Annotated in this window: 92 protein-coding genes, 1 pseudogene and 1 other annotated feature (2 of these 94 cut by a window edge); of the genes and pseudogenes, 14 read left to right on the top strand and 79 right to left on the bottom strand. The window is 53.6% G+C overall.

What is annotated here, in order from left to right:
* From ABIE48_RS12425 to ABIE48_RS12400, 6 genes are all read right to left on the bottom strand, one after another.
* Positions 1-1,495: the 5' portion of an extracellular solute-binding protein gene (locus ABIE48_RS12425; RefSeq protein WP_260869177.1), read on the bottom strand. Its footprint begins 179 nt before the window's first position; 1,495 of the gene's 1,674 nt are visible here — the first part of the coding sequence; it begins with the start codon at positions 1,493-1,495; the stop codon falls past the left edge of the window.
* A 23-nt stretch (positions 1,496-1,518) separates the two neighbouring features.
* Positions 1,519-3,867, bottom strand: coding sequence for a helix-turn-helix domain-containing protein (locus ABIE48_RS12420; RefSeq protein ID WP_260869178.1), 2,349 nt, complete (start codon positions 3,865-3,867; stop codon positions 1,519-1,521).
* 240 nt (positions 3,868-4,107) lie between these two features.
* Positions 4,108-5,229: a glycoside hydrolase family 88 protein gene (locus tag ABIE48_RS12415; RefSeq protein WP_192714411.1), complete on the bottom strand. Its 1,122-nt coding sequence runs from the start codon at positions 5,227-5,229 to the stop codon at positions 4,108-4,110.
* Positions 5,230-5,280: 51 nt separating this feature from the next.
* Positions 5,281-6,105, bottom strand: a complete 825-nt coding sequence (locus tag ABIE48_RS12410; RefSeq protein WP_397341301.1) for a carbohydrate ABC transporter permease — start codon at positions 6,103-6,105, stop codon at positions 5,281-5,283.
* A 67-nt stretch (positions 6,106-6,172) separates the two neighbouring features.
* On the bottom strand, positions 6,173-7,096 hold the full coding sequence (locus ABIE48_RS12405) for an ABC transporter permease (protein WP_076166645.1): 924 nt from the start codon (positions 7,094-7,096) through the stop codon (positions 6,173-6,175).
* A 58-nt stretch (positions 7,097-7,154) separates the two neighbouring features.
* Positions 7,155-8,780, bottom strand: coding sequence for an extracellular solute-binding protein (locus tag ABIE48_RS12400; protein ID WP_192714412.1), 1,626 nt, complete (start codon positions 8,778-8,780; stop codon positions 7,155-7,157).
* Positions 8,781-9,091: 311 nt separating this feature from the next.
* Between ABIE48_RS12400 and ABIE48_RS12395 the strand changes: the two genes are divergently transcribed.
* Both ABIE48_RS12395 and ABIE48_RS12390 read left to right on the top strand, forming a co-directional pair.
* Positions 9,092-10,282, top strand: coding sequence for a cytochrome P450 family protein (locus ABIE48_RS12395; protein ID WP_192714413.1), 1,191 nt, complete (start codon positions 9,092-9,094; stop codon positions 10,280-10,282).
* A gap of 86 nt (positions 10,283-10,368) precedes the next feature.
* Positions 10,369-11,559 (top strand): styrene monooxygenase/indole monooxygenase family protein, encoded by a 1,191-nt coding sequence (locus ABIE48_RS12390; RefSeq protein WP_192714414.1) that lies wholly within the window; start codon positions 10,369-10,371, stop codon positions 11,557-11,559.
* Between the two features lie 110 nt (positions 11,560-11,669).
* Here the strand turns inward: ABIE48_RS12390 and ABIE48_RS12385 are convergent, their stop codons facing one another.
* Complete coding sequence (locus tag ABIE48_RS12385) at positions 11,670-12,365, bottom strand: FHA domain-containing protein (RefSeq protein ID WP_145020472.1); 696 nt, start codon at positions 12,363-12,365, stop codon at positions 11,670-11,672.
* Positions 12,366-12,519: 154 nt separating this feature from the next.
* Here ABIE48_RS12385 and pbp4 point away from each other — a divergent pair, with 154 nt between their 5' ends.
* A complete protein-coding gene (gene pbp4, locus ABIE48_RS12380; protein WP_192714415.1) occupies positions 12,520-14,574 on the top strand; it encodes a penicillin-binding protein PBP4(5) in 2,055 nt (684 codons plus the stop codon).
* A 108-nt stretch (positions 14,575-14,682) separates the two neighbouring features.
* On the top strand, positions 14,683-16,113 hold the full coding sequence (pdxR, locus tag ABIE48_RS12375) for a MocR-like pyridoxine biosynthesis transcription factor PdxR (RefSeq protein WP_192714416.1): 1,431 nt from the start codon (positions 14,683-14,685) through the stop codon (positions 16,111-16,113).
* A gap of 13 nt (positions 16,114-16,126) precedes the next feature.
* Here pdxR and ABIE48_RS12370 read toward each other — a convergent pair whose 3' ends face one another.
* The 3 genes from ABIE48_RS12370 to ABIE48_RS12360 all read right to left on the bottom strand — a co-directional run bounded on the left by ABIE48_RS12370 (position 16,127) and on the right by ABIE48_RS12360 (position 18,172).
* A complete protein-coding gene (locus tag ABIE48_RS12370; protein WP_145020481.1) occupies positions 16,127-16,741 on the bottom strand; it encodes a thioredoxin family protein in 615 nt (204 codons plus the stop codon).
* Positions 16,742-16,837: 96 nt separating this feature from the next.
* On the bottom strand, positions 16,838-17,671 hold the full coding sequence (locus ABIE48_RS12365) for a cytochrome c oxidase assembly protein (RefSeq protein ID WP_354518961.1): 834 nt from the start codon (positions 17,669-17,671) through the stop codon (positions 16,838-16,840).
* Positions 17,672-18,172 (bottom strand): DUF2243 domain-containing protein, encoded by a 501-nt coding sequence (locus ABIE48_RS12360; RefSeq protein WP_192714417.1) that lies wholly within the window; start codon positions 18,170-18,172, stop codon positions 17,672-17,674.
* Positions 18,173-18,345: 173 nt separating this feature from the next.
* On the opposite strand from ABIE48_RS12360, the gene ABIE48_RS12355 reads away from it, so the two are divergent.
* Positions 18,346-19,077, top strand: coding sequence for a class I SAM-dependent methyltransferase (locus tag ABIE48_RS12355; RefSeq protein ID WP_192714418.1), 732 nt, complete (start codon positions 18,346-18,348; stop codon positions 19,075-19,077).
* Between the two features lie 70 nt (positions 19,078-19,147).
* On the opposite strand, the gene glpX is transcribed toward ABIE48_RS12355, so the two are convergent.
* The 23 genes from glpX to ABIE48_RS12240 form a co-directional block, all read right to left on the bottom strand.
* A complete protein-coding gene (glpX, locus tag ABIE48_RS12350) occupies positions 19,148-20,122 on the bottom strand; it encodes a class II fructose-bisphosphatase (protein WP_145020490.1) in 975 nt (324 codons plus the stop codon).
* A 272-nt stretch (positions 20,123-20,394) separates the two neighbouring features.
* Positions 20,395-21,393, bottom strand: a complete 999-nt coding sequence (locus tag ABIE48_RS12345; protein ID WP_192714419.1) for an LLM class flavin-dependent oxidoreductase — start codon at positions 21,391-21,393, stop codon at positions 20,395-20,397.
* A 230-nt stretch (positions 21,394-21,623) separates the two neighbouring features.
* A complete protein-coding gene (locus tag ABIE48_RS12340; protein ID WP_354518959.1) occupies positions 21,624-22,415 on the bottom strand; it encodes an alpha/beta hydrolase in 792 nt (263 codons plus the stop codon).
* Between the two features lie 228 nt (positions 22,416-22,643).
* On the bottom strand, positions 22,644-23,663 hold the full coding sequence (locus ABIE48_RS12335; protein WP_145020499.1) for an LLM class flavin-dependent oxidoreductase: 1,020 nt from the start codon (positions 23,661-23,663) through the stop codon (positions 22,644-22,646).
* A 126-nt stretch (positions 23,664-23,789) separates the two neighbouring features.
* Positions 23,790-24,065: a DUF896 domain-containing protein gene (locus tag ABIE48_RS12330; RefSeq protein ID WP_076166701.1), complete on the bottom strand. Its 276-nt coding sequence runs from the start codon at positions 24,063-24,065 to the stop codon at positions 23,790-23,792.
* 27 nt (positions 24,066-24,092) lie between these two features.
* Positions 24,093-24,578: an RrF2 family transcriptional regulator gene (locus tag ABIE48_RS12325; protein ID WP_089547005.1), complete on the bottom strand. Its 486-nt coding sequence runs from the start codon at positions 24,576-24,578 to the stop codon at positions 24,093-24,095.
* Positions 24,579-24,816: 238 nt separating this feature from the next.
* On the bottom strand, positions 24,817-25,215 hold the full coding sequence (locus ABIE48_RS12320) for an NUDIX hydrolase (protein ID WP_076166708.1): 399 nt from the start codon (positions 25,213-25,215) through the stop codon (positions 24,817-24,819).
* A 15-nt stretch (positions 25,216-25,230) separates the two neighbouring features.
* A complete protein-coding gene (locus ABIE48_RS12315) occupies positions 25,231-25,734 on the bottom strand; it encodes a DMT family transporter (RefSeq protein WP_192714421.1) in 504 nt (167 codons plus the stop codon).
* Positions 25,731-26,456 carry a Crp/Fnr family transcriptional regulator gene (locus ABIE48_RS12310; protein WP_192714422.1) on the bottom strand — a complete coding sequence of 242 codons (726 nt, stop codon included), beginning with the start codon at positions 26,454-26,456 and terminating at the stop codon, positions 25,731-25,733. Before ABIE48_RS12310 ends, ABIE48_RS12315 begins: the two co-directional genes overlap by 4 nt.
* A 53-nt stretch (positions 26,457-26,509) precedes the next feature.
* Positions 26,510-26,935 (bottom strand): DMT family transporter, encoded by a 426-nt coding sequence (locus ABIE48_RS12305; protein WP_145020510.1) that lies wholly within the window; start codon positions 26,933-26,935, stop codon positions 26,510-26,512.
* Positions 26,936-27,149: 214 nt separating this feature from the next.
* Complete coding sequence (locus ABIE48_RS12300) at positions 27,150-28,691, bottom strand: sulfatase family protein (RefSeq protein WP_192714423.1); 1,542 nt, start codon at positions 28,689-28,691, stop codon at positions 27,150-27,152.
* 45 nt (positions 28,692-28,736) lie between these two features.
* On the bottom strand, positions 28,737-29,606 hold the full coding sequence (locus tag ABIE48_RS12295) for a carbohydrate ABC transporter permease (RefSeq protein WP_145020516.1): 870 nt from the start codon (positions 29,604-29,606) through the stop codon (positions 28,737-28,739).
* A 27-nt stretch (positions 29,607-29,633) separates the two neighbouring features.
* Entirely contained in the window at positions 29,634-30,557 is a 924-nt protein-coding gene (locus ABIE48_RS12290) for an ABC transporter permease (RefSeq protein ID WP_354520623.1), read from the bottom strand.
* A 74-nt stretch (positions 30,558-30,631) separates the two neighbouring features.
* The gene (locus ABIE48_RS12285) at positions 30,632-32,164 is read right to left on the bottom strand and encodes an extracellular solute-binding protein (protein ID WP_192714424.1); all 1,533 of its coding nucleotides are present in this window, start codon (positions 32,162-32,164) and stop codon (positions 30,632-30,634) included.
* A gap of 167 nt (positions 32,165-32,331) precedes the next feature.
* On the bottom strand, positions 32,332-33,231 hold the full coding sequence (locus tag ABIE48_RS12280; RefSeq protein WP_145020522.1) for an AraC family transcriptional regulator: 900 nt from the start codon (positions 33,229-33,231) through the stop codon (positions 32,332-32,334).
* A gap of 211 nt (positions 33,232-33,442) precedes the next feature.
* Positions 33,443-34,453 (bottom strand): SDR family NAD(P)-dependent oxidoreductase, encoded by a 1,011-nt coding sequence (locus ABIE48_RS12275; protein ID WP_192714425.1) that lies wholly within the window; start codon positions 34,451-34,453, stop codon positions 33,443-33,445.
* A 130-nt stretch (positions 34,454-34,583) separates the two neighbouring features.
* On the bottom strand, positions 34,584-35,105 hold the full coding sequence (locus ABIE48_RS12270) for a TetR/AcrR family transcriptional regulator (protein WP_145134137.1): 522 nt from the start codon (positions 35,103-35,105) through the stop codon (positions 34,584-34,586).
* Between the two features lie 204 nt (positions 35,106-35,309).
* Positions 35,310-36,086 (bottom strand): ABC transporter permease, encoded by a 777-nt coding sequence (locus ABIE48_RS12265; RefSeq protein WP_076166739.1) that lies wholly within the window; start codon positions 36,084-36,086, stop codon positions 35,310-35,312.
* Between the two features lie 21 nt (positions 36,087-36,107).
* Positions 36,108-36,887, bottom strand: coding sequence for an ABC transporter ATP-binding protein (locus ABIE48_RS12260; RefSeq protein WP_192714426.1), 780 nt, complete (start codon positions 36,885-36,887; stop codon positions 36,108-36,110).
* A gap of 13 nt (positions 36,888-36,900) precedes the next feature.
* Positions 36,901-37,911 carry an ABC transporter substrate-binding protein gene (locus ABIE48_RS12255; protein WP_145020536.1) on the bottom strand — a complete coding sequence of 337 codons (1,011 nt, stop codon included), beginning with the start codon at positions 37,909-37,911 and terminating at the stop codon, positions 36,901-36,903.
* Positions 37,904-39,358, bottom strand: a complete 1,455-nt coding sequence (locus tag ABIE48_RS12250; RefSeq protein ID WP_163873651.1) for an aryl-sulfate sulfotransferase — start codon at positions 39,356-39,358, stop codon at positions 37,904-37,906. Before ABIE48_RS12250 ends, ABIE48_RS12255 begins: the two co-directional genes overlap by 8 nt.
* A 33-nt stretch (positions 39,359-39,391) precedes the next feature.
* The gene (locus ABIE48_RS12245) at positions 39,392-39,931 is read right to left on the bottom strand and encodes a MarR family transcriptional regulator (protein ID WP_192715299.1); all 540 of its coding nucleotides are present in this window, start codon (positions 39,929-39,931) and stop codon (positions 39,392-39,394) included.
* A gap of 350 nt (positions 39,932-40,281) precedes the next feature.
* On the bottom strand, positions 40,282-41,538 hold the full coding sequence (locus ABIE48_RS12240) for an aminotransferase class I/II-fold pyridoxal phosphate-dependent enzyme (RefSeq protein WP_192714427.1): 1,257 nt from the start codon (positions 41,536-41,538) through the stop codon (positions 40,282-40,284).
* A 127-nt stretch (positions 41,539-41,665) separates the two neighbouring features.
* Between ABIE48_RS12240 and ABIE48_RS12235 the strand changes: the two genes are divergently transcribed.
* The gene (locus ABIE48_RS12235; RefSeq protein WP_192714428.1) at positions 41,666-42,871 is read left to right on the top strand and encodes an MFS transporter; all 1,206 of its coding nucleotides are present in this window, start codon (positions 41,666-41,668) and stop codon (positions 42,869-42,871) included.
* A gap of 125 nt (positions 42,872-42,996) precedes the next feature.
* Here ABIE48_RS12235 and ABIE48_RS12230 read toward each other — a convergent pair whose 3' ends face one another.
* The 5 genes from ABIE48_RS12230 to ABIE48_RS12210 all read right to left on the bottom strand — a co-directional run bounded on the left by ABIE48_RS12230 (position 42,997) and on the right by ABIE48_RS12210 (position 49,053).
* The gene (locus tag ABIE48_RS12230) at positions 42,997-43,836 is read right to left on the bottom strand and encodes a helix-turn-helix transcriptional regulator (protein ID WP_192714429.1); all 840 of its coding nucleotides are present in this window, start codon (positions 43,834-43,836) and stop codon (positions 42,997-42,999) included.
* A 130-nt stretch (positions 43,837-43,966) separates the two neighbouring features.
* Complete coding sequence (locus ABIE48_RS12225; RefSeq protein ID WP_145020552.1) at positions 43,967-44,956, bottom strand: quinone oxidoreductase family protein; 990 nt, start codon at positions 44,954-44,956, stop codon at positions 43,967-43,969.
* A gap of 97 nt (positions 44,957-45,053) precedes the next feature.
* The gene (dnaA, locus tag ABIE48_RS12220; RefSeq protein WP_244879365.1) at positions 45,054-46,382 is read right to left on the bottom strand and encodes a chromosomal replication initiator protein DnaA; all 1,329 of its coding nucleotides are present in this window, start codon (positions 46,380-46,382) and stop codon (positions 45,054-45,056) included.
* Between the two features lie 322 nt (positions 46,383-46,704).
* Entirely contained in the window at positions 46,705-47,895 is a 1,191-nt protein-coding gene (locus ABIE48_RS12215) for a cytochrome P450 (protein WP_145020558.1), read from the bottom strand.
* A gap of 345 nt (positions 47,896-48,240) precedes the next feature.
* Entirely contained in the window at positions 48,241-49,053 is an 813-nt protein-coding gene (locus ABIE48_RS12210) for a helix-turn-helix domain-containing protein (RefSeq protein ID WP_192714430.1), read from the bottom strand.
* Between the two features lie 137 nt (positions 49,054-49,190).
* On the opposite strand from ABIE48_RS12210, the gene ABIE48_RS12205 reads away from it, so the two are divergent.
* Positions 49,191-51,161: a glycoside hydrolase family 127 protein gene (locus ABIE48_RS12205; RefSeq protein ID WP_354518949.1), complete on the top strand. Its 1,971-nt coding sequence runs from the start codon at positions 49,191-49,193 to the stop codon at positions 51,159-51,161.
* A gap of 111 nt (positions 51,162-51,272) precedes the next feature.
* Here the strand turns inward: ABIE48_RS12205 and ABIE48_RS12200 are convergent, their stop codons facing one another.
* From ABIE48_RS12200 to ABIE48_RS12190, 3 genes are all read right to left on the bottom strand, one after another.
* A complete protein-coding gene (locus tag ABIE48_RS12200; protein ID WP_192714431.1) occupies positions 51,273-51,764 on the bottom strand; it encodes an SRPBCC family protein in 492 nt (163 codons plus the stop codon).
* Positions 51,765-51,768: 4 nt separating this feature from the next.
* Positions 51,769-52,125, bottom strand: coding sequence for an ArsR/SmtB family transcription factor (locus ABIE48_RS12195; RefSeq protein WP_186325870.1), 357 nt, complete (start codon positions 52,123-52,125; stop codon positions 51,769-51,771).
* A 310-nt stretch (positions 52,126-52,435) separates the two neighbouring features.
* Positions 52,436-53,326, bottom strand: coding sequence for a LysR family transcriptional regulator (locus tag ABIE48_RS12190; protein WP_260869184.1), 891 nt, complete (start codon positions 53,324-53,326; stop codon positions 52,436-52,438).
* Positions 53,327-53,475: 149 nt separating this feature from the next.
* Between ABIE48_RS12190 and ABIE48_RS12185 the strand changes: the two genes are divergently transcribed.
* Positions 53,476-54,699, top strand: coding sequence for an MFS transporter (locus ABIE48_RS12185; RefSeq protein WP_260869185.1), 1,224 nt, complete (start codon positions 53,476-53,478; stop codon positions 54,697-54,699).
* A gap of 113 nt (positions 54,700-54,812) precedes the next feature.
* On the opposite strand, the gene ABIE48_RS12180 is transcribed toward ABIE48_RS12185, so the two are convergent.
* From ABIE48_RS12180 to ABIE48_RS12130, 11 genes are all read right to left on the bottom strand, one after another.
* Entirely contained in the window at positions 54,813-56,096 is a 1,284-nt protein-coding gene (locus tag ABIE48_RS12180; protein ID WP_192714432.1) for a stalk domain-containing protein, read from the bottom strand.
* Between the two features lie 121 nt (positions 56,097-56,217).
* Positions 56,218-57,492, bottom strand: coding sequence for a hypothetical protein (locus ABIE48_RS12175; protein WP_192714433.1), 1,275 nt, complete (start codon positions 57,490-57,492; stop codon positions 56,218-56,220).
* A 240-nt stretch (positions 57,493-57,732) separates the two neighbouring features.
* Positions 57,733-61,017 carry an OmpL47-type beta-barrel domain-containing protein gene (locus ABIE48_RS12170; protein WP_192714434.1) on the bottom strand — a complete coding sequence of 1,095 codons (3,285 nt, stop codon included), beginning with the start codon at positions 61,015-61,017 and terminating at the stop codon, positions 57,733-57,735.
* Positions 61,018-61,031: 14 nt separating this feature from the next.
* On the bottom strand, positions 61,032-62,033 hold the full coding sequence (locus tag ABIE48_RS12165) for a zinc-dependent alcohol dehydrogenase (protein WP_192714435.1): 1,002 nt from the start codon (positions 62,031-62,033) through the stop codon (positions 61,032-61,034).
* A gap of 18 nt (positions 62,034-62,051) precedes the next feature.
* On the bottom strand, positions 62,052-64,316 hold the full coding sequence (locus ABIE48_RS12160) for a helix-turn-helix transcriptional regulator (RefSeq protein WP_192714436.1): 2,265 nt from the start codon (positions 64,314-64,316) through the stop codon (positions 62,052-62,054).
* A gap of 43 nt (positions 64,317-64,359) precedes the next feature.
* A complete protein-coding gene (locus tag ABIE48_RS12155) occupies positions 64,360-65,223 on the bottom strand; it encodes a carbohydrate ABC transporter permease (RefSeq protein WP_192714437.1) in 864 nt (287 codons plus the stop codon).
* Complete coding sequence (locus ABIE48_RS12150) at positions 65,217-66,146, bottom strand: ABC transporter permease (RefSeq protein WP_145020592.1); 930 nt, start codon at positions 66,144-66,146, stop codon at positions 65,217-65,219. Before ABIE48_RS12150 ends, ABIE48_RS12155 begins: the two co-directional genes overlap by 7 nt.
* 22 nt (positions 66,147-66,168) lie before the next feature.
* Positions 66,169-67,791 (bottom strand): extracellular solute-binding protein, encoded by a 1,623-nt coding sequence (locus ABIE48_RS12145; RefSeq protein ID WP_145020595.1) that lies wholly within the window; start codon positions 67,789-67,791, stop codon positions 66,169-66,171.
* A 263-nt stretch (positions 67,792-68,054) separates the two neighbouring features.
* Positions 68,055-69,143, bottom strand: coding sequence for a dihydrodipicolinate synthase family protein (locus ABIE48_RS12140; protein WP_192714438.1), 1,089 nt, complete (start codon positions 69,141-69,143; stop codon positions 68,055-68,057).
* A 1-nt stretch (position 69,144) separates the two neighbouring features.
* The gene (locus ABIE48_RS12135; protein WP_192714439.1) at positions 69,145-70,161 is read right to left on the bottom strand and encodes an NAD-dependent epimerase/dehydratase family protein; all 1,017 of its coding nucleotides are present in this window, start codon (positions 70,159-70,161) and stop codon (positions 69,145-69,147) included.
* A 164-nt stretch (positions 70,162-70,325) separates the two neighbouring features.
* A complete protein-coding gene (locus ABIE48_RS12130; RefSeq protein WP_145020603.1) occupies positions 70,326-71,243 on the bottom strand; it encodes an alpha/beta hydrolase in 918 nt (305 codons plus the stop codon).
* 169 nt (positions 71,244-71,412) lie between these two features.
* Between ABIE48_RS12130 and ABIE48_RS12125 the strand changes: the two genes are divergently transcribed.
* Positions 71,413-71,958, top strand: a complete 546-nt coding sequence (locus ABIE48_RS12125; RefSeq protein ID WP_192714440.1) for a TetR/AcrR family transcriptional regulator — start codon at positions 71,413-71,415, stop codon at positions 71,956-71,958.
* Positions 71,959-72,088: 130 nt separating this feature from the next.
* Here ABIE48_RS12125 and ABIE48_RS12120 read toward each other — a convergent pair whose 3' ends face one another.
* The 8 genes from ABIE48_RS12120 to ABIE48_RS12085 form a co-directional block, all read right to left on the bottom strand.
* Complete coding sequence (locus ABIE48_RS12120; RefSeq protein WP_354518945.1) at positions 72,089-73,474, bottom strand: hypothetical protein; 1,386 nt, start codon at positions 73,472-73,474, stop codon at positions 72,089-72,091.
* A 24-nt stretch (positions 73,475-73,498) separates the two neighbouring features.
* Complete coding sequence (locus ABIE48_RS12115; protein WP_192714441.1) at positions 73,499-75,700, bottom strand: DEAD/DEAH box helicase; 2,202 nt, start codon at positions 75,698-75,700, stop codon at positions 73,499-73,501.
* The gene (locus tag ABIE48_RS12110) at positions 75,697-77,016 is read right to left on the bottom strand and encodes an ATP-binding protein (protein WP_192714442.1); all 1,320 of its coding nucleotides are present in this window, start codon (positions 77,014-77,016) and stop codon (positions 75,697-75,699) included. The genes ABIE48_RS12115 and ABIE48_RS12110 overlap by 4 nt, the downstream gene beginning before the upstream one ends.
* 5 nt (positions 77,017-77,021) lie before the next feature.
* Positions 77,022-78,743: a TerB N-terminal domain-containing protein gene (locus ABIE48_RS12105; protein ID WP_192714443.1), complete on the bottom strand. Its 1,722-nt coding sequence runs from the start codon at positions 78,741-78,743 to the stop codon at positions 77,022-77,024.
* Between the two features lie 273 nt (positions 78,744-79,016).
* Positions 79,017-85,253 (bottom strand): S-layer homology domain-containing protein, encoded by a 6,237-nt coding sequence (locus ABIE48_RS12100; RefSeq protein ID WP_192714444.1) that lies wholly within the window; start codon positions 85,251-85,253, stop codon positions 79,017-79,019.
* Between the two features lie 277 nt (positions 85,254-85,530).
* The gene (locus tag ABIE48_RS12095; protein ID WP_145020621.1) at positions 85,531-86,589 is read right to left on the bottom strand and encodes a Gfo/Idh/MocA family protein; all 1,059 of its coding nucleotides are present in this window, start codon (positions 86,587-86,589) and stop codon (positions 85,531-85,533) included.
* A gap of 12 nt (positions 86,590-86,601) precedes the next feature.
* Entirely contained in the window at positions 86,602-87,477 is an 876-nt protein-coding gene (locus ABIE48_RS12090) for a sugar phosphate isomerase/epimerase family protein (protein WP_192715302.1), read from the bottom strand.
* A gap of 154 nt (positions 87,478-87,631) precedes the next feature.
* The gene (locus ABIE48_RS12085) at positions 87,632-87,787 is read right to left on the bottom strand and encodes a hypothetical protein (protein WP_354520781.1); all 156 of its coding nucleotides are present in this window, start codon (positions 87,785-87,787) and stop codon (positions 87,632-87,634) included.
* On the opposite strand from ABIE48_RS12085, the gene ABIE48_RS12080 reads away from it, so the two are divergent.
* Together ABIE48_RS12080 and ABIE48_RS12075 are read left to right on the top strand one after the other, a co-directional pair.
* Positions 87,719-87,892, top strand: coding sequence for an AraC family ligand binding domain-containing protein (locus ABIE48_RS12080; RefSeq protein ID WP_354520620.1), 174 nt, complete (start codon positions 87,719-87,721; stop codon positions 87,890-87,892). The two genes, ABIE48_RS12085 and ABIE48_RS12080, sit on opposite strands and share 69 nt — an antisense overlap.
* Complete coding sequence (locus ABIE48_RS12075; protein ID WP_354518942.1) at positions 87,822-88,502, top strand: helix-turn-helix domain-containing protein; 681 nt, start codon at positions 87,822-87,824, stop codon at positions 88,500-88,502. Before ABIE48_RS12080 ends, ABIE48_RS12075 begins: the two co-directional genes overlap by 71 nt.
* A 160-nt stretch (positions 88,503-88,662) precedes the next feature.
* Here the strand turns inward: ABIE48_RS12075 and ABIE48_RS12070 are convergent, their stop codons facing one another.
* From ABIE48_RS12070 to ABIE48_RS12050, 5 genes and pseudogenes are all read right to left on the bottom strand, one after another.
* Positions 88,663-88,776 carry a sporulation protein YjcZ gene (locus ABIE48_RS12070; RefSeq protein ID WP_084203718.1) on the bottom strand — a complete coding sequence of 38 codons (114 nt, stop codon included), beginning with the start codon at positions 88,774-88,776 and terminating at the stop codon, positions 88,663-88,665.
* A 114-nt stretch (positions 88,777-88,890) separates the two neighbouring features.
* The gene (locus ABIE48_RS12065; RefSeq protein ID WP_145023024.1) at positions 88,891-89,619 is read right to left on the bottom strand and encodes a ThuA domain-containing protein; all 729 of its coding nucleotides are present in this window, start codon (positions 89,617-89,619) and stop codon (positions 88,891-88,893) included.
* Between the two features lie 53 nt (positions 89,620-89,672).
* Positions 89,673-91,278: pseudogene (locus tag ABIE48_RS12060) on the bottom strand (extracellular solute-binding protein).
* Positions 91,279-91,318: 40 nt separating this feature from the next.
* Entirely contained in the window at positions 91,319-92,227 is a 909-nt protein-coding gene (locus tag ABIE48_RS12055) for a carbohydrate ABC transporter permease (RefSeq protein ID WP_076169386.1), read from the bottom strand.
* A gap of 25 nt (positions 92,228-92,252) precedes the next feature.
* Positions 92,253-93,176: an ABC transporter permease gene (locus ABIE48_RS12050; protein WP_192714446.1), complete on the bottom strand. Its 924-nt coding sequence runs from the start codon at positions 93,174-93,176 to the stop codon at positions 92,253-92,255.
* Positions 93,177-93,448: 272 nt separating this feature from the next.
* Here ABIE48_RS12050 and ABIE48_RS12045 point away from each other — a divergent pair, with 272 nt between their 5' ends.
* Together ABIE48_RS12045 and ABIE48_RS12040 are read left to right on the top strand one after the other, a co-directional pair.
* Complete coding sequence (locus ABIE48_RS12045) at positions 93,449-95,176, top strand: sensor histidine kinase (RefSeq protein ID WP_192714447.1); 1,728 nt, start codon at positions 93,449-93,451, stop codon at positions 95,174-95,176.
* 11 nt (positions 95,177-95,187) lie between these two features.
* A complete protein-coding gene (locus tag ABIE48_RS12040; RefSeq protein WP_192714448.1) occupies positions 95,188-96,792 on the top strand; it encodes a response regulator in 1,605 nt (534 codons plus the stop codon).
* Between the two features lie 58 nt (positions 96,793-96,850).
* On the opposite strand, the gene ABIE48_RS12035 is transcribed toward ABIE48_RS12040, so the two are convergent.
* The 6 genes from ABIE48_RS12035 to ABIE48_RS12010 form a co-directional block, all read right to left on the bottom strand.
* Positions 96,851-97,423, bottom strand: coding sequence for a restriction endonuclease (locus ABIE48_RS12035; protein WP_354518939.1), 573 nt, complete (start codon positions 97,421-97,423; stop codon positions 96,851-96,853).
* A gap of 185 nt (positions 97,424-97,608) precedes the next feature.
* A complete protein-coding gene (gene rpoD / locus ABIE48_RS12030; protein WP_240913186.1) occupies positions 97,609-98,514 on the bottom strand; it encodes an RNA polymerase sigma factor RpoD in 906 nt (301 codons plus the stop codon).
* A 302-nt stretch (positions 98,515-98,816) separates the two neighbouring features.
* The gene (locus ABIE48_RS12025) at positions 98,817-99,770 is read right to left on the bottom strand and encodes a LacI family DNA-binding transcriptional regulator (protein ID WP_192714449.1); all 954 of its coding nucleotides are present in this window, start codon (positions 99,768-99,770) and stop codon (positions 98,817-98,819) included.
* A 96-nt stretch (positions 99,771-99,866) separates the two neighbouring features.
* Positions 99,867-100,550 (bottom strand): VOC family protein, encoded by a 684-nt coding sequence (locus ABIE48_RS12020; RefSeq protein ID WP_192714450.1) that lies wholly within the window; start codon positions 100,548-100,550, stop codon positions 99,867-99,869.
* A gap of 68 nt (positions 100,551-100,618) precedes the next feature.
* Positions 100,619-102,304, bottom strand: coding sequence for a glutamine--tRNA ligase/YqeY domain fusion protein (locus ABIE48_RS12015; protein ID WP_192714451.1), 1,686 nt, complete (start codon positions 102,302-102,304; stop codon positions 100,619-100,621).
* Between the two features lie 72 nt (positions 102,305-102,376).
* Positions 102,377-102,640 (bottom strand) — a binding site (T-box leader).
* A gap of 85 nt (positions 102,641-102,725) precedes the next feature.
* Entirely contained in the window at positions 102,726-103,808 is a 1,083-nt protein-coding gene (locus tag ABIE48_RS12010) for a glycoside hydrolase family 172 protein (protein ID WP_192714452.1), read from the bottom strand.
* A gap of 202 nt (positions 103,809-104,010) precedes the next feature.
* Between ABIE48_RS12010 and ABIE48_RS12005 the strand changes: the two genes are divergently transcribed.
* Entirely contained in the window at positions 104,011-104,913 is a 903-nt protein-coding gene (locus ABIE48_RS12005) for an AraC family transcriptional regulator (RefSeq protein WP_145020652.1), read from the top strand.
* Between the two features lie 34 nt (positions 104,914-104,947).
* Here the strand turns inward: ABIE48_RS12005 and ABIE48_RS12000 are convergent, their stop codons facing one another.
* The 8 genes from ABIE48_RS12000 to ABIE48_RS11965 all read right to left on the bottom strand — a co-directional run.
* Complete coding sequence (locus ABIE48_RS12000) at positions 104,948-106,021, bottom strand: glycosyl hydrolase family 18 protein (protein ID WP_354518937.1); 1,074 nt, start codon at positions 106,019-106,021, stop codon at positions 104,948-104,950.
* A gap of 49 nt (positions 106,022-106,070) precedes the next feature.
* Positions 106,071-107,840: a polysaccharide deacetylase family protein gene (locus ABIE48_RS11995; RefSeq protein ID WP_192714454.1), complete on the bottom strand. Its 1,770-nt coding sequence runs from the start codon at positions 107,838-107,840 to the stop codon at positions 106,071-106,073.
* A gap of 36 nt (positions 107,841-107,876) precedes the next feature.
* Positions 107,877-109,754 carry a glycosyltransferase family 2 protein gene (locus ABIE48_RS11990; RefSeq protein WP_192714455.1) on the bottom strand — a complete coding sequence of 626 codons (1,878 nt, stop codon included), beginning with the start codon at positions 109,752-109,754 and terminating at the stop codon, positions 107,877-107,879.
* 9 nt (positions 109,755-109,763) lie between these two features.
* On the bottom strand, positions 109,764-111,086 hold the full coding sequence (locus ABIE48_RS11985; protein WP_192714456.1) for a nucleotide sugar dehydrogenase: 1,323 nt from the start codon (positions 111,084-111,086) through the stop codon (positions 109,764-109,766).
* A 13-nt stretch (positions 111,087-111,099) separates the two neighbouring features.
* Entirely contained in the window at positions 111,100-112,578 is a 1,479-nt protein-coding gene (locus tag ABIE48_RS11980) for a polysaccharide deacetylase family protein (protein ID WP_192714457.1), read from the bottom strand.
* Between the two features lie 102 nt (positions 112,579-112,680).
* Complete coding sequence (locus ABIE48_RS11975) at positions 112,681-112,863, bottom strand: hypothetical protein (RefSeq protein ID WP_192714458.1); 183 nt, start codon at positions 112,861-112,863, stop codon at positions 112,681-112,683.
* Positions 112,864-113,053: 190 nt separating this feature from the next.
* Complete coding sequence (locus ABIE48_RS11970; protein ID WP_192714459.1) at positions 113,054-114,769, bottom strand: alpha-keto acid decarboxylase family protein; 1,716 nt, start codon at positions 114,767-114,769, stop codon at positions 113,054-113,056.
* 213 nt (positions 114,770-114,982) lie between these two features.
* Positions 114,983-115,343: the final stretch of an alpha/beta hydrolase gene (locus ABIE48_RS11965; RefSeq protein WP_145946217.1), read on the bottom strand. Its footprint extends 419 nt past the window's final position; only the last 361 of its 780 coding nucleotides appear in the window; its start codon lies off the right edge, out of view; the stop codon is at positions 114,983-114,985.

Here is a 115,343-nt window from a genome sequence, read left to right as displayed (position 1 = left end):
TGTTGACTTCCTGCATGATCACCGCCAGCTCGGTGCTCTCCTTCTCCGTGGTCGGAAGCGCAGGCAGCGTATGAAGCGCTGCATCCGTGTCGGACCACACCCGGACCGCCTCCTTCTGCTCCGGAAGGGAATAATACTGTTCCATGTAACGGATATCCTGGACGAAAGGCCCGAAATAACTTGCCCTGGTGTACATCGCCAGCGCCTGTGACGGCGCCAGCTTATCCGGGTTGTGCAAAATGACGTCCGTATACACCGGATACCCGTCCTTCATCTCGTAGCTGACCCCTTCGATGCCGAAATTAAAGAGCAGATGTCCTTCCGGTCCGTACCCGTAGTCCAGCATCTTGACCGCTTCTTCGACATGCTTGCTCTTCGCGGAAATCGCCACCCCGCTGGATCCGACAGCCGGGGCCAGCTGCCCGAATTCGGGTCGGTCTCCGCGTTGAAGCACCGGATAGGGCGCCGGAACGAGCTCCACCGACGAATCCTGCGCTTTCATAACAGGCAGCCACGTGCCGATGCCGGCGCCCGCGTTCCAAATGCCAGCACCGCTCCGGCTCAGGATCATGCTCGTGTCCTGCGTTTCAGAGTCCACGGCAGCAAAGTTCGGGTCGATCAGCCCTTCCGCGTACCACTGCCGGAACAGTGACAGAAATTGTTTATACCCCGGCTCAACCGGGCCGAACTTGACTTTTCCCTCCTCTTGGTAAAAGCCTTTCTTAATTCCAAATGCGCCGATAAACCCTCCGCCCTCGATGCCAAAGAGCGGATTCGGTACGCCAAGGAAGGTAAGCGGCGCTTCGGCGCCTTTCTTTTCCTTGAACGCCTTGAGCACCGTATGCCAATCGTCGATCGTCACAGGCACGCCCAGGCCCAGCTCATCCAGCCAATCCTTGCGGATAATCGGTCCCTGGTAAGTCCGCAGCTTGTCGTCTCCCTGGATAAACGGGAATGCGTAGTAGCTGCCTCCGGCTGTACGGATTTGCATATCGATATCGGGATGCGCCTTCAGGTACCGCTTCAAGTTCGGGGCGTACTGATCGATGGCTTCGTTCAGGCGTAGAATATAGCCGTCGTTGATCGCCTTCTCCGGTCCCCCCGGATAATTGATCCATTCGTACTCCATCATATCCGGCAGATCGCCTGATGCCAGCAGCACGCTGATCGCTTCCTTCGCCTGGTTGGACGGAGGCTGGATGAACGTCAGCTGGACGCCGGTTCTCCGCTGCCATTCCTGAAAGAACGGCACCTGGTTAAAGGTGGACTTGATACCCGCCGCGTTGCCGTTCAGTTCAGCCCAATAGGTCAGCTTGGCATCCGAAGCGGACAAACCTTTGCCTCCTCCCGCCATCAGCGTTGTTTCGGCAGTCGGCAGCGAACTTGCCGTCTGCGTCATCCGCTCACGATCGCAAGCCGGCAGTACCGCCATCAGCAGGACCATGATAGCCAGCCATCCCCACACCACCGCTCTCCCTTTACCTTTCCACTTCATAGGTACCTCCCGAAAATAAAACATCAAATAATTTCTTTGTACTTGCCCGGCGTAATGCCTTCGTATTTTTTGAATACCCGGATAAAGGTCGCGGGGTCGTTGTATCCGATCTGCCTGGATATCTCGCTGACCGACTCGGGCTTTGTCCGCATCAGCCGTTTCGCCTGCTCAATCCGGTATTTATGAATGCTGTCCAGTATGCCTTCGCCCGTCTGGGTCTTATACAGCTTCGACAGATAGCTCCCCTTCAGCTGAAAATGCTCGCCGATCGCGTTGACGTTCAAGTTCATGTCCATGTAATTCGCTTGGATATACTGGTGGACTTCCTCAATAAGGTTCCGCAGGGAATCCTCCCGCTCCCTGGATACGTGGGATGAACGTTTAGCTGATGCGTAGGCACACACTTCCTGAAGGAGGGACTGCAGCTTCTCCTGCATTTCCCTAAGCGTACCGCATGCCATAATATCGTCGATCCATCGCGAATTGTCGGCAAGCGTGATGCCGCTGCTCCCTTCGCCCAGCTCGTTGATCGCCTTGATCATCGTCCCGACGAGATTGAACATCAGGCATCTTGCCAGTGTGAGCGGCATGACAGGCTTGTCCAGATTTTTCTCAATGATCTCGTTCATACACGATGCGGCTTCATCCAGGTCCCCCGCCTTGATCACATTAATTAGCTGCTGCTCGATCTGGAGTGGATAATAATAGCCGTAACCGATGTCTGCGGTGCTGTCGGCACGGATGTCCTCGTATGCGATGATCCCTTTTTTGCCGAGGACCATTTTGTATTCCATCGCGTCGACCGCCTCCCGATATGCCTCGGAGATGCCGATCCAGGAAGCATGGCGTCCGCTCAGTGAGATGGTCAGTTCCATGTCATACCGCTCCAGAAACCGCTGCGCCTCGGCCGCGATATCATGAAGATCGTGCTCCCATCCGGAAGTATCCGCTTTCAAATTGACAAGGCAGGCCATCATGTCATCCGTTTCGACCACATACCCGGCATGTCCCTGCTTTTCCGTCAGCTCTTCCACGACATTGGATATGATCAGATGGATCAGCTTACTGCGTTCATTCATGTCGATGCCCGGCAAAAATTCGTACAGCTTGTCTTCGTTCTCGATCACGAACAGAATGACGGCAAATTCCGTGGATACCTGCTTCATCTGAAACGAGCGAAACGCCTCCTCGTACGGTACCAGTGTATCCGGTTTACCTTTCAGCAGCCGGTTGATCATATTGGACCGCAGCACCTGCTGGTGCTTCTGCAGCTGCATGGAAATCTCGTCATTTTCAGTGCGGGTGCGGGTCACGACTTTCTGGATGAACCGGAACTCGTTCGCATCGGCATAACTACGATCGGTGTTCTCATCCTTGAGGGACTCGACCAACTGCTGTACAGGCGAATAATTGCGGCGCATAAAAAACCAGGTCAGAACGCCGGCACCCGCCAGGCTTACGATTATGCTGACATACGTAAAATTACGGACATATTCCGCCTTTTCCCAATAGATTCCGCTCGGGATGATCAGGGCGTACTTCAGGTCCGAGACAGAGGAGTTGATTGAGAACAGTTCCGACGTTCCAGCCTGCGCGGAATCCGTTTGAATCCGCTTACCATTCAGAAATGGCATCTGCTCCTCCGAGTCCGGATGGTTGGACATCAGAATCTCGTTATTATGGTTCAAAATGAGCAGCGTCGCACCGCTGAAGCCCGATATCCCCTCCACCGCTTCCTGGAACCGGCGGGTATCGGACATGACCACCACGCTGCCAGTGCTCCGCCCGTTCATGTCTTTCGGCAGCTGCGTAATATAGGCGATTGCCGTCTGTTCATCAGCCGCATTGGCATGGGGAAGCACAATGAAGGAATTGCTCGTCCCATTCAATACTTCGCTCTTCCATTCGTCGAATGTGAGCGTACCGGTTTGGTGAATTGTATAGAAAGCGGATTTCAAGTCGCGGATATTGCCGGACCTGTACACCGAGCCGTCCCGTCTGGAAACAACGTAAAACTCGTCAATGGAAGCATACGACGTTTTAAACATCCTGAATTCATTCACCAGCTGGTATGCCGTGTACGGCACTTCCTGAGCCGGCATGCTGGAATACATCAGATGCTGCAAATTCGGGCTCCATGTCATTTCCATATTCAACCGCTTCATCAGGTCAATCTGATTATCGATCGTGTACCTCATCTGCTTCAGGAGCGAATCGTTGGCCCGGTGGATTTCGCTCTTCAGCGCATGGCTGGCCTGGGCATAGATCACCAGGCTGATGACGATCGGAACAAACAGCACAGCGCTGTATGATACGAGCCAGGTGACAATGATGCTCTCCCGTTTCCGCCATAGGTTTTGAATGTTCAGCAAAAGACCATCACCCATACTTCAATAGTTTGTCTCGATTGATTAGACACCCATTATAACGAATATCGCATGGGATGCGTATAGATAAAAAGTGCAATCCGGTTGATAAAAAGCGTAATATCCCCTTGGTGGATACGGAATTAACGCGAAAAAGCCTCGGGAGACCTCACGGTCTACCCAGGCTCACGCGGATGAATGGACAGGCGGTCATGCATCCTGTATCAACTCGCTATACGTATCTTTTTAAAAGATCCGGTGCTTCCATCCGTTCAGTTTGGCGGCCGCCTCAATAAAAAAGTAGTCGCCGTAAATGAGAGATACATCCACGTTTTGTGATACCGGCTTATGGCCGGTTCCGTGGAGCAGGACGGCCTCATGATCCGGATCATTCCATGTTCCGTACGCCGTGTACAGGGAATGCATAATCCGCTGCGCGGCATCAAGATATCCTCTTCCCCGGATATCGCCAAGCACTTCCGCGAGCTCCAGCAATCCGGATGCCGCGATGGCACCGGCTGAGCTGTCTCGCACAATGCCGCCCTCGGCCTCCACGGCTTCCGCACGAAAATCCCAGTACGGCACGCCATCCCCGGGAAGATGCGCGATAAAAAAGTTCGCCACCCGCTGGGCTGCCGCAAGGTAATCCGGACGGTCCGTATAACGATACGCATTCGTTAGACCGTATAGTGCCCAGGCCGCCCCCCGGCTCCAGGCCGAATCCGGCGCAAAGCCCTGTCCGCCGATCGCTTCGGCGGCTTCGCCGGTTTCGGCATCGAACCGGATGATATGATGCACGGACCCGTCCGGGCGGACGAAATGGCGGACGACCGTATCCGCATGCTGCCCTGCGATATGTGCATACCGCGGGTCTCCGCTCTCTTCAGATGCCCAGAACAACAGCGACAGATTCATCATCGTATCGATGATCGACCAGCCGGTCTTGTCGCCGTTCCAGGCGCGGATGAACCGGCCGGCAGGGTTGAAGCGCCCTGCCAGGAAGCCGGCGGCAAGGAGCGCGCGTCTTGCCGCGTCTTCGTCTCCGGTCAGCTTATGCTTGATGACCGCGGTAGGCAAAAACTGAAAACCAACATCATGATCGTAATGATTCGGGGCGAGCCACAGTTCCGACAACCTTTCATCCCAGTTCCAGGCAGCCTCCCGGTATTTATCCTCACCGGTCATGTCGTACATCAGCCACAGCATCCCCGGCCAAAAGCCCGAAGTCCACCAATCGATCCGCATATCATCGTATTTTCCGTCTTGGCCTGCGGCATGCGGCGATTTGTATCCGATTCGTTCCAGCATTTGCTCCGCCTTGCGGACGATCTGCCGCCAAATATCCTGTTTAACCGTTTCAAACCCCATCGTGCAATGACCTCCTTTTTCATACCAGCATCCTTTTTGCAGTTACGTGCATCAGCCCTTCAGCGAGCCGACCATGACTCCCTTCACGAAAAACCGCTGCAGGAACGGATACACGCACAGAATAGGCACGGTCGCCACCATAATCGTTGCGTATTTGATCGTTTCCCCGATTTGGAACCGGTCTCCCGCCGAAGCGCCCGATGACATGCTGTCGGTCGAGTTGGAAATCAGAATTTCACGCAGCACCAGCTGCAGGGGAAACAGGTTTCTGTCTTTGATAAACACCGACGCGTAGAACCATCCGTTCCACTTGTCCACCGCATAATAGAGAATCATGACGGCGATGACCGGCATGGACAACGGGATGATAATCCGGAACAAAATGGTGAAATGATTCGCGCCGTCGATTTTGGCCGATTCCTCCAGACTGTCCGGAATGCCCATGAAGGCCGTCCGCATGATGATCAGGTTAAACGTGCTGACGGCGAACGGAATGATCGTTGACCACAGCGTGTCCAGCAGACCCACGCCTTTGACGACGAGATACAGCGGGATCAGACCGCCGCTGAAGAACATAGTGAACACGATGATGAACATGAACACCTTGTTCCACATCACGTTTTTGCGCGACAGGACATAAGCGCCCATCGAGGTAAGCAGCAGATTTACCGCTACCCCGAATACCAGAATGAACAGTGTGTTGCGAAAGCCAATGCCGATGCCCGGGTTGTCCAGCACGCTCTTATAGGCGTCGAGGCTGAAGCCAAGCGGACGCCACAGAAAGCCCTTGTGGCCGAGCAGCCGGGCCGAATCGCTGAACGAAGCGAACAATACATACACCAGTGGATACAAGGTCACGACGACCAGGAAAATCATCAGGGCATAGTTGATGACATTGAATATGCGGTCACCCCAACCGCTCTCTGTTTTCAAGCTTACCACCTCACCATAGGCTGTTTTGGCTCACCCTCCGGCTGATGGCGTTGGCCGTAATCAGGAGGACGAGATTGATGACCGAGTTGAACAAACCGACGGCGGAGCTGTAGCTCCAGCCGAACTCCAGCAGGCCCTTGCGGTATACGAAGGAGGAGATGACGTCTGCCGTTTCGTACGTAACCGGGTTATATAGAAGAATGATCTTTTCAAACCCGACGTTGAGCAGGTTCCCCATCCGGAGAATGAACATGATCATAATGGTCGGCAGCAGTCCGGGCAGTGTAATGTACAGCATCTGCTTCAGACGGCTTGCCCCGTCGATCCGGGCTGCTTCGTACTGCTCCAGATCGATGCTCATGAGCGCAGCTATATAAATAATCGATTCCCAGCCGATCCGCTGCCAGATTTCAGACAGCACGTAGATGGGCCGGAACAGATCGGGCTTTTGCAGCATGGCCTGGCCGTCATAGCCCAGGAACATGAACAGGCGGTTGATGAGCCCATCCGCGTTCGTAAAATCGGTGATGATGCCGCAAATGACGACGAGCGAAATAAAATACGGCATATACGTGATCGTCTGGACGACGCGTTTGAATTTCTTCTTGCGTACTTCATTGATCAGGAGTGCCAGTATGATCGGCGCCGGGAACTCAAAAACCAGCGTATAGAGGCTGATCAAGATCGTATTTTTTAAAATTCTCCAAAAATAGTAGCTGCCGAAAAAGTCATGAAAATGCTTCAATCCGACCCAGTCGCTGCCCAGAATGCCCTTCATGGGCGAATAATCTTTGAAAGCGATCAGCGCCCCGTACATGGGTGCGTAATGAAAGACCAAATAATAGGCGATCACCGGCAGCATCATGATGTATAAATACTTGTTGAGCACAAAATCACGAACGAGCCGGCTTCGAAACGATTGCCGATTTGCCATGCCTGAAGTTCACCTCGATTATATTAGGGGGAGAGCAGGCCCTCCCCTTCCCTTGTGCTTACCGGCTGTTGTAACGCTGCAGCGCCGCCGTTTGAATTTCGATCGCCCGGTCCAGTCCCAACGACTTCATCTTGGCGACATAACTGTCATATTGATCGACCGGCTCGGAGCCGAGAATGATCTTGATCGTCATTTCATCCACCAGCGTGTTGATATCATTCATGATGGTGGCATACTCGGAGCTTTCATCCGGCGTCGGCGTAATGGATGGCAGGTTATACTTCGCCGCATCGGTGTTTTTCCAAACCTCCACCGCATCCCGCTGCGTCTGGAGCGCAAAGAACTGCTCCGCGTAACGCTTATCCTGCACGAACGGCCCGTTATAGCTGCTGCGCGCATACAGGGATATCGCCTGGGCGGGAGCGAGCTTGTCCGGATTTTTCATCAAGAGATCGGTAAATTTCGGATAGCCGTTCTCCATGTTGTAGCTGACGCCTTCCTCACCGAAGTTGAAGAACATATGTCCTTCCTCGCTGTACCCGTAATCCAGCATACGCACCGCGAGCGCGGGATCTTTCGCTGCGGTCGTGACCGCTACCGTTCCTTCGGACGCATAGGCCTGGTTCAGCTGTCCGAATTTGGGCTTGTCCCCTTTGTTCAGCACCGGATAAGGCGCCGCAACAAGCACGGCTTTCGGATCGTTTGCCTCAACGAGCGGCTGCCATTTGCCGATGCCTCCTCCGGCGTTACCGATCGTGGCCCCGGTAGCGCCGGATGCCATGTTGCCGTCAACTGCCTTCGTATCCGCCGTCGCTATGTTTTTGTCGATCAAGCCTTCCTTATACCAGTCATGGAACAGTTTCAAATACGCTTTAAAACCAGGCTCGGCGGGGCCGAATTTGACCTTCCCGTCTTCCTGATAAAACCCGCGGTTCACACCGAAGGCACCGATAAATGCGCCGTTGCCGGATTCATTGAAAAAGCGCGGCTTGCTCACGACCGAAAACGGTGCGGCCGCCCCTTTTTTCTCTTTGAAGGCTCTCAGCGTCGCCGTCCATTCATCGATCGTTTCCGGCACCGGCAGACCCAGCTCGTCCAGCCAGTCCTTCCGGATAATTGGCCCCTGGAATACGCGCAGGTATTCGTCGCCCCGGATGAACGGGAACGCGTAATAGCTGCCGCTGTCCGTTTTGACCATCTTGTCGATGTCGGGATGCTCCTGAAGGTACTTTTTCAGGTTTGGAGCATACTTGTCGATCAGATCGTTCAGCTTCAAAATATAACCGTCCTTGATCGCCTTTTCCGGTCCGCCGGGAAAATCGCCGATAAAGTTGTATTCGATCATATCCGGCAAATCCCCAGAGGCCAGCATGACGTTGAAGGCTTCCTTAACTTGACCGGTCGGCGGCGCGGTGAACTCGAGCGGTACCCCGGTTTTTTCCTGCCATTTCTGAAAGAAAGGAATTTCGTCATGCGTCGCCTTGATTCCGACCAGGTTGCCGTTGATCTCGCCCCAGTAGGACAGCTTCTCATCGGTTTTTAATGGGTAGGTCGCCGATTCGGCCGCTCCTCCCGGACTTGACCCCTTTGCCGCATCTTCGCTGCTCTTGCCGCCGGATGAACAGCCCGCCAGCACACTGCCCAGCATCGCGATGATCAGACCCGCAGCTGCGATTTTTTTCATGCCTACAACCTCCATTTGATATGTGGTGAATCTTGCCCTTTCAGACTATCGAAGCAGCGTTCCACCGGATATGAGCAGAAAATACAAAACGATTATCTTTTTTCTTGCGGTGGATGACGATTTCTCCAATCGAATGAACAAAAACGGTAAACATTACCGAAAAACTACCGTTTTGATGTTGTTATCCGAAAATTACAGGAAGGGCTGCATAGGTTGATATAGAGGCTAGAGCGCGCTTTTTGGATATCGTTCCCATATTCTTTTATAATGAAAGGGCAATCTATCATTGTTTCGAGAGGAGTCCATTGTCTATGCATGCAAGCGAAACTCCGAAAAATGCGTTGTTTACAAGCGACTTTACCCGCAACCCTTACCCCGTGTACGAGAAACTGCGTCAAAGCGATCCCGTTGTGAAAGTCATGCTTCCTAACGGGCAAACCGGCTGGCTCATCAGCACCTACGAGGATGCGGCAGCCGTGCTGAAAGATCCGAGGTTCATCAAGGACATGACCAAATTCATCGGGCAGGAGCATCCAAGCGTGTTCTCCAAAAACATGCTGTTCTCCGACCCGCCGGATCACAAACGTCTTCGCGGTCTGGTGCAAAAGGGCTTCACGCCCCAGCGGATCGAAAGCATGCGGGATCATATCCAGGAGATTGCGGACAGGCTTCTGGATGCGGTCTCCGGCAAGGATCATCTGAACCTCATTGACGATTACGCCTTTCCGCTGCCGATCATCGTCATCAGCGAAATTTTGGGCGTGCCCACGGAGGATCAGGACAAGTTTCGGGTGTGGTCGAACTCCATCATTGAGGCTTCGAATCAGAAAATGGGCGAGGATGTCTCTCGCCATATGAACGAATTTATCGCTTATTTGAAGGATTGGTTTGAAAACATCCGCGAACAGCCTGGGGACGACATGATCAGCGAGCTGGTGGTTGCGGAACATCAAGGGGATCGCCTGACTGAGGAAGAGTTGTATGGCGTCGTCACGCTGATGATCATCGCCGGCCACGAGACGACGGTCAACTTGATCGGCAACGGCGTGCTGGCCCTGCTGGAATATCCGGAGCAGCGCCAACTCCTTCAGGACCGGCCGGAACTCATCCAGGGAGCCGTCGAGGAAATGCTCCGGTACAACGGCCCTGTGGAATTCAGCACCTCCCGCTGGGCGTCCGAGGATCTGGAATTCAGGGGCCAGCCATTCCAACGGGGCGACCTCGTGATCGTCGCGCTCGATGCAGCCAACCGGGATCCGGCCCAGTTTGAGGACCCGGACCTGTTTGACATTACCCGCGGCAAGAGCCCGCATCTGGCGTTCGGCAAAGGGATACACCTGTGCCTTGGCGCCCCGCTCGCCCGCTTGGAGGGAGAGATTGCGGTCAATACGCTGCTGCGGCGTTTTCCCGACTTTGCGCTTGAAGGAGCGATCGGGGATCTGGAATGGAGACCCGGCATGATCGTGCGCGGGGTGAAAGAAATCCCGCTTCGTCTGAGCTAAAATTAGTCAATTGTTCCCTGTTGGTCCTTCCGGGCTCAAAGGTATGCTTTTTAAATAGTCCCCACAGATCAAGGAGGAGATCACTCATGAGAACCATCGGCATTATCGGAAGCGGAACGGCCGGGCTGCAGCTGGCCTATGCGCTGAAGGACGATTTTGACGTCACCGTGCTGCATCATGAAGAACCTGATGAGGTCCGCAGCGGAAGAGTCCGTTCGACCCAGGTTCATTTCCAGCCGACACTTGCGCGCGAGCGGCGTGTGCAAATGCCCGCGAACAGCGATGCGCCGCAGATCCGGACCATTCACTTTCAGCTCGGCGGACAAAAGCTGTTTACCGGGCAGTTGACAGGCATCGCCACTTCCACCGATCAGCGCATCCGGTTTGCGGATGCCATGGAGGATTTGGCCAAGGATGGCGTTCGGTTCCGGCATGGACGCATTGCGGCTGGTGATCTGGATGCGCTCGCCGCCTCGTTCGACCTGATCATCGACGCAGCCGGCAAATCGGGACCGGTCGCCTCTTTTCCCGTCGATGAGAGCCTGACGCCCTTCCGGACACCGCAGCGGAAATGCATCGTCGGTTATTTCTCCGGTATACGTCCGGTCGAGCCCGAAGGCATTTCCATTACGGTGATGCCCGGCACCGGTGAAATGTTCGAGATTCCTGCCGTTACGTCAAACGGACGGGCCACAATACTGTTTATTGAAGCGGTTCCGGGCGGAGCACTGGATGCTTTTGTCGGCGTGAAGGGACCGGATGCTTTTGCCGAGCGGATGCTTGGCATGGTGGAGGAACACCTCCCGGAGATTGCCGGGCGGATCGATCCGGCCAAATTCGCGCTGATTGACGACAACGCATATCTGCTCACGGCCGTCACCCCTGCGGTTCACCGCCCGTATGTCATGCATAATGGCACGCTCATCCTGGGATGCGGAGACAGCGTATTCCTTGCCGACCCGATCACCGGGCAGGGCTGCAATACGGCTTCGTACGCTGCCGAGCAGCTGTACGAGACGCTGCTGGTCCATGCGGATGCTGATTGGGACGAGTCGGTCGGCAGCGAATATTGGAACCGGACGCAGCCTTATATCAAGGCCGTGACTGAATGGACCAACGCCATGACCCAGCCGCTGCCGGGACATATTGCCGAGCTTCTGATGCAAGCGGCAGCTGACCAGAATACGGCGGACCGCATAGCCCATTGGTTTGAAGATCCGACGCAAGCGTACCGCAGCTTCTTTGAACAACACAACAGCCAGCCTTTTCCCCGCTAGGGGAAGGCTGGCTGTTTGTTTTTATCATTTTCGTTCCAATGAACGATAAAGATGACGACAACCCGCCTCAGACATTCCGGGCGGGTTGTTAAAATTACTATTAGGCCGAGTCACCGGGATAAGGCCGAATCAGACCCCGCATATTCCCGTTTCATATATACGCCTTTTTTGTACACCGACTTGATGACGAAATATCCTTGCAGTTTCTTGTTCGTCCGGTAAATCAGTGAATTGACCTCGTCAATGCCAACCAGCTCAGTATCATCGATACAGCGCTCGGGCCATACATATCTCATAATTTCGTCCCGGGTCACAAAATGGTCCAGCCGGCTGTGCATGAGCTTAAACAGCTGGTATTCCTTCTTAGATAGCGGGACCGTCTCCTCATCAATCTGAACGCTCTGCATATCGTCATTCAAGCGCACATCGTCTTCAGGCCACCCCGAAAAAACATACTCCCTCGTTTCCTCTAGGTCCATGACCGTCTCCAGCTCCAAAGCAACCAGTCCGTTCACCAGAGTTAGGCGGTCACCCGGAGACACCGCAGCGGGTTCATGGGGGTTCAAGCGCTGGCCGTTCAGCTCGGTCCCGTTCTTGCTGCCTAAATCCTCGACTTGAAGCCCCTCTTCGGTCCACGCGATCCGGCAGTGCTGTTTAGATACCAGCAGGTTGTATATCTCGAGCATCCCTTGTTCCGAGCCGGTATGTCTACCAACCGTCACGGTTTCTCCTTCTTCCAAGTAAATAAACGATCCATGGCCTTTCTGGCCGGCGGTATCAATCATGATTTTGATTTTGTCCGGCATATCTACCTCTCACTTTCCTTTGTCTCTTTCTCCCGTCAATGATAAATTCGTCAGATTTGTTCCATTGTTTGCCTACCCTGCTGATTTTATAGTTAGCCTATACCCGTTTCCATGTTTACTTGTGAATTATATTTCAAAAGCGAGGTTTATAGCAATGAAGCGATTGAAGCGAAAACAATTTTTTACATACGTGCTGTTAGCTTTTCTGGTTGCCAGCGGGATGGCGATATACGTGTTTATCCAGGGGCGGGATGAACCCGGTCCCGAACAGACGCTGCAGTCTTACTTCAACAGTCTGAAAGAAATGAAATTTGACAGGCTCTACGACCTCATGACGCCTGAATCCCTTGAGCAATCGGGAATGAGCCGCGAGCAGTTCGTCGAGAAATACCAATCGATCTTCAGCGGAATGGGCGTTACCGGCGTTAAAGTGACACAGGGGCCTGCCTTCCAGTCCGAAGAAGATCATCATTATTCCATGGACTATACCGCTACCTGGCATACCCAGATCGGCGATGTTGATGGAGATTACCACTTGAAGCTGCTTCAGGTTGAGCTAGACCATAATAAGGTTTGGGCCATCGAGTGGCATCCTTCTCTGATTCTACCAGAGATGTCCGCCGGCGACAAAGTAAGGGTCCGGGTATTGACGCCTCAGCGTGGTGAAATCACGGACCGGGACGGGAACCTGCTGGCTACCCGCGGCACCGCATACGAATGGGGGATTACCCCTTCCGAACTCGGCGACCATCCGAATCAGACGATCTCCAGCATCGCCGCCTATTTCAAACTTCCGGTGGAATATATCCAAAAAAAGCTGGCGCAGAAATGGGTCAAACCGGATTATTTTGTTCCAATGGCCAATGTTCCCGATGCCGATCTGTCCCAGAAACTGCCGGGAGTCTCGGTCAGACCGAAAGAAGTGAGGTACTATCCGCTGGGCCAAGCCGCCGCCCACCTCACCGGTTATGTCCATCAGGTGACGCAGGAAGATTTGCAGAACGATAAAGACGGCTATTATGCAGCCGGGGACTGGATTGGCAAGGCCGGACTGGAACAATCGCTGGAAAAGCAGCTGCGGGGACGGAAAGGGGGATTGATCGAAATTACCGACGCGAAGGGTAACCGTAAACGCATCGTTGCCCAGAAGCCAGCGGTAAACGGCGAGAACATCCGCCTTACGGTCGCCTCCGCTCTTCAGCAGGACCTGTACCGTACGCTGTCCGGCGATACCGGTGCAGCAGTGTTGATGAATCCGAAGCATGGAGATCTGCTGGCCCTGGTCAGCACCCCTTCGTATGACCCGAACCAAATGGTCATCGGCCTGTCACAGCAGGAATGGGACGCTTATTCCAAGGATCCGGAGCTTCCTTTCTTTAACCGGTTCGCGGCCCGGTATGCGCCGGGATCGGTGTTTAAAGCGGTGACGGCCGCTGCCGGCCTGACCGAAGGCATAACCAAGGCGGATAAAACCCGCCGCATTGACGGTCTGCATTGGAAAAAAGACGCGGGCTGGGGCGGGTACTATGTCACGCGGGTGAAGGACGTCAGCTCCGTGAATATGGTGGATGCCCTCGTGTATTCGGACAACATTTATTTTGCTCAAGAAGCGCTGGAAATGGGCAACGGCAAATTTATCGAAGGCATATCCAAATTCGGCTTCGGCGAGAATTGGGGGCTGGACATGATCAACCTGAAGCCAAGCCAGTATGCCAACGCCTCCCACCGGGACCTGGCTTCGGAAGTTCTGCTCGCGGATACGTCCTATGGACAAGGAGAAATGCTGTTGTCCCCGATCCATGTGGCGGTCGCATTCACACCCTTCGCCCAGCAAGGCAAACTTGTCCCCCCTATCCTCTTTCTACGGCAGGAAGATCAAGAATCTCCTCAAGCGATCCAAATCATCACTCCCCAGGTTGCCGGAACGGTCAAAGATGCACTGACGCAGGTCGTCAGCCGAAGCGGCGGCACCGCTCACGCGCTGTCTTCTGCCGAGCTGAAGCTGGCGGCAAAAACCGGTACAGCCGAGCTGAAAGCCAAAAAAGGCGAACAGGGCGAGGAGAATGGATTTGTAGTCGCCTTCGACGCGGAGCAATCTTCTTTCCTGATATCCGCACTGATCGAAAATGTACATGCACGCGGCGGCAGCCACTACGTCGTGAACAAGCTGAAGCCTTTTCTAAATACACTGAATCTACAAACAAAATAACGGTCAAGAAATCCGTCAACTTGCGTTGCAGCCATCGCTGCAGATCGAGACCCTCTTGTGATACGATGAGGACAAGAATCAGCGAATCCTACGCAAAGGCGGTATCCCATGTTTGACCTTCTGCTACCCGAGCATTCAGGCTCTCCGTTATATCTTCAACTCTATCATTTGATCCGCGAACAAATCCGCTTAGGGAAAGTTGCGGCTGGGACCCGGCTGCCGTCCGTACGGGCGCTTCAGCAGCAGCTCCATATCAGCAAGACGCCTGTCGAAACCGCATATCACATGCTGGTGGTCGAAGGCTATGTCGTCAACAAACCTAAGTCGGGCTTTTACGTGGTGGACGACCCTGAATTTATACAAAAAGTCGTGACAACGTCTCCGGCTCGGCGTATGCAGCTTAAGCATACCGTGCCAGGATTTCACGAGTGTTTACGCGAAGAAGGCATAGACTGGATCGATTTTAACCCTACCCATATGGATGGAGATTCGTTTCCAATGCGGACATGGAACAAAATGCTAAAAGAAGCCGTACAGCCATTGGCCGCACAGCTGGGTCGATATGGGGATTCCCGAGGCGAACCGGGACTGCGGGCTGCCATCTCGGAGTATCTGGCTCATTCCAGAGGCGTCCTCTGTTCACCGGAGCAAGTCATCATTGGCAGCGGCATGTCGTACAGCATCGGAATTCTGGTTAAACTTCTGAACGGGATACGGCGGGTGGCATTTGAAGAGCCTGGCTTCGATCTCGTAAGGAACCTATTGAACGGATACGGCTGGGAGGCGGTTCCGGTCCCGGTTAGCGGCCAAGGGCTGCTTGTGGATGAGCTGGCAAAAGTTCCTTTTCAGGCCGTATATGTCACACCTTCGCATCAGTTCCCGACAGGAAGCATCATGCCGTATTCGCAGCGGGTGCGTCTGCTCGCATGGGCTGAAACGGCGGGCGCTTATATTATCGAGGATGACTATGACGGAGAATTCCGGTATCAGGGCAAGCCGATCCCCTCCCTTCAAGGGCTTGATAACAAAGGCAGGGTTATCTATATCGGTACCTTCTCGAAGACATTGTCGCCTGCGCTCCGCATCAATTATATGGTCGTTCCTCCCACACTCTTGCTCAACTTATCCAACCTCCACCCTGATCTGCTGCATGCACCTTCGCGCCTGGAACAGTGGGCGCTGGAGCGGTTCATGCGGGAGGGGCACTGGTACAGACATTTGCGGAAGACACGCAACTTGTACCGCAAGAAGCATCATCATTTGATAGACCTGATACGCATTCACATGGGTGAGCAAGTCCATATTACCGGTCAGCATGCGGGGCTTCACCTTCAGCTGAGCGTCCGCCGCCATGGTACCGCTCAAGAGCTGATCCAGCGGGCTGAACAGCAGCGGGTCAGGGTGTATGATTTCCGCAGTATGTGGGCTGACCCGCCCGATGCCCCCCTTCCTGTCGTTTATTTGGGCTTTGCCGGCCTTCCGCTTCCGGTTATGGAAGAAGGTATCCATCGTTTAAAAAAGGCTTGGTTCGGCACCTAAACTCTTTCTATCTCTACGGTGTTTGAACAAACCGACGAAACAGCACGTCCAGCTCTTGCAAAATGACATCCTGGTACCGGTCGCCTTCAAGGTAAAGAGCTCCGATGTCCCGGTAAACTTGGTTCAGCTGTTCTTGATAGGAAGGGGACTGCCGGTCCGGCCGGCTGGCTTTAAAGTCGTCCATCACTTGCTGAATGTAGGCTGGGCGCGCCCCCCACCTGCCGAGCACGTTGCCACCCCGGTCAACAAAAATCGCCACAGGCTGGGCTCTTCCGCCGTCCGTTAGAAATAAATCCATCGTATCCAGATGTTCTTCCATGATCAGCGCTTCAACCGGGATGCCGGACTGCTCCATGATCCGAAACAGCACGGGGACGTTCCATATGACATCCGGACACCAGTCCGTGCATAAGATCAGGCAGCGAATGCCTAAACGCTCACCTGAAGATGCAAACAAACTCCGCCTGGCCGAATCGAGCGTACGGAATCCATGATATTTGTCATAAAACCTTTCAACGGTATTCGGTATCCCGCTGTTAACCATTTCTCTGACCTGCATACGTTCCATAAATTGCCGCGGAGTAATCCCTTGTCCGACTTTATGCATTAGATTGACAGCTTCTGTCATCGCCACTTCCAACCTTTCTTATTCGTATATCTACCAACATAAAACAAAACTGACCCTATAGAAATGGTCAGTTTCCTTTTTTTAAAAAAGTCAATTTTACGAAATGGCCGGGGACGAAGCGGTCTTGTGCCTTTTGCCAGGCCGTGCCGACTTGTACCACTGCAGACAAAACAGAAAGATGAGGATCAGGTCGACGGCATCCCCCCCGTAATACATGAGCTGTGCTCCCGATTCAGCCTGAGCTATGGGGACGCCTCCCGGCGGATATGCATATAGAACCTTAGCCAAGATTCCATGTCCGGCAAGAGATAATACGAGGATGCCTGCACGAAATCCGTATCCTGTCCGGTGAGGACTGGGATCCATGCAGAGCAGCGCCGCGGCGTATATGTACCCTGCGACAAACATATGTGCATGGACCAAAACATGAAGAACCGGATGGTGCTGCATTGCCGAGTACAAGCCGGTATAATACAGCACCCACAGTCCTCCGACGTTCAAAAGAGATGCCGTAACTGGATGGCTCAGCAGACGCACTGGCCGGGTTTTCAGCCAAGCTGACATCCTGCGCGCCGACGAAATCGTTAAGCTGCGCAGCAATAAGGTTATGGGAGCAGAGCATGCGAGCAATAAAGGGGAGAGCATGCCAAGCAGCAGATGCCCCAGCATATGATATAAAAAATCGTCATGTGCCCTTGCCGCCAGTGGTCCCGTTAACGCTCCTGCCGCAGCAGTGACACCAAGGATCCAGCAGATCGTGCGCATGGCGGGCCATCTGTTAAACCGGCGTTTCGCAGCTTTCGCCGCCACAGTGTAGAGGCCGATAAGCACGAGAAATAAGAGGATAAAGAGCGCATCATGGAGAGTCCCAGTCCCGGCATCATGGTGACCTCCGGCAGCATGACCTGCGTGATGTCCTGTCATGTTCATTTAACCGTCCCTTTCCGTTTCCCGCTTCGCTAATCTGCCCGTTTGAACGATCAGCATGATGCCGATGATCAGAATGACGGCAGCGCTGACATTCCAAACGACGTCGTATACGAAGACGTTGTCAACGTACCGGATCTGATGAATCCGCATCCACTTGTGCTGGATCGTCCCGTCATACAGCTGAAATCCGCCGACGCCGAGGAGCATGCCGCCCCACCAGCGTTTTGGCCACAAGGCGTTTCTCCGCCGGAGATCCGATACCATAAACATGCCGGCGACCGTCGCGAACCAATTGAGCGCATGAAACAGGCCGTCCGACACAAGACCCACGGCCGATGTGGATTTGTCATAAAAATGATGCCAATGCAGCAGCTGATGAAACACGACCTCATCCACAAAAGCGATAAATCCGATGCCGGCCAGAAATCCCGACCAGAGATTGGGGTTGGAATACGTAATCCGGGCTGAAAGATTGGAAGACTCCGTTGCGTTGGATCTCATGGTTTTTCCACCTTTTGTAAGACTTGTTTCTTCTCAATATACCCAGTCGATGCCGGGTTATAACATGTCCTTAATCTCAGCATCATCTTGACCCGGAAGACACGCCCAATTTATAGTTGGATCAGATTGAAACAAGAGCAAAGGTGAATAGCAAATAAAGGAGTGCATCGGTTATGAAACAAAACAAGTATGACGATTCCGCTTTTTTTGCGGCGTATAAAGAGATGCCCCGGTCCATCGGCGGGCTTGGGGCTGCAGGGGAATGGCATGAATTTAAAGAACTGCTTCCTGATCTGCAGGGCAAATCGGTTCTCGACCTCGGCTGCGGCTTTGGCTGGCATTGCCGGTATGCGCGGGAACAGCATGCAGCTGAGGTGGTCGGCGTAGACATTTCGGCTAAAATGCTGGAATCCGCACGTGAACAAACAGATGATCCGGCAATCACCTATCTGCAGGCACCGATCGAAGATATCCACTTTCCCGACGGCCATTTCGACGTCGTCCTCAGCTCGCTAGCTTTCCATTACGTGCAGTCGTTTGACGCTGTATGCCAAAAAGTACACAGCTGCTTAAAGCAGGGCGGCACCTTCGTCTTCTCGGTGGAGCATCCTATTTTTACGTCCCGGCCCGAGCAAGAATGGATTCTGGACGACCAGGGCAGTCCGCTGTACTGGCCGGTGGATCATTATCAGGATGAAGGTGTTCGCAACACAGCGTTTTTAACGGACCATGTCATTAAATATCACCGTACCCTTTCCACTTACATCAACGATTTAATTCGCACCGGGTTTGCCATCACGGCGGTTCGCGAGCCGCTTCCCGACCCGAAATTGATGCACCACCCCGGTATGAAGGACGAAACGCGCAGGCCGATGTTCCTCATTCTGTCTGCCGAGAAAAAATAAAACCAACAAGGACAGGCTTCCCGCCTGTCCTTGCTGGTTCGATTCTAGTGCTCATTATAAGATACCTGAGTTACATCGCCGCCCCTTGAACCAATGCCTCCTGAACCGGAAGCTCATGGATCGTCCGCAGGTAGCTGATCGTCTTGTTGGCCGAATGCATGACGACTGAATAGGTTTCGGCCTTGTCTTCCTGCAGATACCGCACACCGTTTAAGAAAGATCCGGAAGTGACGCCGGTAGCAACGAAAAGCACTTCTTTCGTACCTACGAGATCGTCCATCGTCAGCAGCATGTGCGGATCCGGAATCCCCATCCGCCGGCAGCGTTCGAGATCCGGCGGGCCGGCGGGGAGCAGTCTTCCCTGCATCTCCCCGCCAAGGCAGCGGAGTGCGGCGGCGGCCAATACGCCCTCGGGCGCACCGCCTGAGCCGACATACAGATCCACTTCACTCTCCATCGCCGCCTCAATCGCTCCCATGACGTCACCGTGGCTGAGCAGCTTGATCCGCGCCCCCATCATCCGAAGCTTGGCGATAATCTCCTGGTGGCGATCCCTGTCCAGAACCGATACCGTTACATCCGATACTGGCTTGTTCAGTATGGCCGATACTTTGGTAAGCGTCGTTTCGATCGGATCATCAAGTGACAGCTGGCCGGCCAGCTTTGGACCTGCCGCCAGCTTGGCCATATACATATCCGGCGCATGCAGAAGCTGACCCGCCGGAGCGGCGGCGATGACCGATATGGCATTGTTCAAACCGCTGGCTACCGTTTCGGTCCCCTCAAGCGGATCCACCGCGATGTCAACCTTCGGACCGCGGCGGTCCCCTACTTGTTCCCCGATATAGAGCATGGGGGCTTCGTCCATTTCCCCCTCGCCTATTACGACCGTTCCATCAATGGGCATCGAATGGAATTGCTTCCTGATCGCTGTCGTTGCAGCCTGATCTGCGCTGTTTTTGTCTCCTCTTCCCGTCCAGCGTCCGGCGGCAAGCGCCCCCGCCTCTGTCACTCTTACCATATCCATAGCAATATGACGTTCCATTTCTTTACCTCTCCTCCTATTCCATGCCCCGGTAATCCGGTAATTCTGCCGTGTGCTGCTGAGTGAAAACCCAAGCCTCCTCCCGCTTCGTTTTATTGTGTTTTATATATTACGTCACATTAAGCTATTTATCAATATTTATGACATCATTAATTTTTAATACAGCTATAGACGGGATGAATATCGTTTGCAAGTCCTATAAATAATCTAAAAAAGCGTACTCCCCCTCCATTATCGCAAGAGGTAAGTACGCTATTATTACGTCATATATCCTATTGTAAAAGCTCACGTGCCAGCAGCTTATATACCTGCAGCCGCTTTTCCTGGGAATGCGGGATGCTGCAGATCATGGCCTCATCAAATCCATACAGCTCCTGCTCTTCCTTCAGGCGGGCGGCAATTTCCTTAACCGGGCCAACCAAATGCAGCCTCCGGTTGTCCTGGATCAGCATCCGGTCCATTTCGGTTAACGGGTAATTATGCGCTTCTTCCGGGGTGAGCAGCTGCGTGATCTGCCGCCCCTTAGCCATCATAAGCCGAAACAGATCCTGCGGCAGCGCCTCATATTCGGCCTCTTCCCTAGTCTCAGCGGTGGTCACCAAATAGGTCACGCTGATCTGCGGTTTCTCCATAAAAGCCGAAGGCTTGAAGTGATCTTTATAGATATCCAGAATTTCACGGCTCATCGCTCCGTTGAAAAATTGCGCAAACGAATACCCAACACCCATCTCTCCGGCCTTAAGCGCACTGTCGCCGCTTGATCCGAGCAGCCATGCCTCAGGCAGGTTGACGTGAGCCGGGGATGCGGCGTTTTTGGCGTACAGGCTATCTTCCGGAACCTCATCGTTCATCAGCTGCAGCGTCGTCTTCAGCTTCTCGTACATATTGTGCAGCATCAGCTGCCGCCCTTCCGACAAGGCATACATGGAGCTTGTATCTCCGCCGGGTGCCCGGCCGACGCCGAAGTCGATCCGGCCAGGCGTGAATGCGCTCAGCGTCTTGAACACCTCGGCCAGCTTCAAAGGGGAATAATGCATCATCATGACACCACCGGTGCCGATCCGAATGGTCTGCGTTTTGGCCGCAAGACGGGCCGCAGTCACTTCAGGCGCCGAACTCGCAAACGTGCGCGCCCCATGGTGCTCGGCCATCCACATACGGGTGTATCCCAGCTCGTCGGCCAGAACGGCCAATTCTTCCGCCTTGTGAAGCGCTCCTTCCGCCGTATTTCCTATCGTAACGGGTGCTTGATCCAATACACTTAATTTCATGAGGTTACCTTCCCTTCCAGGTTAAACATCATCCTGAACGCTATCGCTTTATCCTGTATCAAAGAGGATAAACATTATCCACGTTATCGTAATATATCCTGGTCGAAAAGTAAAGACTGGCATCAAATCAATTCGGAGATTCACTGACCCGCTGTCAGCATGACAAAATCCGGCGACAGACCGTTTTTCGTTCCTGGCTAGAGCGCCAAACTTCAGAGTTATTGAAGCTTTTATTCAGCAGTATGCTCCAACCACGGGCGGAGAAAGCCCTCAATATCCTGCCTGGTTTCATGAAAATAGGTATTGTTATGCCAGCCGTAATTAAAAAAGCCATGCTCCGTGCCATCATAAGTTTTGAACGTAATCGGGTTGCCGGCATTCTGCATTTCTCGAACAAAGCCGCGGTTCTGGTCATACAAATCGTCCCCGGTTCCGCATATCCAGAGCGTCTGCGGCAGGCACCGCCTCACATGATGGATGGGCGAAATCTCTTCGGCAATAGGCAGCAGCTCGGGGTATCGGCGGGACATAATGTCCACCCCGTCCATCCCGGCCGCAAAGATGACAAGCTTATCGGGAACGGCCTTCACGCTCACATCGTCCAAATCGTCGTTCAAACGGTCGAACATGATGGAGGATACGGAAATATACCCGCCCGCCGAAGCTCCGCATATGGCCAGCTTCTCCGGATCGACACCGAGCTGCTCTGCATGCTGACGCACCCACCGCACGGCTGATTTAACATCCATAATCGCCTGCAGCGGGGTAAAGCCAGCATCACGCCCTGTCCTGTAATCCACGCAGATCGAAACGACGCCTAAGGATGCCAAAGCATGGGCCTGGTGCTGAAATTGGGCCGGCGAGAACTTCGGATTTGGCTGAAAGCTTCCCCCTTGGAAAAACAAAATCACCGGCCTGTTTGCCGCCTCCTGGTCCGGTTCGGACACATACAACCGCAGCTTCCGGTCGTTTACCTCTTTGTAGGTGATTTCGCGGACAGGATTATCAAAAGGAAATCGCATGGCTCTCATACTTTCTTCAAATGGTGTAGACCTAACATTTCCAAAATTATACACCATCCGGACAAGGTTGTCGTTTCCCTTTTTCCAAATACGGCGCGTTGCACTCCACCGTTCAAGCCGCCACTGCGCGCGGCTAAAAGAGCTAAAGAACAAAAAAAGACCGGCCTTGATATAGGCCAGTCTCTCTCCATTTCAGTCGTTACCCAATCAGGATAACGCTCAAAGCTGTCACTTTTTCATGCCGGTGACTTCGGCCACGATTTCGTACGAACGCAGGCGGGCCGCCGGGTCGTAGACCATCGAGTTGACAATCATTTCGTCCGCCTGGGTCTCATTCAGGAAGGCCTGCAGCTGCTGCTTGACTTCTTCCGGATTGCCGATGACCGATGAACGGATCTGTTTCATCACATGCGCCTTCTCGAACTCGTTCCAGTTGCCTTCCAGCGATTTAACCGGCGGGGCGAGTTGGCCTGGCGTATTCCGGATCAGGCTCAGAAACTGCTGCTGATGCGATGTGGCGATAAACTCCGCCTCTTCCGTTGTATCGGCCGCGTACACGTTTACTCCAACCATGGCGTAAGGTTTGTCCAGAACCGCAGACGGCTGAAACTGTCTCCGGTAAATGGTCAGTGCCTGCAGCGTATGATCGGGCGAGAAATGACTGGCGAAGGAGAACGGCAGGCCCATCTTGGCGGCCAAAGCAGCGCTGAAATCGCTGGAGCCGAGCAGCCAGATCGGAACTTGCTGTCCTTCCCCCGGAATGGCCCGGACTCGGTTATATTTGGACTTCTCGTCGAAATAGCCCATCAGTTCCTGAACATGCTGCGGAAAATAATGCCCATTGCTCGGGTCGCGGCGCAGCGCTTCCGCGGTCAGCTGGTCGGAACCCGGAGCGCGTCCGAGTCCAAGGTCAATCCGCCCCGGATACATGGCTTCCAGCGTACCGAACTGTTCCGCAATGACCAGCGGCGCATGGTTAGGCAGCATGATGCCTCCGGAACCGACGCGGATCGACTGGGTCCCTCCGGCTACATATCCGATGACGACGGACGTTGCCGAACTGGCGATGCCCGGCATGTTGTGATGCTCAGCCAGCCAATAACGGTTATAGCCCCAACGTTCGGCATGCTGCGCCAGGTTCAATGTATTTTTAAACGATTCGGCCGCGGTTCCACCCCTGACGATGGGTGCCAAATCAAGAACGGAAAACTTGATCTGATCCAGCGTTTTCGTATCGTGATTGCTCATAGGTATCAGCTTCTTTCCTGCAAATTTATATGAATGTCGGTAGGACAATTGAATCGTAAGTTGTCAAGCAAGTGAATGATATTGATCGATAAAAGTGCATATGCGTAAAGACTCTGTCGCCGGCCGTTAATCCAAATAGCGGCGAATCCGGTTTACAACGCCGGGAGCTTCCTCTTCCGTCTCCTCCTGCTCTGCTTTCACTTTTCGGACCTTCTCGGGCGTAACGTCATTGCCCAGCGGGTCAACCACCGTCAAGCGGGAGAACGTGCCCAGCACCTGCCCGCGGATTTCGCGGAGATAATCCTCGCGTAGCGATTGCTGTTCCACGCGTTCGGCGTTGGTGAGCCCTTCTTCTTTTTCCTTTTTGGCAAGCTCATTGATTCGGCTTAAAATCGAAATCATGCTTTTCCCTCTTTTCTTGTTTGTATGTTATACGACCATTTTTTCGTGAACCCAATCCTTTAGCGATTCAATCTTCTGTCTATAACGCTCCCGATGCGCATCGTCGTAAATGGATGCTACCGTCTCCCTCTGAAGTACGGTCTTCCAGGCGGATTCCGCCTCTTCCATCAAATTGGCCAGAAGGCAGCACGGATCGGGATCGTCCCGCAGTTCCAGCATATCCCGGAAAATGCCGCTGGAGGAATAAAGGGACTGCTGCCCCTCAATCGCGATGTAAATATCATAGATACGGATATCTTCTGTTTTTTTCTTCAATTTAAACCCGCCTTTTACCCCGGGTACGGAGGTGATCAGATCCGCGCTGACCAGCTTACGCAAAAGCTTCTGGAAATACGTCGGGGAAGTGCCGAGCTGCTGGCTGATTGCCTCGCCGGGCAGAACCGCCTTGTCCGGAAGCATGCTCAGCAGAAAAATCGCATATACGCACTGCTCCACGCCGGTCTTCATATGCATTGGTCATCACCTCCAATATTAATGTGGTCTCCATCAATCCCATTTGAGCGGAAAATTTGTTTTGCCGACTAAAGCGGATAATTATTGTCCGTATTAGATTATATGAAATCGGACCAAATGTAAACCATTAGTTTTACATTGAAAAATTTGCTGCAACTTTCAGTAGCACAACAAAAACGGATACCCGTCAGGAATGAGTATTCCTGTGAATATCCGTTACTTATCACGGCACACTTGATCAGATCCATTGACGCTCGTGCAGATGGTCAAAAATTCGCTGGCATACCGGCGATACGCGGCTGCGATCCGCATAGGTCAGCCAGGCAAACTCCTCGATTTCCGCCGATGGGCGGAGCTCGCCAGAATATGCCCCGGTGTAACAGCTCATTTGAACCGTCACATTTTCCGCTTTGCCATGTGCCTGAGCTTCAAACGTTCCCACGAATGCAAGGGTCTCCGGATCGATCGCAACCGTAAGCTCTTCCCTGATTTCACGGATCAGCGTCTGCTCATCGGTTTCACCGGGCTCCCTCTTTCCCCCAGGCAAATAATACGTGTCCTTTCCTTTGGAACGTGCGGAGAGTACCCGTCCGTCCTGAATCTGAATCCAGGCAACCTTATCAATCATGGTCGTCATATTCGACTTCACTCCTTATCTATTTCCTTGCTCGAACGCGGCAGTCTCTTTTTGAACGGCAGCAGATTTTCCCGCTGGAACCCGCCCTTCGCCGATTTTGAAAACAACGATTCCGGCCACGATAACGAGCACGCCGATCACTTTGTTCGGAGTCAGCGGAACTTTCTCCAGTCCCATCCAGCCAAGCGAGTCCCAAATTAGCGCAAACCCAAGCTGGGCCGTCATGACTACAGCGATGGCAAAAGTGGGTGCAAGCAGCTTCATGCTCTGCATCAGACAGAACACAACCCCAACTCCGATCATTCCGCTGAACCAGTACCAGGGCTGCATATGCTGGAGTGTCAGCATGCCCCTGCCTTCGACTGCCAAGCCGATGCCGAACGATGCGACAAACCCGAGGAACAGCACCCACGTGGTTGTGGCCCAGGAGCCGATCCGCTGATTCATTTTACTGTTAAAAATGTTCTGCAGGCTCACCAGGGAGCCGGCGATCAGCGATAACACAAGACCAAGCATCATTGGTTTGCTCCTCCTTTCGTTACGACTTCATAAATATTTTGTCCAGCCAGATCGCTAAGCCCTTTCCTGTCTATTACGCGAATATATCCTTTATCCCGCTCCACGAGTCCGTCTTTGCAGAACTTTTGGATCACCCGGTTGACGTGGCGATAGCTGGTCCCGATTAAGTTGGCCGCGTCCAGCAGGTTAATCGCTGTCCGCTGTTCCTGCCCGGAAGTGTCCGCATCGTCGAAAGAGATCGACAGCAAGTAGCTGGCCAGCCGGACTTCAACCGGATACATCAGATTAAGGCTTAGAAAATTGGATTTAATATAAAACTTATTGGTGATCATATCCAGCAGAAACTGGAGCATAGGAGCGTAATCCTGTCCAAATTTCCGCAGCCAGCGGTGGTGGATGCCGATCATATGCACGGTCGTGACCGCCTCAACGGTATTGACCGTATCCGTATCCTTGAGATATTCGATATCCCCGATAATCTCCAGTGGTTTCATAAAGTTAAGGATCAGCGTTTTCCCTTCGGTTGAGGTGATATAGATTTTAATTTTCCCGCTGACGAGCACGTATAAATATTCCGCAGGTGCTCCCTGCGAGCAAATGAATTCTCCCTGGTCAAAGCAATACAGCGATAAATGCGGTCTAAGCGGTTCATAAAATATCGTCTCCAGCTCATATTGACGCAAGTAATCCGCCAGCAGCCCGCGGTCCTGAATCTCTCTCATCTTGAACGTCCCCCTCTAACTTAGGCCCATCATAATGGCGTATGGCAGCGATGTCAAAATTTAAGAATGACGACGCCCGCAATCATCATCCCGATCCCGATAAATTGTGCGGGGCTGATCTTTCGTTTTCTCATGCCGAACCAGCCGTTCAGATCGACAATAAATGTCAGGCAGAGCTGGGCGATCAATAATGCGGAAATCGTAAAGGTCACTCCGATCGTCTGAATCGACGTCACTTCGCTGAAAATGATGACAGCTCCCAAGGCCCCGCCGATGCGGTACAGCGGCTTGACGCCCTTGAATCCCTCCCGGCTGCCGTCACGCACAAACAGCAGGATGATCAAAGCGAGAATAAAGCCGGTCAGTTGCGTTACCGCTGCGGCCTGCCATGTCCCGATATCCCCGCTGATCCGCGAGTTGGCGACACCCTGCAGCGTAATGCAGGCGCCCCCCAGCAGTGCAAATATAATGCCTTTCATAGGTCCTCTCCTTCTGTATTGTTCTGTCATTATTAAAAGGCAATCGCGGCGGTATAGGATAGGACATATGTCCTCAGATGGATGGAATCCCGCAGGCCTATGAATCTGAACAGCAGACCGGGACTGTATAAAGACCCTCCGACACAAAAAAACCGCACGTCAGTTAGCTCAGCTAACGTGCGGTTTCTCTTCATCTGCGGACCTCAATCCCAGGTCATGACATCCCGGTTCGAGGAGACGGCCTATAAAATTCAGCATTTCCGAATTCCGCCCGTCCAAACGATGGTCCTCTTGTCCACGTAATTGCCAGGTGCATAAGCAATTCGGAGGTCATTTGTTCCCGGATCGCCGTGAAGCGTTCATCTCTGTACAAATTAAACCACTCGCCAGGATCTTCCTTCAGATGGTACAGCTCCCCCATAAGCTCGTTCAGCCTGGAGCCTGCATCGTCCAGTGGCCCTGGTAAAGACAAAATCAGCTTCCAATCCCGTTTGCGCCACATAACAGACGGAGCGGCGAATCGTCCGTCTTCCGTCGTCCGGTGGAACTCGCAAAACGTTCCTGTGCGCCGCTTGCCGGCTAACAGATCGAGACCGGGAAGCACGGGATTAAGTTCGGCTCCCGATGCATTCGCCAGCGTCGGAACCAGGTCGATCAGCTCGGCCGGCCTGTCATCTGTTGTCCCACGCATTTCAGCGGGAATCCAGCTGCCGGACAATATCATCGGAACCCGTACGCTGCTCTCAAACAAGCAATATTTACTGAAGCGGAACCGGCGCTCTCCCAGCATTTCACCGTGATCCGATACGAAAACGATCAGAGCGTTGTCCAGGTACCCCTTTGAACGCAGACCGTCCAGCACCTCTCCGAAATAATGGTCCAGCCAAGAACAGTTGGCCCAGTAACGCAGCGTTGTCCGCCTGCGCTCCATCACGCTCATCCGTTCCCACATCTGCCTTCTGTCCCAATATCGGCTTCCTCCGTCTCGGCGGATCAAAACCTCTTCTTCCACATGCGTTCCCAGTTCTAATTCCCAAGGAGGCTGCTCAATGTCCGGAATGTCCTCGAGCCGATACCAGTCTTCGAATTCCTTCGGAACGTTAAAGCCCGCATGGGGCTTTAGAAACGACAAATACAGAAACAGCGGCCGCGAACCATCCAGCCCGTGCTCGATAAACTTCTTGCATTGCTCAGCCACCCACCCGTCACGATGCCGGTGCATCGGCACTTCGCTGGTGCGGCCGATATATCCAAGCACATTTTCTTCCCCGCTTCCGTAATCGCGGGTTTCCTCATAATATGCGCTCAGTCCTTCCGGATCATCCTCATCCATCATCAGCGCATTCTCTTCGTAATGCCCGCTGTCCCGGCCGAGCCCGATAGCCCGCACCTCAAATCCGCGCGCCGTCGGATGGGACCGCCGGCCGTGATTCCAGTGCGTTTTGCCGAAACCGGCCGTCTGGTAGCCCTGCCTGCGCAGCAGCTCCGGCAAAGGCAGGATGGGAAAACCGTCCTCGTCGTCAAGGCCGTCCCGGTTGGTTCTTACCCCGATTTGCGAAGGATACAGCCCGAACATCATCGAACTGCGGCTGGGAACGCACATTGGCGCTTGGCAAACCGCCTGGCTGAATACGATCCCTTCGTCCGCAAGACGGTCCAGCGTCGGTGTTTTGATATGCTGATTGAATCTCCCGATGCAGTCCCAGCGCTGCTGGTCGGTCATCAGAAATATAATATTCGGTTTCGTTAAAGCCATTGAACCCTAACTCCTTCCTTCATTTGCACGGCCTACCTCTGCCGGTCATCCTTTGATGGAGCCGACCATGGCTCCCTTGGCAAAATGCTTTTGCAAGAACGGATACACGAGCACAATCGGCACGGTCGCCACGATAACCGCTGCCATTTTCAGCATTTCGGAAGGCGGAGGCGCAGCGGACACATCATACGCGTCGAGAGCCGCGTTGTTGGCGCTGAGCAGCATATTTTGCAGCAGAACCTGAATCGGCCATTTGGTGGAATCGTTCAAGTAAATCAGTGCCGAAAAAAATTGATTCCAATACCCTACCGCATAAAAAAGGCCAAAAGCTGCCAAAGCGGGCATCGACAGCGGCAGAATGACGGAAAACCATATCCGCACCTCGTTGGCGCCATCCATCGCTGCAGATTCATCCAGATCGGCAGGAATGCTCTCAAAAAAGGATTTCATCAGCAGCACGCTCCATCCGTTAGCCAGCGACGGGATAATGAGCGCCCATATGCTGTCGATCAGACCGAGCTGGCGCACGAGCATATAAGCCGGGATTAGTCCCGGACTGAACAATATCGTAATCAGCACGAACAAAAGCACCTTGCGCCGCCCGCGCATTCTCCGCCGGGATAGCGGGTAGGCGAGCATGGCCGTCACAATGAGTGATAATGCTGTGCCGACGGTCGCAAGAAAAGCGCTGTTTCCCACCGACCGCAGGAACGCGTCCGTTGAGAGAAGGTAGCGGTAAGCATCAAAACTCCAGTGATCGGGCCACAGCAGCCAGCGTTTCTGTGCAAACTCGGCTGGATCCGCAAGCGAAACGACCAGCACGTAATAAATAGGAAAGCATGTCGCCAGCCCCAGCAATCCGAGTCCGACTCCATTCAGGCTTTGAAATGCCTGGTTTCTCCATCCAATTCTCATACTTTTCTCTCCGATCTGCAGAAAATCCTAAAATATCCCGCCATTCCCCCATTTATTGGCCAGCTTGTTGGACAGCAGCACGAGCACGAGTCCGACCACCGACTTAAAGAGTCCGATCGCCGTACTGTAGCTGAACTCTCCGCGCTGAATGCCGATGCGGTAGACGTAGGTGTCGAACACTTCCGCAACATTGGATACTGCCCCGTTGTACATGAGGAACACCTGCTCGAAACCTACGTCCATCAGATCCCCCAGCCGCAAAATCAGCAGTACGACGATGACGTTACGTAAAGCGGGCAGCGTGACATGCCACATTTGTCTGAATCTCCCCGCTCCATCCATTTTCGCTGCTTCGTACAGCTGCGGATCCACGCCAGCCATCGCGGCCAGAAACACGATCGTCCCCCAGCCCGCGTCCTTCCACATCGACTGCAGCGTAATGACGATCCAAAAGCTATGGGGATTGGTCAGGAAATCGATCCGGTCATACCCCGCAGCCTCCAGCCAGTGATTGACGAGACCCTCGCCTCTGGCGAACAGCGTGAACGTCAAACCGGCAATGATCACCCAGGACAAAAAGTGCGGCAGGTACAATACAGACTGCACCAACCGCTTATACCCTCCACTGCGCACCTCGTTCAACAAAAGCGCAAGGGCAATCGGCAGCGGGAAGAAAAAGACCAGGTTCAGCACATTGATCGCCAGCGTGTTGCGAAGCAGCATACCAAAATCCGGCGTGGCGAAAAATGTCCGGAAGTGCTCCAGCCCGACCCAGGGACTACCCACCATTCCAGCAAACGGGGAGTAATCCTGAAAAGCCATGAGCGTTCCCCACATCGGTATGTATTTAAACACGATGAAGAAAAGAATGCCGGGCATGGCCAGCAGATACAGATACGGGTTCCGTCCGATATCGCGAACCAGCCTATGAAAATACGTTCGTTTGGACATGGACTCGCCTTTGTTCGGATATGCAGAATGGTTGTCAGTCATTGTTTCCGCTTGATCCAAGACTCCACCTCCCATCAATGCCCGTTGCGCTTCCGATAAGCGTTTGACATTTCTTTCGTCGCTTGGATGAATTGCGGATCGCTTTTCGTTTTGGCAACCAAGTCATCCCATGCGGACAGCGGTTCTTGGCCGATGACGATCTTGGCGGTCAGGTCGCTGATCCGCTTCTCGAGGTCCGGCAGCAGCTTTTCCGCCGCTGGGGAGTACAGGCCTACCCCGATATCCGGTACGTTCTCCTTGCTCCGCTGAGCATCCACCTGGCTTCTCAGGTCCTCCAGCTCCTTCAGTTCCGGATTGGCTGGCGGGGGATTCAGTGCAGGATCGATCGAATTGACGATCTGATTGAAGTCGGATGCGTTGTCCTTCAGGAGTTTGTCCGGATCGACGATTTTGACCCCGTTGTCTACCCGATAATGAATCCCCTCGATGCCAAACCGTTGAACAGCGGATACTTCCGGCGTCAGCCAGGTGTCAACTAGTTTCAAAATTTGCTTAAGTTTATTTTCCGGCACGGTTTTTGGAATGGCCAGAATGCCATTAAAGCCAGTCCCTTTCGGGACAAATCCGTTAAGCGCAGCCAGTGGATAAAAATCCGCTTCCTTGTAAGACGGTACGAGCTTTTTCAAACCGGGAGAATAAACCTTGGGCCCGGTTCCTGTCTTGTCGATGACACCGCCGGCCCGATTGCCGATGTAGTAGTCTCGCACCTGCGTTGTTTTCAAGGTTAGCAAGTCTTCAGGCAGCAGCTTTTCCGAATATAGCTTAGCTAAATAAGCCAGCGACTCGCGTGCTTCCGGTAGAAAGGGGGCATAGGTCAATCCATCGCCTTCTTCCTTCCAGGAGCCGGTCACACCGGTAAAAATTTCACGGAACGTGCTTGTCAGCGTATCAATCCCAGCGGACAGTCCGAACGTATCGGCTTTTCCGTTGCCGTCGGGATCCTTTTCTGCAAATGCCTTCAATACACCGTACAGCTCCTCCGTCGTTTTCGGAGGCTGAAGGTCCAGCTTATCCAGCCAGTCCTTGCGGAGAATCAGGAAGGATACGTCATTCGCATCGCGTCCCCGGGGAATGCCGTAGTTTTTCCCATCCTCCATTTTGGTAAGCTCCCACGCAACTTCAGGGACTCCCTTCTGCAAATTCGGGTAATCCTTCAAGTACGGCGTTATGTCCCAAATGGCCCCCTGCTTGACCAGATTCCGGAAAGACGGCCCGAACGGGTCACTGATATAAGTCAAATCAGGCAGCTCGCCTGAGACAAGTGTAATGTTCAATTTATCATCATATACATTGTTGGAAATCCATTGAATGTCCAGCTTTGAATCCGTCAGCTTTTCGATTTCCCGCTTGATGACATTATCATCGGATGCTGGAGGTGTGCTGGGCGTTATGGTCATAATGCTGATTTCGGCACGCTCGGGAGTGCCTTTTGAGTTTTGCCCACCGGCTTCGTTACGCGTAGAGCCCGCAGACTTCCCGCAAGCAGACAATGCCACCAGGACCGTGCACATGAAAATTTGAAAAAACAGGCGTGACTTTACTCTCATCCGTTATCCATCTCCCTTTATAACTAAGAATTCACCCTTGTTTAGTAGGATTTATGAAATCATCTTAGCGTAAAATGGGACTTGGTAATTGTATAATCGGGACAGATAATTGACTCTATGAGCCAAGGAGCGTCACTGGCTGTCCTGCAGAGATCGTGCCTGCTTCTTTAATAAATCGGTTTCCACAAGCATTCCTTTCGGTATCTGCTTGGCGTGCAGCCCGCTAGTCTGACAAATGTACGGTTAAAATGCGAAGAGTCGCTAAAGCCTGCGAACGACGCGATCGAGTCCACACTGCGGTTCGTTTCCGCCAGCATCTGCTTCGCTCGCTCGACCCGGATTTGCAGAAGCGTTTCATGAATACTTCGGTTCGTTTGCTCGCGAAATACACGGCACAAATGCCTGCCGCTAATCGTGAACGCCCGGGCGAGTTCCTCGATGGACAGCTTTCGGTGGAAGTGCTGCTCGAGATACGCAATCACCTTTCGAACCAAGATTTCGTGCTGGATCGGCACGGGTTTGGTGCGGGAGATATCGGGAGATTGCCGCAGTAAGATTCGCGACAGCCGGATGAGCAAATGCACGAGTAATTGGACAGCGATTACGTTGGCGCCTGGGGCGCCTGTCTTTAATTCCAGAAGCATTGCTTCCAACTGGCCAAGCACCTCCGTCGATTCCGCCGAAGTCAAGGACAGTTTCCTTGGAGGGCGTTCGCTGCTACCGCAAAATGACCTAATAAAGGGAAGGTCCGTCAAAACGTTCAAGCCTTTCGGCAAATATACAGGAATCGTCTCCTGCCGAAACAAGCAGTTCACGATTTCAAGATGACTATTTGGGGCATCAGGAAAATGATGGCTTTCCCCTGGCATGATCAAGAACACATCCCCGGTGTTCAGCGCATAATTCGTTCCGTTGATCCGATGCATGCCTTGTCCCTGGACAACATAAATAAGCTCAACGAAATCATGAAGATGTTCTTCGAACAGGTTGTGTTTTCCGTGGGAAGCGCGTTGTATCCACACGTCATACTCCCCTCGATCGTATTCCGAAAATTTTTTCCGCTCCATATGGACCTCCCTTTCGCTGTCTCAAAAAACGCAAGGAGACCTATCGGCTGAATGGGCCGACAGGTCTCCGTTTGTACGGTAGACGTTAATATTCTGATACGCCTAACTTTGCGATCCATTATAAGCAATTCCGGAGGAATCGTAAACATGAACTATCCCTTGCTAACATAGACGCCTTTCGTTTGACTAGTGATTAATCAATAACAAACACTTAAACTATTCTAGAGTTAGCCGTCTGTGATGCCTGGACCGATGCTGCGGTGTTTGCCTGCTGCAGTGCTTTCACCGTCGCGGTGATGCCTTCCTCGAACGGTGTTGCGATAATCGGGCCGATCCACTTTTCATACTTGGCCCCGCTCAGCGTCAGCGGTTCCTCGGTCAGGTACAGCATCTCAACGACCTCTTTCATCACGGGCACGCCCAATCCGAGGAGGGATAAGCCGGCTTTCTTAAGCGGAATGACGGGTTTGCTGTTTCCGCTGGCCGCTCTTGCGATCCGCACGATCTCCCGTCCTGATATCAGCCCGCCCCCTGGAATATTCCAGTTTTGACCATAGGCGTCGTCATGTCCTGCCACTTCAGCAATCATAGCGGCGGCGTCCGGCAAATAGACAAACTCGCGGGGAACGTTCATGCTGCCGATGAAAAAGCCCATTTTGCCGGCAGCGATCGCTTCCAGCGTTGAGCCTAGATAGGAAGCTTCATTTGCAGTTGGCCCGTAATAGTCCGGCAGACGAACGATCATGACTCTGGCCTTTTTCCAGCGCTTGCCGAACAGCATGCGTTCAAAGTCCAAACGAACCTTCCCTTTCTTCGTATGCGGCTGTTTCGGATGTTCTTCGGTGACCAGGTCGGACTGCCTTCTTCCATAAGGATAGATCCCATCAATCGCAACGACTTTGATAGCGAGCTGTTCCGCCGCCTCCATTACGGATTCACCAAGCGGGATCAGCTTGCTGGCCATCTCATGGTACGGTACGTTCGCGCAATGGAACATCACGTCGGCGTCACCAGCTTGTGTGATGATCTCTTCATGCCGCATGGCGTCCCCCACCGCCAGCTTCAGGTGTTTTGGGTTCCCTAATTTGCCGGCGAGCCGCTCCAGCTTCTGGCGTGATCTTCCGAACGCTATCGTAGGAATTCCCCTCTTTACCAGTTCCTCCGTAATCGCCGCACCCGTGCCGCCCGCAGCCCCAACTACAATCGCTTTGTTTATCGTCATTTTAAATCATCCTCTCGATTGATTTGTGATTGATCAATCACTAACTTGGATTCATCATAACATCGAATTAGTGATTGGTCAATAACTAATCTTAAAAAATTTGAGATAAGGAGACCTCTCTCACGTCCCCTTATCTTTCCTTTAATTCGGGCAGACTGATCGCATCCGCTACGTTGCACAGCATCCCTCTGGCCAAAAAGAGCATTGTTCTTTCTTCGGGATGTGGAATCCCCGCCTCGCGAAATGCCTGCAGTACGATTTGACGAACCTCCCGGAATCCGTTTCTCATCGCTTCCTGGATCGCTTCTTCCTGAATCGTTTGGGACTGCATCTGCAGCAGAATCTCGTTCCGGTGGTTCTCCATAATCTTCTCGTATTCCGTAATCAGCTCCGCTTCAAGCCGCTCCGGCGACGCCGACTTCACGACTTGCTGAAACGACTCGATCATCCGGGACCAGGACACTTCCAGAGCCGCAAGCAGCAGCGCTTCCTTCGTTGAGAAAAAACGAAAGACATAAGGCTGCGAAATGTGGGCCCGCTGTGCAACCTGTGCCGTGGTGGCCCGGTAATAGCCGGTTTCGGCAAAAACCTCGATGGCGGCCGATATAATATCTGTTCTTCGGTTGACCGAAGTAGACGCATCTCTTGCCATGGCGCATAACTCCTTTTCATGACGCAGATTAGTAAGTAATTGATCACTATCTAAGAAGTATAGGGGATAACGAAGCGGAATGCAATTCTCTTCCTGAGCGGTGATAAACCAAAGAGACGGACCGCCGCTGCGGTTCGCCTCGTTTTACGATGATTTTTAAAATCTTTGTCCTATGATTGTCCTATGACTACTCCATCCTGTCTCCTACCGCTTCAAAGACGTCGTACTTACCACACCGTATCTCGCTAGCAGCCTGCGCCCGAGCAGTCCAACTGCCCGATCCGTCAGGAAGCCCATTAGCCCTAAGCAAATCAGACCTACGAAAATCCAATCCGTCCGGAAAAACAGGCGGGAGTTCCAGATCAGATACCCGACTCCCTCATTGGAGGCGATCATTTCGGCTCCGATGATGGCCATAAAGGATGTGCCCATGGCCAGCCGGATGCCGGTAAAGATGTACGGAACCGTTGCCGGGATGATGACATGAACGACGATCTGCCATTCGGAGGCTCCCATGCTGCGGGCCGAACGAATTTTATCCTCCTCGACGGAGAGAACGCCGGTGAACGTATTCAGAATGACGATAAAAAAGGTGGCGTACATGATCAGCATAACTTTTGACGTTTCGCCGATGCCGAACCAGACCAGGAACAGCGTGATGAATGCGATCGGCGGAATAAACCGGATAAAGTTCAAAAACGGCTCAGCGAAGGTACGGATGAATCCGACCTTCCCGATGATAATCCCAATAGGCACCGCCACCAAACTGCCGAGCGTCCACCCGAGGAGGACACGGTAGGCGCTGATGCCGATGTACTGCAGAAGGGTGCCGTCCATCAGCAGTTCGTATCCGCCTTTTGCCGTGTAAATCGGCCCCGGCAGAATCTCCGGCCCGTATACGAGAGAGACCAGCTGCCAGATGACAATCAAAGCGATCCAGAACAGCACTTGAAGGGGGCCTTTCTTTATTTTCTTGCTCATGGTGATTCCTCCGATCGGTTTCTATTCATCAAAATGGGCCTGAATGCGGTTGTACAGGTCATGGAATTCCGGCGCGGCCAAGTCTCTCGGGTACGCCAGCGGCACCTCGTAAATATCGGTGATCCGCGAAGAGGGTCCGGCGGACATAATACCGATCCTACCTCCAAGTAGCAGTGCTTCCTGTATGTCGTGGGTAACGAAGATTACCGTCTTGTCGGTTTCCTGCCAGATCTTTACCAGTTCGCGCTGCATCGTTCGTCGGGTCATCGCATCCAGCGCGCCGAACGGCTCATCCATCAGCAGAATCCCGGGATCGTTAGACAGCACCCGCGCCAACTGCACTCGCTGCTTCATCCCGCCGGAGAGCTCACGGGGGAATTTACTTTCATGCCCTTTGAGTCCAACCATACCGATAAAACGATCGGAGGTTTCCTTGCGCCGGGCGGCGGGAATGCGCTTCATCCGCAGGCCGAACTCCACGTTCTCCCTGACGGTCAGCCAGGGGAAGAGCGAGGAATCGGCCTGCTGGAAGACGACGGCCCGATCCTGGCCAGGCCGATCCACCTCTTTCTCGCCCACCCGCAAATGCCCCGAGGTTTTCGACACGAACCCGGCGATCAGGCTGAGCAGCGTCGATTTGCCGCAGCCGCTAGGGCCGAGGAGAACGAAAAATTCTCCTCCCTTCACGACCAGGTCGACATCCTGGATAATATAATGCAGATCGCCTGCCGTCTGCTGTTGACTATAGCTTTTATTCAAGCGCTCAATATAAATCTCGTTTGGTCTGGTTACTGCCCCCATCATCCCAGCCTCCTTATTTCAACTCAATCACGCGGTCCGGGAACGCTTTGCGCACCAGGTCCAAATTCAGCTTGTCGTTCAGGTTAAAATCCTTCTCAATAATGCCGGTATCCACCATATATTTTTTCTGGCCGGCCAGCCCGTCGTAGGCCTGCTGGGTGAAGCCGATCTTCCACGGATTTTTCGGAAGATCCTTAAGCGTGGCCTCTTTCGGCTGCTTCACTTCGTCATACATAATGTCAGCCGTTTCGTCCGGATGTGCCTGGACGTAGTCGGATGTTTCGTCAAGCGCCTTCAGCAGTTCGACCAATTCGTCCGGGTGATCCTGGATCAGTTTGGTGCCGGCGATCAGACCTGTGCCGAGCCGGACAGGCGTCTGGGACATATCCGACAGCTCATGCGCTTCGGACAGCGCGGCGAACTTGTCGTTTAGTACGGAGCCGTACACCCAGGCTGCGTCGATCTCGCCCTTTTTCAGCGCCACATACGTTTCGTCAAATCCTCCCTGCCCGACCAGCGTGACATCTTTCAAGGCAATGCCGTTCTGCTGCAAATAAACGTCCCACAAATAAGGTATGAACGTTCCGCGTGAGTAGCTTAGTTTCTTGCCCTTCAGGTCGGCGGGGCCGGCAATTTCTTTACGGGCGAACATCTTCCATTCGCTTGCGCTCAGATCCGTTGCCGTTCCGGAGGAAGCGAAGATCGCATAGTCGCCTTTGCTGACGGCATTCAACAGCGGGAAGTCTGCGCCAAAAGCAATATCCACTTGCTTGATAAACAAGGCGTTGACCCCTTCGGCCGGCGTGGCGAAGTTGACCAGCTCCGCATCAATGCCGTGTTTTTCGAAAAATCCTTTTTTAGCGGCGACCCGGAAAATCGGGTTGGTGGAAATATCGGCGATTTTCACCTTAAGCTGGTGCCCGCTGTCTTTTCCCGAGGCGGTTCCGCATGCGGTGAGCAGCACAGAAACCAGCAGGACGGCTGCGGTCATTACGCTGAAGCGTCGAAACACATGCCTACTCATCTTGATCCCGTTCCTTCCTGACGACTTCGTCCGTGGTCGCTACGCAAAAGGCTCCATCGCCATAGGATACGGTACCCTCCACTTCGACTGCAGTTACGGCACCACGCGGCGCCGCGCCCGGCAGCCGGTAATCGGCTACATCAAGCGGAGCGATTTCCGTCTCCACCGGCTTCTCCAGCTGTGGAATCCATTCATAAGGTACGCGGTAAGCACGGTAAACCATATTCGCGTTTCTTGAGTTTTTATAAGGAGAGATGTATTCCCACACCAGTTCATGCTCCCGCGTGACTTCGAAGATCCTACCATCCGCTCCTTCAGTGATCAGCGTATTGCCGTTAGGCAGCCGCTGCGCCGAGCTGATATAAGGGCTATAAAAGCGGTAAGAGTCCAATGGCGCCTGGAAGCCGGCTTCGGTCGGCGTGTACTGCCATTCGATCTCCAGCGTAATCGGATGAATCTCCAGAATCCGGGAATGGTCACGGCGCGCCACCTTGACGCCATCCGGCGATTCGGGGTTCGGGCTGCCATAGCCGCCCCAGCCTCCGTTATCGAATACCAGAATATTGCCCTCTCCCGGCAGTCCCTTCGGAATCAAATGAGCATGGTGCTGACCGATAATCCAGCCGATATGTTTGGTGTCTTCGCCGGAATAGTCCGGGCCGAGCTTCCATACGATGTTCCCGGTCCGTTTATCGATGATCGCGATAATATTGGATTCCCGCGCGTCCCATATCAGATTGTCCGGATGAAAGCGCTCGTCGCCTGCATCATAGTGCTTATTCGGACCCAGCACTGATACAGAGTTGATATGCATCCAGTCTCCGGAATGGGTGCCGAACGCCCGGGTATTCGGGTCCCGGTACAGCGCCTCCTTCGCCGCTTCGTCAAATCCAAGCTCTTCAAAGTGATCGCTGACGGCCCATTCCCAGACGACATTGCCCTCCCAATCCACTTCGATGATCGTGTCGTCCAGCAGCTCGACGTCCGAAATTTCGGGACGGTTGACGTTTTTATGCGCGAGAATGATCGTATTGCCTGAACCGACTTTCGGATCGGCTCCAGGCACATAATATCCGACTGGATTGCCTTCCCGCTGGTAATCATGATGCTGGCGTGCCATCCACTGCGCGGGATGACCCGGATCCTCGATCCATTCGTACCGGTCGAATTTCCAGACGACATTGCCGTCCCAATCGACCTGTACCAGATTGGCTTCGTCCTGAAAACCATATTTGGGATCCCGCTCGGCAGTGCTGCCCAGCACATAGCCTCCAGGGAATATTTTGTTCGGGAAACCGCGCAGCCCCTTCCACAAATGCACCTCTCTGCCGTTCATGTCGATCAGCAGTGCCCCGGTGTCAGCTGCCTGGTAGATGGTGTAACCGCTCCATGCCTTTCCTGGTTGGTAAACGGTCGTTCCTGTCGGATAAATGGTTGGATGTCCCATATGATCTGTCTCCCTTCCCTGCTCACAATGATTTTAATATGAAATAAATCTGTTCGGTCTCTGCGCTGCCTTTCGGTGGCCGGGAGGCGGCTCCTCGGCGTTCTCCGGCGGATGCGCCTGCTTCAGCACGGCGTCGGCAAAGCCTTCCAAATGCTCGTAGAGTCTTTTGAAATTCACGATTTGTTCCTCTAGTTCCTTGGCCGTAAAGCCTCCAAAGATGCGTTCAATCATGTATGTACCTGCGTCCCGGTTGCGTTCAAGCATGTCCCTGCCCTTATCCGTAATGTCCAGGACAACCGATCTGCGGTCGGTCTCCAGGCGCTTTCGCTGCGCGAAGCCGAGCGATTCCAGCTTGTCGCAAACAGCGGTCACCGCGCCTGTGGTGAAATCCAGCCGTTCGGCCAAATCCCCGAGTTTCTGCTCGCCTTCATGCAGAATCGCGTTCAACACGAGCATCCCGGGAAGGGACACGCCTTCAATCGATACTTTGTCACGTTCCTTGACGAATCTCCGAACCAGCCTGCGAAAATGCCAATCGGCTTCCTCCATCTGAAGCCACTGCTTCTCTTCCATATCTCTCCTTTCACCGTTCATCAACCACCACCATTGCTCTCCCCATAGAGTAGCGGCCATCCGCATCAACGTGCCTGTTGATATACAAAAAGGCCCCCGAATGCCATCACCGCAAGAAGCGGTATGGATTACAGGAGCCTTTGGTGGACCAATCGGCTGATATTTAGTTTAATGTTAAAATAATGACCATTCATTAAATGAATGTTAATCGATTTCCTTGACGTAAGATTAAACCAATTATTCTCACCTGTCAAGTAGGAATTAAAAATCAATTTTTGTTTTTAATCAATAAACAAATAACCCTGCTCACAAGAGCAGGGTTATTCTGTCATGGCCCGGTATGCCACATGCTATTTCGTGTTTCCATGCATCGTAATAAATTGTCCGATCCGGGCGGCCGCTTCACGCAGACGCGCTTCCTCCTGAACAAGAGCGATCCGCACATAACCTTCTCCTTCCGAACCAAATCCGTCCCCGGGGATCACGGCCACCCCTGTGGCGATCAGCAGCTCCCGGGCAAATTGCCGGGAACTCCAAGGCCCAGCGCCTTCTAGGAAAGCTGCCGGCAGCTTCGCCCATGCAAACATCGTCGCCTTCGGCTTGGGTACGACCCAGCCCTCCCGCGCGAGCGCATCGATCAGTGCGTCCCGGCGGCGTTCGTACAAACCGGCCACCCCGCCAGTGGACTGAGAGGGGTCCATCGCCTGCTCCAGCGCAGCGATCGCCGCCGTCTGGATCGGTCCGAAGACGCCGTAATCGATGTTGTTCTTCAGCTCCAGCAGCGAAGCGAGGACATCGCGGTTTCCGGCCAGAAATCCGATCCGGCAGCCCGCCATATTAAAGCTCTTGGAGAACGAATGGAACTCGACGGCCCTTTCGATTGCACCTGGGATATCCAGAATGCTTGGCGGCCGGTAACCGTCAAAGCCCATTTCCGAATAGGCCAGGTCATGAACGATCAGGACGTTCCATTTTCGAGCCAAAGCAACAAGCCGTTCAAAGTACGGACGGTCCGCCGTTGCCGCAATCGGATTACCTGGGAAGTTCAATAGGATAAATACCGCCTGCTCCCAAATTTCGTCCGGGATGCTCTCCAAATCAGGCAGGAAATCGAGCTCCTCCCGAAGCGGCATTTCATAGGGCTTCACGCCTGCAATGGCCAGCGAACCCGCATAAATCGGGTATCCCGGATTCGGGACAATCGCGAGGTCGCCGGGATTGCAGATCGCCTGGGCCAAATGCGCCAGCCCGTCCTGCGAACCCATGAGGGACAGCACTTCCGACTTCGGATCCAGGCGCACATTGAAGCGATGCTCCATCCATGCGGCACATTTCTCCCGGAACGCATCGCTGCCCGCAGAGCCGGGATATGTATAGTTTTTTTCGTCAAGCACAGCTTCGCTTAGAGCGCGGCGCACCGCCTCCGTGGGTCCGAGATCCGGGCTGCCGATGCTTAGGTCGATCAGGTCACGACCAGCCATTTCGGCTTCTTTCTTCCAAGCGGCCACCTCCGCAAAAATAGAGGAACCTAAACGCGACAGCTTATCGGCGCGCCAAGGTTTGGTTGTTTGATTCGTCAAATCCGTCCACCTGCTTTTTCCTTTCATTATAGCATGGTTTTTAAGCGAGGCTCCTCTACCTTCTAGCACCATTCGACAATTTTTTTATTGACTTGAAAAGCCTTTCATCCTGTAAGATCAAAGAAAAAACAGACATCCAGGAGAAGAGAGAACCATGACAACTAAAAAAGAAACCATTCTGATCTTTGCCTTCACCTTTGCGGCGTTCGTACTGGGGACGACCGAATACGTTATCGTCGGTCTGCTGAAGGATATCAGCGTCAGTTTGGGCGTATCCCTGGCGGCCGCCGGCATCCTCGTATCCAGCTTCGCTATCGCTTATGCGGTCGGCACGCCGTTTGGCGTCAGCCTCTTGGGACGCATCCCCCGGCATGTGACCATTTTGTCGGGCTATGCGGCCCTGCTGGTGCTGAACGCCCTGACGATTTTCGCCGGCAATTTTGCCCTGATGTTTGTGATCCGGGTCATCACAGCCATTTTGTGCGGGTTGACCTTGTCACTGTCCATTGCCGCGGCCAGCGAACACATCCAGGCGTCCCGCCGAGCAGGCGCCGTCGCATGGATCATCGGCGGCTTCTCGATCGCCAACGTCCTGGGCGTGCCGGTCGGCACCTATATCGGCCAGCTGCTCGGATGGCGGGCGGCATTTATCGTCACCTCCGCGGTGGGCATCCTTCCGCTGTTCATCATCGCTTCGGTTCTGCCGAAAAGCGATACCGTCAGCGTCAGCTCCATGAAACAGCAGTTCGCCTTGTTCGCAAACCGCCGCATCCGGATGGCTTTCTTGATTCCGGTGCTCGGCGTGGGCTCAGTCTTTATCGTCTATACCTATATCACACCGATTCTTGAGAACGTGCTCGGCATTCCAAAGCAGTGGACAAGCGCTGTGCTGCTCGGTTATGGCGGCCTGACGATCCTGAGCAATTGGATCGGAGCCAAGGTAGCCGAAGGGGATTCGAGGTCCAAGCTCAAAATTGTATTTATCGTTCAGAGCCTGATGATGCTGGCCCTTGCCCTGACCCTGAGCTTCACCTGGGCAGCCGTTCTCTGCCTGATGCTCATTGCCTTGTTCTCCTACGCCCTGAGTGCCGCTGTTCAGCTGTATCTAATCGATCTCGCCGACGCATCGGCCGGCGGGTCCAAGGACTTCGCTTCGACCCTGATGCCGGTGGCCTCCAACCTTGGCATCGCCTGCGGCTCCCTTCTTGGCAGCCTGGTCGTCGACAGCATCGGTTTGGCTTATTTACCGTGGGCGGCACTGGCTTTTTCGATCGGTGCTTTTGCTGTAACAGCCCGCTGTCATCAGCTGGATCAAGAGCATTTGAGCATCGGGGCTGCCGCCCGGATTCATACGATGTAGGCGGTCGACGTACATTCAAAGGAGAAAGACCACGTTTAGAGGAAGTTTTTCTTTCGAGATCAGGATGTTTAATATCGGAGTTTATACTTTCATATCTCTTAAAAACGCCGCAGCCGGTCGTCCGGCTACGGCGTTTTTTGCGCGTCCAGATCCAGCTTCTCCTCGGTTCCGGTTCCGGCCAGCGGAGAATAGACGCAGCAGTGCAGGTCTTCATTGCCATTAATATGGGCAAACGTGTTGATTTCAAAGGATAACAGCCCAAGGTCCGGATGGTTCAGCACAAACGGCTGCACCTGCTTCTCCCGTACATCGTGTGAATCCCAGAGCGCCGCAAATTCCGGGCTTTCTTCGGACAACTTCTGGGCAAACGCCTCGTACCACGGGTCCCCTTGTGATTGACCATGGTAGGCGCGGAGAATGGCGGCGCTGTATGCGGCAAACTCTTCCCAGTTCAGGACGCGTTCCTGTAAATACGGATTTATGAAGATGGACCAGACCATATTACGGCCCATTACCGGATCTTCCAGAAAGTCATACAACAGCCGGGGAGCCTGGCGGTTCCAAGCCATAATTTCGGTCCGGCGGTTGACCAAGATGGCGGGGTAGCGCAGCTGATCAATGATTTTCTGCAGTCCCGGCTCCAATGGCGGAACTGCAGCCGGCGCGGACCAGTCCGGAAGATCGCCGAATCCCGCCAGCCGCATGACATGCAGCTTCTCGTCAGGAGACAGGAGCAGCGCCCTGGCGATGTTCTCCATGACTTCCCTGGAAGCAGCCACGTCTCTCCCCTGCTCCAGCCATGTGTACCAGGTAGTGCTGACATTAGCGATTTCCGCCACCTCTTCACGGCGAAGTCCGGGAGTTCTTCTTCTGCCGTATCCCCCGCTAATTCCGACGTCCGCCGGCTGAAGCTTTTCCCTGCGCGATTTTAAAAATTCCCCGAGCAGATTCCGGGTTTGCATCATGTTAGCAGCACCTCCAAGTTGTACAACGTTCCATGAACTCTACTATTCAGATGATATCATCCCTCCCGCCGTAAAAGAAAGCCTCCGCTCCGCGTTCAAGCGGGCAAGAGGCTCATATATAAGCTGTGGCTTATCCCATCTGCAGCACCAGTTTGCCCGCCGTTTGGCCGCTTTCGAGCAGACGATGCGCCTCAGAGGCGTTGTCCATCGGGTAAATGCCGTGCACCTCCGACCGGATCTTTCTGCTGGCGAGCAGCTGCAGCGCTTCCCTGGCCGCCTGCCCCACGCCAACCGGATCATACATGGCATACGCCCCCAAGTTAAAGCCGGCGATGCTCTGGTTGCCGAGCCATATCTCGTTGCTCTGATGCGCGAGCTCGCCGCCGCTGGCGTTGCCCAGAGCGACGATTTGCCCCAGCGGTCTCAGGAGCTCAAGGCTGCGTGCCCGCGTCTCGCCCCCAACCGGGTCAAATACGGCGTCGACTCCCTGTATCCCCGCGATCCGCTTCACTTCGTTCACAAAATCGGAGCGTAGCAGCAGTTCGTCGTATCCGAGTGATGCGGCCAGCTTGATTTTATCCGGCGAACCCACCGTCCCCAGCACCTTCCCAGCGCCAAACCGTTTGGCGATTTGCCCCAGAAAGCTGCCGAGTCCGCCTGCGGCGGCGTGAACCAGCACCGTGTCCCCCTGCCTCATCCGGTTCACCTGCTTGACCGCGAAGTAGGCAGTCGTCAAATTGACGATGGAGGCTGCCGCCTCGGCCATATCGAAATCTCCTCCGAGCGAATCGAGCGGAACCGTAAGTTGCGGCGTCACTCTGGCCTGAGTAGCGTATCCGCCAAGCTCAAGCAGCTTCATGGAAGCGACCGGCTGGCCGATCCGGAACCCTTCAACCCCGTCCCCGATTGAGCGGACGAATCCTGACACCTCAAGCCCCGGTATCACCGGAAACGGAAACAGCTCCGTAAACGCGCCTTTGCGGATCAAAATATCCACGAGCCCTATGCCTGCATACGCCACGTCCACGATCATTTCCCCGTATCTTGGCGCAAGATCCGGCATTTCCCTGACCTTAAGCACTTCTGTTCCGCCCGCTCTTTCAATGACGATTGATTTCATATAAAGAACCTCCCTGGTAGATGGTTTATGCCGTTATCTTACCAAGGAGGGTCTGAGGCAGACAGGTTCAGATTATACGGGTATAAAAAATAACAGGCTATACGCGCGGTTGGATGCGGCTTTTAATGTTCTCGGACAACCGGCTTACGATTTGATGAATCTCCTGGTCCTCACGAATAACCGAGGCGATTTTTTCATGGGCGTGGATGACGGTCGTATGGTCCCTGCCGCCAAAAGCTTCCCCGATTTTGGGCAGCGAGTAATCGGTCAGCTCCCTGGACAGATACATGGCGATTTGCCGGGGAAAAGCTACTGCTCTTGTCCGTTTCCGTGCTTTAAAATCCTCGATGCGCAAACCATAATAATCTCCCACCCGCTCCTGGATGTCCTGGATCGAGATCATTTGGGGACGCGACTGCGAGATCATATTTTTTAGTGCTTCGGCTGTCATATGCACAGTGATGTCCTGATTCACAAGCGAGGAATAAGCGATGACGCGGATGAGAGCCCCTTCGAGCTCACGGACGTTCGTATGAATATGGCTGGCAATGTATACCATCGCTTCATTCGGAATGTCGAGATGCTCCGCTTTCGCCTTCTTGCGCAGAATAGCAATCCGGGTCTCCAGATCCGGGGGCTGAATATCCGTGATGAGTCCCCATTCAAAGCGGGAACGTAGCCGTTCCTCCAGGGTGGGGATTTCCTTGGGCGGACGGTCGCTGGAAATGATGATCGCCTTCCCCATTTCTTTCAGGGCGTTGAAGGTATGGAAAAATTCTTCCTGTGTCTGCTCCTTGCCGGCGATAAACTGGATGTCGTCGATCAGAAGCACGTCGATGTTGCGGTACTTGTTACGGAAAGCTTCGCCGCGGTTGTTCATGATGGCATTGATAAACTGGTTGGTGAACTTTTCGGAGGATAAATAGAGCACCTTCGCCTGCGGATTGTGCTCCAGCACATAATGGCCGATCGCCTGCATCAAGTGGGTTTTACCCAGACCGACGCCGCCGTACAAAAACAGCGGGTTATAGGCCTTGCCCGGCGCCTCCGCTACAGCCAGTGCAGCTGCATGGGCAAAACGGTTGCCGAGTCCGACGACGAACGTTTCGAAGGTGTATTTTGGGTTCAGCATGGCGGCAAAAGCCGGATCGTTCAGGATATTATCCTCTATGAGGGCAGCCGGTTCGGGTGATGCGGATCTTCTCTCGGTCTCCAGCTCATCCTGGGTAATGATATGAAGCTCCGGCTGAGCATCCATGCATTCGCGAACCGCTGTCAAAATGAGCTTGGTATACCGATTCTCCAGCCATTCCTGCGTAAACGTGTTGGGCGTGCTGATCGTCAGGACGTTATCCTGCAGACTGACGGCCTTCGTCGATTTCAGCCACGTATCATAGCTGGGCTTGCTGATCTTCTTTTGAATCATGGACAGGACCTGGTGCCACAATTCTTCGACTTGCCTTTCCACGGGCGCTCAACTCCTTATACTTCGGTAAAACGAAATGATCATCCCGGCGGGCTTACGCAAAAAGGCATCCGTTCTTCCCTGCAAATGCTGTTCCTGGAACCATCGCAGTAAAGGGATGCCTTAGATCATCATGCTTATGTACAAGCTGCTATTTTCTATTCTAGCATATCCGGGAGCCTCCAAGAAATATGGACAGCTCCCGAAAATGGGAATCTGTGAGTTCCCCATGCCGTTTATGCTCTCTGAAACAATGCAGGAGCACTCCTAAGGATACCTGACTCTATCTGCGGCTCATCGCAATCGGATAATTTTTGACGCCGAAGACAAAGGAGCTTTGGATCGGCTGGAGTTCAGCGTCCGCCGCTCTGCGCAGATCCTTGAACCTGTCGAGGAGCGCCTGAAACGCAATTTTCCCTTCCAGCCTGGCCAGTGGAGCCCCAAGGCAGAAGTGGATACCGAAGCCGAACGTCATATGCGGGTTCGGTTTGCGGTCCAGGCGGAAGCCGTCCGGGTCGTCGAACCGGGACTCGTCGCGGTTGGCGGCCCCAACCCAGGAAATGACCTGTGCTCCCTGCTCGATCGTATGCTCTCCGATTTGTACCGTCTCCGCGGCTTTGCGTCCGATCGCGATGATCGGCGGGTAATAGCGCAGTACTTCTTCTATAAAGGAAGGTATGAGGTCCGGCGCTTGATACAGCTGCTCCTGAAGCTCCGGTCTTTCGGTCAGCACGCGCACACCATTCGTGATCAGGTTCGTCGTGGTCTCGTTTCCGGCAGCCAGCAGCAGCACGCAGAAGCTGATAATATCCCTTTCCGACAGCTTCTCTCCTTCAATTTCAGCGTTCAGCAGCGCAGTTACGAGATCTTCCTGCGGCTCTGCAGCCCGCTGCGCCATAATTCCCTTAAAATACTCGGACAGCTCTCCCATCGCTTTCATCCGCTTGTCGGTAATCCGCTGGAATGCTTCGTCGGTGAGGTCGTCGGCACTTTCCACGAGAATATCGGACCAGTGCTTGAACTTGTTCCGGTCTTCCTTCGGAGCACCCAGCAGTTCGGCAATGACGATGACCGGCAGCGGAGTGGCGAATTCGCTGGAAATGTCCATGGCCCCATCCGTTACCGAATCGAGCAGCTGCTCGGCGATGGACTGGATACGGGGGGTCAGCTCTTGAATCGCCTTGGGCGTAAACGCTTTGCTGACCAGGTCGCGCATTTGCTTATGCTTGGGCGGATCCATAAACAGAATGGAGCCGCCTGCGCCTGCTCCACGCTCGGAGGAGAATGTTTTCGGATCCTTCAAAATGCGCTGCACATCCTCATAGCGGAAGACGTCCCAGCAGTTTCGGCTGCTGTCGTAACGAACTGGCGTTTCTTTTCTAAGCTGGCGGAAGATATCAAAGGGATATAACATTCGGTCCGGGGTCGAAACCTCGGCCATGTTCAGCATGTTGGCGTATTTTTCCTGTATCATCGAGTTCAAATCCTTTCCTCAAGTATCGTGCAATCGTGTGCAGATTCTGCTGCATATACTTCTGCAGGCTCTTCTGAAGGCCGTCGTTCACGATGTTTGGCAGCTTGTAAACAACGGTCTTAAAAAATGATAGCACGATTCAAATGGGAGTCTCGACTTACCCAGGATGTATTTTTGGGAGGTACTAAAGCATTACATGCAGCTCTATTCGTACGGATGATCCGGATGCAGACACGGCCAAAAGGGCCATATAGTTTGTGTTACCCAAAAAAACAGAGTCCGGAGGAATCATTTTCCCCGCGAAGCCCTATTTGCCGGCATCCAGGGGACCGATGTCATCGATCCCTACGTCTTGTTCAGACGTGTTGCCGAAAACGCCTGACGGTACTCCGTCGGTGTAACGCCGGACAGACGCTTGAACCATTTAATAAACTGCTTGTCGTCTTCGATGCCGACCCTGTCCGCAATTTCCTTGATATGCAGCTTGCTCGACACGAGCAGCTCCCTTGCCGCTTCCAGCCGGATCCGGTGAATATAATCCCTGAGGCCCGTGCCGAATCTCTGCTTGAACATCCGCGACAAATAGTTGCGGTTGTACCCCATGTGCATCGCGACCCGGTCGACGGTCATATGCCTCTCGAGGGCATGCAGCCGGGTCCATTCCAGCAGCTCTGACAGGCGGGGGTCCATCGCTTCAGATGCGCCCGCATCCTGCAGCTGCTCCGCCAATTCAATCAGCAGCGACGTCAGAAAATAGTCCCCCGCCTGCTTCAGCCGGTATCCTCCGCTCGCCGCGTGCAGAAGCTGCCTGGCCAAAATGTGAACTCGGCTCGGTTCCGGGCAGTGTGCATAATGAGGTATGACCCCGTCCGGCTCTCCGCCCGTCTCCGGAGGAAGCAAAAAATGAAACCAGTAAAATGAAACGCCGGGGGAAGACAGCCTGTATCCGCGATGCTTCTCCCCAGGCCGCAGCAGCAGCATGTCCCCTGCCTTCACTTCGTACAGCTGGCCGCCGGCTTCGAGAAAGACCACCCCCGCAACACCGATAATCAGCTCATAATCGGAAATGGTCCGTTCCATATGGGACCAATCCTCATCGCTGACAAATTGTCCACCCATCTGGAGCTTGTAAGGTTGTTGTAGATAAATAGGCAGCATGACAATCCTCCTGCTCGTCTGTAAAAATCAATTTAGTGGGCTAATGACACTTTTTATGCACGTTCCACTACCGACAATCCTTGTCTTGATTCGATATGATAAAGCTGCAGATGATGATGTTAGGAGTGAACGAAAACTTGTCTACCAAAAATGCACCAACCCATCCACAGCCGCTTGATTTGAAATCCGTCCGCATCACCGACTCCTATTGGTCCAATCATGTGGATCTTATCAAGCATACCGTGATTCCCTACCAGTGGGAAGCCCTGAATGACCGTGTTCCCGATGCCGAACCCAGCCATGCGATCCGCAACTTCCGTATTGCCGCGGGACTCGAGGAAGGAAGCTTTGCCGGATTCGTGTTTCAGGACACCGACCTGTATAAATGGCTGGAAGCGGTCGGGTATTCGCTCGCCCAGTCCCTAGACTCCGATCTGGAAAAAGTCGCCGATGAAGCGATCGATCTGATCGGAGCCGCACAGCAGGAAGATGGTTACCTGAACACATACTTTACGATTGACAAGCTCGACCAGCGCTGGACCAATCTGATGGACTGCCACGAAATGTATACGGCTGGACACCTGATCGAAGCAGCGGTCGCCTATTTTTACGGAACAGGCAAAACCAAGCTTCTCGACATTGCGCGCAAGATTGCCGACCATATCGATGACCGTTTTGGTCCGGAAGAAGGCAAAATCCGGGGTTACGACGGTCACCAGGAAATTGAGCTTGCTCTGGTCAAGCTGTACCATGCTACAGGCGAAGTTAGATACCTGAATCTAGCCGGCTTTTTGATCGATGAACGCGGGCAGGAGCCGAATTTCTTTGCGGAGGAATTTGAACGGCGGGGCCGGATTTCGCACTGGGCACCCGGTGTCGTTCAACAGGGGCCTGTAAATCTTGCCTACCACCAGGCGCATAAGCCGGTGCGGGAACACGAGGTGGCGACAGGCCATGCGGTAAGAGCCGTCTATATGTATACGGCCATGGCCGACCTGGCTCTGCTTAAGGGAGACAACGCTTTGCTGGAAGCCTGCCGCCGCTTGTGGGACAACATTGTGCAGAAGCAAATGTATGTCACAGGCAGTATCGGATCCACGCATCACGGTGAGGCTTTTACGTTTGATTACGACCTGCCGAACGACACAAACTACAGTGAGACCTGCGCATCGATCGGCCTGATCTTTTTTGCCCAGCGGCTGCTTCAGAATGAAGTGAAGGGCGAATACGCCGATGTGATGGAGCGTGCGCTGTATAACACCGTAACCGCGGGAATTGCCGGCGACGGAAAGCACTATTTTTACGTGAACCCGATGGAAGTGTGGCCCGCGGCCAGCGAAGGCAATCCCGGCAAGCGCCACATCAAGCCGGTCCGGCAAAAATGGTACGGCTGCGCCTGCTGCCCGCCAAACGTGTCACGCCTCCTGTCTTCACTCGGTCAATACATTTATTCGGCGAGCGACGAGGCACTCTTTGTGCATCTGTATATTGGCAGCCAAATCAGCCACGAGGCGGCCGGCCGCAGCGTTCAGTTGGACATGGAGAGCCGTTTGCCTTGGGAAGGCCAGGTTCGCCTGAAAGTGCAGGAAGCGGATGGCGCGGGTGATTTCACGATTGCACTTCGTCTTCCCGGCTGGTCTGCTGCAAGCGCGATTCGCGTGAATGGCCAGCCTGCCCAGTACGAGCTGCGTGACGGCTATGCTTATATTCGCCGGGACTGGCAGGCCGGTGACGTAGTTGAGCTTGAGCTCGATATGCAGCCGCGGCGGATCTACGCCCATCCGAACCTGCGTGCCAGCAGCGGAAAAGTCGCGCTGCAGCGCGGCCCGCTCGTCTACTGCCTGGAAGAAACCGACAACGGAGCCCCGCTCGCTTCTCTAAGTCTGCCGGCAGATGCCGAGCTGCAGGTCTTCATGGACGAATGGCGCGGCGGCGTCGCCATAATCGAGGCGGATGGCCTTCGCACCGGCACGCCGGCGGAAGCGTCGAACGATCTCTACAGCACGGTGCGGCCGCAGCTGGAACAGCAGCGCCTTCGGGCCGTCCCATATACGCTATGGGGCAACCGGGAGCCTGGCGAAATGACGGTTTGGATTCGCGAAAGCTGATATTCATCAACATGCCGCAAGAAGGCATTGCAGCACAAAAAACGCTCCAGATACGAATCTGGGGCGTTTTTTTCTTTTATATACCGTTTCCGGGATATGTGAAAAACATAGTTAAGCCAAACTTGCGGCAAGTTTGTCGAGAGACTGGTTCATGCCCGTAACCGCGTTGTCGGCCATTGGACCTGGGCTCCAGTTGGACTCTCTAATGATCAGCTCGGTTTGATCGCCCTTCGAGATGAAATCAATGACGAAATCGACCACAGCCGGGAAGTCCTCCGGCATGCCGACATCGGAAGGCTTAACTGCGTTTCCTTCCGCATCGGACAGAATCTGCGTAAATTCAAGGCGCTGCTGCGGAACGATTCGTTTGTACACACCCGCGGAGTAATAATCCTGTCCGCCGAAGGATTCCGGCGCCCGCATACAGAACAGGTAGCTTCCCCCTTCGCGAAGATCGATCTTGCACGATGGTGAGCTGAAATGGGCAGGGCCCCACCATTTCATGACCAGACTCGGATCCGTCCAGGCATCCCAGACCAAATCGACCGGATAATCAAACACACGGGTAATGACGAGCTCCTGCTTGCTGGCATTATGATTCATTTATTCATTCTCCTTTATTTTCATGATTCGCCTGATTGGCTTTTCGCTTGGCCATCTCTTCAGCGAGCACGCGGTCCATGGCATTGAGCCTTCCATCCCACTGCTGCCGGATGGTTTGCGCCCAATGCTCGAGTTCTTTGACCGGATCGATGTTCAATGAGTAGATGCGCTGCTGCGCCCTTTTCTCAACCCGGACGAGCTGTGTTTCCCGAAGGATTTTCAAATGCTGCGAAATGGCCTGCGGGCTTACATCAAAACGTTCGTAGATCTGTGTGGCGGATAGTTCGGGATTCCCGGCCAGCAATTCGAGGATGCCGCGACGTGTTGGATCTGCCAGTGCGGAAAACGTATCATTTGCCATAAGATGAAGCTGTCTCCCCTCCCTCTTCTCGAATCCGCCCTGCGGCGGTCTGCCTCTGTGTTGAGCGAAGCTTAGTTTGTTCATGTAGTTATCTGGGCTGTTACGTTGGTGAACCCAAGGATCTTCAGGTAAAAAGTGGTTCAGCGCTCTCTCTGTTGTTATAATAAACCATTTTCTTGATAAAGTAAATACTTAAATAACAAAATTGACCTTCGCTAATCCCAGTCTTGTTCCCTTGAAAACGGGTCATTTGATAAGAGAAAAAGCCTGGATATCCAGGCTTTCAATCTGCGTTCAGAATAGTGGCATTCTACAGTTCGCCTTGGCCACGAAAATACTCGATAATAAATGAGCGAAACAGGTCGGCGGAAGGAGGAAGCTTCCGGTCCTCGACCCAGGCCAGTCCAATTTCCCTCCGGCAGTAAGGCTCCGTCACGCGCAGCCGCCTGACCTTTCCATGTTCAATACCCGAAAAAGCCGGGATGATCGTAACTCCAAGTCCAGCGGAGACAAGCCCTGCGGCCGTCATAATATCATCGCCCTCAAACCGGATGTTCGGCTCAAAACCGGCTTCACCGCAAAACCGTTCCATCAGCGTCCGGACGCCATAACCCGGCTTAAAGGATATAAACGGTTCGCCCGCTACCTCTTCCAGCCGGATGGTTTCACGCTTTGCAAGCCGGTGATCCGCAGGCACGTAGACGTACATTTCTTCCTCAACGAGCTTGTGCCAGACGACACCAGGCTCTTCGCCGAATGGACCGATAATGCACAGGTCCACCTCGCTTCGCAGCAGTTGCGGCAGAATAACCGTCGTCGGGTTTTGATACAGCGCGAATTCAACGTCCGGATATTTGCGGTTGAAGCTTGCGATGACATCAGGCAGCATGTGAACACCAAATGACATCAAAAATGCAATCGAGACCTTGCCAGCAAACGGATCGTGGAACTGCCGGATCTCCTCGATCCCATCCTCAATCTCCTGCATAGCCCGCTCTACCCTAGCCAAAAACAGCTTTCCCGTTTCATTCAGCTGAACGGATCGGCCATGCCGGTCAAACAGCTGTACCCCCAGCTCTTTTTCCAGCTTCGTCATCGACCGGCTTAGCGCCGGCTGGGAAATAGCCAGCTGCTCCGCCGATTTAATGAAATGCTCCAGCCTGGCCACGACGCGGAAGTACTCCAGCTGCTGCCATTCCATGATTGCCAGCCCTCTTTCCAAACCCTCATAACTCACAGGCATTAATTTAATAATTTTAATTCATTATACAACATAAGCAAACCAGGCGTATACTTAAGGGCGTCACCGAAAGAGGAGTTTACAGAACTTAACAAAGAGAGGCGTTTATCGTGCAGTACATTCAAATCGGTACCCGTGCCTATTTCCGGGTACTGGTCAGCATGCTGTTGGGCAGTCTGGTCACCTTTGCGATCCTGTACAGCCCGCAGCCTTTGATTGGCACGTTTGCGAAGGAATTCCACGTATCTCCTTCCAGTGCCAGCTTCATCATTTCTTTCTCAACGATTACATTAGCGGTTACCATGCTGTTTGTCTCCCTGCTGTCCAATGCCTGGGGGCGCAGAGGCGTCATGAGCGTGTCGCTGTTCGTTACATCCGCGCTGGCAATGGCTTCTTCGTTCAGCACTAACTTTCATCTGCTGCTGGCTGCCAGGCTGCTCGAAGGCGTCAGCCTTGCGGGCTTTCCGGCCATCGCCATGACTTATCTGAACGAGGAGATCGAACCGCGCAGCATCGGGCAGGTCATGGGATTCTATGTGGCAGGCACTGCGGTAGGCGGTTTTGCAGGAAGGGTTATCATCAGTCTGATCACCGATTTTTTTAATTGGCATACTGCGATGTTTGTCCTAGGCTTAGTCAGCCTTCTATGCAGTCTGATGTTTTGGCTCTACCTGCCCAAATCAAACCACTTCAAACCGGTCAGCATTTCACTGCACCACTGGGCCGACGGCTTCCGGAACGGATTTGCAAACACCCGGCTCCTGTGCCTGTACCTGATCGGTTTTCTGCTGCTCGGCGCGTACGTTACGCTGTTTAACTATATCGACTTCCCGTTGTCCCAGCCGCCTTATGAGCTGAGTCAAACGTTGATCGGATGCCTGTTCGTCTTCCAGCTGATCGGCTCTTGGTCCTCCGTCTGGTTCGGTAAGCTGGCGGACCGTTATTCACGTGCCGGCTTGATTGCCAGCGGCCTGGGTATGCTTCTTGTCGGTGCCCTGCTCATGCTGGCTGGCAACGTGGTCTTTATGATCGCAGGCATGATTCTGTTCGCATGTGGCTTCTTCGCGGGACACACCGTTGCCAGCGGCTGGGTGGGCAAAGCGGCACCGATGCGCTATAAAGCTTACGCTTCATCCCTTTACCTGCTCTTCTACTACACGGGATCCAGTCTGGTGGGCTGGTCCGGCGGATTCTTCCTGTCCGGCTTCGGCTGGAACGGGGTGATCGGGATGATCATCGTGTTAATTGTGGTCACCGCGCTGCTGCTTCTGTACGTAAGCCGGTCTTCCCGGCAGGAGCGGCACGGCAGCGAAGCCAAGCCAACTGCTCTGTAATGAAACCAACTGTTTTGTAATCAAATCCAACCGATTGTAATGAAAACGGCATGCCTCCCATGTAGACCATGGGAAAGCATGCCGTTATTTTTATGATAAGGCCGCGATCTTACTTACGGATTCCAATTCATCCCCTGAACCGGCAACCCAATCTGCTTCAAAACATGAGATCCAACATAGAGTCGGTCACCGATCATCATGCTGTCAGCAGCCGTTACAGTCGCTGTTCCCTCTAGCCCTTTTAAGGTAAAAGTGCTGCTACCCATTTTTCCAGCCACCTTCTGTTGTTTGACTTCCAGGCCCGCCTGCTCCATCAATTCCCGTACAGGAATCATCGTGCGTCCGTTTTGAATAAAGGCAAAACTGAGATATACCACCTTACCGCCAATGGTGGCTCTGGCTGTGATCTGGTCATGAATTTGAATATGCGTCACCGGCAAGTTTTGTGGTTGTAAATCGGCGGGTGGCTTGGTCGATGCGTTTGGCCGAGGCGCAACGTCTTCCTTTTCCGACAAAAGACGGTTAAATTCCTGCCAATCATGCTCCGTTGCCGGACGTATTTTTCCATCGGCCAACGTAATCACTGCGATAGGGCGGCCCGGCTTGTTATAGTTGACGAGCAGACGCCCGCTATGTGGATCATAATAGTCGAGGCTTGCGTAGACCAAGTGCTTCATAAGCCCCGAAACAGGATCATAAATCAATAACTCATTCATTTTAGCCGTGTTACTGTACTGTTGAACGAGAACCTTACCATTCGGCATCGGGAAATATAGCGGCCGATGCCAGGTACGTCCAACCTCTCGGACCACGCCGTCCTCTGTTCGTTGGAGCAGAATGTACTCGGATGAATACCAATAGCCATTGGTATCCTGCCGAGTGTAGTAATTTTTCATGTAATGTAGCCCGTAACGGTTGTCGTCACTGCCCATCCAATAAACCCCTGTGGTTGCTACTTCGTTGGATGGATTGTATAACGTGGAAAAGAGTTCGCTGAGTCCCTCGCCAAACCCGTATCTCCTTAATTTGATTGCACCCAGTTCATAATCCCAATTGACAGATAACCCCTCTTCAAGTGAATGCCATTGACCATCTGCATCCTGATATACCGTTCGTTCGTATGAACTCTCCTCATCATAAGTGTGCGCATTGTAATAAGAACGTCCTGTCGACTTATCAAAAAATATAGGATAGAACTCCCATGTGTACGTTTCTTTGGACTGCATCTTGGTTGGCTGCTCTGCGCTCGCCGGCAGTTTCTCGATTGTCTGATATTTATCCTGAGCCGCAGGTGCCTTCTCCGCCTGTACGCTGGGGCTTGGCACCACCGCCGTACCCGCCGCAGTCAGCAGCGCTGCAAACAACAACGAGGCCTTCCGTTTGTGCTTCTTGTTCACCGTTGATTTTCTCCTTTCACTATGTAATTCCTAGTTTTTCGGTTTGAGTAACCATTAAATGGATCTATGATCAATCCCTTTTTCCAAAGATGAGCCAATCTCCAAATCCGCCCTCATCTAATTAGGGATTCCAATTCACCCCCTGCACCGGCAGGCCAATCCGCTTCAAGATATCAGAGCCAATAAAGAGCTGGCCGCCGATCATCATAGGGTCAGTCGGCGTTAAACTAACGCTCCCCCCAGGTCCTTTCAAGGTAAAAGATGTGCCCCCCGCTTTTCCAGACACCTTCGTTTGCTTAACCTCCAGGCCTGTCTGCTCCGCCAATTCGCGAACGGGGAACAGAGTCCGGCCGTTTTGGACAAAAGCAAAGGATAAATTCACCGCACGACCGCCAATCGCAGCTCGGACCAAGATTTGATCTTGAGATTGGACCGATGTCACCGGCAAATCCTGTGGCTGCAAATCAGCTGGAGGCGCAGTAGCAGGGTCCGGCCACGGAACATGGCTGCCTTCGGCCAAGCTAATGCTGCTAAACTCTTTCCAATCCTGTTCAGTCGCCGGGCGATGCTTACCGTCGGCTAGCGTATACACGATGCTTGGATTTCCCGTTTTATTGAGGGTGATGAGAAGCCGACCCCCTTTTTCGTCATAGTAATCTGGTCGGTCATATGCCAAGTGCTTCTTCTTTCCCGTTTCGGTGTTGATGATCAAAATTTCATCCGGTTTATGGGGAACGCTGTACTGCTCCGCAAATGCATTTCCGTCCGGCATCGCCTTAAAACGCAGACGGTTAGGCACGCGCTCGATCTCGCGGATCACTCCGGAACGGGTTCGAAGGAGCAGGCTGAAATCGGAAGCAGTATACTCCTTTCCCTGCGCGTCCTGCCGCTTGTAATAGTTTTTTACGTAGCGCAATCCATGCTGGAGGTCCGAGCCGCCTGCAAAATATACCCCTCTCGTCGCAGTCTCCTTGGATGGGTCATATACGGTCGAGTAGAGCCCTTCCATAGGATCGCCGTATTTCGTCCTGTCCACGACCGGTGTTTCCAATATATAGTCCCGATGTATCGTTACTCCTTCTGCAAACGCATGCCACTCCCCCTCCTGATCAAGATAGATGGTGCGACTGCTCATTTGGTCGGCGGTAGCGTAGTAGTAGGAATAACCGGTTGCCTGATCATAAAACGAAGGGCTAAATTTCCATTTGATCGCCGACTTCTGGGCGGGTACCTGCGCCGCCTGCCCAGTTGCGGAAGGGTTCTGAATGCTCAGAACCTTAGCCGGAACTGCTAAATCCTCTGCCGCCACAAGCGGGCTGGGTATCATCGTGGCTCCCAAAATCGTCAGTATCACGGTATACCGTGCGACGGTGCCAAAGTGGCGCTTTTTACCCATAACTATTTCATCTCCCTGCCCCTTGTATCAAATAAGTATCATCTTTGTCCTGGTTTCGATCTGGATCGAACTATATGTTAAACGCTTTTTCGTTTAGGAAAGTTGCCGATTTTTGCAAACGATGGTAACCTCGCCGGTTCTAAAGATTCAGATACGTTCAGAAAAGGAAAAGGAGCCTGCGCTTGCTCGCAGGCTCCTCAGTTGACGTCGCTTAACACGACTATTCTTTTCGATATCCTTCTATCTCAGCGTTTTCACCCACTTCAGCAGCACCGCTGCCTGATCCTCCGTCAGCTTTTTGCCGCTTTGGGCGGTAACCTCCTGCTCGAACGCGGACAGCTGTCCCTGCACCGCTTGAGCCTGATCACCTCCGGCTGAAGCCTTGGCCGCCAGCAGCTTCGCGTTCAGCGACTCGGCAAAGTCAGCATCCGCAGGCAGGAACGAACGCACAAGCGTGCCCATACTGTCGTACGTTGCCGTAACCCTGAATGAAAACTCCTTTGTACTTTCATTGCCTGCGGCATCTTTAGCCGAAGCCGTGATCACGTTGGTGCCAGGCTCCAGCTCATATGCGGGTCGGTCTGTCCCGATGCACGGTTCCGATGCGACACCGGATAAGCTGTCGGACGCCGCGCACTGAATGGACACCTTCTGATCTACCGTATAGGCTGCTTCCCCGGTAAACGTGATTTCAGGTGCCGTTTTATCGATCTTGACCGTAAGCTCCCGCGCATCCTCCTTGTTGCCGGCCTGGTCCTCGGCCGAATAGGTCACCGTGGTGACTCCTTCGGCAGTCACGTTGAAGGATGCGGATGCTCCTTCTACTCGAACCGGTTCAAGCGAACCCGCTCCGCTGGCAGCATAGGTTATGGCGGCCACGCCGCTGCCCTCGTCCTCCGCCTGGATTTGCACGGATGCGTCACGGTTCAGCCAGCCGCTCTCGCCTGCAGCGGGCGATACCTCGGCCGCAGACACAGGCGCTGCCTGATCCACCGGTTCAGGGGTCCCTTCAACGGACAGGGAGAAGTCGTCATAATATGCCGACGCCATGTTGTAGCGGCTGACCACTGCGATCAAGCGGGCGTAGGCTGCATTGTCGGGAGCCGTGGCGTTTAGCGTCACGGTCTGCCACTGGGCCAGCCGGCTCTCGTCCAGATGGATCTCCTGCGTTGCCAGCGTTTGATTGCTGCTGTCAAAGAAGCGCAGCATCGTTCCCGGCTGTCCCGATTCGATATACAACTGGACTTTGGACGTGTATTTCTTGCCCGGTTCAACGGTGATCTTATCGCTTTGCAAGGCGACGGATCCCGTACGGGTATTATCCTTCAGCTTCAGGCTAGCACTGCCGGAGGAGCTCCGGTCCGTGCTGACCGCGTAGCTCAAATCGGAACCAGTGGCAAACAAGGACGTCCAACCTGGGATCGCAGCTCCATTCACGGCATCCTCAAACCCTGGGTTTTTAACCGGAAGCGGAATGCCTGGTGGCTGCTCGACAATTTCCCCATCGACCTCAATCCGGTACATGATCGTATTCGTGGCATTGTCCGTAAAGTAGATGTTGCCGTCCTTGCCGAGCTCGAACCGGGCGGCATTGGTGATCGTACGCGATTCCAGCGTTTGCGGATCGATGACCGTCAGTTTGTTGTTGAATAAAACGTACATAAGACCGTCTTCCGACCAGCGGATCATGTGATGAGCCCACTGCGTATAGCTAACGCCAGACTGCACCTTTTTGCTCTTTACAACCTGATACGTATTTGGATCCAGCGCAAACACGTATTCATACGCCGCGCCCCAGATCAGTCCGTCCGGACCTACGCTCAAATCCCCGATGAAGACCGGTTTATCGAGTCCGGCGATCCGCAGCGGGAATTCCGTGATCTTCTGCTCGGTCTGGGTGTCCCAAACGAATATTTTCGCTTCATCCGCCGATGGCTCCGAGCCCAATCCCCCGCGAATCGTCGTCGATCCGAACAATTTGCCGTCTTTATAGGCAAGGCTCAGGACGCTTTGATCCTGCACGACATTGCGGTGAACGCGGCTTTCCCCCGTAGCGGGATCATATACCGTAACCGATCCGCCAAGGGTACCGTAACCCGGGATGGTCGCGATATAGAGCTTGCCGCCTCCCGATGTCATATTCACCAGGCGTTCCTGCCCATTTTCCAGGACGAACGTCTTCTTCGGGTTTTCTGTCCCCGGCGGCTTGGTCATGTCGTATTCGAACAGTGCTCCTTCAGGATAGACGCCCATATACATTTTATCGCCGAGCGGATACACGCTGTCCGCCTGACCAATGGAGAATGTCGAGGAAGTCAGGGTATTCGGGTCGATAATCGAACCCCGGCTCGTTTGTACCCCGGTGACGAACAGATTGCCGTCCGGAGCGGACTGGATCCGGTTCACCACGCCCGGCAGTCCCGGAACGACGGATGGCATCAGGTGCACTTGCTTGGTCTCGATGTTCATGATCGCCACTCCGCCGTCATAGCGGACGGTAACCAGGTTTTTACCCGGGAGGTCGGGGTTGTTCGGAAACTCTACCCAATCGGCTCCCCGGAATCCGCTGTTGTACTCCATTCCTGTTTCGCTGACTTCATGCGTGGCAAGATCGAAGGTCTTCAATTTTTTGTCGGACATAAAATAAATTTTGCCGTCCAGGGAATCGGTCTCGTGCAGTCCGGTCACGTTGTCCAGCACCGTATCGAGCCAGGAACCGGTTTGTGTATCATAGATGTACGCCGGACCCGGCACACCACTGCCATCCGTATAACGGGCGAACAGGTAGCGGTTGTCGATGGTGTCCAAATCGTATACCGTATCGTCCCCTTCCGGAACATTCAGTGACGCGGCAATGTCCGTCTTCTCGCCGGTCTCCAGGTTAACGCGGACAATCTGATGATGCGCCGTTCCCGCATAAATGTTACCGCCCTGATATGCGATGGAGCGGACATATTCTTGGGCAATATTACCGATCACGCGGCCATAGTCCTTGGTTTGGCCGGTGGCTGGATCGTACTGAATCACCTTGCCTCCAGGATACGTACCGACGTATACCCGGCCCGCCTCATCCGTTGTGATACAGATCGGCCATGATTCGCCCGCAAAGGAGGCGGCCTGTTCCACGGTATGCGTCACCGGAGAATATTTCCACAACCTGGCCCCGCTGCCGTCGGCCGCGACGTACAGCGTGCCGTCCGGTGCAACCGTATGCGCCCATGAGCTCTCCGAGGGCGGGATCGGAATGCTGCGCAGCAGCTTGTAATCCTCCAGGTCAATGACATTCAGCTGGCCCGGTTTCCCTTTAGACACGGTATACATGACCGGCCGTCCCTCTTCATAGCCTACGGTCCCGTTAAAAATCGAAACAGTGTAGTTCAGCGGCGGCAGCAGCTCTTCCGGGCTGCCATACACTTTCTGCGACAGACGGCTGTCTTCCGCCTTTGCCGTGCCGCTGCCTCCCAATCCAGTCCAGCCTGTTAACAGTACAACACATGCCAATAGTGCAAACCATGACTTCCGCATTCACACATCCTCCTTCAGGATTCGTATTCGAGAATCGTTCCCAGACAATCCGTAGGATTCAAATAGTTGGCGTAAGCCGCTTCCGCTTCACCTAGCGGGTAGCGGTGCGATATGAGCGGCAGTACCGATATCCGTCCTTCTGCGAGGAGGCGGACGTATTCCGCTACGTTTCTGCCCTCGGTCCACCGCACATAACCGATCGGATAATCCCGGTTATCCTTCTCGTATCCGCTGTCATATCTGCCGGGTCCGCCGGCCCTGGAGATGAGCACCTGCGCCTCCTTGCCGAACATCTGACCACGGGAAAACGTAGTGTTCAAGTCGCCGACAACCACGATATTGCCGCGGTCGCGAATCCAGGTGAGCGACCGGTTGATCAGCTCCTCCCCCGGCCCCCCTGCGCACAAGATGACGCTGTCCGCCCCATGGCCGTCCGTGAGGATCTGCAGCTGCTCCTCAAGCTGTTCATGCCGGTTATACGCATGACGTATTCCTTGTTCCTGCAGCATCAGTACGCGCTGGGCGTTCAAATCGAGCGCTGCGACGCGAACTGCAGCCGCTGAAGCGATTTGGGCAATGATCTGGCCCAGAATGCCAAGTCCCACGACCACCGCCGACTCCCCGAACCGCAGATCCGCCGTCCGCAGGGCATGAATGGCTATCGCCCCAAGGCCCGCAAAAGCGGCTTCCTCCGGCAGGACGTGGTCCGGTACCGCGGCCACCAAATTGGACGGAACCGTGAGACGTTCTGCATGTCGGACGTAAGGGGCTCCATAGCATGCCACCCTTTGACCGGGCAGCAGGCTGGTCACGCCTTCGCCGATTTCCTCGACGATGCCGGCCGCGCTGTACCCGAGCAGGGACGGATGATCGCCTCCCTTTTTCAGAAAAGACAGCTCCGTGCCGGGACTAATGGCCGAATATTCGGTCCGGATCCGGACATGCCCCCTCTCCAGAGGCGGGTCTTCCGTATCCGTGACTACAATGCTTCCTCGTAATGCGGCAACGGCTTTCATGACGATGGTTCGCTCCTTCTACCCCTCCCCCGCCATTTTCCGGTATTCGCTGGGGGAGATGCCGTAGTATTTTTTGAACGTAGTGGTAAAGGTTGACGCGTTCATGTACCCCGTCTTTTCCCCGATTTCCGATATGTTGTAATCGGTGTTCTTCAGAAATTCGCGGGCGTGCGCCAGCCGTACCTTGTTCAGGTATTCGACGTAGTTGATGCCGAACGTTTTCTTGAAATAATTCGAAAAGTATTTCGGGCTCGTATCCAGCACCTCCGCCATATGGTCGAGGTACAGGTTGTTCATATAATGAAGTTCGATGTACTGCGAAATAAATGCAGGATTCAGCTTGCTTTTCGGCTCGCCGCCGCGGCTGCCGGCAACCCGCTTCACCACTTCCAGGAGCGCCTCCGTGATTTCGCAGTGATCATATGCCTGCTCGACCCGCCGGATGAACCGGGACTCCAGCTGCATCAGTCCCTGATCGCCTTCCGCCGTAGCTTTAGCCGGCTTGATCAGATAGAGGAACATGCTTTTGGCCACATGGGCCAGATGGTAATGATGAATGTTCCGGCGTGCATTTTCGTGAATAATGTCCGTCACGATTTGGATGCTCTCCTCGGTCAGTCCGGCCGTCAGGCAGCGGGCCAAATGGTCCATTTTCTCCAGTGGAAAATAAACGTCACCCACATACTGTACCGCCGCGGTATCGATCACGGTCTGCGCCTCATCCTGTACGTTTCGGTAGAGCATCCCGTTCAAGACGTCCTGGTAAGCGGACAGAAGATTCGGGACATGAGCCTCGTAATCCTTGCTTACAAAGGAACGGAGCACATACCCAGGCAGCACATCGCGGTTCGCTTCCTGAATGAAGGCACTCCAGCCGGATATCACCGTCTGCCGGTCGCCGCCCTGCGGTATGCCCAGCAGGATAAGAAACTGCATCTCCCGCTGGTGAAACACTGCCGTATAGCCCGCACCCGCCATGCTGCCAAGTTCCTTGCGCAGCAGCTCGGCTATTTGCCGGGGCTCCATCGCCGGATGAGAACGATCCCCCTTCTGGGAAAGTCTCAAATCAAGGGATGCCATCACAAAGCTGCGGTCCCGGAAGAAAAACGGCTCATACTTCAGCACATCCCGCGCGATGTCACTGGAGCGTTGGCTTTCCAGCACCCGGAAGAACGCGTTCCTGCACATATCAGCCTCGGCTCTCTCCATCCGCTGCCTTAGCGCTTCGTTCTCGCGCTGGACTTTGACGATGCCGCTGTAGATTTTCCGAAAGTCATTCCCTTTGACTCGGCCCTCTCCGAACAGCTGAAGAATGCCTTTGACCGGCAGATACAGATAGACGCTGAGCAGCCCCGACAGCAGCACCGCGCTCACAATGGCGATAACCATAATGATCCGGCTGCCGCTGGCCACGGTATCGATATTCTGGAATTGATAAGGCATCTTATCAATGTAAATGAAATCGTTGTAATCCGACTGGTACACATGATACTCGAAGTCACCGCGGGTCAGCGAGTCTTCCTGGGACTGGTTAAAATAGACGTCGTTCAGCACTTCGACCAGGTCCCAGTTTTTTTCCGTACTGAGCACGATCTTCCGGTCGCCGTCCAGCACGATCATTGACGATCCCGGAATCATGGAGGACATGTTCACATGCTGCAGCAGCTTTTCCGCATTGATCAGGATAATCACGTTTTTATCCGACAGCTTGTATTTGTTGCCGTCCATGACGGCGATGAGCTGCCGGCTTTGCGGTTTGGACCCTTCCGTCTGCATCATGTAATCGGAAGAAGGAAATACCGTAAACGGACGTTTGGATTTGGAAAAGCTGCGCCAGTACGAGGCATTGTACGTATCGTGCCTGTACTTGTTCTGGAAGAGCAGCTTCATGTCGCTCGTTCCATTTGTCGTAATGGCCAGATCCTGGTTGTCGTAAAAAACGATGACGTCTTCGATATAATCGACAGAAGAAATCAGCGATGCTAAATTATCCTGCAGATTATAGACCTGTGCCATATCCATGCGGCCGCCGTCTCCGGATTTGACCGGATCAAACGGCAGTCCGTGGATCGTAAAAATCAGGTTGTTGACCGTCGTAAAGCTGCTGTCGAACGCCTGGATGATATTTTTGACGACGAGCCGATTGTTTTGCGTAACTTTGTCATAGATGCCGGAAATGGATTTTTTGTAAACGACATAGCTTGATGCAGACATGATCATGATGACTAACAGCAGAGAGCAGAAGATTTGCAGTAGTCCCCGGTTTGCAAGCAGCCGATTCATTGGCGTCACCTCTCATGATGACAACTATTCCACATCCGTCCGCTTAACCCTTCTCGGAACCTAACATGACCCCTTTGGCAAAATACTTTTGGGCAAAAGGATAGATCAGCAGCACCGGAATCATCGACAGCACGATTGTGGCGTTCTTGACCGCCTGCGGCGCGAGGGCCGCCCGGTCCACGAGTCCGGCATCATTTTCGCTGTTGAAAATGAGCATATCGCGCAGGACCACCTGAAGCGGATACATCTCCTTGTCGTTCAAATAAATGAGCGGAAGGAAGAAGCTGTTCCAGTGGCCCATGAAAAAGAACAGGCCGATGGATGCCAGCGCCGGCTTCGAGAGCGGAATGACGATACTGAACAGAATCCGCGTCTCCGATGCGCCGTCGATAAGCGCCGCCTCACGGATCTGCGACGACATATTTTCATAGAAGCTCTTCAAAATGATGAGCTCCATCGTCCAGATCGCGTTCGGCAGCACAAGCGACCAGACCGTATCCGTCAGTCCCAGCTTCTGAACGACGATGTATGTGGGGATAATGCCGGGATTGAGAAACATCGTGACGATGATCCCCAGCATGAACACCCTCCGCCCGAAGAAATTGGGCTGGGACAGCGGATATGCGGCCACCGCCGTAAACAGCAGATTGATGAAGGTACCCAATGCCGTATAGTAAATGGAATTCAGATAAGCTCTGGGAATCGTGTTGTTGCTCAGCACTTCTTTGTAGGCATCGAGATTAAAGCCTTTGGGAAACAGGAATACCTTGCCCTGAATGACCGAAGCCGTGTCGCTGAACGAAATGACCGTGATGTAGAGCACCGGATAGAGCGTCGCAGCCGCGATGCAGGCCAGGATCAGGGCGTTGACGATGCCGAAGACCGATATTTTGCGTTCTCCTACCATAGCCCTTTCCCTCCGATCTTCCGGCTGATGGCATTTGCGCCAAGGAGCATCGTCATGGCCACCAGCGCTTCAAACATGCCGACCGCGGCGGCATAGCTGTAATTGGATTCAAGCAGTCCTTTCCGGTACACGTATGTCGAGAAGACGTCGGCCACGTTGTAGGTCATCGGATTGTACAGCAGCAGCACCTTTTCGTAGCCGATTCGGATCATCGAGCCTGTTTTCAGGATGAACATAATGAGCATCGTCGGCATGAGACCTGGAATCGTAATGTGCCGGATCATGTGAAACCGGGATGCGCCGTCAACACGGGCTGCTTCATACAGCGTCGGATTGATTCCTGCAATCGCGGCCAGGTAGATGATCGACTCGTAGCCGATCGTGCCCCAGATCTCGGAGATCACATAGATCGGACGGAACCAGCCGGGATCGACGAGAAAGTACTTTTTCTCAAAGCCGAACGCAGAAAGCAGCTGGTTGAGCAGTCCGTTCGTCGGCGACAGGAAGTCGATGATCATGCTGCTGATAATGACGACTGACAAAAACGCCGGCAGGTAACTGAGCGTTTGAACCGATTTTTTAAACCACTTGGTCCGGACCTCGTTCAGCAGGATCGCCAGCAGAATCGGAAACGGGAAGCCGAAGATCAGCGTGTAAAATCCAAGCAGCAATGTATTGCGGAACAGCATCCAAAAGTCCTGGTTGCTGAAAAATTTAATGAAATGCTTCAGGCCGACCCAATCGCTGCCCATCACGCCGGAGAATACGCTGTAGTCCTTAAAAGCAATAATCAAGCCGTACAGGGGACCGTAGCGAAAAATGATATAAAAGAGAATACACGGGATAAAAAGCAGCAGCAGTTCACGGTCCCGCCGGATGTGCTTCAGCGTTTCGGTCAAACGTCCCTTGTTCGGTTTCTTCATAAGTCTTCAAATCCTCATTGATTTATTTCGCCGCGTCGTAACGTTTTTGGGCATCGTTATAAATTTTCATCAGGTCGTCCAGGCCCTGCTTGGCGATTTGCTTCTTGAAATTTTCGAACTGTGCGTCGCCGTAAGATTTATCCAGAATATATTTGGCGTTGAATTCCTCCGCCGCTTTCTGAAGCGATGTTTGCAGCTCCGCCATCGTGGAAATTTCGTCATCGGTGAAGTTCAGGATCGGATCCATCGGTTCTCTCTTGTCCTCTTTCATGATTTTGTCCTGGGCTTCCTGTTCTTTTTCGGAGAACTTATAGTACACGCTGCGTTTATCCGGTCTGAGGTAAGCTCCTTCCAGCCACATGCCGTAGCGGTCTTCCAGCACGCCGATATCGACGAGCGGGAGATCCTTGAGCTCCGGATACACCGGACGGCCGTCCTGCCCCCATTCGAAGTTGACGCCCTCCACACCGACGGTCATCAGCTCGCCGCCCGAAGGACTGGTGAGGTAATCCAGCAGTTTAAGCGCCACTTCCTTGTTCTTGTTGTTGGCGACCGCAATGCTGAAGTCGGATACTTTCGGAAGGGTTCTGACATGGCCCGTTGGGCCGACCGGATTGGCGTATCTTAAATCATAATCCGGATTTTTGTCCTTCACCTGGTTGTAGAACAAGTCGAGTCTGCCGATCCAATCCCAGGTGACAAACGATTTGTCGGTCGTCATCTTCGTCGTCCAGGAATCCTGCGTATCCGTCAGAAACTCGGGATCCATCAGCCCTTCGTTGTACAACTTTTTCATAAAATCAAGCATATCCTTGTGCTCCGGCTGAACCGTCGCATATTTCCACGTTCCGTCCTTTTCGTCGTAATACGCCGGATAGTTGTCGCCATTACCGATGCCCCATCCGAAGGACCAATCTCTGAAAATGTTGGCCAGACCTTTGGAAGCATACGGATAAGAATCCGGGTAAATTTCCTTGAGCTTCTTCAGAGCCTGGTAGAATTCTTCTGTATTTGTCCATTCCTTGATGCCGTTCTTGTCAAAAATGTCTTTCCGGTACAGGAAGCCGTGATTGACATCCCGGTTAAGGTCGTAGATGGGCCAAGTATAAATGTTGCCTTTTTCGTCGCCAAACGATTTAATGACCCAGTTGTTTTCCTGCAAATACAATTTGGAGAAGTTCGGCAGCATGTCGGCATATTCGTTGATCGCGACTACGCCTTTTTGCTGGCCGATTTTTTTCAGTTCAGCCGGCTTCAGTCCGATGAAAATGTCCGGAAGTTTGCCGGAGGCCACCACAACCTTCAATTTGTCCTGATACGTTTGCGGGGAATACGTTTGGAACTCGACCTTGATCCCCGTACGCTTCTCCAGCTCCTGGACGATCAGCTTGTCGTCGCCGATTTTGGCCGAGTTGCTCGACAACATAAATTTAATCGTCGTCGGCTTATCAACCAGCGGCAGCTTTAATCCGCCGGTGTCGCCATACTGCTCGGTGCTGCTTCCGGCTCCGGCGCCTCCGGTTGGTGCAGGTTCCGCTGACGGTGCTGCTCCTTCATTGGAAGTTTTGCTTCCACCGCTGCAAGCGCTGAGTACGAAGATGAGCATCGTGACTGCCGCAACCATACTGATCCACTTCTTTGCCATACTCTTTCCTCCTTCATGTTTTGGGGCTCATCTTGGGGGTGTTACGATTTTCGGTGTTCGTGATTCACCGGTAATCCCATCATAAAAACGCTTCCACCTGCGGTAAACAGCGTGATTTCCTTGAGCTTGGAATTTACCGAACCATGAGCACCGAAATGGCTATAAATGCTGCTGCATCAAGCTTTTGAGCGGTGTGGAAAATGCTAAATCGGTAGAAATATATCAAATTCTCCGCTTTCGGGATGTCAGGTTTTTATCATTTTCTACGCGTGATTGGATTTCGTTTCCAGCCACTTATTCACTTGCTCGCGGACAAAATCGTCGTCGTTCAAATGGGGATAATCCCGATAAATCCGGTCGATTTCTTCCGTCTGCCCAGGAGAAAGCGTCTCTTCCGGATTCAGGCACCAGATCCCTCGCATCAGCCCCTGCCTCCGCAGCACTTCGTGAATGCCCGGAATGCACCCGGCGAATTGGTGGGCGGGATCGAAAAACGCAGCATTGGTGTCGGTCACCTCCACATTCCGTCTCAGCCATTCTTCCGAAATGGTGCCTCCACCGCGAACCTGCTTGATTTCCTCCAGCAGCTCTACGGCTTTCCGCGTCCATACCGCCCAATGGCCGAGCAATCCGCCGACAACCTTCTTCTCCACGAGCTCACCGTCCACCCGGAACCGGTAAGTCGTGAGAAGGTCAACAATGATGTTGTCGTCGTTGCCCGTGTACAGGGCGATTTCGTCGCGGCGGCTGGAATAACAGACGGCCCGGGCAACATCAAGGGTTTGATACCGGTTGAACGGCGCCATCTTGATGGCGACGACGTTGGGGATTTCGGCGAATTCCCTCCAGAAGTCGAAGCTGAACATTCGTCCGCCCACGGAGGGTTGGAGATAGAAACCGATGACGGGTATCCTTTGAGCCACTTCCCGTGTGCGCTGCAGCAGCTCTTCTTCGCTCCACTGCGCTAATCCCCCCATGCTGAGCAGTCCTGCGTCATAGCCGAGCTTGCGGGCGGTTTCCGCCTCCCTTAGCGCCTGAGGGGTCGGACCGCAAATTCCGGCCACCAAAATGAAGGGGCGCTGCAGCTGCGCGCGCTGGACCTCCTCGGCCGCCATCCGAAGGACAGGCTCGAACAAATCGACGCCGGGGTCCCGGATTTCAAACTGGGTGGAATGGACGCCCACAGCGATTCCTCCTGCGCCTGAATCTATATAGTAACGCGTCAATGCCCGCTGATGCCGCTCATCCAGCTTCCGGTTTTCATCCAGTGCCAACGGGTGGGCCGGGATGACCAGACCGTCGTGCAGCGCTGCGGTTTGCTCTGCGGTTAGCGAATGCTCCGAATTTTTCATATCAGAACTTCCCCTTTCTTTCTTGAAAATGCGTAGGTTTGCTCCATGTCGCCCCGCCCTGCTTCACCCAGTCCGCGATCCAGTCGATCATTTGCAGGAGGGATACCCGCGGATAGCCGAACAGCTGATGGGACTTCGACGCGTTGCTGAGCAGTGCACTATCCGCTTCCGTCCCGGTAAACACCGCTTCTTTGCCTAAACGGCGAGCCAACTCTTTCACCGCCCAGCGGATCGACATCGTTTCCGGTCCCGTCACGTTGATGATCTGCGGCGGGTTCGTGCATTGGGTCAGGCAGCGCAGCGCCATTTCGTTCGCATCCCCCTGCCAAATGACATTGGCGAAGCCCATCGTCACATCAACCGGCCTTCCTTCATTGACGGACTTCGCCAGCTCCAACAGCACGCCGTACCGCATGTCGATCGCATAATTCAGCCGATAAATCGCCATCGGCGTACCGTTCTGATGCGAGAAATACTCGAAGATCCGCTCCCTGCCGAGGCAGGACTGCGCATACTCTCCGACCGGTTCCGGTGGAGTATGCTCGCTGGCTCCACCGCTGGCGACCGGGGTGAAGGGGTACACGTTGCCGGAAGAAAACACAACGATCCTGGAATCACGGTATTTCTCGGCGACCCTGCCGGGCAAATAGCTGTTCATCGCCCATGTAAAATACTCCCTTCCCGTCGTTCCGAATTTATGTCCGGCCATGAAAATGACGTTTGGCACGTCGGGCAGCTGCTGGAGTTCCTGATCATTCAGCAAATCGCACGAAATCGTGGTCACCCCGGCATCCTCCAGTTCCTTGCGGGTCTCTTCATTCGAGAAACGCGATACCCCGATGACCTTCTTGTTCATGCCCCCCATTCGTATCGCATTCGCGGCCAGTCTGGCCAGACTCGGACCCATTTTGCCACCAACGCCCAGCACGAGAATATCCCCTTCGACGGACATGAGGTCGGCAATGAGCGCTTCCGACGGCTGGGCCAGCCATGCTTCCAATTCAGCTACATTTTTCATCCTTGTTCTTCCTCCCATTCAATCGTTTTCCACTTCATCATAAAGACTCGGCCTATATAAAGACAAATCTTTTAATTGTCTTTAAATTAGCGGGATTTTGGCGCAAAAAAAGCGATACAGGTTCATTGCCTGTACCGCTAAGGTTCTGAATATTTAGCTGTTTGTTAAAGATTTTCTTTATAGAAGGCACCTAATTTTTCAACGGCTTTATTCACTGGCTCGGGTCTGTCGTACAGGTCATAGTGGCTTGCCCCTTCAATAACGAACAAATCTTTTTTCTCTGAAGCGGCTCGGTTATAAAGCTCGTGGCCATCCTTATATGATCCAAACGCTCCTTGTACACCACCGACAATGATTTGCAAAGGTTGAGTCAGTAAAGTTTCTGCCAAATGGAAAGCATCAAAGGCAATGATTGAATCTACACTGGTGAATTTCAATTTGTTTGGAGCGTTAGGACTCTGGCCTCTTGGTGTTCTATAGTAATCAACCGCTTGTACAAGATCCAGTTCAGTCATTCCCGCTGCTTCTCTTTCAGCATGGCTGTTAGGAATCCATTGAATAACCAGAGGCTCGGCTCCACGTGCTTCAGCCGTACGTTGCAGGGCAACCTGCTCTAACATTTTAATTGGATCGTTTAAACGATATCCTCGACCTATATTCGCAACGGAAACTGCACCTACAGCTTTGATGCGGCGTTCTGTCATCGAAGCATTTACGGCATATCCGCCTCCTGCACAAATACCTAACACGCCAATACGATCTTCATCGACATAATCCAGAGTAGTTAAGTAATCAACCGCAGACCGGATATCCTCAACACGTGAAGCCGGGTATTCAGCATAACGAGGCTCGCCATCGCTTTCTCCTTGATAGGATGCATCAAATACAATCGTTACGTACCCTAGCTCAGCAAGTTTCTCCGCATAAATGCCCGCCGTTTGTTCTTTACAGCTGCTGCCCGGATGAACGCAAACTATAGCTGGATTTTGTTTCTTGTCTTCAGCAAGTTCAGGTACATTTAAAATCGCGGCTATTTGTAGCCCATGTGCATGAAATTTCACGTTCCTTTTGTTGACTGTCACAGTTAAAACCACCTTTATTCATCTTTAATATACACTTGTGCGTATTAATCGCCTCGTGTATATTTACTTTAAAATAAGGGGTCTGTTGATTCAATGACCACATAGCGCAATATGCGTGTTAATACACAAGTTGTTTTCATTGTGTACAATCATCAAGGAGGACTGCTTCATGGTTAAAACAGATCGAAGAATTTTAAAGTCTCGGCAAGCTATTCAATCGACTTTTTTGCAAATGTTACTTCAGGAAGGTTTTGATGAGATTACGGTTAAAAAACTTACAGAAAAAGCTGATATTGGCCGAAAAACATTCTACCTGCATTATACTGATAAATATGATCTGTTAGACAAGATTGTGGACGACCATATAGCACAATTGCGAGAAATATGTGATCAAAAACAAGACAAAGGGCTTATCGAAGGTTCGATATTATGGTTTTCTTATTTTGAGCACCATAAATCATTTTTTGCAGCATTGTTTAAAAGTGAAAGTGCCTCAACTTTTCGCAAAAAGCTATTGTCTTTTACTATGGCGGAGATAGACAAAAAGCTTAATGAGGATTCGCTTCCGATTATTGATAAGCATATTTTTTTGAAGTTTTTAGGAACGGCAACCATGGGAGTATTGGAATCCTATGTATTAGAAGAATTAGATAGTGATATTGAAGCTGTAGCAACGCAAGTTGTGCAGCTGTATAAAACGCAATTAATAGGCTAACAGGATCGTTAATATCGTCAAATACGCTGCCTTGGCATCCCAAACAAAAAGGAGAATCTTCTTTAAAAGATTCCCCGCAGATAAACATCATTAACTGTTCTCGTGTTCTTTAGGCATTCAATCTTCAAATTCAATCAGGCACGTCTCCTGCTTCAGACGAAGTCCTGTCCAAACAGGTAAACCTGAATATTTGCCGCGGCCGCCCGCGTGGCACCTTCTCCATGCCGGCAATTGCCACCAACCCATGATCGATCCACTGCAGCAGCAGCCGATGCGCGCTTCGTACCGTAATGCCGAGCAATGACGCCAGCTCATGGACCTTATAATCGGTTTGGCCGTACTTGGCCCGGTTATGAAGCAGCCGGCTCAAGTACGCGCTGGTCATGCCGGCATCCACCGCATGCTTCATCAGCTCCGCATCGGTGAAAGACAGCACCTCCCGGACCGGATCGGCCATCTCGAGCGGTCCGATCAGCGTCTCGTCCTCCCTGACGATAAAACAAGCATTCCCTCCTGCCTCCTTCGCCTTCCGCATCGCGGTTCGGGCATGGGTGCCGGCCAGACTGGCCGAACGGCCGAAGCCGATCCCGATGCTCAGCGAAATGCCGTGCGTCGTATTCACATCCTTGGCCAGCGGAATCGTCTTGTATCCCCCGCTTTCGCGTTCGAAAATGCCCCGCGTTGTAAAGAAAAGGTATTCGTCCCCGCCCTGGTGGGCCAGAAATCCGTCCAGCGATTCCACATAGTCGAGCACCATCCGGTGGATGTCCAGCTTCAGCTTCTGGACCTCATGCTCATTGCTCCGCTGCATGGCTACGCGTTCGAAATGGTCAACGTTGATCATCCCGACGACGATTTGGGACTCTTTGCTGCGCCGGGTCTCCGTTGACAGAAGCGCCCGCTCGAGCGCGACGACGATGTCTTGATCGGAGGGAAGCAGCCACTCGGAAGGGATGCCCCTTTCCTCCAAGCGCTGAGCCACTGCCTGCTGTCCTGTAAAAACGACGGAGCATCCGCCGGACTCAAATCCGGCTTGATGGAATGCAATCAGCTTATCCGGCGACGCATATACCGGACCGTCATACACGTTCCACCGTTCATCCGTCATCCCTAAATCCCTGCAGGCTCTGCGAACCATTGTTTCGGTGAGCGTATCCACCGAGATTCCCCGGTCAAGCAGGCCCCGCTGATGCGCCGCGAACAGCGCTTTATAGAGGCCCGCATCGGTTAACGGTACGTAATGGGCTGGAACGGTTACCTGTGGGTTTTCCTTGACCTTCCTGTGAGACAACGGGTCGGACAGGAGCAGCACCTCCGTCTCACTGGCTAACCGTTCCGCCAGCATTGACGCCTCCGCCGCATCCTCAAATACCCGGGGAACTGCTTCAAAAGAAGGAAACGTCTCGATCACGCGCAGGATCTGTTCAACCAAACGTTTAGGCCCGATGATCCCGATCGGGATTTGATGAGCGGCCTGCAGACGTTGATAAAAATGATTCTCCTGGTTAGCTGGCAATTCATGTCCCCCCGTTCGTATCCATTAGGAAGAAAACTCCGCTGGCTCTCCCAATATTCCCTCTCTTAGCCCTTTGAGGTCCAGCCCATCGACGACGAACGCGCGGCGAACCAGATCCGGAGCGACAAATTCATCGTACTTGCCGAGGTACGGGGCTTCTTCCGGAGCGAGGAGCTGTTCTTCGCCGCACCGGGAACATTCGGCCGCGATCTCCTGGATCAGCGTCCCGGCATCGCTGTTACCGGCGACGACCATATAGTAAGGCTCCATCGGCACGATAGATCTCAGGGAGAGGCGATCCGCCAAGTGGTGCTTCAGCATCCGTTCCAGCGTGCGGAACTGCTTGCTGCCGACCCACGGCAGCACAAAGAGCGAATCGCCGCCGGCCGGAATGACGATATCGCGGAGCAGTCCGCTTTCTCTAGCCAGGCGCCGGGCTCGTTCCAAGCGATTCACCGCCTGTGGCGACAAGTACGGATAAATCGCGGAATCGGCAAGCACTTCTCTCATTTTCCGCATCACTTTCGTGTGAATGTCGCCGCCCGACCCTAGCCACAGTGTGTCCACCTTGCCTTTGGCCGCCTTGACATACACGGCTTTGTGCTTGGTGTCCACCTCCACCACTTTCCACAGCTTCCCGGCCAAGGAGAAGCAATAACCGGGCGGCGGTACCGTCGTGATGGAGCCGATTTCCTCGGAGCCGTTATACACGACGTGGTCCTCGTCATCCTTAAACACCGCATAAAAACGGTAGTTATTCACGATCTTCTCCCCCGTCAGCCCGATGATGAGGGTCTGTTCTTCGGTCCATTGAATGTGGTCGGTCTGGATCAGGTAGCTGAGAAACACTTTGAACTCATCAGGTGTCATATGTTTAAACGAAGGAAGCGTAAGGACCGCACGCGCCAACTCGGCGGGTTCGGATTCCCCTATGCTCTTCAGCATGCTCATTGTCTGGTGGTACAGCGTCCCGACAGGCATCCGGCGGATATCATGAGGCTCCACCCATTTATAGCGCACATAGAGTTCAATGACCGCGATGGCCCGAAGCAGGGTCCAGGGCACTCTGGCCGGAAGCGGTGCTTCTTCGTCCTCTTCCTCCTGTACGACAAACAGCATTTCCGAGGCGGAATCGCCCCTGCGTCCGGAACGGCCAAGCCGCTGGACGAAACTGGATGCGCTGTACGGCGCGCCGAGCTGTACCACCCGCTCCAGCTCTCCCAGATCGATGCCCAGCTCCAGCGTCAGCGTTGCCGCCGCCACGGCCGGACCCGGCCCGATCTTCAGCGCGCTTTCGGCTTCCTCCCGCAGCATGGCTGAAATGCTGCCGTGATGCACATAAAAGACGTCCGGCTGGCTGCGTCTGGCCGCGACCCTGCGCATTTCCAGCGTCGTCAGCTCGGCATCGGACCGGCTGTTCGTAAAAATCAGCGCTTTCTTCAGGTGCGTCGTCTCGTAAATATACTCGTAGTACGCTTTGCGTGCGTTTTGCAGCTGCTCCGCCTGCTCCTCGTCCCTCGCATCGGGAAACGAAAAATGGTCGACCCGAAGCCGCAGCTTGCGGCCGCCCGGCGATGTGACCACGGATACTTGCTCGAGACTGCCCGCACCGAGCCAGGCGGTTGCCGAATCGTAGTCGCTTAAAGTGGCGGACAAGCCCACTCGTCTAGGACGGCAGCCCGCCATCCGCTCTAACCTGGTGATCTGGCTCAGCACTTGAATCCCCCGGTCTGCCCCCATAAACGCATGGACCTCATCAATAATAATGTATCTGAGGTCCTGAAATAGCGCAGGGATCGCATTCGGCCGGTTCATCAGCAGCCCTTCCAGCGACTCGGGAGTTATTTGCAGAATGCCCGAAGGATTTCGCATCAGCTTTGTTTTCTCCGCCTGAGATACGTCGCCGTGCCAGTGCCATACCGGAATCCGCGATTCGATCAGCAGGTCCTTCATCCGTTCAAACTGGTCGTTAATGAGCGCCTTGAGCGGTCCAATGTACAAAATCCCCACAGATTTCGCCGGCCGCTCGTGCAGTTCGGACATGGCCGGAAAGAAGGCGGCCTCCGTCTTGCCGGAAGCCGTACCCGCCGCGATCAGCAGATGATTGCGCGTATCGAAGCAGATGTTGAGCGCTTCGACCTGTGCCGGACGAAGCGTCTCCCACCTTTTTTTGTAAATATACTCCTGAATGAAAGGGGCCAGCTTGTAAAACGGGTTACCGCTCATAGCTCGAACTCCGCCAAAAAGTCGCTGACTTCGTCCGGATCGGCATCCGCCGGCTTCACGCTGCGCTCCCCGACCAGCTGCTCAAAGGTAATTCCCGGATTCTGATGCAGGGTATGAAGCAGATCCATATAATCGCGGATCACTTCGCGCGGGGTCAGCAGCTGATCCGCTCCGAGCCGGCCGGCCGCATTTTCCATAAACGCAATAATTTCGCCGCTGCCTACACCAGGCTCATATCCATAATGCATGGCATGAATCCGCGTCAGCTTTTCCAGCAGGATGAAAATTTCTTCACTCGACAGCATCTCCAGCTTAATGATCGGTCCGGAGTAATTGGCGAAGCCGCTTCCCGCATACCGGCCTTCGATCAGGCGGGAGCGCAGCGCTTCGTAGCTGAAGAGTCCCCTGCGCTCATCTTCCACAAACTGGGGCGTTCCCCCGATAAAGATGCCGAGATGCTCGGCTTTCCCCTGCATTGTATCATTGAACATCGTCAGCAGCTTCTCATAGTTGCTCTGCCGGGAAACGCTGTTCGTAATTTTGTACAAATTGACCGCTTCGTCGATGAAGAGCAGCAGTCCTTTATATCCGATTTTTGCCGTAAACTCCGCCCACAGCTTCATGTAATCGTACCAGTTGTCGTCATCGATGATCACGCCCACCTCCAGCTCGCGCCGCGCTTCCGTCTTCGTCGGGATTTCACCGCGAAGCCAGCGCAGTGCCGCCTGCTTACGGTCGTCGTCCCCCAGCTTATAACCGTTCCAGTAGACGGACAGTACCTTGGCGAAATCAAACCCGTGCACCAGGCTCTGCATCTGCGAAGTCACCGTGAAAATCCGCTGCTCCACCTCTTCATGGAGTCCAGCGTCATTCGGACGGAGTCCCTTCTCCTGCATCGCGGACTGCTGCAGGCCGGCAATCCACTTCTGGAGGATCGCTTCCAAAGCTCCCCCGTCCGGCCGCGTGCGGGTAGATAAATGGGTCAACAGCTCGCGGTACGTGGCCAATCCCTGGCCTTTCGTTCCAACCAGCCGCCGTTCCGGAGACAAATCAGCATCCGCCACGACAAAGTCGCGGTCCATGGCATAATTGCGGAAGGTCTGGAGCAGAAAGCTTTTTCCGCTGCCGTAACGGCCGGTAATAAATTTGAAGCCCGCTCCTCCTTCGGCGATGTTGTCCATATCCCTTAAAATGGCATCCACTTCGGCCCGGCGTCCCACGGCGACATGCTCCAACCCTACGCGGGGCACGACGCCTGCCGTCAATGAATTCACGAGCGCAGTGGTCAGCCTTTTGGGTATCTTCACTTCATTCATTCGTTTCATCCTTTCAAGTTCTCAAAGCAATCCATATATTCCTGGGCGATTCGGTCCCCGTCAATGACCAGGTCGCCGATCGTCTCCATGGCCAAGTCATTAATCTCATCGATGATCAAACCGGGCATCGTCCCGTGACGGTCAGCCACTTGGTTTAAGTCTGCATTCGGAGTTGATCCTGTCAAAACACGCAGCGCCTCCAGCTGGTATGGTGCCAGCATTTCCGCAAAGCGGGCCCATTCCTCATCCAGCCCGGAGGTGTCCCAAACTCCCGGGTCGGCATTCGTCGCTTCGACGGATTCTGAGGGCCTCGAATCTGTATTTGCTGCATGATGATCGTCTGCCAGGAGTTCCGGAATGTGATCCGTTTCCGTTACGGGGGCAGGTTCCTGATCGGAGCTTACATCTGTATCCAATACTTGGCCAGATCCCAACTCCAACCGGGGATCCGTCGCCGGAACGCTTGCAGGTTCCCTAGACTCTTCAGAATGAAGAGCAGCGACCGGATCGCTGGTCGAACCTTCACCAGACGCATCCGAATGGACGGCGCTCGACTTATTTGCAGGGGCAACCGTTTCCTCGTCTTTCTCCTCTGTAATGCCCGGTTCTTCAACGGTGAGCATGCTCCGGACATATTCGGTGTCCTTTTGCAGTGAAGCGAGCTTGTCCGAATCGATCACAATGGCCGGTCTGTCCCCCTGCCGAGCGGTCAGCTCCCGCTTCAGATAAAGCTCCACAAGACGCTCGATCGAGGGGGCGATATCTACACCTCTTAAACGCCCCTTAAATCCGCGGTGTTCCCGCAGCTTGTTTTCCGTGTACCGGATAATTTGCGTCACCCAGCTCCGCAGCGGAGCATGGTTGCGGATCGGAATGGTGGTCACCGGAAGTAAACGCCCATACAAACGGGCATCGTACACCGCTCTGTGGAACAAATACCTATCAGTCGTTTTTGGCGGAATATCCGGTGCAAACAGTTCCTTCCATTGATCGTTTTCCTTTTCGCGCAAATAACCGGCAGCCAGCGATATGATCCGCGGAATATGATAATCTAAATCCTCTTGTCCCGCTTCCACATAAAACCTGCTGTCCTGAACATCATAATCGCTTAAAATAAGCAGCAATCCCATCGGAATCTGCAGCGGTTTGTCTTGGAACAAACGAACGAGCTCCAAATCCATCAGCTCATGGGACAGCAAACTTCCCGCCTTTTGCGTAATGTGAATTAACGGAATATCAAGCTCGTGAATAAGCACGAAATCAGCGGTCCATTCCTTTAAATAATGATCCAGCCTAGGGAACTTGTCCCGGTAAGCCGTCCAAATCTCATCCAGCAGCCTGTATCCTTCCCCGGGATCGGTCCAGCCGACTTGATGAATCAGCTCATAAACGTATATGAAGACATAGGACAGATCCGTATGATGATAACGACCCTGCCGCACTTCGCTCCTCCAGTAAAAATACCATTTCCGCTGAGCCTCGGTCATCTGCTGATAAGTCGCCCAATAGCTCATAAAAGGAACAAATGGGGCCGGCTCGCCAGCTTCATCCGCTCTTCCAAGCGCTTCCTCAGCAAAGGCCTGCTCCCGGCTCTCCATACTAAACGTTATGGATTTCGACGGAGTGACAGCCGCGGGGTTCCGGGCGGGAATGCGCATGCCTTCACTGGCATCTCCGCCCAGGTCGATTTCCGTAAATTCAATGGGTCCTCTTTCGTTATTGTTCACGTATATCCATCCCTAACCGGTGATTTCCAAACTAAATCCGAACCAGTCTATCTAGATTAGCAAGACTAACATCATGAATTAAAAATATTATATCATGGCAGCCCCGAAACTTTATGGAATTTCAATTTCATTGTATGTGTTGATTATAGAACGCACGTTCGCCGGTTTCAAGGCCGGAATCGAAACGCACACAAGCCGGCGCCAAAATTTCTGGCGCCGGCTTGTGGCAGGCAGGAAGGCTTAACCGCCGCTTTCCCCCTCTTTTTAGACAGGCTATTTTTGAGCGATGAGCGTGTACATCATTTTCGCTGTTTCTGCGCGGGTGACTTGACCCTGCGGATCGAACTTGCCGCCGCCTTTGCCGTTCATCAGACCGATTTGACCGGCTTCCGTAACTGCCTGCTTCGCCCATCCGGATACGTTTTGCATGTCGGCAAAGCTGCTGGATGCAGCCGATTCGCCGCTCCAGTTCACCGCTTTGGCCAGCTTCACCACAATGGACGCAGCTTCCTCGCGGCTGATTGGATCCTGAGGTCTGAATTTGCCGCCGTTTCCTTGGATGAGTCCGAGTTTTGCAGCCTCAGTCACCGCGCCGGCGTAATAGCTGTCCGCCGGGACATCCGCAAAGGCCGAACTTCCCGAAGCTTGCGAAGTGGTGCCCATCATTCGCATCGCCAGTGTGAGGAAATCCGCACGGCTGACGTTCAGCTTAGGCCCGAATCGGTTCTCGTCGATTCCGTTGACCAGATGTTTGGCCGCAAGCTTGCCGATGTATTCGTCCGCCCAGGAGCCGTTCACATCCGCAAATTGTTTATGATACTCAAGCACAGCGAACGGAGCAAGGTGATCTGCCATAAAGCTGACCGTTCCACCGCTGAAATGCCCGCCAAGATATTTAGGCTGGCCGCTGCCCAGCTCATAAACCCCAGCGTAATCGGTATCCAGGTTTTGCAGCTGCTCAGGGGTGAGCTTACCCTCAACCGTAACGGGGCCGCTCAGATTCTGGATCTCGGATTCCGCCTGACCATTGACCTTGACCAGCTTAAGTGTGTACACCGGTCCGGCAAGACTATAGTCGGATCGGGATCCAATGGCATCTCGTACAGCCTGGCTGGCTGTACTGTTCATCGTCGCATCCATACGCAGTACCAGCTGCTGTGCATCGGTCAGCGAGCCCGGCCACGATGCCGCAGGCACCGTAACCGTCATGTCAGGTCCGGCAACGATCAGCGACAGACCGTTTTGTTTGGCTTTGGCCACGCTGGCTGCAGGCAGCGACAAGGAAGCTGCCTGTTGTCCTTGTCCGTTTGCTCCGTCAAGCGTGATGACGATTTTGCCATTCGTACTTTCGGTCATTGCTTGGTCCAATGCCTTCCCATCGGCTTGATAGCTTCCGTTCGTGCCCGGCTTTAGCACCACGGTTCCCTTATTCCCGCCCGTTCCCGGATTAGAAGGTGTTTCAGGGGAAGTGGCGTTTCCGTTACCCGGTTGTGACGGCGTTATTCCGCCGCCATTTCCGCCTCCGTTGCTTCCACTGCCGCCTCCGTTGTTTCCTCCGTTACCGCCGCCAGGGTTGCCGGAATTGTTCTTCCCGGTATAGAAGCCCCAAATATCGGAGAGTGTGCTGCCGCTGTGCGCGTCTTCCGCTTTTACGTACCACTGCTGGTAGCTGTCCGCAGGCAGCCCGTTCCATGAGACAGATGCCTGGGACCCGCTGGCCACATCGCGGCTGCTTCCGATTTCGCTATCGGTGTACACTTTTACGCTGATGTAATCCGTCGCAACCTGCTTGGTTTTCGGCTGGAGATCCAGGTCCAGGTCAAACTCGTCCTTGCCCGGATTTTCCTGCGGATCATAGTAGTTATAATCGTTCAAATATGGCGAATACGTTTTGATGTGAAGCTTGTTGTTCTTCATATCGAACTGCATAAGACGGATGTAACCCAGCCCGCCCTCAGGCGCTCCCTGGTAATCCGCGAGCATCTGATAGACGTTACGGTCTGGCACGCCGTCGCCGTTGTCATCAAGCTCATCCACCTTCAGCTCCGCGTCGTGATAATGGCCGGACAGCGCAGCGATGACGTTCTTGTTCGGCTTCACGACTTTTTCGAAAATTTGGTCCGCAATCGGTGCGCGGTTATTCGATACGAGCATGTACTCATGCAGGCACAGGATCGCTTTGCGTTCCGGATACTTGGACACCACTTCGTTCATCCATTCGATTTCGTCGTCCCCGAGACCCCAACCCATGTAGACGATGATAAAGTCGTTTCCGTTCGAAGAAACCAGGTCGTAATGACCGCGGTTGTTATCATAGGAGCCGGCAAACGTCGAGTTGTTCTTGAACCGGTCTTCCCCAAAATACTCTTTGAATTTCGTATAATCGTTGTCCTGATGGCCCACGTCGTGGTTACCGGCCAGTACGCCGTAGGGAATGCCGGCATTCTCCAGCACCTTCATGTCCTTGTCGGCTTCGACCCACTGATACTCCTCATAGGACTTGTCGACGACGTCGCCCGTGTGAATGACGTATTGAATATTCATTTTTTCCTTCTGGGCAGCGATCCAGTTGACGATATCCTGATAAATTTTTGGATAGCTCTGCGAATAGTACTGAGTGTCGGACATCCAGACGAACGAGAAGTCGTAAGGATCTTCCTGCTCCGGCGAAGGCTTGGTGCCTGCGGCCGCTTCCGCCGCCGCGGCGATTTCGTCCTGCACCATGACGTCGATCGCTCGGCCGGAAGCATAATCTCCCGCCTTCACGGTTGCGTTCAGCTCAAAGTCTTCGGTTCCGGCGATCACATGATCAAGCTGGATCCATTTGCTTTGCGCTGGGCTCCAGGCATACAAGCTGACCTTGCGGCCTTCGAGCGACTTCCCTTTCCAGTGAATATCCACACGGTCCGTCGCTTTCACGGATGGGTCAAGCTTCACTTCGAATCTCTGGTAAGGGAACTTGTCTACCGACTCGTTCACCAAATATTTGCCGTCTTCCGCACTGATTTTGGCGTAATCTCCCTGATTCATTTGCGTTTCGCCTGTAGGAGCCATTTCCTTCGGAGGCTCGGTCACCGAAGCGTTCAAGTACCCTGTAAAGTCCTCAGTCCGGCTGCCGTCGTATTTATACCCCTTGTAAAAGAGCACATTCATCGGGTCCTGGCTCGGGTCCTGCACCTTGACGGTCAGATTGGTGCTGCTTCCCACGTTCGTCTGCCCTTGCTGCGGGCTGATCAGCTCCGGAGCCAGCGGGTTCTCGTTAGGAACCGTGAATTTCACGGTCTTCGTGCTTTCATTGCCCGCCTTATCCACGGCATGTATGGTCAGCGAATGTTCTCCGCCTTTCAGCGATCCGGACGAAGTTTGATACGGAAGCTTGATGCTCTGATCGTCCAGCTTCACATCAACCTTGTCCACACCCGCATAAGCGTCCTCGATTTCGGCATCCAGCGTAAACGCACCGCGGTATTCTTTGCCGTTTTCGATCGATGGTTTGATCTCCGGAGGTGTATTATCCACGATAACGGTAGACTTATATTCATCCGTTCCGTCCGTCACTTTGATTTCGTGCGGGCCGTCTGTTGCTTCGAGCGTGTTCCAAGCGTAAGCCTTGGACTTCAGCTGGTCGGCAGTCAGGTTAAACTTGAACCCAACGGACTCGTTTTTTCCGGCGGAATCCCCCATTTTGATCACTTGATCCTTAACGCCATAGGCCGGATCCCAGATTTCGGTTCCGTCCGCCAGCACGAGCCTTACGTTCTTGATCTCAAAATCGTCCTTGTTCTCTTCCGGACGGTCGTCAAACGGGCCCGTTTTGGAACCGGCGCGAACATAAATGATATTGTCCTCGTCTGCCTTGAGACGATCTGCGCTGATCGGAAAAGAAAGCGTCGTATACGTAGTGATCGGGTCCAGGAACGTATACAGGATCGATTTGTCTCCGAGCTCTGCCGGTCCCATCGTCACTGCATTTTTGAAGTAGTAGTCGACATTGACCGCATCGAAAACAAAGTAAGCGTCATGCTCAAGCTGGGTGAACGTGTTTCCATCCGCAACCGGTTTGCCGTCAATGCTCAACTGCAGTTTGTCCGATCCTAGGGATTCGGCCGTGCCTTTAATGGTGCTTGTCCCCTTAATGATCTGTTGGTCCTTCACGTTCAGCCGCAGCGGAGAAGAATCCGGTCCACCCGTAACGTCTACTTTGACCGGATCGGTTTTCGTTTCGTTTACGCCGTCCGACGCAGCAAAATAATATTCGATGTATTTTCGGCCGATCAATTCGGCAGAGGACAGCTTGTAGTGGTACATCGTATCGTTGAAGTCCTCGGACAGATTATGCAATGTATAACCGCTCTGCTTGTCGGAGCGCACGTATACCTGAACGGACCGGACTTCCTTGTCGTCCTGCGCATCGGCGATCAGCTCGAGGCTCTTCGACTGTTCGATTTCCTTAACCTTCGTTACATCCTCGATCGTCGGAGGATTGCTGTCCTCTTCCTGATGAACCGGCTCGCTTGGAACTTGAGAAACTGCAATTGTCCCCGGGGATGCCGCTTGTGTCCCGGTGCTTGCCTTGATCATCGTCGTGCTGCCGTTCTGAGGGTAAGCATAATGCAGCCCCATATTTTCCTTGGTTTCGTCGCCTTTGGTGCCGTTCTCGTACAAGGTATCCGCGTCATAATAAGCCGCCGAAATTTCCTTGCCTGTATTCGTTTTAATGACAATCGCGCGGCGCCCGGAATTGGACATCCCGTCGCTCTGAATCATAAACAGGTTTTGGTTTTCTACCAGATTCGTTTTGTAGAAATCGTTGAATTGTTCCGCCGTGTTTGACTGGTTGGCGCTGTTTTTGATCCAGAAAACGACCGTTCCCTTAGATGGGATGACAAAGTCCTCCTTCGTCGACGGCCATACGACATCACCGGCCGCCCCTTTATCCGGGTAGTGGTAATACAGCTTATAGTTTTTAAAAGATACCGGCTGGTCCGTATTGTTGTACACTTCAATCGCTTCATATGCGTCTGTCGACGTACCGGACACGTTCGTAGTATTCGGGACAAGCTCCGTGACCAGCAGCGGAGGTGTCTTAGCCGGATCAAACTCGGGCAGGTTCACCTTGACGGAGTATGCTTTCTCCGTTTGGCTGGCTGCGATGCGGTAATCGATTTGGGGCTCAACCAGCGCCGAGGCCGGAATGGTCGCCTTATAGTCGCCCGTGCCTTGAGCGTCTGCCATCGGGATTACCGTATATCTCGTTTGGCCAGGCGTTTTGTAGAGCAGCTGCACAGGAGCCGGAGTGCCGTCGCTGTTCTTGCCCGGATTCTCGACATGCGCCTGAATCTCGAGGTCCTGTACTTCAACGGTAGTTGGCGGGGTATGGGTAATAACCGTCTCGCTTCCTTCCGGCACTTCAATGGGAACAAGCTGCGTGGAGTCAACCGTTCCCGGTGTCGCCGGAGTTTGTCCGGAAGCCGGCATCACCGCCATCTGTACGCTGCCTGCCGCCGGATGCTGAAACAGAATGCCCTGATTTACCTTGACATGCTCGGGTTCATAAGCAGCCGACACGATGATGCTGCCAGTGCTGTCCTTAATGGACAGCGTTCTTGCGCTGCCATTAGCCATGCCACCGCCGCCGTTGATCCGGAACAGGTTCTGACCCTCCACCAGGCTCGTCCCGTAATTTTTGTTAAACGCTTCCTGCGTCTCGGCTTTGTTGCTGTCGTTCATAATCCAGAAAACTGCCGGACTGTGCGCGGGAATGATCATATCCCCGCCATTGACCGGCGACCAGTTGTCCTTATTATTGTAAAAGAAAGAATAGTCCTTGAAATTGATGTCCTGATCCGTATTGTTATAGACTTCGACATATTCGTAGGCGTCTGTTGAACTTCCCGGCAGGTCCGTAGTATTCGGAACCATTTCGGTAATCAGCAGCGGGAACCCGGCTGCGGAATTGTTCGCCACCGTATCCTGCCCGGTGCCGGGTTCTGTTTCGCTGCCCTTAATAGGCGCGCTATAAGCGATTGTCTGCAGCACCTTGGACTGCTCGTCCAGCAGCGTTATCGAATAATTCAGAATCGTGCCCTTTAGCGCCTCTGCTGGAATGATTGCATTGTATGTATCCTGCTTGCCTTCGACCTGTACCAACGGTACAGATGCTTCGGTGTTCCCGTCCACCGCATACTTCACGACACCTGACCAACCAGTCGCGGCTGTTCCTGTGATGGCTGCGCTCACCGTGAAATCCTGATCGGCCGAAACTCCAGCAGGTGCCTGATGATCGATCTTCAGCGTATTTTGCGTCTGCTGACCCTCCTGCGGGGTCTTCGTGTTCGTGCTGTTGTCTGCTGCGGGGGCGGTGGGATCGTTCACCGGCTCCGCCGTAACGACAGACGCCGTTTGATCGTTCAGGCCGTCTGCGTAGCTGACGGGTGCCGCTGCGCTGATCAGCATACTGCCAAGCATCACGGCGGACACGCTGCGCTGCAGCTTACTAGTCCTCTTCAATGGGTAAGTCTCTCCTTCACTCATGAAATGTTGTCTGCATCCTGATGTATCCATACTTCAGTGTAGTGAGTTTTTATTTACGCCATGTCATTGGAATGTAAAGGGATCGTTAACCTCATTAAATTTTCAGTCCGGTAAAGCGATGAAGGCGTATTTCTTACGCTTGACGCAGCAAAAAAGGACTGCAGCAAAAGCCTGCAGTCCTTGTCATGTCATGCACCAGCAAACGAAATGGATGAGAAACATTCATCCGCCTTGATAAGTTGGATTCAACGGGTTATGCCTGCACCGCAGGGCCCGCCTCCATCACTTCCCGGATCAGCACTTTGCTGCCCGTCTTGGCGCTTTCCAGCGCAGCCAGCACCATGGCCATACTGTATATGTTGTCGCTGCAGTCCGTTTCCGGCTTGCGCCCCGCTTCAAGCGCCGCGAACATTTCGTCCAGGCAGCCGTGATGAAAGGTGTTGCGCATGGAATCAGGCACGCCTGACACGCGCGTATATTCGCGGATAAACTTGCCGTCCTGATCCCCTTCGGCTACGACTTCGGCATAAGGTTCGCCGTGCCCGTCCCAAACGGCCGTCCCCTTTTCTCCGGTGACGCGCCAGGATGCTTCCCAGGATGTCGGCATCCCCTCGGCGCACCAGGAGCCGCGGTAGTTGAACACCGTGCCGTCGGACATCTCAAAGATACAGATGGCCATGGCATTCCCCTCATACCAGGATCCCTGAGGATTAAACTCGTGACAGTATACCGAGACCGGATTGGCTCCCGTAATGAGGCGGGCCTGATCAAATGTATGGATTGCCATATCCAGAAGCAGCGGGCTGGCCATCGCTTCGCGGAAGCCGCCGAAATGGGCGCCGATAAAGAAGTCTGCCCCGATAAATCCCGTCCGTCCGATCGTTCCCTCGGCAATCAGCTTGCGGAAGGCCCGGATGCGCGGGTCGTAACGACGATTCTGCATCACGGCATGCGTGCGCCCGGTCCGCGCCGATCTCCGGACAATGTCCAGACAGTCCTCCATCGTTTCAGCCAGCGGCTTCTCTGCAAATACGTCGCAGCCCAGTTCTAGAGCCGTCGCGCTCACACCATGATGGCTTGAAGGAATGGTCACGTCAAAAACGAGATTGGCTCCCGAGGCCTGAATCGCTTCCTTGACATCTGTAAATACCGGGCAGTTCAGCGACTTGCGCTCAGCCATCGCCAGCGCCGCTTCCTTTTTAATATCCACCAATCCGACGATCTCGGTGTCTTCCCGCCCGGCTGCGTAATCGACCCAGGTATTCGCCATGCCGCCGCAGCCTGCGACGACGACTTTGTACTTCGCAGTCATCCGCTTGTCCTCCTACACCGGATTCGGGATGAAATCCCCGCCCCGGCACCGTTTTAAATAATTCAATGCGTGAACCTGGCCTGTCATCTCCAGTTCGCCCCTGTAAACCGGGTCATGCCAGCCCTCGATGTCGATCGTTCCCCGATATCCGTTCTGCCGCAAAATGGTGATGATGTCCGCCCAGTTGCTGTCGCCGAATCCCGGCGTCCGGTGCCAGACGAACGGCTGATTGCCGTGAACGCCGTGCTCTCTGACGACATCCCATGCGATCGTGGCGTCTTTTCCATGCACATGGAACACTTTCGGGGCCCATTTGCGAAGCTGCGGGATCGGATCGATCAGGCTGACCATTTGATGGCACGGCTCCCATTCCAGTCCGAGATTGTCCGCCGGCACGGCATTGAACATCATTTCCCACGCAGCCGGACCATGGGCGATATTCCAGTCCCCGGTTTTCCAGGTGCCGTCCATGTCGCAGTTTTCAAACGCCAGTTTGACGCCTTGACCTGCCGCCCGCCGCGCCAACTCTCCAAATACCTCAGCAAATTTCGGGATGGATTCGTCAATGGGACGTCCTGTCAAACGGCCTGTGAAACCGGATACAATTTCAGTGCCGAACAAATGGGCATGATCGATCAGCCGCTCCCACGTCGTCCGCGTATCCTCATTGTTGCCTTCTCCTGTTAAAGGATTGCCGAACACACTGATGGCCGAAATAACAAAATTATGCTCATCCGCCAGCTCTCTCACTCGCGCAGCAAGCTCCTTCAGATCGGTGCCCCCCGAGGTTTGCCAAAAGGTCAGATTAAACGATTCAAAGCCGTGCTTGACGATCTGCGGGATCACCCGAACCGCGTCAGAGCCGCCGACCAGCGTTCCGATACGCATGATGTTGGTATCCAATATTGTGATCACTCCTATATTGACATATAGTATTCGTAACATCACCATTATAGCGGGGAGAACCGCCGTTTTCTCTAACCGATCTTGTGGAATACTAGTCTGATTTTGAGGGGGTGTGGAAATGACCTATCCCAGGGACCTATGGGAAGATACCGCGCTGGAGAATACCGCTTATCCGTTTCAGCTTTTTCAAAACCGCTGCCTTGCCGCCCGCGCCGGCCACTGTATTCTGTACCTGCACTGGCATGAGCATTTTGAGCTGCTTGTCATGAAGCGCGGCAGCGCCGTGTTCCATATCGACAGCCGCCCGTATGCTGCAGCTGAAGGGGATGTCCTCATCATTCCCGGCGGGAGCCTCTCACGTAGGCTACTCCCTCGCCGAAGGCGACGTCCATTATGACTGCATTGTCGTCAATGCTTCCCTGTTTAATGACTGGCTGCATGATCCTATACATATTCAATACGTCGCCCCCTATCTGGAAGGCAGGCTTCGGTTCCCTGTAAAAATTAGCTGTATTGAAGAAGGGCATCCCGGTTATTTGGCCCACTTGGAGGAGATCATCCGGGAACTCAGCTCCAAGCCTCCGGCTTACCAGCTGACCGTGAAATCCAGACTGCATCTCTTCTTGACGCTGTTGGCCAGGGAGAATAATCCGAGCATGCTCGAAGCAGAGGCACATAACGCTTATTTTCCCAATCGGGAGAGGTTTAAACAGCTGATCCGGCATATCGAATCGAACTTTTCGGATAAAATGACCGTTGAGCAGGCGGCCAGGCAGGTCAGCCTGAATCCGTACTATTTCTGCAAGCTGTTCAAGCGGCTGACGGGCCGCACTTTTGTTGAATACGTTAACATCTGCCGAGTAAAGGAAGCCCGGCGGCTCCTGACCGAAACCAACGAGTCCGTGACGGAAATCGCTTCGCGTGTAGGGCTTGATAATCCGAATTATTTTACTAAGCTCTATAAAAAGTACATGGGGACGACACCAACCAGGGAAAGAAAAAGCTGAATAGGATTGGCCCCGGTGCCAAAACTCCATTTGGTCCAAAGAAAGCAGGTGCGATCCGTTTGCAGATTTACGTAATGAAGATTATGTAAACATCGGGCTTCCATTTTCAGCTGCCGTACAAATGCAAAGGGCCTAGCTGATAGCTAAGCCCTTTGAGAGATTAATAGATAAATGCCTTGGTGATAATGACCAGGAGAATAAACAGAACGAGAATGGCAGCTACGCTGTTCCCCCACATTCCGCCGCCGTATCCAGCACCAGCTACTTCACTCATGTGCGAGTCCCTCCTTCGTATCGGAATACATCACATTCTATGATTCGATCCTGGGAGAGGAGAGGGCTAAGAGGAAGGTTCCCGCCAATATGTGCTGTTGTAATGCAGGGCACTTTATCCCTTAACCTGGATAGGCTCCAGCGGCGCCCGGTTGCCGTAGACCGGGGCCGCCGCCCCGCTGGGGACAGCCCACTGCACGGCGTTTGTGATGACCCGCTGAATTTCCTCGTTATGATAAGTTGGATAGGTTTCATGACCCGGACGGAAGTAGAAAATTTTGCCCCGTCCCCGGTAGAACACGGCTCCGCTGCGGAATACCTCACCGCCCTCAAACCAGGACACGAACACCAGCTCATCGGGCGCCGGGATGTTAAAATGCTCCCCGTACATCTCCTCTTTCGGCAGCTCGATGTACTCGCCGAGCCCGGCGGCAATGGGATGAGCCGGGTTAATGACCCAGATCCGTTCCTTGTCGTCCGCCTCGCGCCATTTCAGCTGCCCGGTCGGCGTTCCGAGCAGCCGGCCGAATATTTTGGAGGCATGGCCGGAGTGAAGCACGATGAGTCCCATCCCGTCCATGACCCGGCGGTACACTTTGTCCACGACCGAATCCTCGACTTCATGATGGGCAAGATGGCCCCACCAGACAAGCGCATCCGTCTGGGCAAGCACCTCATCGGTCAATCCGTGCTCCGGTTCATCCAGCGTCGCCGTTGCAACCGTCAATCCGGCCTTCTCTAGAAATCCGGCGATCGTGCCATGGATGCCATCCGGATAAATCTCGCGGACGGCGGCATGCCGCTGCTCATGACGAAACTCATTCCAGACCGTAACTTTCATAATGTTCAGCACTCCTTTGAAAAGCCGATGCCGAAGGTCTGGATTCGTCCGGCGCGCTATTTTACGCTGTTGTAACGCTCATAGGCATCCGTCCGGATCGTCACCAGCCGTTCCAGACCCATCTCATTCAGCTTTTTAATGTAAGCGTCCCACTGCTCGTCGATACCGCCTTTTGTAATCCACTGTGCGCGGGTCGTCCGCACATACGTATCGATATCGGTCGTGAGCGTTGGCAGCTCCTGAAATTCCTCAGCGGTGTACATGACATTCGGGAACGGGGTCGTAACGTAATCCTTGCCCAGCTTGTCGATGGTCAGCTTGAGGCCGTCCCCGTTGCTCGGGTCAAGGATAATATTTTTCTCAAAGCTCGGGCTCACGTATTTCGGGCCAAAATCACGGACGGAGGACTCCCAATACCACGCATCCGCACTGGTCCCTGCCGGCGGATTCATCAGGGCATAGGTGCCGTCGTCGTTCTTCTTAATGACGGTGTCGATGGCGCCCCAAAAGTTTTGGATGCTGGCTTCGTTCGTATAGAACTGGTCTGCCCAGCGCGCTGCCGCTTCCGGATATTTGCATGTCGTGGTGATCAGCAGCTCGTTACGCCGGTAGCTGAGCCCGTTCGGATCGCCGACTTGATAACGCTTACCGTCCGGTCCGGATATCGTCGGAATGGTGACATATTCGTCCTTCCATTTGCCGAACACCGCATCCGGCGTCCACTGATGGGTGAAAGCCGACCAGCGAAACGTCCGGATTTTGCTGCTTGGCTGTCAGCATTGTGTTGTCCTGGGTAAACAGCTCCTGGTCGATCAGTCCTTCCGAGAACAGCTGATGCGCCCACTTGATCGCTTCCTTGTATTCTTCGGACGTCGGATAATACACCGGTTTGCCGTCTTTGATCATCATGCCGGTACCATTCAGGTCCGTAATGCCGAATGGATTGAGCAGGTCCATGCTGATGTCGCCGGATCCGCTGTACGGAATTTCGTCCTTTTTACCGTTTCCGTTCGGATCGTTTTCTTTAAAAGCCTTCAGCACTTGATGCAGCTCATCAATCGTCTCGGGAACCTGAAGCCCAAGGCGGTCCAGCCAGGCTTTGTTGATGACCGGCTGATTCTGCGTCACCGGACGGGACGGCAGCCTTGCGGGCAGGGAGTATATTTTTCCGTCCGGGAAAGTGCTGAGCTTCTTCAGCTCCGGCGATTCCTCCATGGCCGCTTTTAAATTCGGCATGTACTTGTCAATATAATCGTCCAGCGGCTGGAAGAGGCTGAGATTATTCACGATATCCGAGTCGGAGAAAGCGATGTCCCCAAAGACAATATCAGGCAGTGTGCCGCTGGCCAGCATGATCGATTTCTGCTCGCCCCAATCGTTGGAAGACATGACCTGCCAGTTGATCTTGATATTCGTTTCTTTTTCCAAATTTTGCAGCCAGGTGTTCTTCGTGAATGTGTCGCCCATATTTCCCCACCGGACGGTCAGCACGTTCAGCGTAATCGGCTCCTTCACGATGGGAAGGCCTGTTTGATTGAAGCTGTCGCTGCTTTCGGCCGTTTTGCCGCCGGAGTCGCCGCCGCTGCACGCCGTCATACCGACCAGCAGCGTGGACACCAGCCCCAATGTAACCAACAGTTTACCGGCTCTTTTTTTGCCCATTCCAGAAATCCCCCTAATATTTATTAAATGGCCTTGCCGTTTATTCCTTGACCGCTCCGATCATCACCCCTTGGTTGAAGTACTTTTGCACGAACGGGTACAGGCACATAATCGGGAGGGTCGATACGATAATGACCGAATACCGCATCATGTTCGCCAGCCGCAGCGCGATATTGGCCGCTTCCCCGCTGCCGAGGCTCGACTGCATTTGATTCGTGATCAGGATGTTCCTCAGAATTAACTGCAGCGGATACAAATTGGGATTTTTCAAATAAATCAAAGCATTAAAATAGGAGTTCCAGTAGCCGACGGCGATCCACAAAGCGAGCACGGAGATGACCGCCTTAGACAGCGGCAGCACGACCAGGACATAATAGCGCAAGTTGCCGCACCCGTCGATCTGGGCCGCCTCCCACAGGTCCCCCGGAATGCTGGTCTGGAAAAAGGTCCGCGCTACGATGATGTCGTAAACGACTACCGAAAATGGCAGCACCATTACCAGGAATGTATTGTACATGTGAAAATCCCGGATGGTCAGGAAGGTCGGAATCAAGCCGCCGCTAAAAAACATCGTGAAAATAAAAAACAGGGAAATCGCCTTACGGCCGACCAGGTCTTTACGGGACAATGCGTAAGCGGCCGATACGTTCACGATCAGACCGACCGCTGTGCCGACGACCGTGTAGAGAATGGTATTGCGGTATCCGATCCAAATGTTCTCATGCTTCAGCAGCTCTTTGTAGCCGTCGAGCGTAAAGCCTCGCGGAAACAGCCATACCTGGCCGTTGCCCACGGCCGATGGATCGCTGAAGGAGGCGATGACGATAAAATACAGCGGATAGATGAGGACGATCAGCAGCAGCACCGCGACGATGTAGAGCAAAACTTCCAGAACGCGGTCGGATGACCGGCCGCCGGCCCTTCCGGTGGCGGTGCTTGCCGCCTGCATGGCTTCCACGGTGTTATTCCCTCCCTTACCACAGACTGTTGCTGCTGAGCTTTTTGGAAATCTGGTTTACCAGGATCAGCAGCACAAAGTTGATCAGCGTATTAAACAGGTTGATGGCCGATGAGAAGCTGTACTGGCTGCTGAGCAGACCGATTTTGTACACGTACGTGGAAATGACTTCGCTGGATGAAATGTTCAAGTTGTTCTGCATCAGATACACCTTCTCAAAGCCGACGCCCAGCAGCCCGCCCATCCGCAAAATAAACAGGGTGACGGCCGTCGGGATCAGCATCGGAATATCGATGTATCGGATTTTCTGCCAGCGGCTGGCCCCGTCTACGGTTGCCGCTTCATAGAGGCTCGGATCTACGGCTGACAGCGCCGCAATGTAGATAATGCTGTCCCAACCTGCGTGCTGCCACACATCTGACCAGACATACACGCTGCTGAACATCCCGGCCGCTCCCATGATATTGGGTGCCTCCGCACCGAACATCCGGTAGATGCTGCCGATCAGGCCGCTCCCCGGAGACAGCAGGATCAGCATCAGGCCGACCATGACGACGGTAGAGATAAAATGAGGCATGTACGTCACGGTTTGAAAAAAACGTTTAAACCGGTTCGCCCGCATCTGATTGACCATCAAGGCCAATACGATCGGGATCGGGAAGGTCACGATGCTGTACAGGCTGATGATCAGCGTATTTTTGATCGTGACGTTAAACTGGTAGGAATGAATAAATTTCTCGAAATACTTCATTCCTGCCCAGGGACTTCCCATAATGCCCAGCGCCGGACTGTAATCCTTGAACGCAATGAGGACGCCGTACATCGGCTTGTAGGAGAACAGCAGCAGCAGGATCGCCGCCGGCAGCAGCAGCACGTACAGCCCCCAATTCCTTTCGATTCTTCCCCAGGTTCGCCGGAAGCCGGATGACTCTGATTTCAACGCAGGTCCCCCCTCTCCTTTCTTTCGGAACAAGACTCATTATAAATGGACTTGAGGAGCTTAATCGGACCTCTTGCCGCCGTTATCCGGACTCCCGGGTACGGAAAAGTCTGTCCGCGCAGCCACGCCAACCGTCCGATCCGGACGTAAGGATGTCACTTTCCGGACTTTTGGAGTGGATGCGCAATATTTCGCATTTTGTTACAGGCCGTGGTTATATATAATGAAAAATAAAGCGCATTCATAAGAGGAGGCGTCAGAACAGAATTTTCATGCGGCTAATCATCCACCGTACCGGCAAACCTTACCCGGTCAAACATTATGTCAACATGCTGATTGTCATTTTATTTACGGCGCTGGTCCTCGATTTTATGATCAGCTATGCTTCGATCTCCATCGTCAAGCAGCAGTCCGGCCGAAGCCTGCGGGACACAGCAGATCTGTACATCAACCGGATCAACCATGATTTTGCCTACATCAATCACTACATGGGCTGGTCGCTGGCCAATGACCAAATCATCGAGACGATGGATGCGAACGCTTCAGGTTCGGCCGAATTTCTAAAGTCCAACACCCAGCTTCATCAGCGATTTACCGAGCTGCAGAAAAATTACGGCCAGGCATATCAATTTTTCATCTATCTGAAAAACAAAGATTTTTTCCTGAACTGCGCTCCCTTAAGCATCGGGTATCCCGATTATTTGGAACTGAAGCGGCAGATCATTTCCTACGCCGAGGACAAAAATGTATACGACAAGTTTTATTCCCGCTGGACGCCGGTCCTTGTCCGGAATAAATATTATATTGTCAATATCGTCCCTTATCATGACCGTTATTTGATCTGCCTCATCTCTGCAGACGAACTGATCCGTCCGCTGCAGAGCATCGACATGGGGAAGAACGGCACCGTCTCTCTTGTTGATGAGCAGGGGATCAATATTTCCACACCGATCCGCGTGGACGAGACCCAGGCGCTGGATACCGCCAAGCCTTCTCCCTTCGGCCTCGCCCACTCCCGGGCCGCCGTGACCAGCCGGTTCTCCGACGCCTCATTCAGCGTTCAAATGATCGCCAGATACGGCACGTTCGAAAAAATTATGATCGCCCAGCTGGTCATCATTCTGCTGGCGCTGATGATCGCGATCGTCCTCTGCATCGTAATGCTCTATTTCAACAAACGGGTGCTGCGGCCGATTCAAAGCTTCTCGGATACGCTCGCCCGGTGGAACGAGGAGAGCGCCGCATTGGATTTTAAAAACAGCAAGATTATCGAACTGGAGCAGGCCAGCCAGCAGTTCAAGCATCTGATCGGGCAAATCCGCAGGTTCAAGATCGATATGTATGAGCAGGAGCTGGAAAAGCAGCGGATCCAGCTGGATTACATGAAGCTGCAGATCAACCCGCACTTTTTTCTCAACTGTCTGACGAGCATGTACAGCATGGCCCAAATGCAAATGTATGGCGAAATCGAGCGAATGGCCATGTCGACGACCCAATACTTTCGCTACATCTTTCAGAACGGGCACAACTTCGTGCGGCTGCAGGATGAAATTGAACATGTCCGCATATATCTCGACATCCAGCGTCACCGGTACAGGAACGCCTTCGCCTATCATATTTCCCAAGATGCAGAAACCGGAGATATCCGCATTCCTCCGCTCGTGCTGCAGACCTTCATTGAAAATGCCGTAAAATATGCCGTATCACGCGTCACCGAGGCGAACATTACATTATCGGTCAGCAGGGAAATGCAGGAGGATCTTGCCAAGATCACCATCTCGGATTCGGGACCGGGCTTTCCTCCGGACATTTTAGAACAGCTCATGCATGGTGGGCCGCTGAACGCGGAGAACGGCAACCGGATCGGTATGATGAACACGATACAGCGCCTTGAGCTGCTCTACAAGGGTCAAGCGAGCGTCTCCTTTTCTAACCGCGAGGGAGGCGGAGCGGAAGTAACCATCACCATCCCCGTATCGCCGCCGGAAGCCATTGATTAAGGAGGAATCGCATGAACGTTTTACTGGTGGATGACGATTATTTTGTCGTAACGGCGCTCGAAAGCAAAATCGACTGGCAGCGACTCTCCATTGAGCAAATCTACACTGCTTATAACATTTCCCGGGCGAAGGAAATTTTGCAGCAGCACGCCGTAGACATTCTCATATGCGATATTGAAATGCCGCAAGGCAGCGGCCTGGAGCTGCTGGCCTGGATTCGGGAGGAGCGCTACCGGGTGCAGGCGATATTCCTGACGAATTACGCGGACTTCAACTACGCCCAGAAAGCGATCGAACTGCAGAGCTTCGACTATTTCCTCAAACCGATCGAGTTTGACAAATTAGCCTTGATTATCCGCAAGGCGGCAAACAAAGCGAGCGAGGAACGGTCGATTGAGGAGGCTGCGCGCGAGGGGCTGCTATGGAAAAAAAACCAGAACCGCCTGCTGGAGCTGTTCTGGCGCAAACTGATCACGGGCAAAAGCTTTCCCTCGGAACCCCGGGCCATTCAGCGTGTTATGGAGGAACAGCATTTGCCTTATCAGCTGTCCGACCGGTTTACGCCCCTGATCATCAAGGTGTTTCCTCATGACGGGAGTCTTGGCAAAAACGACAAGGACCTGTTTGATTACGCCCTGCTTAACGTGCTGAACGAACTGCTGCGGAGTCCCTTGTACAAGGTCGAAACGGTGCTGGAATACACGGAGAACCACTGGATTGTCATTTTACAATGGAGCGCCGAACCTTCTACCGGTCAGATTGAAGACACATGCGCCTCCCTCATCCCCAAAGCCAACCGGTTCCTGAAGTGCGACGTATACTGTCATTTGGGACTTACTGAGAGCTTGGCGGCGGTGCATCCCATGATCCGGCAGCTGATTCATCTCAATGAAGAAATGATCAACATCCGTAATCAAGTCTTCCGTATCGATCAACGGCCGGTGGACGAAGCGGCTTATATCCCGCCCGACCTGGAGCTGCTGGAAAGACTGCTGAGTGATGGTGACGCTTCCGCATTTTGTGCGGAGATAAGCCGGTATCTGCATGAATTGACCGGGCGGCAGGCGCTGAATGTGTCCGCACTGCGGCAGTTCCGGCTTGATTTGATGCAGATGATTTACTCTTTTCTGAAGCAGCGGGAAATCCAGGCCCATAAGCTGTATTCCGGGAGTACCAACGATCAATGGTTTCAGCAGTCGCTCCAATCGATCGAGGATATGGAGCAGTATATCGCCTATCTGGTAGATACTGCTCTGGCATACCGGACGTTTGCGGAAAAGCCCAACTCGGTCGTGGAGGAAATCAAGCTGTATATCAACAAGCATATCGGGGACGATCTGACGCGGAACAGCCTTGCCGAAACCGTCTATCTCAACCCGGATTATTTGGCGCGTTTGTTTAAAAAGGAAACGGGTGTGCCGTTAGGCAATTACATTATCGAAACCCGAATTCAGATGGCAAAGCATTGGCTCGCCACATCGCAAATGCCTGTTCACATGATCGCCGGAAAGGTTGGCTACGCTAACGATTCGTACTTTTCCAGGCTGTTCAAGCAGGAATGCGGCTTGACTCCATACGAATTTAGGCACAAGCAGCAAAAAGACCGCCTGGGGTAGGCGGTCTTATCAACAGCATGCACTCGGCTGTTTCCTTCAGTAGGATCAAGGGCAACGGTCAAGTCGCCGGGCTGAACTCCGTCAGTTCTTCTTCCTGGGCTTCTTCGCTTCCCACCCACAGGTCCACCAGCCTGTCTCCATTGTACAGCTCGATGTTCAGTTCATCGGCATACTGGTACGCACCCGCCGTGAATTCCCCGGTCGTTGCTACATACCCGCCGAAGGCACCGCGCTTCACCATCTGGGAATGGACCACGGCAATGGGGCCGTAATCCACCGGATTCCGGTCGTCAGCACAAACGGCCAGCCCCAGGTACAAGCCATGGTCGGTGTGCTCCTCGATATCGATTCCGTAATTGCGCGATGCTCGGGTGACATAGGTCCGTCCTCCCCTTACCGCTTCCATTATTTCGGCGACAAACGCCTCAAACTCCAGGGACCCTTCGTCCTTGTCTTCCCCCTGTTCCTTTTTATATCGATGATATAAGCCGATTTTTAGCGTTTCTTTCATCTCGTCATGGGTGGTCAGCGTATCGATCGCACTGGATCGGTAATGTATCAACATCCCTTTCTGCCGGAGATAGAGCAGCAGCCAGCAGACATTGGTCACGATTAATATACTGATGATCACAATCTTCCAACCTCCTTCTATGAAAATCAGTGTAACCAGCGCCGATCGTTTTCAGACCTTCAAGCCACGGCCAAACGAGAAAAGCTGCCTGCAGTTAGACCTGCAGACAGCTTTCAAATGAATATGATGACATATGAAATGATTAATGAATTCCAAATCGAATGAATTCGCTTAGACTCTATCGTTTACTCGATATAATCCTTTAATCGTTTGCTCCGGCTGGGATGTCTCAGCTTCCGCAGCGCTTTCGCCTCAATTTGGCGGATGCGCTCACGGGTTACGCCGAATACCTTGCCGACCTCTTCCAGCGTGCGCGTGCGGCCGTCTTCGAGGCCAAAGCGCAGACGGAGCACGTTCTCTTCCCGCTCTGTCAGCGTGTCGAGCACATCGCCCAGCTGCTCCTTCAGGAAGGTGAACGCCGCAGAGTCAACCGGTGCCGGGGCGTCATGATCCTCAATAAAGTCACCCAGCTTGGAATCATGCTCGTCCCCGATCGGCGTTTCGAGCGAAACCGGATCCTGCGAAATTTTCATAATTTCACGGACCTTCTCTACGCTGAGCTCCATCGCCGCAGCGATTTCTTCCACTTCGGGTTCGCGTCCAAGCTCCTGCACCAGCTGCCGCGATATACGTGCCAGCTTGTTAATCGTTTCGATCATATGGACCGGAATCCGGATCGTTCTTCCCTGATCGGCTATGGCCCGCGTAATCGCCTGTCTGATCCACCATGTAGCATAGGTGCTGAACTTAAAGCCTTTCGTGTAATCGAATTTATCTACGGCTTTGATGAGCCCCATGTTGCCTTCCTGGATCAGATCCAACAACTGCATGCCGCGGCCCGCATATCTCCGGGCAATGCTGACAACCAGGCGCAGGTTCGCCTCGACCATGATTTTCTTGGCTTCCTCGTCCCCTTCGGCGACGCGCTTGGCCAGTTTGATTTCTTCTTCCGTGCTCAGCAGGCCGACACGGCCAATTCCCTTCAAGTACATACGCACAGAATCATCATTCTTCATGCCCGTCGGCAGCAGCTCGACGTCAGCGTAGGGCTGATCTTGCTCCTGTTGATTCGACTCGGCTTGATTTCTCATCACTTCATCGCGTTCACGTTCTTCCATCATCCTGTACGTTCCTCCCCCTGAAAATAATCTCTCTGTATCGCTTGATACGGCTTTCTGAGGTGTAAAAAATATTGACAATCACCAATCGTTGTGATACGATAAATGGTAATAATGTGATTAATTTTGGAGTACACATTATAATATCATATACGCAATTACATTTCAATATGTTTCATAGAATTTAGCCTTTTGGATTAAATTACATAAAAATTACATCATAAAGACCCTCCGGAGTAACATTAATGTTCTCCTGCGGGTCTTTTTTGTTGGCTTTATCCGGATGAAGAACGGTATATGATCCGGTACGGGATCTGCACTTTTTCCCTGGATCCACGGGTCACGAGCCTTAAAGCCTCCTCACCTACCCGGAAGAGCTGATGGTCTACCGTGGTAAGCTGAAGGACTTGGCCAATCGGCTGATTTTCCTGTCCGATGATGGCGACATCCTCCGGAATACGCAGCCCGGCAGAGAGAACAAATTGGTGGATTCCGGCCGCCACCTCGTCCCCGTTGGCGTACACGGCGGTCGGACGGACTTTTCCTTCAAGAAAGTGGCGGGCTGCATCCCTACCATCCTTCAATGTGGTGCAGCCATCCAGGCACCGGCATGGCGGTACTTCCCCAAAAACGTCCCGGTAAGCCTGCATCGTCAGCCGGGTGCTGATGCTGGTCTCCCCTCTTGCCGTCGTGAACGCAACCTCTGTGTATCCCATGTTTTTCAAGAAGGAGAACACCTCGAGCGTCGCGGCATACCGGTCAATGTAGGCGCAGCCGATTTCCTCCAGTTCCGTATACTCGCAGGCTACGATGTGACCATATCCCGCAAAGGGGACGATGGACGACCAATCGTTGGCACGGGACGTAATGATGATGCCGTCGAGCAGTTTAGTTTTCAGCATCGTTAAATACTCCAGCTCTTTCTCCGGATCATACCGGGTTGGAAGCACGGTCACAGTGTAATCTTCCTCAACCGATTTGTTCAATACACCGCTCAGCATCCGGTCGAAAGCCGGGTTGTTATTGTACGGGATGATCACGCCGATGCTGCGGGTCCGGCCGCGGATCAAATCAACCGCATTGCGGTTAGGCGTGTAATCCAGTTCGTCGATAGCTCGCTGCACGGCGGCTCTTTTCTCAGCGGAAACATACGGATGCTGGTTGAGAACCCGGGATACCGTGGATACCGAAACACCGGCTCGTCTGGCGATTTCGTGAATGTTGGCCATAACTCCCTGCCTTCTGACTTTTTCATTTCGAATAGTTCCTTAATTATATCACGCTGACTCCGATCCTCATTACGATAGTGGCCCAGCCGCAGCGGATTATTCATCCCGGGACTGAATGTCGTACTGATCTGCCTGCAGCAAAAGCTGTTCGTTGCCTTGTGCCTGAATGACAACCCCTGTCCCGCTGACAATCGGCGCTCTTCCGTCCGGAAACCAAGGCCGTTCGCGGTCCACCACGATCAACAAGCCCTCGGCGTCGCCCATCGCGGCAAATTGCCGGCCGTCGCCGCTCCACATGGACAGTCCCAGCGTCGTTTGAATCTGTTCCACGGCAGCGGCCACTTCATCAACAGGGAGCCCGATTTCGCTGATCCGCAGAAGCTGGCTGCTTGTGAAGTCTTCATTTTCGGCGTTATCAAAGGAATGGTGGGCGATGAATTCAATCAGATTTTCATCCGGATCGTAAAAATACAGGGCGTCGGCGTTCCAGTTCCCGAAATGAAATTGATCCCCGTCCTGATCGCGGAACAGCGTAATTCCACGCTGAGCGGCCCATTTTTTGGCTGCTTCGAGCTGATTCGTCGGAATCGTAATGGCAATATGGTACATCGATTTTTCGCCGGGCGCTTCCGCCTTCTGAAGAATGAGCTGGCTGCCGCCGGCTTGAATGGTGACCTTATCCGACTGTTCTTCGGCCACTGGAAGACCGAGCTTCCCGGCGTAAAATTGCTTCATCTCCGCAAAATGCCGGGTATTTATCGTAAGTTGTTGTATTTTCATCGTAAAAGACCTCCATGTGCTTCTGATTATCAATGTATTGCTCTGCGGCAGCGTATGCAGCGTGTGGGTCAACGCGATGCTTCCCTCTTCCATGAATCTTTCAGCGAAACGATCCGGTTAAATACCGGTACCGGCCCGGTCAGATCTTTGGGATCCAGGCAGAAATAGCCTTGGCGGATAAACTGGTATTTGGCATCCGGCGAAGCATTTTTCATCGATGGCTCCATAATGGCTTGCCTGTAAATGATTCGGGAATCGGGAGATACCAGCTCCGCCCAATCATTGTCCGATTCCGCCACGGACGCGCCATCTTTCAGCAGGCTGCCGTACAAGTGGATCTCGGCGGGAACACCGTGTGCGGCGGACACCCAATGTATCGTCGACTTCACCTTTCTGCCGCTGAACCCGGTTCCGCTTTTCGTCTCGGGATCGTACGTGCAGTGCAGCTCGACCACCTCACCGGTCTCCGGATCCTTGACGACATAATGGCATTTTAAGTAGTACGCCCCCTTCAATCGAACTTCGCTTCCTGGAAACAATCGATGAAAGCCCGGTACCGGATGTTCCATATAATCATCCCGCTCGATATACAATTCTCCGGAAAAAGGGACATCCCTGCCGCCAAGCATCGGATCGGCATCGCTGTGGTTGAGATGCAGCATTTCCACCTGATCCTTCGGATAATTCGTGATGACGACTTTAAGCGGATCAAGCACAGCCATCACAGCGACAGACATATCCTTTAAGTCCTGGCGTATGAAGTGGTCGAGCATCGCGGCATCCACCGTGCTGCTCCCCCTCAGCATGCCTACTTCCTGCATGAACCTCCGGAGGGCTTCCGGCGTAACGCCTCTTCGCCGCAGCCCCTTCAAGGTCGGAAGGCGGGGATCATCCCAGCCGTCGACGAATCCGCCCTCTACCAGCTCCCTGATGTACCTTTTGCTCGTGACCATTCCGGAAACGTTCAGACGACCGAATTCCCGCTGCTTCGGGGGTTCCGGCACTTCGAGCTCGCGCAGCACCCATTCGTACAAGGGGCGGTGATCCCTGAACTCCGCGGAGCACAGCGAATGCGTAATGCCCTCGATGGCATCCTGGATCGGATGGGCAAAGTCATACATCGGATACACGCACCACTCACTCCCTGTCCGGTAATGCTCAGCGTGGATGATGCGGTACAAGGCCGGATCCCTCAAGTTGATGTTGGGTGAGGACATGTCGATTTTGGCCCGCAGCACCTTGGCGCCGTCCGGGAACCGGCCTTCCTTCATTTGACGGAACAGGGACAGATTGTCCTCCACAGACCGCTCCCGATAAGGGCTGTTTCTTCCAGGCTCTGTGAGCGTTCCGCGGTATTCCGTCATTTCCTCCGCCGACAAATCGCAGACATAGGCCTTTCCTTTACGGATGAGCTTCAAAGCCGCTTCGAAGATCTCTTCCGAATAATCCGAGCCAAAATACACCGGCAGGTCCAGACCAAGCCACCGGACATCCTCCCGGATCGCCTCCACGTATTTCATGTCTTCCTTCAGTGGGTTCGTATCGTCAAAGCGGAGATTCATCTTCCCGTGGAATGCTTCAGCAATGGCTGCGTTCACGTGAATTGCATAGGCGCTTCCGATATGCAAATAGCCGTTCGGCTCCGGCGGAAACCGGGTCGCGATCGGTCTAGAATACGTTTCGTTCTCCACATCCTCCATCACGGTTTTCGTTAGAAAATCCACGGCTTCTTCTTGCCTTACTTTTCCTTCCATAAACTGTCCCCTCCTGCTCTTATATAAATCAAAAAGAAAACAAAAAAAATCCCGCCTCCAAGACGCTGACGTCTTGGGGACGAGATTGTATTTCGCGGTGCCACCCCGGTTCGCGGATCTATCGCTACATCCGCCTCTTCGGGTACGGCATGGACGCATGCTTATACCCTAGCTCTGTAACAGGAGCTCCTGTCGCACCATCCGAAGGAATGAGGATCCCTCTTCCGATGCGCCGCTCGGAGGCTTGCTTCAATGACGGGCGGCCTGCTCCTTCACAGCTGCCGGAGCTCTCTGCAAGGCTGCCCGTTCATCTACTCTTCTCTTCACCGCGTTTTCGTTCCGATTTGATTTTGACCATATTAACATCATTTTCGGCCAATGTAAACCGCATTATGCATACTTTAACCGGAAAGGGCGGGGATTAAATAACCTCCAGGCCATCGTTATCGGGCAGCGGCGGGTGCGGGGCGTGCGGCTCGGACTGATACCAGAAAGCGACGGAGGCGATATCGTCCTGCAGCGGCAAATAGCGGCCGCCGGAACGCCAACCGAGCGCCTGGATCGTTACCTTCAAGTCCTGTTCAAACCGGATCGGGTCCATCACATGCCAGCGGTACATCCCGAATCGCTGCTGGCTCCGGTACAGGCCGTCCGGTCTGATTTGCTGGTGAAAGCCCAAATAGGCAGTGGAAAACGCCCCGTACTGTCCTTGTGGATGCTCGAAATTCCAGGCGCCGCCAAAATAGTCTTCGGTCCCGGTGCCGCAAATCGTCGGGAAATCGCGGTCGCCGTCCATATAGAATTTGATCTCGCCTTCTCCCCACCACCCCGTGTTGTTCACCTGCCAGGCGATGTATGTGCCGACGTACTGTCCCCTCCCCTTCACGCCATCCAGAAGCACATGGTCCTGCTTATACGGCAAGGGGTTGCTCCGGCGCCATTGGGCGTGAAAATAGGCCGCATCCTCCGGCACCTCGGTCAGCGTATAGGTGAACTGGTAATACAGCACGACGGGTTTGTCCATGCGGTTCTCTACCGTAACCCGGGCCTTCTTGCGAAACGGCATCACCCAATAGCTGTTCATCCCGCCGGCGGGATTGACCGCCACCGGCAGGGAGTTGACATTGCTCCGCTCGCACCATCCGTTGCAGAAGAAGTCGCCGACAGGCACTTCTACGGAAGGCTCCGGCTCATCATCCCAATAAAAACGCAGAATGATATGACGCCAGCTGTCCGGAAAGCAGGTTAGCCAAATATGCTGAAGAGCCCCGGGTCCGTCGATTTCTGCGGCGGTAAACACCTCACCCGGTCTGATCTCCACCGATGGCGATATTTTCCATCCCTGACCCAAATCCCGGCCGGCATTCGCTCCGGTTCCCTGGGTGGCCATGCCGCCTTTTCCTTTAGCTCCTGTCACATTTTCCGCGCTGATCGATCTCGTCTGTGCCGAGGACATCCGGAATAGATTGCCGAGGCCCATGTTCAGCCCGTTAAAAGGTTCCATGCTCATCTCTCCTGTCATTGGTCAAATCGGATTTGCATTAAAGCGGTTACAAGTCATTCTACAGGCGTTTCCCCTCTTTATCGATGTTGGGACTTGTTATTTGTTATCCATTCTTGCTATTGTCAGAATAAAGAACCGCCGAGCCGCTGAAAGAGCGGAAACCCGGATAAGGGACCATTAAAGGAGGGAGCTGTCAAAGCGTATGGACCGGCAACAGCTGCTGCAAGCCTTGTCCCCCTACGTGCGAAGGGCGTGGCATCACAAAGTTGACCGTATGAAACTGGCGCCGCGGATCATTTTTGATTACGAACTGCTGTATGTTGAACAAGGCGAGCTCGACATCCGGATTGGCGGGGATTCACTGACTGTGTTTCCAGGCGACCTGCTGCTGTTCAAGCCCGGTATTGAGCATGAATTTGTCCGTTCCAGGGGACCCTGCTGGATGCCCCATATCCATTTCGACGCCCTGTATTATGAAGACTACGAGGAGGTACCGATCAACTTTAAACTGCGGGCGGAATGCAGCCAACAAGAGCTTTCGTGGCTCCGGCCGGATTGGCTGGGTTCCGTGCTGGAAATCCCCCATCTGATCCGGGTACATAACCATGCGGAAATTCATCAGGAGCTGATGCGGCTCATCCACGCCTACGAGCGCCGGGATGCCGAATTTCCGCTGCTTCAGAAATCGCTCGTGCTGGATATTCTGTATTTGGTCATCAAGGGCCTGAAGGCGGCCGGACATGGCCGGCTCTCGCTGCATCAGGCTGCGATGGAGCGGGCGGTGACCCACATCATGGAGCATTACAATGACATAATTCGGCTGGAGGACTTATCCAAAACGGCCTGCCTGAGCCTGTATCACTTCTCGCGCGTATTCAAGCAGACGTATGACGTGTCCCCGCACCAATTCCAGATCCGGTACCGGATGGAGCGGGCCAAGGAGCTGATGATGTACAGCCGGTTATCCCTGTCCGCGATCGCCGAGCAGGTTGGCTACAGCAGCATTTACGCTTTCAGCAAAGCCTTTAAGTCCGCCTGCGGCATCTCTCCGAAAAAATACATGAGCACCCATGCCTCCATGGGTGCTCCGGAAATCCATCATTAAGCCGCTGACACGTAAACGCGCAGCGGCCTTTTATTTACTTTGCCGTTGTGGCAGCTTGAACCAGCTTGTCCAAAGTGCCTCTTCCGAGTTCACCCAGCCTCCAGACGGCCACATGGGTAATTCCGGCTTGGCGCAGCGTGTCGATCCAGGAAGTCAGTGTTGAACCGTCCGCATACCACACCGTATGTTTTACGTTCTTATCATCGGTGTACTGATAGTGCAGACTTCCGCTAGCCGCGTCCCGCTTGAGCTCCGAGCTGTTCGTGTACCGTATCTTTACGGCCTGCTGTTCGGTAATGGCAGTCACTTGATCCCCATGCCAGTCAAAGCCCCCGGCCGCAATCGCGATCGTCTTCACCCCCGGAACAGCTGTCATCCGCTTGGCCAGCTTTTTCAGAAAAGCTTTGTCCGCTTTGGGTCCCGGACCGCTGTGCGTACCGTACAAATTGTAGGCCATCATCACATATTCAGGCCCTTCGGGCAGCTTCAGCGTTTCGACGGGAGCCCTCGACTCCAGCACGATGCGGAGCGATTTCCCCTTGGCATGCATCCGCTCATACAATTCGCGGTAAAAAGCGGTCATATAACCCCAGTCCTTGTCCTGGATGCGCTCATAATCGATCTCCACCCCTTGAAACGAGTATTGATCGAGCAGGGCCTCAATCTCGGCGATATGCTGCTCACGAGCTTCCTTCGTGGATACCAGCCGCGAGACCAGCTCCGAATCTTTGGGGGACTCGCTGCCGTCCTGCCGCACGATATCGTTAACAAGGGTCAGGTTCAGCTCGGCGATGCCGGCAGCCTCCGCCGTTTCCCGGATTTGCGGCAGCGCTTCTTTGAACGCCTTCGTAAAATAGGGCTGATCCGATTCGTCAAAATAGGTGGCAAACGCCTGAACACGGCTTAGAGCCTTGCCCAGCTTCCCTGCATCCGCAAGCCCCGACTCCCACTGCCAATCCACCACCCATGCGGTGAGTTCTACAGGACTTCTGGCCGGCGGAGCCGCCGCTTGCATCGCCGGCTGCCTCATCCAAATGCTGAAACCGACCCCTACGGCGACGATGACCAGCACCAAAGTCATCCATACGGATTGAGCCACTTGCTTCATACCCATCTTCTCATTACACCGCCATTTCGCCTTTGAAATTGCTCTTTCGTCAGAACGTATCGATGGCCCAATCGATCGTCGCGTCCATCGCATGCTCAACCTGCGCCGCGGCTTTTTTCCAGCCGAGCAGCTTATTCGTATACCACACCGAGGTTTTTCCATCCGCCGCATTTTCCGTAGTCACCGTGACATCCTCAAAGATTCCGTCATAGATATCGTCCTTGGTGTTTTGCGGACTGTAGGCTGATCCCAGTCCCACAGCACCGCCCTTCAGCGAAGGATCGACCGAGGCTTGGAGAACGGGCTGCCCGTCCACGATGATTTCCAGCCGGTTTCCCGACAGCTTCATTTGAATCTGCCGGGTATTTTTGATGTTGACGGGATATTCCTCCTCGTCATCTGTATTGGCGCCAGCCTGCGCTTCTTCTGCGGAATACACCGTTGCCTTGTCAAAAGCGAGGTCCTCTGAAGACCACTTGACCGGATCCAGCTTTTGTGTGCCCAAGACAGTCACAGAGGATCCAGACAGCTTCTGCTCCACCTGGATTTCGTTGCGGTCCAGCGTGACGCGCACGTACTGCTGACCATCTCCACGGTCCTTCAAGTAAAAAGACTGCTTGCCGACCACGTTGCCGGAAACCTTCGCGCTTAAGGTGAAATCCTCAGGTGCCTGTTCTCCTTGATCCAGCAAAAGCTTGCCTTCCCCGGCAGGCGGTGACGTCAGGACGATCCGGTTATCCTTGAATTCGGCGGCGCCTCCAGCCTGCTTCCACTGCCCCGACTGCTTCTGGTCCCCGGTCACGTACGTCATTTGCTGGCCGCTGTCCTTGCCGATTTTCATCAAAAGATGGTTGGTTGACCAGTAGGGCTCAGGCTGGACGCGGGTCAGGTTGTACACATCCTGTGATGGCCCGTTGAACGCATTGCCCTCCAGGTTAAAATGCATCTGGAACAGAGCACGGATATTGCGGTCATTTACATCCGTCACAAGCGGGTTCATGCTCCCGTACATCGCGTTGGCATGCATGATCATATAGACGCCGGGCACGAAGCCGAGTTTGTCGGTATAGACCGTGTCCATCAGCTGATAATCCTTGCTGATCCGCGCCTGCATCGTATCCCGGTCCTCGAGCGGAATCATATTTTCATCGCGGATAAAATCCATAAGGTAGTGGTTATAATGCTCGATGTCCTCTTTGCTGTCCAGCTTATTTTCGTCCTTGACGCCGATGTAGCCACCGTTTTTATCGAAAATATTGATGTAGGTCAAACGGTACCCGTTGGTCCCCATTTCCCAATACCCGCTTTTCATCATGCTGCGGAGTTCCTTGGGCTGCACGAATTTATGATCCCCGTTCCCCATCTTGTTGGCATAGGTGAGGAAGGTCGCCTTATCATTGTATCTCTCCAGCAAAGGCAGGGCATAAAGACTGGAGTCATTGCGCCCGTCCTCAAAGGACAAAAACAGCGCCTTGTCCGGCAGTGCCTTCCCCTTATGGTAGAAATCGAGGATGTCCTGCTGTGACACAGTGACATAGCCTTGATCATGGAGGGTTTGTAGCTGGGCTTTGAGCTGTGCTTTATCGATCAGAAGCGGTGTTCCGGTTCGGCTGACCCCAAAATAAGACAGCGCGACAAACCCGCTTCGATTATGCCACGTCGACTTGTCCGGTTCGGCGTAGCGGTCGGTTCTTGCGACGGCTTGGTAGATCAGAAAGATGACCATGATCACCAGGAAGAGCTGGATCCAGGTTTTGATCCACTTCCGCCGGTTTTTGCGCTTCACATCAAGCGCTTCGCTGCGTTTTCCTTTTTTCATCCTGCATCCTCATTTAAATTCCGCGGTTCCGCCGGGTTACAGCGGCACTTCCGTCTTCGTATTTTTTCGGTTTTTTCTTGCGGCCTTTTTATTTCTCGCCTCGACGTCCTGTGGCGTTTCCCTTGTCCCCCAGGTTGATTTCCAGAAGGTGAACCAGGCGACCGGCATTTGCCAGAGCAGCACCATTTCGTAGAAAAAGCAAAAGACGAAGCCGAATACCCACAGCTTGCTTTTACGGAACAATAGATGGGCCAGACTCATCAGCAGGGACATCAGCAGAAGCCCCATCAAGAAGGTTCCCGGAAACACATGGTGGAAAATGGGCACATACAGCAGGTTGTAGAGCACGATCAGCGGCGCAGCGATCGGAACGATGACACCGATGTAGAAAAAGAGGGCCATAAACGGCTCCTTTCTCCAAATAAAACCGGCTGCCCGAAGAGATTCCCGCAGCCAGGAACGCTTCCAGCGTATCTGCTGCTTTAGAAAGACATTCATCTCCGAAGGAACGATCGTGGAGCAAACCGCTTTATCCTGGTACGCCGTCCGGTGTGTCTTCAGGATAAAGTTGGTCATGCTGCGGTCGTCGCCGAACGTAGCGGGCTGTCCCAGAAACTTCTGGTTGAGCCAGGCGTCAGCATGCTTCAGCACAAGCCTCTTTTTATAACAGGATAACGGCCCGGACAGACAGGTGACGCTGTCAAACCAGGACTCGGCCGCCTTCATAATGCGGAACGCGATGTAATATCGCACGGTCTGGAGCTTCGTAATGGAGTTGGTGTACTTGTTCTCCACGTCCGTCCGCCCGGCAACTCCGCCCATGCGCGGATCTTGGAAGGGTTGCACCAAATGCTTAATGGCGAGTGGATCCAGGAAGCTGTCCGAATCCACGAACACGACCAGATCATGCTTTGCCATCCGTACTCCCTGCACCAAGGCTTCCCGTTTCCCACCGTTCTCAGGGAGGATATGCATCCGAAGCCGTTCTTTGGTTTGAAAGCGGTCCGCTTCCTGATGAAGCAGGTCGATCGTTTTCTGAATCTGCTCCGCGGACCGGTCGGTAGAGCGGTCATCGACGACGATGACCTCCAGCTTGTCCACCGGGTAATCCTGGTTGATGCAGCTGATAATCGTCCGATGGATCCACTTCTCTTCGTTGAAGCACGGAATAATGATCGATACGCCCGGCGTAAAATCCGGATTGACCGGCACGTCACGATATAGAGACCCGAACAAGTATCTCGTCAACAAAAATGCCGCGGCGATCAGGCTGTATAAATACAGCAGGAAATTGTACTTAAAATAAATGATGCTCTCAGCCCGAAGCAGCAGAACGAAGACGGCGGCAAGCAGCAGCAGGCCGCTGGCCGTATACACGGAGTACCCCCAGCGTCTGCGCTGAAAATATTCATGGAGCGGGTTGGTGAACTCAAAAGCCGCCAAAGAAACGGCCTCTCTGCCGGTTCCGCGCTCAAAGGTCCGTACGACGACCCCTTCGATATCCACTTTGGATTCAAAGCCTTCCGGCATCGTGCCTGCCGGAATTTCAAAGTGCATGGACACTCTGCTTCCCGGCTGGATGTGGTCCGTCGTGAAAGGCAGCTCGAGCAGGAGGCCCGTTGAAGAGACATCGACTGCCTTCGTTTTCAGTTTTCTCCGGTTCTTTCCTTTGCCCCAAGTCAGAAGCACGGGAAAATCCGCCTCGTAACGCAGGCTGAACTTCCGCATCCGTTCCAAATAATCTGAACTGAACTGGTCCGCATCGTTATCCCGCGAGCCTCTCCGGTCGACTGAACGGCGAATTTGTTCCGGGTCAGGAACGTTCGATAAGATCCGCCGATCCGAACGGGGTAAGGTCAGAACCTCATCGGTTTGTTTTTTCTTTCGTCTGAACACGGTTCTTATTTCTCCCATCTGCTCTCGTTACAGCCGCCAATAAATGTAACCCTGACGCTCGAACTCTGCTTTGTCATATATTCCTTTAACGTCCAGCAAGATCTTTACCGATTCCTTTCTGAACATCGGATCCATATCCGCATAGCCCATGCCCGCAAAGCATTGATGCGGGACGGCCGTGACCAGCACATGCAGGTCCTGCAGCTCTTCGACCCGGGACAGCTCCAGACCGTATTCCGCATAAGCCGCTTTCGGGTCTACCAGCGGGTCGACGATCCGGGGTTCAATACCGTAATCCTGAAGCTCTTTGATGATATCCACCACTTTGGAATTCCGGATATCGGCGCAGTCCTCCTTGTATGCCAAGCCTAGAACGGCGACCTTCACGTCGCGCAGGTCCAGCCGCTGCCGGACGAGCAGCTTGATCAGCTGCTCGGCGACATATTTGCCCATCCCGTCGTTGATATGCCGTGCCGCCAGAATGATCCGTGAACGGATACCGGTATCCTCCGCTTTGTACGTCAAGTAGTACGGATCGATTCCTATGCAGTGCCCGCCAACCAAACCGGGAACGAAGTTCAGGAAATTCCACTTTGTCCCTGCGGCGCGCAGCACTTCCCGGGTATCGATGCCCATCTGGTGGAACAGCATGGACAGTTCGTTCATAAAGGCGATGTTGATGTCCCGCTGGGCATTTTCAATGACCTTCGCCGCTTCGGCCACCTTGATGCTTTCCGCCCGGTATACGCCGGCATCGATGATCTGTTCGTACATGCCGGCAATGATCCCGAGCGATTCCTCATCCATTCCCGACACGATCTTGACGATATTGTCGAGCCGGTGAACCTCATCGCCTGGATTGATCCGCTCCGGCGAATATCCTACTTTAAAATCGGTTCCGCAGCGCAGGCTTGACTCCGCCTCCAGGATCGGAACGCAAATCTCTTCGGTGACGCCAGGGTACACGGTCGATTCATAAACCACAACCGCACCTTGGCGCAGCCTCCTGCCGACCATGCGGCTCGCTTCTTCCACAAACCGTAAATCCGGCACGTTACCGCTCTGCACCGGGGTCGGTACGGCAATCACATAAAACATGGCTTCGCCAAGCCGGTCCGCGTCGGATGTATATTCCAATCCCGCAGGCGCTGGGTCTTCGTCATACACGGACGTCTGCACATCAGGAGAGGCTTCCTCCTGCAGCCGGCTGACCTTGTCCGGGTTGACGTCAAAACCGATCACCCGCATCTTTTTCGAGAACGCCTGTGCCAGGGGAAGGCCTACATACCCGAGTCCAATAACCGCGACCGGGCTGTATGCATACAGCACTTCTTCAGTTGGTGTTGACATATTCCATCTCCATCTATCTTTCATTACCTGAAGGATTCCCTTTATCTGAAATCCAGTCAGACAGTTTCACGAATGTGTATCCTTGTTTCCGCAAGTTTTGAATAATGCCCGGCAGCGCCTCCGCCGTGTGGGTATCATCCAGCGAATGCAGTAAAATAATTCCGCCGCTGTGGCTTTGCTGGATAACCGAGTTCACGATCTCTGAAGCGGTGCGATCCCGGTTCCAATCATTCGGATCGATATCGAAATCGACAATATTCCGGTAACCGGCCGCCGCGATAATCCGGGCTGTGCGGTCGTCAATATCGCCGGTCGGCGGCCGGAACAGCATGGCTGGCTGCTGCTGGATCGCATCCGTAATGATGCGGTGCGCCTTGACCACTTCATCCTGCAGCTGCTTGACGCTGAGCTTGGTCAGGACCGGATGGCTGTAAGTATGATTTCCGACATCATGCCCTGCTTGGGCGATAGCACGCGCCAGATTCGGATTTTTCTCCACCCCGTCCGCACGCAAAAAAAACGTACCCTTCACGTGGTACTGATCCAAAATGTCGAGCAGCTTCGTGATCGTTTCATCCGTGCCCCAATCGTCAAAGGTAAGGGCGATTTCCTTCTTGGCGGTCTTGTGGCTGTACACGAGATTGTAATCTGCTTTGGCGTAATCGGCGTTATACTTCGCAGCCTGATACCCTTGAACCGTGTCGGCCGGTTTACGTACGCCGCCTGTGGCGACCAGCTTGTCTAAAGTAACGAAATGATAACCGGCTGCCGAAGCTTCCGCAGCGATCAGGTCCACCGATTCATTCAAAGTCCGGTTCTCCGCAAGGTCAATCGCCACGATCCCCCCGCGGTTGATGTATTTCCGGATATAGTTCTTTTTTTGCTGAGGGGTCTCCGCCTTCCAATTATGTAAAAACAGACTGTAGGATATGACCGCCTGCTGTCCGCTCTGTGCCGCAGCCAGCCGGATATCCTCGCTGATCGCTCCCGTTTGCGTTCGGACGAACTTCGGAGTGACCCCCGTTTGTTTGCGGATGACATCGTCGGCCAAATGGATTTCCTTGTAGATCTGTCCGTAGTCCATCCGGCTCATATCGACCGCATTCAGCGTATTGTTCTCGATCTCATGTCCCCGGGACAAAATTTGCCGGGCGATGTCCGGTTCCTCCGCGACCCGCATCCCCGGCAAAAAGAAGGTTGCTTTTATGCCTAAGGCATCTAGCTGATCAAGAAGCTTGTCCATCGTGTGGGCGTCTGCCATCCCGTTAAACGTTAAAGCAAGGTTCCGGCTGGTCGTGTACGCCAGAGAAACGGCTTGGCTCATCTCACCGGCATAACGCTGAACCGGCTTGTCAGCTTCAGCCGTTTTCGTGCCGCCGTCCGTATCGTCTCCCCCCATCCAAGAGCATCCTGACAGCATGCTTATTGCCAGAACCGCGAGCACCAGCCATCCGGCCGGTTTTCTGGGCGAAAAGTCTTTCATCACTTTCATAGATATCTCCTTATGACACACTCTTAAGTCCTACCAAAAGAATAACGTGTAAAGCCTATTCAACAAATGACAAAAAGATGTCAATTTTTCGATATTCAAACTTTAATCCCAGGTCCCGGGCTGGATCGATTCGGACTGCCGGCATCTTCTCAATCGCGGAAATCCTTTGGAATTCTCCGATTTTCGCTGCTCCAGCAGCAGTTTAACCCCTCTGATCAAATAACGGTAACGCAATTCGTCTTCATGACTAAGCTTACGCATTTCTGTAAAATAACGGTCGAACATCCTAATAACCACTCCATTTATCTATGTGCATAGAACTAGGTTACTAGATTCAACTGTACAAATTCTGAACATGCCCATAGACCCTGTCAAAATCAGCGATTATCATCATCTTACCGGAATGGATACATACACAAAAAAAGTGCTGCTGGAAAGTTCATCAAGAACCTTCCTGCAGCACTGTTCCCATGCTTTATTTCTGCCCTTTTTTCACCTGCTCCTCCATGTAATTGCGCATCCGCTTCATATATTCCGGCGCATCCATCGGGTCGGCGGCGATCATTTCAATGATGCAGAGCTTTCCAGCCCGCTCCTGGTCCGCCTGAGCGAACGCCTGCTCGAGTTCCCCGTTTGTCCGCACCGTCGCCGTAAACGCCTCTCCGCCGAAGGCTTCGGCCAGCTTCGTGTACGACCAGCGCGGAATCTGGTTGTAGCGCTGATTCTCCGTCTTCACGTTCAAGTATTTTTCGATGGTGTATCCGTCATTATTCAGAACGAAAATGATCGGCTTGCAGCCGTAATACAGCATCGAGCTGATCTCCTGCGCAGTCAGCTGCAGCGAGCCGTCCCCCGTAAACAGCAGCACCCTGCGGTCCGGAGCGGCAATGCAGGCACCATAGGCTGACGGCGTGGCATAGCCGATCGACTGCCACCCTCCCTGCGTAATATACGTGACGTTCCGGGGCAGCCGAACATAAGCCATGCCGTTATAGAACGTTCCCGTCTCGGCGACGACGATATCGCCTTCCTTCAGCATACGCTGAATCCTTGGATAATAAGTCGTGGCGAGCAGCGGTGCTTCGGGTTCACCCGTAACTTGATCATACGGAAACGCCCCCTTGCCAGCGGCGCCGCTGCCTTTATAACCGATCTTTTGCAGCTCAAGCAGCATGTCGGCAGCCAGAACATTCGGGAATTCAGCCCCTCCCACCTTGATCATCTTGGGCTGAATATCGACGGTAACGAGCGGATTCAATTTGGCGGTGTACGTGCCCGTATTGCTGTCCGCCCACACCATCCCGACCGCGATGACGCAGTCGGCTTGTTCCACCGCCGTTTGTACTTCAGACGAACCAAACGAGCCGCCGTATACCCCGATATAGTTGGGGTGTGACTCATCGAAAGCACCTTTACCGAACATCATCGTCGCCACCGGAATATTCATGGCATCTGCCAGCTGACGCACCGCCGTTTGAAGTCCGAAACGCATCGCATTCACGTCAACCAGCAAAACCGGCTTGCGGGCCCGGTCAAGCAGCTGGCGCACCTGATCCGCCGCTGCTTGAAGAGTTGTCAGGTTGGATGACGGTTTTGGCGGTGTCGGTTCTCCCCTTCCCATAACAGGCTTTGAGACCAAGTCGTCGGCGATCACCAGATAGACCGGCTTTTTCTTCTCCTTGGCGATCCGGATAGCCGTCGGAATTTCGATCTCGGCATTCTCCGGCGTGACGACGGCCGTATAGGCCGTAATCGGCTCGTACACCTTGCGAAAGACGTCAAAATTGCCGTCCATCAAGGTGTGGTGCATCAGCTTATGCTCCTTCTGATCCTTGTCCGGAGGGGATCCGACGATATGAATCAGCGGAATGTGCTCGCTGTTCGCCCCGGCGATCGCGTTGCAGGCACTGAGTTCACCGACGCCGAACGTCGTAATCAGCGCCGAAATGCCTTTGATCCTGGCGTAAGCGTCCGCCGCGTATCCCGAGTTCAATTCATTTCTTCCATTGATAAATTCAATGCCGTTATACTTCTCCAGCGTATCGAGCAGGGTAAAATTATAGTCTCCGGGCACGCCGAAAATTTCGGTGATTCCCTCAAGCTTTAAGCAATCGAACAAATACTGGCCGAGACTTTTCCCTGTGGTGCCAGACTTCTGATTGGTACTTCCCGTCGCCGTCATGTTACCCATTCTTCGCTCACTCCTTATCCATTTCTTGGGCTGTTTCTGTATAACATTACCCTTTCCGTGGACAGGTTATTCTACACGAGGATTCAAATTGCTCCCCAGAGTGGAAAATAAGGAAGCTCTGTCTTTGAAGCTTAAGCTTTTTTCACTTACAAAAAAAGACCTTGGCATATGTCGTATGCCTCGGTCTGCATTACAAGGTTGCAAATCCTCAGGTTATGCGTTGTTCTTCAGCGGGAGCCAGGCGAGCACGTCTTGAATTTTGGCGTCCCAATAGCCCCATTCATGGCTTCCCGGGCCCTCTTCGTATGTATAGTCCAGCCCCGACTGCTTGCACGCTTCACGGAACATAACGTTGTCCTCGTACAAAAAGTCTTCGGTGCCGCAGCATTGATACAGCATCGGTTTCGGTCCTTCCGACTTCGCGCACTGCTCCATCAGCCAAAACAAGTCTTCCTCGCGGTTTTTTTCCGGCTTGTCCCCGTAAATCAGCTTATAATCCGGGAAGCGGTCCGGATCTTCCGGGGCTCTCATACCGTTCATGGCACCTGACAACGAAGCGGCGGCCGCGAAGCTC

Source organism: Paenibacillus sp. OAE614 (assembly GCF_040546645.1).
GTDB lineage: Bacteria > Bacillota > Bacilli > Paenibacillales > Paenibacillaceae > Paenibacillus_AQ > Paenibacillus_AQ favisporus.
This window is presented reverse-complemented; position numbering and strand designations above follow the sequence as displayed.

Coding starts and splice junctions, on each gene's coding strand:
- ABIE48_RS12415 (WP_192714411.1), bottom strand. CDS start 5,229: ATGGGGTTTGAAACGGTTAAACAGGATATTTGGCGGCAGATCGTCCGC.
- ABIE48_RS12410 (WP_397341301.1), bottom strand. CDS start 6,105: ATGATTTTCCTGGTCGTCGTGACCTTGTATCCACTGGTGTATGTATTG.
- ABIE48_RS12405 (WP_076166645.1), bottom strand. CDS start 7,096: ATGGCAAATCGGCAATCGTTTCGAAGCCGGCTCGTTCGTGATTTTGTG.
- ABIE48_RS12400 (WP_192714412.1), bottom strand. CDS start 8,780: ATGAAAAAAATCGCAGCTGCGGGTCTGATCATCGCGATGCTGGGCAGT.
- ABIE48_RS12395 (WP_192714413.1), top strand. CDS start 9,092: ATGCATGCAAGCGAAACTCCGAAAAATGCGTTGTTTACAAGCGACTTT.
- ABIE48_RS12390 (WP_192714414.1), top strand. CDS start 10,369: ATGAGAACCATCGGCATTATCGGAAGCGGAACGGCCGGGCTGCAGCTG.
- ABIE48_RS12385 (WP_145020472.1), bottom strand. CDS start 12,365: ATGCCGGACAAAATCAAAATCATGATTGATACCGCCGGCCAGAAAGGC.
- pbp4 (WP_192714415.1), top strand. CDS start 12,520: ATGAAGCGATTGAAGCGAAAACAATTTTTTACATACGTGCTGTTAGCT.
- pdxR (WP_192714416.1), top strand. CDS start 14,683: ATGTTTGACCTTCTGCTACCCGAGCATTCAGGCTCTCCGTTATATCTT.
- ABIE48_RS12370 (WP_145020481.1), bottom strand. CDS start 16,741: ATGACAGAAGCTGTCAATCTAATGCATAAAGTCGGACAAGGGATTACT.
- ABIE48_RS12365 (WP_354518961.1), bottom strand. CDS start 17,671: ATGAACATGACAGGACATCACGCAGGTCATGCTGCCGGAGGTCACCAT.
- ABIE48_RS12360 (WP_192714417.1), bottom strand. CDS start 18,172: ATGAGATCCAACGCAACGGAGTCTTCCAATCTTTCAGCCCGGATTACG.
- ABIE48_RS12355 (WP_192714418.1), top strand. CDS start 18,346: ATGAAACAAAACAAGTATGACGATTCCGCTTTTTTTGCGGCGTATAAA.
- glpX (WP_145020490.1), bottom strand. CDS start 20,122: ATGGAACGTCATATTGCTATGGATATGGTAAGAGTGACAGAGGCGGGG.
- ABIE48_RS12345 (WP_192714419.1), bottom strand. CDS start 21,393: ATGAAATTAAGTGTATTGGATCAAGCACCCGTTACGATAGGAAATACG.
- ABIE48_RS12340 (WP_354518959.1), bottom strand. CDS start 22,415: ATGCGATTTCCTTTTGATAATCCTGTCCGCGAAATCACCTACAAAGAG.
- ABIE48_RS12335 (WP_145020499.1), bottom strand. CDS start 23,663: ATGAGCAATCACGATACGAAAACGCTGGATCAGATCAAGTTTTCCGTT.
- ABIE48_RS12330 (WP_076166701.1), bottom strand. CDS start 24,065: ATGATTTCGATTTTAAGCCGAATCAATGAGCTTGCCAAAAAGGAAAAA.
- ABIE48_RS12325 (WP_089547005.1), bottom strand. CDS start 24,578: ATGCATATGAAGACCGGCGTGGAGCAGTGCGTATATGCGATTTTTCTG.
- ABIE48_RS12320 (WP_076166708.1), bottom strand. CDS start 25,215: ATGACGACCATGATTGATAAGGTTGCCTGGATTCAGATTCAGGACGGA.
- ABIE48_RS12315 (WP_192714421.1), bottom strand. CDS start 25,734: ATGATGCTTGGTCTTGTGTTATCGCTGATCGCCGGCTCCCTGGTGAGC.
- ABIE48_RS12310 (WP_192714422.1), bottom strand. CDS start 26,456: ATGAGAGAGATTCAGGACCGCGGGCTGCTGGCGGATTACTTGCGTCAA.
- ABIE48_RS12305 (WP_145020510.1), bottom strand. CDS start 26,935: ATGAAAGGCATTATATTTGCACTGCTGGGGGGCGCCTGCATTACGCTG.
- ABIE48_RS12300 (WP_192714423.1), bottom strand. CDS start 28,691: ATGGCTTTAACGAAACCGAATATTATATTTCTGATGACCGACCAGCAG.
- ABIE48_RS12295 (WP_145020516.1), bottom strand. CDS start 29,606: ATGAGAATTGGATGGAGAAACCAGGCATTTCAAAGCCTGAATGGAGTC.
- ABIE48_RS12290 (WP_354520623.1), bottom strand. CDS start 30,557: ATGTCCAAACGAACGTATTTTCATAGGCTGGTTCGCGATATCGGACGG.
- ABIE48_RS12285 (WP_192714424.1), bottom strand. CDS start 32,164: ATGAGAGTAAAGTCACGCCTGTTTTTTCAAATTTTCATGTGCACGGTC.
- ABIE48_RS12280 (WP_145020522.1), bottom strand. CDS start 33,231: ATGGAGCGGAAAAAATTTTCGGAATACGATCGAGGGGAGTATGACGTG.
- ABIE48_RS12275 (WP_192714425.1), bottom strand. CDS start 34,453: ATGACGATAAACAAAGCGATTGTAGTTGGGGCTGCGGGCGGCACGGGT.
- ABIE48_RS12270 (WP_145134137.1), bottom strand. CDS start 35,105: ATGGCAAGAGATGCGTCTACTTCGGTCAACCGAAGAACAGATATTATA.
- ABIE48_RS12265 (WP_076166739.1), bottom strand. CDS start 36,086: ATGAGCAAGAAAATAAAGAAAGGCCCCCTTCAAGTGCTGTTCTGGATC.
- ABIE48_RS12260 (WP_192714426.1), bottom strand. CDS start 36,887: ATGGGGGCAGTAACCAGACCAAACGAGATTTATATTGAGCGCTTGAAT.
- ABIE48_RS12255 (WP_145020536.1), bottom strand. CDS start 37,911: ATGAGTAGGCATGTGTTTCGACGCTTCAGCGTAATGACCGCAGCCGTC.
- ABIE48_RS12250 (WP_163873651.1), bottom strand. CDS start 39,358: ATGGGACATCCAACCATTTATCCGACAGGAACGACCGTTTACCAACCA.
- ABIE48_RS12245 (WP_192715299.1), bottom strand. CDS start 39,931: ATGGAAGAGAAGCAGTGGCTTCAGATGGAGGAAGCCGATTGGCATTTT.
- ABIE48_RS12240 (WP_192714427.1), bottom strand. CDS start 41,538: ATGAAAGGAAAAAGCAGGTGGACGGATTTGACGAATCAAACAACCAAA.
- ABIE48_RS12235 (WP_192714428.1), top strand. CDS start 41,666: ATGACAACTAAAAAAGAAACCATTCTGATCTTTGCCTTCACCTTTGCG.
- ABIE48_RS12230 (WP_192714429.1), bottom strand. CDS start 43,836: ATGATGCAAACCCGGAATCTGCTCGGGGAATTTTTAAAATCGCGCAGG.
- ABIE48_RS12225 (WP_145020552.1), bottom strand. CDS start 44,956: ATGAAATCAATCGTCATTGAAAGAGCGGGCGGAACAGAAGTGCTTAAG.
- dnaA (WP_244879365.1), bottom strand. CDS start 46,382: ATGATTCAAAAGAAGATCAGCAAGCCCAGCTATGATACGTGGCTGAAA.
- ABIE48_RS12215 (WP_145020558.1), bottom strand. CDS start 47,895: ATGATACAGGAAAAATACGCCAACATGCTGAACATGGCCGAGGTTTCG.
- ABIE48_RS12210 (WP_192714430.1), bottom strand. CDS start 49,053: ATGCTGCCTATTTATCTACAACAACCTTACAAGCTCCAGATGGGTGGA.
- ABIE48_RS12200 (WP_192714431.1), bottom strand. CDS start 51,764: ATGAATCATAATGCCAGCAAGCAGGAGCTCGTCATTACCCGTGTGTTT.
- ABIE48_RS12195 (WP_186325870.1), bottom strand. CDS start 52,125: ATGGCAAATGATACGTTTTCCGCACTGGCAGATCCAACACGTCGCGGC.
- ABIE48_RS12190 (WP_260869184.1), bottom strand. CDS start 53,326: ATGGAATGGCAGCAGCTGGAGTACTTCCGCGTCGTGGCCAGGCTGGAG.
- ABIE48_RS12175 (WP_192714433.1), bottom strand. CDS start 57,492: ATGGGTAAAAAGCGCCACTTTGGCACCGTCGCACGGTATACCGTGATA.
- ABIE48_RS12170 (WP_192714434.1), bottom strand. CDS start 61,017: ATGCGGAAGTCATGGTTTGCACTATTGGCATGTGTTGTACTGTTAACA.
- ABIE48_RS12165 (WP_192714435.1), bottom strand. CDS start 62,033: ATGAAAGCCGTTGCCGCATTACGAGGAAGCATTGTAGTCACGGATACG.
- ABIE48_RS12160 (WP_192714436.1), bottom strand. CDS start 64,316: ATGAATCGGCTGCTTGCAAACCGGGGACTACTGCAAATCTTCTGCTCT.
- ABIE48_RS12155 (WP_192714437.1), bottom strand. CDS start 65,223: ATGGTAGGAGAACGCAAAATATCGGTCTTCGGCATCGTCAACGCCCTG.
- ABIE48_RS12150 (WP_145020592.1), bottom strand. CDS start 66,146: ATGAAGAAACCGAACAAGGGACGTTTGACCGAAACGCTGAAGCACATC.
- ABIE48_RS12145 (WP_145020595.1), bottom strand. CDS start 67,791: ATGGCAAAGAAGTGGATCAGTATGGTTGCGGCAGTCACGATGCTCATC.
- ABIE48_RS12140 (WP_192714438.1), bottom strand. CDS start 69,143: ATGAAAAATTCGGAGCATTCGCTAACCGCAGAGCAAACCGCAGCGCTG.
- ABIE48_RS12135 (WP_192714439.1), bottom strand. CDS start 70,161: ATGAAAAATGTAGCTGAATTGGAAGCATGGCTGGCCCAGCCGTCGGAA.
- ABIE48_RS12125 (WP_192714440.1), top strand. CDS start 71,413: ATGGTTAAAACAGATCGAAGAATTTTAAAGTCTCGGCAAGCTATTCAA.
- ABIE48_RS12115 (WP_192714441.1), bottom strand. CDS start 75,700: ATGAGCGGTAACCCGTTTTACAAGCTGGCCCCTTTCATTCAGGAGTAT.
- ABIE48_RS12110 (WP_192714442.1), bottom strand. CDS start 77,016: ATGAATGAAGTGAAGATACCCAAAAGGCTGACCACTGCGCTCGTGAAT.
- ABIE48_RS12095 (WP_145020621.1), bottom strand. CDS start 86,589: ATGACTGCGAAGTACAAAGTCGTCGTCGCAGGCTGCGGCGGCATGGCG.
- ABIE48_RS12090 (WP_192715302.1), bottom strand. CDS start 87,477: ATGCGTATCGGAACGCTGGTCGGCGGCTCTGACGCGGTTCGGGTGATC.
- ABIE48_RS12085 (WP_354520781.1), bottom strand. CDS start 87,787: ATGGAACACGGCGCTGCCGCGCTTCATGACAAGCAGCTCAAAATGCTC.
- ABIE48_RS12075 (WP_354518942.1), top strand. CDS start 87,822: ATGTCCTCATCATTCCCGGCGGGAGCCTCTCACGTAGGCTACTCCCTC.
- ABIE48_RS12070 (WP_084203718.1), bottom strand. CDS start 88,776: ATGAGTGAAGTAGCTGGTGCTGGATACGGCGGCGGAATGTGGGGGAAC.
- ABIE48_RS12055 (WP_076169386.1), bottom strand. CDS start 92,227: ATGCAGGCGGCAAGCACCGCCACCGGAAGGGCCGGCGGCCGGTCATCC.
- ABIE48_RS12045 (WP_192714447.1), top strand. CDS start 93,449: ATGCGGCTAATCATCCACCGTACCGGCAAACCTTACCCGGTCAAACAT.
- ABIE48_RS12040 (WP_192714448.1), top strand. CDS start 95,188: ATGAACGTTTTACTGGTGGATGACGATTATTTTGTCGTAACGGCGCTC.
- rpoD (WP_240913186.1), bottom strand. CDS start 98,514: ATGAGAAATCAAGCCGAGTCGAATCAACAGGAGCAAGATCAGCCCTAC.
- ABIE48_RS12025 (WP_192714449.1), bottom strand. CDS start 99,770: ATGGCCAACATTCACGAAATCGCCAGACGAGCCGGTGTTTCGGTATCC.
- ABIE48_RS12020 (WP_192714450.1), bottom strand. CDS start 100,550: ATGAAAATACAACAACTTACGATAAATACCCGGCATTTTGCGGAGATG.
- ABIE48_RS12015 (WP_192714451.1), bottom strand. CDS start 102,304: ATGGAAGGAAAAGTAAGGCAAGAAGAAGCCGTGGATTTTCTAACGAAA.
- ABIE48_RS12010 (WP_192714452.1), bottom strand. CDS start 103,808: ATGGAACCTTTTAACGGGCTGAACATGGGCCTCGGCAATCTATTCCGG.
- ABIE48_RS12005 (WP_145020652.1), top strand. CDS start 104,011: ATGGACCGGCAACAGCTGCTGCAAGCCTTGTCCCCCTACGTGCGAAGG.
- ABIE48_RS12000 (WP_354518937.1), bottom strand. CDS start 106,021: ATGAAGCAAGTGGCTCAATCCGTATGGATGACTTTGGTGCTGGTCATC.
- ABIE48_RS11995 (WP_192714454.1), bottom strand. CDS start 107,840: ATGAAAAAAGGAAAACGCAGCGAAGCGCTTGATGTGAAGCGCAAAAAC.
- ABIE48_RS11990 (WP_192714455.1), bottom strand. CDS start 109,754: ATGGGAGAAATAAGAACCGTGTTCAGACGAAAGAAAAAACAAACCGAT.
- ABIE48_RS11985 (WP_192714456.1), bottom strand. CDS start 111,086: ATGTCAACACCAACTGAAGAAGTGCTGTATGCATACAGCCCGGTCGCG.
- ABIE48_RS11980 (WP_192714457.1), bottom strand. CDS start 112,578: ATGAAAGTGATGAAAGACTTTTCGCCCAGAAAACCGGCCGGATGGCTG.
- ABIE48_RS11975 (WP_192714458.1), bottom strand. CDS start 112,863: ATGTTCGACCGTTATTTTACAGAAATGCGTAAGCTTAGTCATGAAGAC.
- ABIE48_RS11970 (WP_192714459.1), bottom strand. CDS start 114,769: ATGGGTAACATGACGGCGACGGGAAGTACCAATCAGAAGTCTGGCACC.